Annotated in this window: 113 protein-coding genes, 2 tRNA genes, 2 pseudogenes and 1 riboswitch; of the genes and pseudogenes, 44 read left to right on the top strand and 73 right to left on the bottom strand. The window is 69.9% G+C overall.

Translation table 11 applies throughout. The features are described 5' to 3' along the window. From AB0878_RS37995 to AB0878_RS37980, 4 genes and pseudogenes are all read right to left on the bottom strand, one after another. Positions 1-380 (bottom strand): annotated as a pseudogene (locus tag AB0878_RS37995) (4-hydroxy-2-oxovalerate aldolase); the annotation flags it as partial. Further along, a complete protein-coding gene (locus AB0878_RS37990; RefSeq protein WP_366585727.1) occupies positions 377-1,312 on the bottom strand; it encodes an acetaldehyde dehydrogenase (acetylating) in 936 nt (311 codons plus the stop codon). The gene AB0878_RS37990 and the pseudogene AB0878_RS37995, both read right to left, overlap by 4 nt. Continuing rightward, entirely contained in the window at positions 1,309-2,124 is an 816-nt protein-coding gene (locus AB0878_RS37985) for a fumarylacetoacetate hydrolase family protein (protein WP_366585725.1), read from the bottom strand. Before AB0878_RS37985 ends, AB0878_RS37990 begins: the two co-directional genes overlap by 4 nt. After that, positions 2,121-3,575 (bottom strand): 2-hydroxymuconic semialdehyde dehydrogenase, encoded by a 1,455-nt coding sequence (locus AB0878_RS37980; RefSeq protein WP_366585723.1) that lies wholly within the window; start codon positions 3,573-3,575, stop codon positions 2,121-2,123. The genes AB0878_RS37985 and AB0878_RS37980 overlap by 4 nt, the downstream gene beginning before the upstream one ends. Before the next feature lie 111 nt (positions 3,576-3,686). On the opposite strand from AB0878_RS37980, the gene AB0878_RS37975 reads away from it, so the two are divergent. Further along, entirely contained in the window at positions 3,687-4,637 is a 951-nt protein-coding gene (locus tag AB0878_RS37975; RefSeq protein ID WP_366585721.1) for a LysR substrate-binding domain-containing protein, read from the top strand. On the opposite strand, the gene AB0878_RS37970 is transcribed toward AB0878_RS37975, so the two are convergent. The 9 genes from AB0878_RS37970 to AB0878_RS37930 form a co-directional block, all read right to left on the bottom strand. After that, complete coding sequence (locus tag AB0878_RS37970; protein ID WP_366585719.1) at positions 4,621-5,163, bottom strand: flavin reductase family protein; 543 nt, start codon at positions 5,161-5,163, stop codon at positions 4,621-4,623. The genes AB0878_RS37975 and AB0878_RS37970 overlap by 17 nt on opposite strands. A gap of 372 nt (positions 5,164-5,535) precedes the next feature. Beyond that, positions 5,536-6,741 (bottom strand): MFS transporter, encoded by a 1,206-nt coding sequence (locus tag AB0878_RS37965; RefSeq protein ID WP_366585717.1) that lies wholly within the window; start codon positions 6,739-6,741, stop codon positions 5,536-5,538. A gap of 202 nt (positions 6,742-6,943) precedes the next feature. Beyond that, positions 6,944-7,483 carry a flavin reductase family protein gene (locus tag AB0878_RS37960; RefSeq protein ID WP_366585715.1) on the bottom strand — a complete coding sequence of 180 codons (540 nt, stop codon included), beginning with the start codon at positions 7,481-7,483 and terminating at the stop codon, positions 6,944-6,946. Beyond that, positions 7,480-7,824: a cupin domain-containing protein gene (locus tag AB0878_RS37955; protein ID WP_366585713.1), complete on the bottom strand. Its 345-nt coding sequence runs from the start codon at positions 7,822-7,824 to the stop codon at positions 7,480-7,482. The genes AB0878_RS37960 and AB0878_RS37955 overlap by 4 nt, the downstream gene beginning before the upstream one ends. Further along, positions 7,821-9,257, bottom strand: coding sequence for a 4-hydroxyphenylacetate 3-hydroxylase N-terminal domain-containing protein (locus tag AB0878_RS37950; RefSeq protein ID WP_366585711.1), 1,437 nt, complete (start codon positions 9,255-9,257; stop codon positions 7,821-7,823). The genes AB0878_RS37955 and AB0878_RS37950 overlap by 4 nt, the downstream gene beginning before the upstream one ends. Beyond that, positions 9,257-9,922: a DUF2848 family protein gene (locus AB0878_RS37945; protein WP_366585709.1), complete on the bottom strand. Its 666-nt coding sequence runs from the start codon at positions 9,920-9,922 to the stop codon at positions 9,257-9,259. Before AB0878_RS37945 ends, AB0878_RS37950 begins: the two co-directional genes overlap by 1 nt. A gap of 19 nt (positions 9,923-9,941) precedes the next feature. Further along, entirely contained in the window at positions 9,942-10,664 is a 723-nt protein-coding gene (locus AB0878_RS37940) for an alpha/beta fold hydrolase (RefSeq protein WP_366585707.1), read from the bottom strand. 106 nt (positions 10,665-10,770) lie between these two features. Further along, entirely contained in the window at positions 10,771-11,748 is a 978-nt protein-coding gene (locus AB0878_RS37935) for an AraC family transcriptional regulator (protein WP_366585705.1), read from the bottom strand. Positions 11,749-11,893: 145 nt separating this feature from the next. Next, the gene (locus tag AB0878_RS37930; RefSeq protein ID WP_366585703.1) at positions 11,894-12,967 is read right to left on the bottom strand and encodes an SGNH/GDSL hydrolase family protein; all 1,074 of its coding nucleotides are present in this window, start codon (positions 12,965-12,967) and stop codon (positions 11,894-11,896) included. Between the two features lie 130 nt (positions 12,968-13,097). Between AB0878_RS37930 and AB0878_RS37925 the strand changes: the two genes are divergently transcribed. Next, positions 13,098-13,691, top strand: coding sequence for a phosphoribosylanthranilate isomerase (locus AB0878_RS37925; protein ID WP_366585701.1), 594 nt, complete (start codon positions 13,098-13,100; stop codon positions 13,689-13,691). A gap of 48 nt (positions 13,692-13,739) precedes the next feature. Here the strand turns inward: AB0878_RS37925 and AB0878_RS37920 are convergent, their stop codons facing one another. Further along, positions 13,740-15,662: a LamG-like jellyroll fold domain-containing protein gene (locus AB0878_RS37920; RefSeq protein WP_366585699.1), complete on the bottom strand. Its 1,923-nt coding sequence runs from the start codon at positions 15,660-15,662 to the stop codon at positions 13,740-13,742. Between the two features lie 732 nt (positions 15,663-16,394). Between AB0878_RS37920 and AB0878_RS37915 the strand changes: the two genes are divergently transcribed. The 6 genes from AB0878_RS37915 (at position 16,395) to AB0878_RS37890 (ending at position 20,183) form a co-directional block, all read left to right on the top strand. Next, a complete protein-coding gene (locus tag AB0878_RS37915) occupies positions 16,395-16,742 on the top strand; it encodes a DUF5134 domain-containing protein (protein WP_366585697.1) in 348 nt (115 codons plus the stop codon). A gap of 88 nt (positions 16,743-16,830) precedes the next feature. Continuing rightward, positions 16,831-17,223, top strand: coding sequence for a hypothetical protein (locus AB0878_RS37910; protein ID WP_366585695.1), 393 nt, complete (start codon positions 16,831-16,833; stop codon positions 17,221-17,223). Positions 17,224-17,373: 150 nt separating this feature from the next. Next, a complete protein-coding gene (locus AB0878_RS37905) occupies positions 17,374-17,784 on the top strand; it encodes an Lsr2 family protein (RefSeq protein ID WP_360594053.1) in 411 nt (136 codons plus the stop codon). 466 nt (positions 17,785-18,250) lie between these two features. After that, a complete protein-coding gene (locus tag AB0878_RS37900) occupies positions 18,251-18,478 on the top strand; it encodes a hypothetical protein (RefSeq protein ID WP_366585693.1) in 228 nt (75 codons plus the stop codon). A gap of 10 nt (positions 18,479-18,488) precedes the next feature. Further along, a complete protein-coding gene (locus AB0878_RS37895; protein WP_366585691.1) occupies positions 18,489-19,640 on the top strand; it encodes an SPFH domain-containing protein in 1,152 nt (383 codons plus the stop codon). Positions 19,641-19,784: 144 nt separating this feature from the next. Further along, complete coding sequence (locus AB0878_RS37890) at positions 19,785-20,183, top strand: TOBE domain-containing protein (protein ID WP_366585689.1); 399 nt, start codon at positions 19,785-19,787, stop codon at positions 20,181-20,183. 38 nt (positions 20,184-20,221) lie between these two features. Here AB0878_RS37890 and AB0878_RS37885 read toward each other — a convergent pair whose 3' ends face one another. Further along, positions 20,222-21,007: a sulfite exporter TauE/SafE family protein gene (locus tag AB0878_RS37885; protein WP_366585687.1), complete on the bottom strand. Its 786-nt coding sequence runs from the start codon at positions 21,005-21,007 to the stop codon at positions 20,222-20,224. A gap of 161 nt (positions 21,008-21,168) precedes the next feature. On the opposite strand from AB0878_RS37885, the gene AB0878_RS37880 reads away from it, so the two are divergent. The 5 genes from AB0878_RS37880 (at position 21,169) to AB0878_RS37860 (ending at position 25,111) form a co-directional block, all read left to right on the top strand. Then, the gene (locus AB0878_RS37880) at positions 21,169-22,134 is read left to right on the top strand and encodes an extracellular solute-binding protein (protein WP_366585685.1); all 966 of its coding nucleotides are present in this window, start codon (positions 21,169-21,171) and stop codon (positions 22,132-22,134) included. Beyond that, positions 22,135-22,965: an ABC transporter permease gene (locus AB0878_RS37875; RefSeq protein WP_366585683.1), complete on the top strand. Its 831-nt coding sequence runs from the start codon at positions 22,135-22,137 to the stop codon at positions 22,963-22,965. It abuts the gene before it with no gap. A gap of 3 nt (positions 22,966-22,968) precedes the next feature. Then, a complete protein-coding gene (locus tag AB0878_RS37870) occupies positions 22,969-24,018 on the top strand; it encodes an ABC transporter ATP-binding protein (RefSeq protein ID WP_366585681.1) in 1,050 nt (349 codons plus the stop codon). A gap of 127 nt (positions 24,019-24,145) precedes the next feature. Next, positions 24,146-24,412, top strand: coding sequence for a hypothetical protein (locus AB0878_RS37865; RefSeq protein WP_366585679.1), 267 nt, complete (start codon positions 24,146-24,148; stop codon positions 24,410-24,412). A 243-nt stretch (positions 24,413-24,655) separates the two neighbouring features. Then, positions 24,656-25,111, top strand: coding sequence for a hypothetical protein (locus tag AB0878_RS37860; RefSeq protein ID WP_366585677.1), 456 nt, complete (start codon positions 24,656-24,658; stop codon positions 25,109-25,111). Between the two features lie 630 nt (positions 25,112-25,741). On the opposite strand, the gene AB0878_RS37855 is transcribed toward AB0878_RS37860, so the two are convergent. Further along, positions 25,742-25,815 (bottom strand) — tRNA-Leu (locus AB0878_RS37855). Positions 25,816-25,846: 31 nt separating this feature from the next. Then, the gene (locus AB0878_RS37850) at positions 25,847-26,458 is read right to left on the bottom strand and encodes a TetR family transcriptional regulator (protein WP_366585675.1); all 612 of its coding nucleotides are present in this window, start codon (positions 26,456-26,458) and stop codon (positions 25,847-25,849) included. Between the two features lie 50 nt (positions 26,459-26,508). Between AB0878_RS37850 and AB0878_RS37845 the strand changes: the two genes are divergently transcribed. Next, a complete protein-coding gene (locus AB0878_RS37845; protein WP_366585673.1) occupies positions 26,509-28,233 on the top strand; it encodes a multicopper oxidase domain-containing protein in 1,725 nt (574 codons plus the stop codon). Positions 28,234-28,287: 54 nt separating this feature from the next. Here AB0878_RS37845 and AB0878_RS37840 read toward each other — a convergent pair whose 3' ends face one another. From AB0878_RS37840 to AB0878_RS37830, 3 genes and pseudogenes are all read right to left on the bottom strand, one after another. Then, a complete protein-coding gene (locus AB0878_RS37840; protein ID WP_366585671.1) occupies positions 28,288-29,613 on the bottom strand; it encodes an NAD(P)/FAD-dependent oxidoreductase in 1,326 nt (441 codons plus the stop codon). Positions 29,614-29,697: 84 nt separating this feature from the next. Next, positions 29,698-30,160, bottom strand: a pseudogene (locus tag AB0878_RS37835) (hypothetical protein). After that, positions 30,160-30,816 (bottom strand): endonuclease V, encoded by a 657-nt coding sequence (locus tag AB0878_RS37830; RefSeq protein ID WP_366585669.1) that lies wholly within the window; start codon positions 30,814-30,816, stop codon positions 30,160-30,162. Before AB0878_RS37830 ends, AB0878_RS37835 begins: the two are co-directional and overlap by 1 nt. 40 nt (positions 30,817-30,856) lie before the next feature. Between AB0878_RS37830 and AB0878_RS37825 the strand changes: the two genes are divergently transcribed. Beyond that, on the top strand, positions 30,857-32,341 hold the full coding sequence (locus AB0878_RS37825) for a peptidase S10 (protein WP_366585667.1): 1,485 nt from the start codon (positions 30,857-30,859) through the stop codon (positions 32,339-32,341). 19 nt (positions 32,342-32,360) lie between these two features. Here the strand turns inward: AB0878_RS37825 and AB0878_RS37820 are convergent, their stop codons facing one another. From AB0878_RS37820 to AB0878_RS37765, 12 genes are all read right to left on the bottom strand, one after another. Then, the gene (locus tag AB0878_RS37820; RefSeq protein WP_366585665.1) at positions 32,361-32,855 is read right to left on the bottom strand and encodes an LLM class flavin-dependent oxidoreductase; all 495 of its coding nucleotides are present in this window, start codon (positions 32,853-32,855) and stop codon (positions 32,361-32,363) included. After that, positions 32,852-33,175, bottom strand: a complete 324-nt coding sequence (locus tag AB0878_RS37815) for an LLM class flavin-dependent oxidoreductase (RefSeq protein WP_366585663.1) — start codon at positions 33,173-33,175, stop codon at positions 32,852-32,854. Before AB0878_RS37815 ends, AB0878_RS37820 begins: the two co-directional genes overlap by 4 nt. 43 nt (positions 33,176-33,218) lie before the next feature. Then, positions 33,219-34,151 carry a hypothetical protein gene (locus AB0878_RS37810; protein ID WP_366585661.1) on the bottom strand — a complete coding sequence of 311 codons (933 nt, stop codon included), beginning with the start codon at positions 34,149-34,151 and terminating at the stop codon, positions 33,219-33,221. 148 nt (positions 34,152-34,299) lie between these two features. Further along, positions 34,300-34,518, bottom strand: a complete 219-nt coding sequence (locus tag AB0878_RS37805; RefSeq protein ID WP_366585659.1) for a hypothetical protein — start codon at positions 34,516-34,518, stop codon at positions 34,300-34,302. Positions 34,519-34,766: 248 nt separating this feature from the next. After that, positions 34,767-36,476: a S8 family serine peptidase gene (locus tag AB0878_RS37800; protein ID WP_366585657.1), complete on the bottom strand. Its 1,710-nt coding sequence runs from the start codon at positions 36,474-36,476 to the stop codon at positions 34,767-34,769. An 89-nt stretch (positions 36,477-36,565) separates the two neighbouring features. Next, positions 36,566-37,564: a dipeptide ABC transporter ATP-binding protein gene (locus AB0878_RS37795; RefSeq protein ID WP_366585655.1), complete on the bottom strand. Its 999-nt coding sequence runs from the start codon at positions 37,562-37,564 to the stop codon at positions 36,566-36,568. Next, positions 37,557-38,558, bottom strand: coding sequence for an ABC transporter ATP-binding protein (locus AB0878_RS37790; RefSeq protein WP_366585653.1), 1,002 nt, complete (start codon positions 38,556-38,558; stop codon positions 37,557-37,559). The genes AB0878_RS37795 and AB0878_RS37790 overlap by 8 nt, the downstream gene beginning before the upstream one ends. A gap of 7 nt (positions 38,559-38,565) precedes the next feature. Beyond that, positions 38,566-39,519, bottom strand: a complete 954-nt coding sequence (locus AB0878_RS37785; RefSeq protein ID WP_366585651.1) for an ABC transporter permease — start codon at positions 39,517-39,519, stop codon at positions 38,566-38,568. After that, positions 39,512-40,438, bottom strand: coding sequence for an ABC transporter permease (locus AB0878_RS37780; protein WP_366585649.1), 927 nt, complete (start codon positions 40,436-40,438; stop codon positions 39,512-39,514). The genes AB0878_RS37785 and AB0878_RS37780 overlap by 8 nt, the downstream gene beginning before the upstream one ends. 96 nt (positions 40,439-40,534) lie before the next feature. Continuing rightward, the gene (locus AB0878_RS37775) at positions 40,535-42,157 is read right to left on the bottom strand and encodes an ABC transporter substrate-binding protein (RefSeq protein ID WP_366585647.1); all 1,623 of its coding nucleotides are present in this window, start codon (positions 42,155-42,157) and stop codon (positions 40,535-40,537) included. 166 nt (positions 42,158-42,323) lie between these two features. Further along, on the bottom strand, positions 42,324-43,277 hold the full coding sequence (locus AB0878_RS37770) for a Ppx/GppA phosphatase family protein (protein WP_366585645.1): 954 nt from the start codon (positions 43,275-43,277) through the stop codon (positions 42,324-42,326). A 24-nt stretch (positions 43,278-43,301) separates the two neighbouring features. Beyond that, positions 43,302-44,399, bottom strand: coding sequence for a lytic murein transglycosylase (locus AB0878_RS37765; protein WP_366585643.1), 1,098 nt, complete (start codon positions 44,397-44,399; stop codon positions 43,302-43,304). Between the two features lie 9 nt (positions 44,400-44,408). Between AB0878_RS37765 and AB0878_RS37760 the strand changes: the two genes are divergently transcribed. Together AB0878_RS37760 and AB0878_RS37755 are read left to right on the top strand one after the other, a co-directional pair. Next, on the top strand, positions 44,409-44,990 hold the full coding sequence (locus AB0878_RS37760; RefSeq protein WP_366585641.1) for a hypothetical protein: 582 nt from the start codon (positions 44,409-44,411) through the stop codon (positions 44,988-44,990). A gap of 132 nt (positions 44,991-45,122) precedes the next feature. Further along, the gene (locus tag AB0878_RS37755; RefSeq protein ID WP_366585639.1) at positions 45,123-45,404 is read left to right on the top strand and encodes a hypothetical protein; all 282 of its coding nucleotides are present in this window, start codon (positions 45,123-45,125) and stop codon (positions 45,402-45,404) included. A gap of 99 nt (positions 45,405-45,503) precedes the next feature. On the opposite strand, the gene AB0878_RS37750 is transcribed toward AB0878_RS37755, so the two are convergent. Continuing rightward, complete coding sequence (locus AB0878_RS37750; protein ID WP_366585637.1) at positions 45,504-46,049, bottom strand: DUF501 domain-containing protein; 546 nt, start codon at positions 46,047-46,049, stop codon at positions 45,504-45,506. A 669-nt stretch (positions 46,050-46,718) separates the two neighbouring features. Between AB0878_RS37750 and AB0878_RS37745 the strand changes: the two genes are divergently transcribed. After that, positions 46,719-46,949 carry a hypothetical protein gene (locus AB0878_RS37745; protein WP_366585635.1) on the top strand — a complete coding sequence of 77 codons (231 nt, stop codon included), beginning with the start codon at positions 46,719-46,721 and terminating at the stop codon, positions 46,947-46,949. On the opposite strand, the gene AB0878_RS37740 is transcribed toward AB0878_RS37745, so the two are convergent. The 5 genes from AB0878_RS37740 to AB0878_RS37720 all read right to left on the bottom strand — a co-directional run bounded on the left by AB0878_RS37740 (position 46,946) and on the right by AB0878_RS37720 (position 50,254). Then, positions 46,946-47,191 carry a helix-turn-helix transcriptional regulator gene (locus AB0878_RS37740; RefSeq protein WP_366585633.1) on the bottom strand — a complete coding sequence of 82 codons (246 nt, stop codon included), beginning with the start codon at positions 47,189-47,191 and terminating at the stop codon, positions 46,946-46,948. The genes AB0878_RS37745 and AB0878_RS37740 overlap by 4 nt on opposite strands. Beyond that, positions 47,191-47,682, bottom strand: a complete 492-nt coding sequence (locus AB0878_RS37735; protein WP_366585631.1) for a DUF2975 domain-containing protein — start codon at positions 47,680-47,682, stop codon at positions 47,191-47,193. Before AB0878_RS37735 ends, AB0878_RS37740 begins: the two co-directional genes overlap by 1 nt. A gap of 111 nt (positions 47,683-47,793) precedes the next feature. Further along, on the bottom strand, positions 47,794-48,156 hold the full coding sequence (locus AB0878_RS37730) for a septum formation initiator family protein (protein ID WP_220244275.1): 363 nt from the start codon (positions 48,154-48,156) through the stop codon (positions 47,794-47,796). Between the two features lie 241 nt (positions 48,157-48,397). Next, positions 48,398-49,684, bottom strand: coding sequence for a phosphopyruvate hydratase (eno, locus tag AB0878_RS37725; RefSeq protein WP_220244276.1), 1,287 nt, complete (start codon positions 49,682-49,684; stop codon positions 48,398-48,400). A gap of 99 nt (positions 49,685-49,783) precedes the next feature. Next, positions 49,784-50,254, bottom strand: coding sequence for a VOC family protein (locus tag AB0878_RS37720; protein WP_366585629.1), 471 nt, complete (start codon positions 50,252-50,254; stop codon positions 49,784-49,786). A gap of 72 nt (positions 50,255-50,326) precedes the next feature. Between AB0878_RS37720 and AB0878_RS37715 the strand changes: the two genes are divergently transcribed. Beyond that, entirely contained in the window at positions 50,327-50,728 is a 402-nt protein-coding gene (locus AB0878_RS37715) for a tetratricopeptide repeat protein (protein ID WP_366585627.1), read from the top strand. Between the two features lie 139 nt (positions 50,729-50,867). Then, positions 50,868-51,074, top strand: a complete 207-nt coding sequence (locus AB0878_RS37710) for a hypothetical protein (RefSeq protein WP_366585625.1) — start codon at positions 50,868-50,870, stop codon at positions 51,072-51,074. Between the two features lie 183 nt (positions 51,075-51,257). Here the strand turns inward: AB0878_RS37710 and AB0878_RS37705 are convergent, their stop codons facing one another. Further along, on the bottom strand, positions 51,258-51,971 hold the full coding sequence (locus AB0878_RS37705) for a murein transglycosylase (protein WP_366585739.1): 714 nt from the start codon (positions 51,969-51,971) through the stop codon (positions 51,258-51,260). A gap of 409 nt (positions 51,972-52,380) precedes the next feature. Between AB0878_RS37705 and efeU the strand changes: the two genes are divergently transcribed. From efeU to AB0878_RS37685, 4 genes are read left to right on the top strand one after another with little or no spacing between them, the layout of a single operon-like run. Beyond that, positions 52,381-53,229, top strand: a complete 849-nt coding sequence (gene efeU, locus AB0878_RS37700; protein ID WP_366585623.1) for an iron uptake transporter permease EfeU — start codon at positions 52,381-52,383, stop codon at positions 53,227-53,229. Continuing rightward, positions 53,226-54,377, top strand: coding sequence for an iron uptake system protein EfeO (gene efeO, locus AB0878_RS37695; RefSeq protein WP_366585621.1), 1,152 nt, complete (start codon positions 53,226-53,228; stop codon positions 54,375-54,377). Before efeU ends, efeO begins: the two co-directional genes overlap by 4 nt. After that, a complete protein-coding gene (gene efeB, locus AB0878_RS37690) occupies positions 54,374-55,630 on the top strand; it encodes an iron uptake transporter deferrochelatase/peroxidase subunit (RefSeq protein WP_366585619.1) in 1,257 nt (418 codons plus the stop codon). Before efeO ends, efeB begins: the two co-directional genes overlap by 4 nt. Before the next feature lie 34 nt (positions 55,631-55,664). Beyond that, positions 55,665-56,075: a PPOX class F420-dependent oxidoreductase gene (locus AB0878_RS37685; protein WP_366585617.1), complete on the top strand. Its 411-nt coding sequence runs from the start codon at positions 55,665-55,667 to the stop codon at positions 56,073-56,075. A gap of 5 nt (positions 56,076-56,080) precedes the next feature. Here AB0878_RS37685 and AB0878_RS37680 read toward each other — a convergent pair whose 3' ends face one another. The 8 genes from AB0878_RS37680 to AB0878_RS37645 all read right to left on the bottom strand — a co-directional run bounded on the left by AB0878_RS37680 (position 56,081) and on the right by AB0878_RS37645 (position 63,233). After that, positions 56,081-57,667 carry a carboxylesterase family protein gene (locus tag AB0878_RS37680; protein WP_366585615.1) on the bottom strand — a complete coding sequence of 529 codons (1,587 nt, stop codon included), beginning with the start codon at positions 57,665-57,667 and terminating at the stop codon, positions 56,081-56,083. Then, positions 57,667-58,281 (bottom strand): TetR family transcriptional regulator, encoded by a 615-nt coding sequence (locus AB0878_RS37675; RefSeq protein WP_366585613.1) that lies wholly within the window; start codon positions 58,279-58,281, stop codon positions 57,667-57,669. The genes AB0878_RS37680 and AB0878_RS37675 overlap by 1 nt, the downstream gene beginning before the upstream one ends. Before the next feature lie 102 nt (positions 58,282-58,383). Continuing rightward, a complete protein-coding gene (locus AB0878_RS37670) occupies positions 58,384-58,938 on the bottom strand; it encodes a hypothetical protein (RefSeq protein ID WP_366585611.1) in 555 nt (184 codons plus the stop codon). Then, positions 58,935-60,260 (bottom strand): hypothetical protein, encoded by a 1,326-nt coding sequence (locus tag AB0878_RS37665; RefSeq protein ID WP_366585609.1) that lies wholly within the window; start codon positions 60,258-60,260, stop codon positions 58,935-58,937. The genes AB0878_RS37670 and AB0878_RS37665 overlap by 4 nt, the downstream gene beginning before the upstream one ends. After that, positions 60,257-61,060, bottom strand: a complete 804-nt coding sequence (locus AB0878_RS37660; protein ID WP_366585737.1) for an ABC transporter ATP-binding protein — start codon at positions 61,058-61,060, stop codon at positions 60,257-60,259. The genes AB0878_RS37665 and AB0878_RS37660 overlap by 4 nt, the downstream gene beginning before the upstream one ends. Before the next feature lie 21 nt (positions 61,061-61,081). Then, entirely contained in the window at positions 61,082-61,858 is a 777-nt protein-coding gene (locus tag AB0878_RS37655) for a zf-HC2 domain-containing protein (RefSeq protein WP_366585607.1), read from the bottom strand. Beyond that, entirely contained in the window at positions 61,855-62,436 is a 582-nt protein-coding gene (locus AB0878_RS37650) for an RNA polymerase sigma factor (RefSeq protein ID WP_366585605.1), read from the bottom strand. The genes AB0878_RS37655 and AB0878_RS37650 overlap by 4 nt, the downstream gene beginning before the upstream one ends. A gap of 227 nt (positions 62,437-62,663) precedes the next feature. Continuing rightward, the gene (locus AB0878_RS37645) at positions 62,664-63,233 is read right to left on the bottom strand and encodes a helix-turn-helix domain-containing protein (protein WP_366585735.1); all 570 of its coding nucleotides are present in this window, start codon (positions 63,231-63,233) and stop codon (positions 62,664-62,666) included. A 320-nt stretch (positions 63,234-63,553) separates the two neighbouring features. Between AB0878_RS37645 and AB0878_RS37640 the strand changes: the two genes are divergently transcribed. After that, positions 63,554-64,486 (top strand): zinc-binding dehydrogenase, encoded by a 933-nt coding sequence (locus AB0878_RS37640; RefSeq protein WP_366585603.1) that lies wholly within the window; start codon positions 63,554-63,556, stop codon positions 64,484-64,486. On the opposite strand, the gene trpC is transcribed toward AB0878_RS37640, so the two are convergent. From trpC to AB0878_RS37625, 3 genes are all read right to left on the bottom strand, one after another. After that, a complete protein-coding gene (gene trpC, locus AB0878_RS37635) occupies positions 64,483-65,259 on the bottom strand; it encodes an indole-3-glycerol phosphate synthase TrpC (RefSeq protein ID WP_366585601.1) in 777 nt (258 codons plus the stop codon). The genes AB0878_RS37640 and trpC overlap by 4 nt on opposite strands. A gap of 151 nt (positions 65,260-65,410) precedes the next feature. Further along, positions 65,411-66,325 carry a MazG family protein gene (locus tag AB0878_RS37630; protein ID WP_366585599.1) on the bottom strand — a complete coding sequence of 305 codons (915 nt, stop codon included), beginning with the start codon at positions 66,323-66,325 and terminating at the stop codon, positions 65,411-65,413. Next, the gene (locus AB0878_RS37625; RefSeq protein ID WP_366585597.1) at positions 66,322-67,350 is read right to left on the bottom strand and encodes a hypothetical protein; all 1,029 of its coding nucleotides are present in this window, start codon (positions 67,348-67,350) and stop codon (positions 66,322-66,324) included. Before AB0878_RS37625 ends, AB0878_RS37630 begins: the two co-directional genes overlap by 4 nt. A 76-nt stretch (positions 67,351-67,426) precedes the next feature. On the opposite strand from AB0878_RS37625, the gene AB0878_RS37620 reads away from it, so the two are divergent. Continuing rightward, the gene (locus AB0878_RS37620) at positions 67,427-67,840 is read left to right on the top strand and encodes a hypothetical protein (RefSeq protein ID WP_366585595.1); all 414 of its coding nucleotides are present in this window, start codon (positions 67,427-67,429) and stop codon (positions 67,838-67,840) included. Between the two features lie 72 nt (positions 67,841-67,912). Here the strand turns inward: AB0878_RS37620 and AB0878_RS37615 are convergent, their stop codons facing one another. The 4 genes from AB0878_RS37615 to AB0878_RS37600 all read right to left on the bottom strand — a co-directional run bounded on the left by AB0878_RS37615 (position 67,913) and on the right by AB0878_RS37600 (position 74,832). Beyond that, a complete protein-coding gene (locus AB0878_RS37615; protein WP_366585593.1) occupies positions 67,913-68,785 on the bottom strand; it encodes a helix-turn-helix transcriptional regulator in 873 nt (290 codons plus the stop codon). Positions 68,786-68,875: 90 nt separating this feature from the next. Next, complete coding sequence (mfd, locus tag AB0878_RS37610; protein WP_366585733.1) at positions 68,876-72,439, bottom strand: transcription-repair coupling factor; 3,564 nt, start codon at positions 72,437-72,439, stop codon at positions 68,876-68,878. Between the two features lie 206 nt (positions 72,440-72,645). Next, positions 72,646-73,197, bottom strand: coding sequence for a DUF3558 family protein (locus tag AB0878_RS37605; RefSeq protein ID WP_366585591.1), 552 nt, complete (start codon positions 73,195-73,197; stop codon positions 72,646-72,648). 717 nt (positions 73,198-73,914) lie between these two features. Continuing rightward, positions 73,915-74,832 (bottom strand): LLM class flavin-dependent oxidoreductase, encoded by a 918-nt coding sequence (locus tag AB0878_RS37600; protein ID WP_366585589.1) that lies wholly within the window; start codon positions 74,830-74,832, stop codon positions 73,915-73,917. A gap of 85 nt (positions 74,833-74,917) precedes the next feature. Between AB0878_RS37600 and AB0878_RS37595 the strand changes: the two genes are divergently transcribed. Then, the gene (locus AB0878_RS37595) at positions 74,918-75,721 is read left to right on the top strand and encodes a helix-turn-helix transcriptional regulator (protein WP_366585587.1); all 804 of its coding nucleotides are present in this window, start codon (positions 74,918-74,920) and stop codon (positions 75,719-75,721) included. Here the strand turns inward: AB0878_RS37595 and AB0878_RS37590 are convergent. Next, the gene (locus AB0878_RS37590; RefSeq protein WP_366585585.1) at positions 75,663-76,169 is read right to left on the bottom strand and encodes a DedA family protein; all 507 of its coding nucleotides are present in this window, start codon (positions 76,167-76,169) and stop codon (positions 75,663-75,665) included. The genes AB0878_RS37595 and AB0878_RS37590 overlap by 59 nt on opposite strands. Then, a complete protein-coding gene (locus AB0878_RS37585; RefSeq protein ID WP_366585583.1) occupies positions 76,141-76,743 on the bottom strand; it encodes a methyltransferase domain-containing protein in 603 nt (200 codons plus the stop codon). Before AB0878_RS37585 ends, AB0878_RS37590 begins: the two co-directional genes overlap by 29 nt. Before the next feature lie 147 nt (positions 76,744-76,890). Between AB0878_RS37585 and AB0878_RS37580 the strand changes: the two genes are divergently transcribed. From AB0878_RS37580 to AB0878_RS37570, 3 genes are read left to right on the top strand one after another with little or no spacing between them, the layout of a single operon-like run. Further along, positions 76,891-78,018 carry a histidine kinase gene (locus AB0878_RS37580; protein ID WP_366585731.1) on the top strand — a complete coding sequence of 376 codons (1,128 nt, stop codon included), beginning with the start codon at positions 76,891-76,893 and terminating at the stop codon, positions 78,016-78,018. Further along, entirely contained in the window at positions 78,015-78,662 is a 648-nt protein-coding gene (locus AB0878_RS37575) for a response regulator transcription factor (RefSeq protein WP_366585581.1), read from the top strand. Before AB0878_RS37580 ends, AB0878_RS37575 begins: the two co-directional genes overlap by 4 nt. A gap of 36 nt (positions 78,663-78,698) precedes the next feature. Next, positions 78,699-79,880: a PQQ-dependent sugar dehydrogenase gene (locus AB0878_RS37570; protein ID WP_366585579.1), complete on the top strand. Its 1,182-nt coding sequence runs from the start codon at positions 78,699-78,701 to the stop codon at positions 79,878-79,880. Here AB0878_RS37570 and AB0878_RS37565 read toward each other — a convergent pair. Further along, a complete protein-coding gene (locus tag AB0878_RS37565; RefSeq protein WP_366585577.1) occupies positions 79,877-80,596 on the bottom strand; it encodes an SDR family oxidoreductase in 720 nt (239 codons plus the stop codon). The genes AB0878_RS37570 and AB0878_RS37565 overlap by 4 nt on opposite strands. 64 nt (positions 80,597-80,660) lie before the next feature. On the opposite strand from AB0878_RS37565, the gene AB0878_RS37560 reads away from it, so the two are divergent. Both AB0878_RS37560 and AB0878_RS37555 read left to right on the top strand, forming a co-directional pair. Then, positions 80,661-81,179, top strand: a complete 519-nt coding sequence (locus AB0878_RS37560) for an isochorismatase family protein (RefSeq protein WP_354863988.1) — start codon at positions 80,661-80,663, stop codon at positions 81,177-81,179. After that, positions 81,176-81,565, top strand: a complete 390-nt coding sequence (locus AB0878_RS37555; protein ID WP_366585575.1) for an NUDIX domain-containing protein — start codon at positions 81,176-81,178, stop codon at positions 81,563-81,565. The genes AB0878_RS37560 and AB0878_RS37555 overlap by 4 nt, the downstream gene beginning before the upstream one ends. Here the strand turns inward: AB0878_RS37555 and AB0878_RS37550 are convergent. From AB0878_RS37550 to AB0878_RS37540, 3 genes are all read right to left on the bottom strand, one after another. Further along, on the bottom strand, positions 81,562-81,921 hold the full coding sequence (locus AB0878_RS37550) for a nuclear transport factor 2 family protein (protein ID WP_366585573.1): 360 nt from the start codon (positions 81,919-81,921) through the stop codon (positions 81,562-81,564). The genes AB0878_RS37555 and AB0878_RS37550 overlap by 4 nt on opposite strands. A gap of 45 nt (positions 81,922-81,966) precedes the next feature. Then, complete coding sequence (locus AB0878_RS37545) at positions 81,967-82,557, bottom strand: TetR/AcrR family transcriptional regulator (protein ID WP_285974454.1); 591 nt, start codon at positions 82,555-82,557, stop codon at positions 81,967-81,969. A 108-nt stretch (positions 82,558-82,665) separates the two neighbouring features. Beyond that, positions 82,666-83,490, bottom strand: a complete 825-nt coding sequence (locus AB0878_RS37540) for an oxidoreductase (RefSeq protein ID WP_366585570.1) — start codon at positions 83,488-83,490, stop codon at positions 82,666-82,668. An 80-nt stretch (positions 83,491-83,570) separates the two neighbouring features. Here AB0878_RS37540 and AB0878_RS37535 point away from each other — a divergent pair, with 80 nt between their 5' ends. Continuing rightward, positions 83,571-84,470 carry a LysR family transcriptional regulator gene (locus AB0878_RS37535; RefSeq protein ID WP_366585568.1) on the top strand — a complete coding sequence of 300 codons (900 nt, stop codon included), beginning with the start codon at positions 83,571-83,573 and terminating at the stop codon, positions 84,468-84,470. A 63-nt stretch (positions 84,471-84,533) separates the two neighbouring features. Here the strand turns inward: AB0878_RS37535 and AB0878_RS37530 are convergent, their stop codons facing one another. After that, complete coding sequence (locus AB0878_RS37530; RefSeq protein WP_366585566.1) at positions 84,534-85,496, bottom strand: acyl-CoA desaturase; 963 nt, start codon at positions 85,494-85,496, stop codon at positions 84,534-84,536. Positions 85,497-85,702: 206 nt separating this feature from the next. Between AB0878_RS37530 and AB0878_RS37525 the strand changes: the two genes are divergently transcribed. The 5 genes from AB0878_RS37525 (at position 85,703) to AB0878_RS37505 (ending at position 91,041) form a co-directional block, all read left to right on the top strand. After that, a tRNA-Gln gene (locus AB0878_RS37525) sits at positions 85,703-85,774 on the top strand. Positions 85,775-85,874: 100 nt separating this feature from the next. Beyond that, positions 85,875-87,569: a GGDEF domain-containing protein gene (locus tag AB0878_RS37520; protein WP_366585564.1), complete on the top strand. Its 1,695-nt coding sequence runs from the start codon at positions 85,875-85,877 to the stop codon at positions 87,567-87,569. 48 nt (positions 87,570-87,617) lie between these two features. Continuing rightward, positions 87,618-89,111: a bifunctional UDP-N-acetylglucosamine diphosphorylase/glucosamine-1-phosphate N-acetyltransferase GlmU gene (gene glmU / locus AB0878_RS37515; protein ID WP_366585562.1), complete on the top strand. Its 1,494-nt coding sequence runs from the start codon at positions 87,618-87,620 to the stop codon at positions 89,109-89,111. After that, on the top strand, positions 89,108-90,088 hold the full coding sequence (locus AB0878_RS37510) for a ribose-phosphate diphosphokinase (protein ID WP_360593936.1): 981 nt from the start codon (positions 89,108-89,110) through the stop codon (positions 90,086-90,088). Before glmU ends, AB0878_RS37510 begins: the two co-directional genes overlap by 4 nt. Before the next feature lie 98 nt (positions 90,089-90,186). Then, a complete protein-coding gene (locus tag AB0878_RS37505) occupies positions 90,187-91,041 on the top strand; it encodes a TIGR03621 family F420-dependent LLM class oxidoreductase (RefSeq protein ID WP_366585559.1) in 855 nt (284 codons plus the stop codon). Positions 91,042-91,070: 29 nt separating this feature from the next. On the opposite strand, the gene AB0878_RS37500 is transcribed toward AB0878_RS37505, so the two are convergent. From AB0878_RS37500 to AB0878_RS37490, 3 genes are all read right to left on the bottom strand, one after another. Continuing rightward, a complete protein-coding gene (locus tag AB0878_RS37500; RefSeq protein ID WP_366585557.1) occupies positions 91,071-91,871 on the bottom strand; it encodes an ATP-dependent Clp protease proteolytic subunit in 801 nt (266 codons plus the stop codon). A 113-nt stretch (positions 91,872-91,984) separates the two neighbouring features. Next, complete coding sequence (locus AB0878_RS37495) at positions 91,985-92,626, bottom strand: TetR family transcriptional regulator (RefSeq protein WP_366585555.1); 642 nt, start codon at positions 92,624-92,626, stop codon at positions 91,985-91,987. A gap of 55 nt (positions 92,627-92,681) precedes the next feature. Further along, positions 92,682-92,993: a hypothetical protein gene (locus tag AB0878_RS37490; protein WP_366585553.1), complete on the bottom strand. Its 312-nt coding sequence runs from the start codon at positions 92,991-92,993 to the stop codon at positions 92,682-92,684. Positions 92,994-93,012: 19 nt separating this feature from the next. On the opposite strand from AB0878_RS37490, the gene AB0878_RS37485 reads away from it, so the two are divergent. Together AB0878_RS37485 and AB0878_RS37480 are read left to right on the top strand one after the other, a co-directional pair. Then, a complete protein-coding gene (locus AB0878_RS37485) occupies positions 93,013-93,165 on the top strand; it encodes a hypothetical protein (RefSeq protein ID WP_366585551.1) in 153 nt (50 codons plus the stop codon). Positions 93,166-93,210: 45 nt separating this feature from the next. After that, positions 93,211-94,071 carry an alpha/beta fold hydrolase gene (locus AB0878_RS37480; protein ID WP_366585549.1) on the top strand — a complete coding sequence of 287 codons (861 nt, stop codon included), beginning with the start codon at positions 93,211-93,213 and terminating at the stop codon, positions 94,069-94,071. Between the two features lie 44 nt (positions 94,072-94,115). Here the strand turns inward: AB0878_RS37480 and AB0878_RS37475 are convergent, their stop codons facing one another. Next, the gene (locus AB0878_RS37475) at positions 94,116-94,760 is read right to left on the bottom strand and encodes an NAD(P)H-binding protein (RefSeq protein ID WP_366585547.1); all 645 of its coding nucleotides are present in this window, start codon (positions 94,758-94,760) and stop codon (positions 94,116-94,118) included. 101 nt (positions 94,761-94,861) lie between these two features. After that, complete coding sequence (locus AB0878_RS37470) at positions 94,862-95,989, bottom strand: hypothetical protein (protein WP_366585545.1); 1,128 nt, start codon at positions 95,987-95,989, stop codon at positions 94,862-94,864. A gap of 351 nt (positions 95,990-96,340) precedes the next feature. Between AB0878_RS37470 and AB0878_RS37465 the strand changes: the two genes are divergently transcribed. The 3 genes from AB0878_RS37465 (at position 96,341) to AB0878_RS37455 (ending at position 98,100) form a co-directional block, all read left to right on the top strand. After that, a complete protein-coding gene (locus tag AB0878_RS37465; protein ID WP_366585543.1) occupies positions 96,341-96,949 on the top strand; it encodes a 50S ribosomal protein L25/general stress protein Ctc in 609 nt (202 codons plus the stop codon). A gap of 10 nt (positions 96,950-96,959) precedes the next feature. Then, positions 96,960-97,553 (top strand): aminoacyl-tRNA hydrolase, encoded by a 594-nt coding sequence (gene pth, locus AB0878_RS37460; RefSeq protein ID WP_366585541.1) that lies wholly within the window; start codon positions 96,960-96,962, stop codon positions 97,551-97,553. Positions 97,554-97,734: 181 nt separating this feature from the next. Then, on the top strand, positions 97,735-98,100 hold the full coding sequence (locus AB0878_RS37455) for a DivIVA domain-containing protein (protein WP_366585539.1): 366 nt from the start codon (positions 97,735-97,737) through the stop codon (positions 98,098-98,100). 180 nt (positions 98,101-98,280) lie between these two features. On the opposite strand, the gene AB0878_RS37450 is transcribed toward AB0878_RS37455, so the two are convergent. From AB0878_RS37450 to AB0878_RS37435, 4 genes are all read right to left on the bottom strand, one after another. Next, positions 98,281-99,969 carry a fatty acyl-AMP ligase gene (locus AB0878_RS37450; RefSeq protein WP_366585537.1) on the bottom strand — a complete coding sequence of 563 codons (1,689 nt, stop codon included), beginning with the start codon at positions 99,967-99,969 and terminating at the stop codon, positions 98,281-98,283. A gap of 79 nt (positions 99,970-100,048) precedes the next feature. After that, a complete protein-coding gene (locus tag AB0878_RS37445; protein WP_366585535.1) occupies positions 100,049-101,821 on the bottom strand; it encodes an ABC-F family ATP-binding cassette domain-containing protein in 1,773 nt (590 codons plus the stop codon). Positions 101,822-101,858: 37 nt separating this feature from the next. Continuing rightward, positions 101,859-102,827 carry a 4-(cytidine 5'-diphospho)-2-C-methyl-D-erythritol kinase gene (locus AB0878_RS37440; RefSeq protein ID WP_366585533.1) on the bottom strand — a complete coding sequence of 323 codons (969 nt, stop codon included), beginning with the start codon at positions 102,825-102,827 and terminating at the stop codon, positions 101,859-101,861. Between the two features lie 228 nt (positions 102,828-103,055). Next, positions 103,056-104,066 (bottom strand): ATP-binding cassette domain-containing protein, encoded by a 1,011-nt coding sequence (locus tag AB0878_RS37435; protein ID WP_366585531.1) that lies wholly within the window; start codon positions 104,064-104,066, stop codon positions 103,056-103,058. A gap of 213 nt (positions 104,067-104,279) precedes the next feature. After that, positions 104,280-104,370: riboswitch (SAM riboswitch) on the bottom strand. A gap of 385 nt (positions 104,371-104,755) precedes the next feature. Here AB0878_RS37435 and AB0878_RS37430 point away from each other — a divergent pair. Then, complete coding sequence (locus tag AB0878_RS37430; protein ID WP_366585529.1) at positions 104,756-105,340, top strand: TetR/AcrR family transcriptional regulator; 585 nt, start codon at positions 104,756-104,758, stop codon at positions 105,338-105,340. Here AB0878_RS37430 and rsmA read toward each other — a convergent pair. The 3 genes from rsmA to AB0878_RS37415 form a co-directional block, all read right to left on the bottom strand. Further along, positions 105,331-106,170, bottom strand: coding sequence for a 16S rRNA (adenine(1518)-N(6)/adenine(1519)-N(6))-dimethyltransferase RsmA (gene rsmA / locus AB0878_RS37425; protein ID WP_366585527.1), 840 nt, complete (start codon positions 106,168-106,170; stop codon positions 105,331-105,333). The genes AB0878_RS37430 and rsmA overlap by 10 nt on opposite strands. A gap of 35 nt (positions 106,171-106,205) precedes the next feature. Next, the gene (locus AB0878_RS37420) at positions 106,206-107,591 is read right to left on the bottom strand and encodes a transglycosylase family protein (protein ID WP_366585729.1); all 1,386 of its coding nucleotides are present in this window, start codon (positions 107,589-107,591) and stop codon (positions 106,206-106,208) included. A gap of 414 nt (positions 107,592-108,005) precedes the next feature. Next, positions 108,006-108,842 (bottom strand): TatD family hydrolase, encoded by an 837-nt coding sequence (locus AB0878_RS37415; protein ID WP_366585525.1) that lies wholly within the window; start codon positions 108,840-108,842, stop codon positions 108,006-108,008. Positions 108,843-109,001 lie beyond the last annotated feature (159 nt).

Below are 109,001 nucleotides of genomic sequence, written 5' to 3'. Positions count from 1 at the left end.
CCGTTCTCCCGCGCCCAGCCGATGTGCTGGATCGCGATGTCGGCCTCGGTGCAGTGCGTGGCGATGCGCACACTCGACACCCCGAGATCCCGGGCTGCCCGCAGATCGTCGATCGTCCCGACGCCCGGGAGCAGCAGCGTGGTCAGCTTGGCGTTCTTCACCACTTCGGCGGCCGCGGCGATCCAGCCCGCGTCGGTGGCCGCGCCGTGGCCGTAGTTCATGCTGGAACCGGCCAGCCCGTCGCCGTGCGCGACCTCGATGGCCGCGACGCCCGACGCGTCCAGCGCGGCGGCGATCGTGCGCACCTGCTCGACGCTGTAGCGGTGGGCGATGGCGTGCATGCCGTCGCGCAGCGTCACGTCCTGCACGTAGAGTTTCATCGAAGGGCTCCTTCCGCGGCGACCTGCACGAGCCGTTCCGCGGTCCGCAGGGCGGCCGAGGTCATGATGTCGAGGTTGCCGGCGTATCCCGGCAGGTAGTGCCCGGCGCCGGAGACCTCCAGGAACACCGCCACCTTCACGCCGCGGAACGCGCGCCCGAGCGCCGGCAGGAACGGCTCGTCCACCCGGTCGAACTGCACGCGCTGCTTGAGCCGGTAGCCCGGCACGTAGTCCTGCACCTGCGCGACCATGGCCTCGACGGACGCGCTGACGGCGGATTCGTCCACTTCGGACTCTTCCACGAGGCAGAACACCGTGTCCCGCATGGTGATGGGCGGGTCGGCCGGGTTGAGCACGATGATCGCCTTGCCGCGCCCGGCGCCGCCGACGGTTTCCAGTGCGCGCGCGGTGGTCTCGGTGAACTCGTCGATGTTCGCGCGGGTGCCGGGACCGGCGGACTTGGCGGCGATCGTCGCCACGATCTCCGCGTAGGCCACCGGCGCCACCGCGGAAACGGCGGCCACGACCGGGGTCGTCGCCTGGCCGCCGCAGGTGACCATGTTGACGTTGGGCGCGCCGAGGTGCTCGTCGAGGTTCACGGTCGGCACCACGTACGGCCCGATGGCCGCGGGCGTGAGGTCCACCAGCTGCTTGCCGTGGGCGCTGAGGACCTCGTTGTTGTGCCGGTGCGCGCCGGCCGACGTCGCGTCGAAGACCAGCCGGATGTCGGCGAACTCGGGCAGGGCGACGAGCCCGGCCACGCCTTCGTGCGACGTCGCGACCCCGAGCCGGCGCGCCCGCGCGAGCCCGTCGGAGGCGGCGTCGATACCGACCATCGCCGCGACTTCGAGCTCGGTCGAAAGCCGTTTCACCTTGAACATCAGGTCGGTGCCGATGTTGCCCGACCCGATGATCGCCACCGGGGTGCTCATGCGCGTTTTCCTCCGTCCGGCCCGGCGGTGAACCCGACGCGGACCTCTCCGATGTCTTCGAACCGGGCCACGTAGCTCCCGGGCGCCGGCACGGCCACCATCGGTCCCCACGCGCCGGCCAGCACCACTTCCCCCGCCCGCAGCGGCTCTCCGCGGCGCGCGACCTCCTGCGCCAGCCACGCGACGGCGACGGCCGGTGAGCCGAGGCAGGCCGCGCCGACGCCGGTCGAGATCGGCTCGCCGCCGTGCTCCAGCACCATGCCGAGCCCGGCGAGGTCCACTTCGGACAGTTTCACCGGCCGCGTACCCAGCACCAGAGCGCCGCTCGACGCGTTGTCCGCGACGGTGTCCGTGATCCGGATGTCCCAGCCGGCCACTCGCGAGTCGACGATCTCGATCGCCGGCAGCACGAACTCCGTGGCGCGCAGGACGTCGACGACCGTGGCGCCGTCGGACAGGTCCGCACCGAGCACGAACGCGACTTCACCTTCGACGCGCGGCTGGCAGAAGCGCTCGAGCGGGATCTCGGCGCGGTCGCCGAACACCATGTCGTCGAGCAGCACCCCGAAGTCCGGCCGGTCCACGCCGAGCTGGCGCTGCACGGCCTCCGACGTCAGCCCGATCTTGCGGCCGACCATCCGACGGCCGCTCGCGATCTTGTCCGAGATGATCCGGCGCTGCACCTCGTAGGCGGCGTCGATGTCGTCTTCGCCGAGGAACTCGCGCACCGGCTGCACGGGCGTCCGGTCCCGTTCGGCCCGCTGGAGGCGGGCGGCGGCGGTGTCGATCGCCGCTGCGACCCGGGCGTTCACAGCGCCACGCACACGTTGGTCGGCTGGGTGTAGAAGTGCAGCGAGTGCACACCACCCTCGCGGCCGATGCCCGAAAGCCCGTTGCCGCCGAAGGGCGAGCGCAGGTCGCGCAGGTACCAGGTGTTGACCCACGACATGCCGACGCGCATGGCGCCCGCGATGCGGTGGGCGCGTTCGAGATTCGTGGTCCACACGGCCGCGGCGAGACCGTAGTCGCTGTCGTTGGCCAGGCGGATCGCCTCGTCCTCGGTGTCGAACGGCACGAGCGCCGCGACGGGGCCGAAGATCTCCTCGCGCAGCACGCGGTGGGTGTTGTCGAGCCCGGTCCACAGCGCGGGGCGCACCCAGGCGCCGCCGTCGAGATCAGGGCCGAGGTCCGGGATCCCGCCGCCGGCCAGGAGCTTCGCGCCTTCCTGCTCGGCGAGCTCGTAGTAGGAGAGGACTTTTTCGCGGTGCTGGCGGGAGATCAGCGGTCCCGTGGTGGTGCCCGGATCGTCGGGGCGGCCGAAGCGCAGGGCCTCGGCGCGTTCGGCGAGGCCGGCGGCGACCTCGTCGAAGATGCCGCGCTGCACGTAGATCCGCTCGGTGCACAGGCAGATCTGGCCGGTGTTGGTGAACGTCGAGCGGGCGAGGCCGTCGACGGTCTTGCCGAGGTCCGCGTCGTCGAACACCACGGCCGCGTTCTTGCCGCCGAGCTCGAACGACACCGGCAGCACGCGCGGCGCCACCGCCTGCATGATCGCCGAGCCCGTGCGGGATTCGCCGGTGAACGTGACGCCGTCGATGCCCGGGTGGCTCGTGAGGAACTCGCCGGCCGAGCCGGGGCCGAAGCCGTGGACGACGTTGAACACGCCGTCGGGCGCGCCGGCCTCGGTGATGAGCTCGGCCAGCAGCGTCGCGCTCGAGGGCGTTTCCTCCGACGGCTTCACCACCACGGCGTTGCCCGCGGCCAGCGCCGGCGCGACCTTCCAGGTCAGCAGCAACAGCGGCAGGTTCCACGGCACGATCACCGCGACCACGCCGAGCGGCTTGCGCAGCGCGTAGTTCAGCGCGCGCCCGGCCGGGCCTTCGGTGAGGAACGAGTCGAGCCCGGCCGACGCGATCGTGTCGGCCGCGGCCCGGAAGTTGGCCGCGGCGCGCGAGACGTCGAGGCGGCGGGCCAGGTCGAGCGGTTTGCCGGTGTCGGCGACCTCGGCCGCGAGCAGGTCGTCGAACCGCTCGTCGATCCGGTCGGCGATCTTCCTGAGCACCCGCGCGCGCTCGGCGTCGGAGGTGCGGCCCCACGCGCCGTCGAGCGCGGCCCGGGCGGCGCGCACCGCGCGGTCGACCACCGCCTGGCCGGCTTCCTCGACCTGGGTGACGAGGGTCCCGTCGACCGGGCTGACCTTGTCGAACAGGTCACCACCGCTGTCGGTGAACCGCCCGTCCACGAAGCTCTTGAGCACCGTCATGTCCGCCTTCCCGCGTGGCTGTGATCCCTGCTCATCGTCGCGACCTCCAGCTATGCCTGACAAATGCCAAAGCCTTAAGTTGATATGTGCATATGGCTATAGTCGCTCGGTATGACCCCTCGTGAGCTGCCGCGACTGCTCGACGGCCGGATGAAGTTCCGCCACTTGGTGCTGCTCGACGCCATCGCGCGGCGCGGCACGATCGTCGGCGCGGCCGCCGAGCTGCACGTGACCCAGCCCGTGGCGACGCGCGGGCTGCGGGAGCTGGAGGAGATCCTGGAGGTCGAGCTGTTCCAGCGGGGCCCGCGCGGCCTCACGCCGACCGTGTACGGCGAGGCCTTCACCGAGCACGCGCGCGCGATCCTCGCCCAGGCCCGCCAGGCCGCCCGCCACGTGGTGGAGCTGGCGGGCGCCGAACGCGGCACCGTGGTGGTGGGGACGCACCTGTTCGGCTCGAACGTGCTGCTCCCGAGGGCCATCGCGGCGTTGAAGGCGGAGCGGCCGAACCTCACCGTGGCCGTGCGCGACGGGACGCCCGAGTCGCTGCTGGTGGAGCTGAGCGCGGGCCGGCTCGACCTGATCGTCGGACGGCTCACGCAGATCTCCGACGAGGGCTTCCTGCGCCGCAAGCTCTACGACGAGTCCGTGGTCCTCGTGGTCCGCGCCGCGCACCCGCTGGCCGGTGCGAAGACCGTGGACCTCGCGACGGTCGCCGAGTACCCGTGGATCCTGCCCGGTCCGGAGACGGCGTTGCGGCGTGAGCTGGAGGAGCTGTTCCACAACAACGACGTGCTCCTGCCCGCCAACCGCGTCGAGGCGACCTCGTTCCTCACCGTGCGCCAGCTGCTGCGCGACACCGACGTCGTGGCCGCGCTGCCGCGCCTGATCACCGAGGAGGACCCCGGGATCGCGCGCCTGCCGCTGTCGCTCGAACCGATCGGCCACAGCGTCGGCATCACCATGCCCGCCGCCGGCACGCCCACTCCGTCGGCGAGCGCGCTCATCGACAAGCTCGTGGCCGAGGCCGTCCAGGTGACCCGCCGCTTCAGCCCTGCTTCGTGACCCGCGGACGCTGCTCGCCCAGGTCGTGATAGGCCGACTTGTGCCACACCAGCGGCTGCAGGTCCTCCCGCGACGTCGACCCGTAGTCCAACGACTCGCCCACGAAAATCGTGTGGTCCCCACCGTCGTACGCGGCCCATTTCCGGCACACGAACCACGCCAGCGCACCGCCCACTGTGGGACACCCGTGGTACACGTCCATCTCCACGTCCACCGCCACACTCCACGGCTGGCGCGCGTAGAAATCGGCGATCGCCCCCTGGTCGTTCCCCAGGATGCTCAGCCCGAAGTGCCCATCCGTGCCCTGCAGCAACTGATGCATCCGCCCCGGCTTGTTCACACTCACCGCACACAACGGCGGATCCAGCGACACCGACGCGAACGAACTCGCCGTCATCCCGTGCACCCCACCGTCCCCATCCACAACGGTCACCACCGACACACCACTGGGGAAGTGCCGCAACGCCCGCCGAAACTTCAACGCGTGCGGATCGGTGGGGGCGTAGGTGCTGCGCGGTGTTCCCACGGACGTCCTCCTCGACGTAAGCCGCTTCTGACCAGCGGTGATTGGTGCATCCATCGTCGCTGCCGGAGCCATACCCGTCCAATGCCGATCCGGGCGTCGGGCATGTCTGAACGGTCATACTCGCTTTGAGTCAGCGTCGGCGGCTGTGGCGCGTTTGCTGATCGTGCGCGGCATGTCGGGTGCTCGGCACCGGTTACGCCGTGGTCTTGGAGGGGATCTTCCCCGTTCGCGCGCTTCGGGGAGATGCTGCGGGATTTGGTCTCGGACCACGGTGGGCTGGTGTCGGTTTGTTTCTTTGCCGTGCCGTTCCCGGAGACTGCCCGTCGGCACGCGACTCTTCCTCAGGCTGTCGAGTTCACTCCGGACCAAGAGTCAAACCCCAGATTCCACCACCACCCCCACCACCCGAGAATCCCGATTCCTCCTCCACAGCACAACAGCACACCCAATCGCCACGACAGCCGGAACCGCGGCCAGCAGCAAAATCGACCCGGCCGACAAAGCCAGCGCCAGCAGCAACCCAGCCCCCGCCGGACCCACGACAGACCCGAGCCGACCCAGCGCAGCAGACCAGCCGACACCGGTGGTACGAGCATCAACGTCATACAACGCAACAGCAAGCGCCGTCTGCCCGATGTGCCCCGCGATGATCCCAACCCCGGCAACCGTAAGCACAAGCAACAGCGCCACACCAGACAATCGCGCCAGCCCGGCAACGATCATGAAAACCACGCCCAGCGCTGGAAGCACCACCAGTGCACGCATGATCCCGATCCGAGCAGCCACCGGAATCAGCACCAGCCCGCCGATGATCCCTCCCAAGCTGACGAACGCGAGCCCCAGCGGCGCTTGCGTGCGGGTGAACCCATAGCTCGTCAGCAGAGTCGGCGCCCATGAGATCAGCGTGTACGACGAGGCGAACACCAGAAACGAGTACGCCCACAACAGCCCGGTATTCGCCCGCAACTCCGTTCCGAACAGCCGCAAAACCGAAGCCCCACGCGGAGAAACAGCGACCGCGACCGCAGGCGGCAACCCCACGAGCATCGCCGCGAACACCAGAACCGTCGCGCCGCCGGCGAGCCGGAAGACACCCGTCGGCCCCAGTCCGGTGATCAGCTTGCCACCGAAGAAGCCACCGAGGGTCGCGCCCGCCGCAAGACCCAGCGTGACCGCCACAGACACCCGCGAGCGGTACACCGGAGCGAAATGTTCGACCGCAAACGACACCGCAGCAGGCAGGACCGCGCCGAGGCCGAGGCCCGACACCAGGCGCATCACCGCCAGCAAGGCCATGGAGTGCACCGGCAACACCACCGCCGTGAGCACCGTGCCGACGGCGAACACCCCGACGCCCGTCAACAGCACCGGCCGGCGGCCGAAGCGCGCGCACAGCCGCCCCGCGGCGAGGTAACCGACGACCGTGCCGACGTTCGTGGCCACGATCGCCAGGGTGAACGCCGCGGCCGTCGAGTGCCACTCGTGTGCCAGTGAAGGGATGGAAAACGACAGCGCGGCCGTGTCGAAACCGTCGACGAGAACCGCGAAGAAGGACAGGACCAGAGCTCTGAACCGCACAATGCCTCCGAACGACCAGGCCCCCCTGGCGACCGAAAACCCCCGCGAAAAACCTCAGGACTCCGGCGCGTTGTGATGCTCCCACAACGCAAACCGGTGCGGTTCACTCAGCCCACAGGTCGTGAACGTGCGATACGGAAACGGCTCCACCCAGCGACGGTAGATCAGTTCCGCCCGCACCACCAGCCAGGGTCGTCCGGCCTCAGAAGAACCAAGGCACCGGCTCATGACCTCGATCCACCACGTCGCTGAACCGCCCGCCGAGGAACCCCAGCGGCTCGCCGTCCCGTGAGCACACCTTCAGCACCTCGCCGATCACCACCTCGTGATCCCCAGCCGTCAATGCCCGGTGGACCGAGCACTCCAAGTGCACCAGGGCATCCGGAATCACCGGGACCTCATGTGCCCCCGTCTTCACCGGCAGGCCCGAGAAGTGGTCCTCGCCGCGACGAGCGAAGCGAAGGGCGAGTTGCTCCTGCCGAGTGGACAGCACGTTCAGCGCGAAACGGCCCGCCGAGACCACCGCCTCGGTAGTGCGAGCACCAGTCGTCAAGCACACCAGCACCAAAGGCGGAGACAGCGAGACCGAAGTAAGCGAATTCACCGTCATTCCATGGGGAACCCCGTCGAATACGGTGGTCACCACCGCGACTCCAGTGGCAAACCGGCCCATCGTCGTCCGCATGGCCAACGCGTCAACGGGGCCGGATCCGGGAGTGCAGTCGGGAGGCATGGTGGTCATGCGCGGTAACGGACCTCGAACGTGAGCACACCCTCTTCGGTGCGCCAGGGGCCGTGGGGCATGCCCGGGGGGCGGCAGGCGTACATGCCGGCGGTGAAGGTCTGCCCGAGGGTGAGGTCGGTGAACGAGCCCTCGAGGATGTAGACCTCCTCCCAGAAGTCGTGGGACTGGACGCCCGTCGGGGAGGAGTCGGCGCCCGGGGCGTAGCGGAGGATGCGGGTGGCGACACCGGAGGCCGGGTCCGTGGACAGCACGCGTTCGGTGATGCGCGGGTCGTCGCCCTTGCAGATGGTGAAGTCCACGTCGGTCACGGGGAAGAACTCGCGTTCGGGTTTGCTCATTGGCTGTCCTCGGAGTAGCCGGCCAGGAAACGGTCCACTTCGGACAGCGGGCCGTCGAAGCCGTAGTTGCGGAAGGAGTAGCCCTTCACCACGAAGGGCGCGCCGGCGTAGAAGAGTTCGTACTGGTGGTGGCGGCCGGCGAATTCGCTGCCGACGGCGTCCCACGCGAGTTTGAAGAGCTTGACGCGGTCGGCGGCCGGGGTGCCGGGGCTGTAGATGTAGCGGTCGATGTCCGCGCGGGTTTCCGGGGTGGTCATGTCGGCGACGCTGGAGGGGACCTGCAGCACGCCGCCGCCGACGAGGTCGCGGAGGATGGCCAGCACGCGGGGGTACAGCTCCGACTGCAGGCCCATGGCGCCGTACAGCGCGCGGCTGCCGGGGCGCCAAAGGCCGGCCGAGTCGGGCGAGGCCGTGTACTCAGCGGCCAGCACGGCGGACTCCACAAGGGACACCAGGCTGGCCAGCTCGCCGAGTTTCTCCACGACACCGGGGAACTTGTCGACGCCGTTGACCGCCGCGACCTTGCGCGCCAGGCCGGCCAGGAACTGCAGCTTCACCGAGAACCGGATCTGCGCCTGCCAGTTGCCCAGCACGTGCGCGCCCGTCGCGAAGAACTGGTTGCGGACGCCGGCGACGTCGCGGTAGACGAACACGCGGTCCCACGGCACGAACACGTCGTCGAAGATCAGCAACGCGTCGGTCTCGTCGAAGCGCGTGGTGAGCGGGTAGTCGTAGTGACTCGTCGCGGCGGGCGCGTACGGGCGGCGGCAGTAGAGCTTGAGGCCCTCGGTGTCCACGGGCAGCACGAAGCTGAGCGCGAAATCCGTGTCCTCCGGCGTCAGCGGCTTGATGCACGACACGAGGATCTCGTCGGCGACCGGACCGCCCGTGGCCAGCATCTGCGCACCCCGCACCACGATGCCGTCGGCGCGCTCCTCGGCGACGCCGACCTGCACCAGATCGCCGTCCCACGCGCTCGCCGTGGTGGCGCGCGAAACCTGCGGCGGGATGATCGCGTACGACAGGTACAGATCCTCCTCGACGACACGCTTCTGGAACGCCGTCACGTTCGCCGCGTAGTCGCCGAACACGTCCGGGTGCGACGCGAACGCGGCGAGGAACGCGCCGACGTGGTCGGGACTGCGGCCCACCCAGCCGTGGGTGTGGCGCGCCCAGGTGGTGGCGGCCTCGCGGAACGCCGTGAGGTCCTCGCGGCTGCGCGGCGCGGTGAACAGCCGGTTCACCACGTCGCCGTCCGGGCCCGGCCGCGTCATGCCGGACGCGGGGTCGGCGGCGAGGTCGAACAGCTCCGACACGGTCTTCGCGATCGGCGCGAACGCCGGGTGCCGCGCCACACCGTCCACGCGCTTGCCGTCGAGGTAGACGCGCCGTCCGTCGTCGAGGGCGCTCAGGTACTGCGATCCGGTGCGCATCAAGCCTTCCTTCGCTGGGTTTCGTACACATGGGTCAGGGTTTCGCCGCCGGGCAGCCGCAGGTCGACGCGCCAGCGCGAACCAAAGACGAACTTCCCGCCGAGCAAGGAAAGCGTGCCGCAGAACAGCACGAGGTCACCGCCGTCGTCCAGCCCGGCCGGCATCCGGCCGAGCGTGTCCGAGGGGTGGCGCAGCGTCGCGACACTGCCGCTCTGATAAGCCGCAGAGTCCACACCGGACTCCACGACCAGGCCATCCCAGTCCACAACGGACAGGTCGGGCCCGATCTCCACCACCCGCGAGCCCAGCGGCTTCGGGCATGCGGCCTTGCTCTGCGCGATGTCGACACGTTCGAGCTCCCGGTCGGTGTGATCGGAGCCGACGCCGAGGTAGTACCGCCCGTCGTGACGGATCACCACGGGCTCGACCTCCCCCGACGTCGTCGCCGAACCCACCTCGACCAACGGTGAAGTGGTCAACAGTTCGGGCGAGAGCACGTAATACGCCGGCACACTCGCCGGCCGCGGCACGCCGATCGCCGCGAGCTCGGCGATGTGGTGCTCCACAGCGGCCTCGTCCTTCGCGGTGTAGCCCGCCACCACGATCCGCTCCGGCGCGATCACGAACGTCGCGCCGGAGCCGACCACCGTCAATTCGATCGTCACTTCACTCCTCAAAGGACGGTCAGTCCCGCCCCGCCTCGATGAACTTGCGCGCTGTCAGCTCGGGGTTCGCCAGCAGCACCTCGTGGCTGCCCTCCATGCCGACGAGCCGGAACATCACGAGCCGGTTGGACAGCCGCGGGTGCCGCCCCCACTCGCCCTGCGTGATGTCGTTGTCCTCGGACGGCGCCAAGTAGCTGAACGCCTGCGGCACCTTGTCCCAGCCCGTCATGTCCGCCGGGTCGGTGAAGGCGCTCCACGGCTGCGGGCGCAACACGTCGTACACGCGCTTCGCCTCCTCCGCCGAGGCATCGCCGTAGAACGCGTCGCGCCACACGGGGAACGGCAGCACCACGCCACCGTCGGTGCGTTCGTCGTAGCTCGCCTGCAGCGCGGCGACGAGGTGCGGCGGGATCTCGTCGACGAGCGCCCGGCCGTGCGCCGGCACGAAGGCGGCGAAGTAGACCAGCCGCCGCATCCGTTCGGGCAGCTCGATCGCCACGCGGGAGATCACGTACCCGCCCCAGCTGTGCCCGACCAGCACGACGTCGGTCAGGTCGTGCTCCCGGATGTAGTCGACGATCGGCTGCGCGGCGCCGCGCAGGTCGACGTGCTTGTCGTCGTTCTCGCCGAGGCCGCCGGCCGTCGGGGTGTGGACCTCGTGGCCCGCGTCCTCCAAGTGCTTGCGGACGGGGTCCCACAGTTCCCCGAAGTGCCACGCCCCGTGCACCAGTACGAATCGCATCCGCCGCTCCGTTCTCGCCGATGAGTGCGTACGGCACATGCTGCTGTCGGCGAGCGGGAAGGACTATCGGCGAAGCGACGCGCGAGCATCGGATTCGCGCAAACCGTCAGCGGCGGCCCAGCACGGCCGACGGCGTGACCCCGAAGCGCGCCTTGAACTGCGTGGCGAACTCGCCCAGGTGGAAGTAGCCGCATTCCGCCGCGACGCCCGTCACGGTCGTGGTCCCCGGCTCACCCGCCGCGAGCAGCCGGCGGGCCCGGTCGAGCCGCTGCCCCCGCAGCCACTGGCCAGGCGTCGTGTCGAGGTCCCGGCGGAACCCGGCCTGCAGGCTGCGCAGGCTCGTCCCGCTCTGCCTCGCGACCTCCGACAGGCTGATCGGCTCGGCGAGGTGGTCGAGCAGGTACTCCATCGCCCGCCGCACCTGCGCCGACGGCACCCGCGCGGGCTCGGCTTCCTCCTCGCGCAGCTGCGTGAGCAGGAACGACTCGATCACCAGCTCGCCCAGTTGCTGCCCGACCTCCGGCCGCGCGACGCTCGGCCCCAGCGTCGGCAGGCTGACCACGCTCTCCAGCAGCCGGTACAGGAACGCGGGCTGCTCCGGCAGCGACAGCGAGAGATCCACCGGACCGGCGGTCGCGACCCCGCGGATCCGGCGGGCCGTGCTCTCGACCCAGCGCCGGTCCATCCGCACGATCAGCTGGTCGAACGCGCTGTCGATGTCCAGCTTGAACTCCCGGTACGGCCCCACGATCGCGGGCCGCCCCGGCGCGAGCTCCGCGGTGTCGCGCCCGTAGGTGAACTTCGCGGACCCGGCGACGGGCAGCGTCAGCAGGAAGTTGTCCTCTTCGGGCACGGCGGGCGCGACCGTCACGTCGGCCCCGTAGCGCAGGCGGTTGAGCGAGATCGGGCCCGCCGAGAGGTGCTCCAACCGGGTCGCCAGCCGCGCCCGGCGCGAATGCACCACGAGCCGATGCGGCCGCAACGCCTGCGCGCAGGCCTGCGTGACCTCGTCGGGATCACCGCTGGACGCGAGCACCTGCTGCGACACGTCGGCCAGGCCGGCCGCGAGCTGCGCTGCTGTCATGCCGCCTCCCGGTGTGTTGTCCCTCAGGACAACATCCCGGCTCGCCGTTGTCCAGCGGACCCGAGAAGCGGGCGCGGCGATGCCACCGTCACGAATCAGTGCGGCCGGACCGAGTGGCCGGACGGCACCGGCGCACCCGCGTCACTCAAGCCGAAACGACCTCGAGCTCCGCCGCGGCGATGTCGGCCGCACCGGCCGCGTTGGGGTGGAACGCGTCGTTCATCAGGCCCGCGTCCGCGGCGGCGGCGTAGCTGCCCCAGCGGTCGAAGAGATCGAGCACCGGGACGCCGTGGGCATTGGCCACGGCGTACACGGCGTCGCGGTACGGCGACAGGTCGACCCAGTCCGGGTCGCCGGGGATCTGGGCCTCGAGGACGACGTCGCAGGTGTTCTCCAGTGCGGACACCATCGTGTCGAGGTTGGCCGCGTACCGGTCCGGCGCGATGAACGTCTGCTCGTTGGCGTCGTTCGTCATCAGCGCGATCAGGGCGAGGTCCGGCGCCCACGCCACCACGTGGTTCAGCGCCGAATACGCCGCGCCACCGGCAACCCAGTCCTCGGTGGTCGACATCGAGATGCCGAAGTCGCCGATCGTGATGCCGTCGGCGGCTTCGAGCCCGATGCTGCCGACGCGCAGCTCACCGGCCTCGCCGGCCACGGTGACCGTGACGGTGTGGCGGCCGGCGGCCAGCTTGGGAAGCGCGACGAGGTGCGTCGCCAGGCCGGCCGCGCCGCTGACCCGGACCGGGCCGGGCTCGGCGCCGTCGATCGCGATCGTGCACTCGCGCGAGTCCAGCGTGGTGATGACGCGGGCGAGGTAGTCGCCGGCCTCCGCGACGAAAGCGGTGAGCGAGACGGAGCCGCCGCTCGTCGCGGACGAGGCGAACGTGGTCAGCGCGCCGGGCGCGAACTCGGACCAGGACCCGGTGAACGTCAGCCGGGAATCGGCCGTCATGGTGCGCGGGTTCAGGATCACCGAGGCGCCCCGCACCGGGAAGCCCCGGGCCGCCAGCATGCCGCCCATCACCACCGGCGGCGACTGCGTGGCGGGCTGGAGTCCCTGACCGGCGCTGATGGAGTCGCCGATCTTCGCGTACCTCGCCGAACCGGTTCCGGCGACGGCGGCGGCCCGCTTCCAGCGCCAGCGCCGGATCGAGGCCGCAGTCATCCCGGACAGCTGCCGGCCGTCGTCGGATCCGCCGGGGTGCGCCGTGACCATCGTGCGAGCTCCTTCGTCGGGCGGACGTCGACCCATAATCACATCCGCGCCGCCGCGCGGGTGTCCGATCCGTCACGTTGGTGATGCGAGTGCGCGCGTGATGCCCGCCCGTCACCGTTAGGGTCGGGGCGTGTTCGTGAAGATCTGCGGCCTGAAGACGGCGGCCGACGTGACGTGCGCGGTCGAAGCGGGAGCCGACGCCGTGGGGTTCCTGCTGTGCGAGAGCCCGCGGCAGGTCACCCGCGCCGAGGCGGCGCAGCTCGCGGCCGGTGTGCCCGGCGAGGTGCTCACGGTCGGGGTGTTCAAGGGTGTGGCCGTGCGGGAGATCCGCGACGCCGTGGCCGAGACCGGGATCCGGGCCGTCCAGCTGCACGGCTCCGGGTACTCACCGGCCGACTTCGCGGCGTTGCGCGATCTGCCCGTGCGGCTGATCCGGGCCGCGGCACTGCGCTCCGGAGAGATCCCGGCCGTCGGCGAATACGGCGAAGACCTGCTCCTGCTCGACTCCCCCAACGCCGGCTCCGGCGAGACGTGGGACTGGTCGGCCAAGACGCCCGACGGCGACTGGCTGCTGGCCGGCGGCCTCACCCCGGACAACGTGGCCGACGCCGTCGCCACCGTCCGCCCGTGGGGAGTGGACGTCTCCAGCGGCGTCGAGTCCTCCCGCGGCGTCAAGGACCAGGCGCTGATTCGAGCTTTCCTCAGCGCCGCAAGGAGTTCCTGACCGCGGACGACAGCGGGTGGGCGCCGATGACCACCCGCTGCCGGCGGATCAGTGGGTCATGAACTCGTCCAGGCGCAGCGCCCGGTTGACGATGCGGACGTCACCGATCCAGCCGTGGAACACGTTGTCGATCGCGCCGCCGTACTCGTGGCCGCCGAGCAGCCAGGTGAGGCCGAGCGAGGCGATGCCGACCGAGTCGGTGAACGGGTTGTCGGCCACCAGCGAGCTTTCGATGTACGCCTTGGTGTGGTGACCGTCGTTGACCACCGCGAGGTGCCACCACTGATCCTCGGGCATGCCGTGGCTCCAGTTGGTGGTCGGGTAGGTCTGGCTGAGCGGGTAGCAGTTGAACTGCAGTTCACGACCGTTGTTCGTGGTCATGAGCTGGGCCACCGGCTCCTTGGGGTCGGTGTTCTTGCCGTGCTTGCCCGCGTCGCCGGCCGCGCCGCGGCGGACCAGCACCGGCATGTTGCCGTTGTTGCCGCCGTCCCAGTCGCGCGGGATCTTCACGAACGTCTCGATCGTGTAGCCCTGCTTGAACGTCTCGGCGTTCAGCGCCGCCTTCGCCGCGGTGGTGAGGTACGCGCCGTGCAGCGGGTTCTTGCAGCCGACGAAGCGCAGGCTGGCGTGGCCCGGCTGGTCGGGGTGGTGGTCGTCGGACCAGGTCAGCGCACCGGGAACGGTGCCGGGCACCGAGGCCAGCGTGAGGTCGTTGCCGTTGCCGGACAGGTCCTTGACCTTCTGGGTCGTGGTGACCGGGCTGCCGGCGGCGGCGTGGTTGCCGTCGAAGCGCCAGTACGCGAGCGTGCCGGGCAGCAGGACCTTGTTGGCCCCGCGAGCCGCGCGCGTCTTCACCGGGATGAAGCCGGAGAAGCGCTGCTCGAAGTCGAACGGCATCGAGAACCGGTCGACGGCGGTGGTCAGCCGCGACTCCATGACCTCGAGGCGGTTGCGCTTCGCCGGGTCCTTCTCCAGGATCCACGGCGAGATCGTCTCGACGTCGATGGTGTTGCGCTCGAGGTCGAAGTGGTACAGGCGCAGCATGCCGCCACCGCTCATGTAGCGGTTCTGGTAGTTCGTGATGTGCAGGTGCACGTCGTTGCCGGCCGTGTTCTTCTTCGTGATGCGGCCCGAGGGCCAGTAGTGGCCGTTGAGCGTGAGGAAGATCTGGTCGTTGTCCTTGATCAGCGAGTTCCACACCGTCTGGCCGTAGTCGGTGATCTCGGCGTTGTTCTCGGGGTCGCCCGACTCGTACGGGTACACCTCGTCGCCGTAGGTCGGCGCGACGATCTCGTGGCAGGTCAGGATCACCGGCATCTTCGGATGCGCCTTGATGACCTGGTTCGCCCACGCGAACCCGGCGGCCGACGTACGCCAGTCCATGGCCAGCAGCAGCCAGTCACGCCCGGCCGCGTGGAACGTGTGCGCGGTGTTGTAGCCGCTCGCGTCCGAGCCGACGAACGACTTCTGGCCCTTGAAGCGCTGCGGGCCCATCGCCTGCAGGTACGGCGTGTTGCCGCGGGTGTCGTCCCCGGACACGTCGTGGTTGCCGGCGAGCACGCTGTAGGCGACGTTCGCCTTGTCGAGGATCTTGAACGTCTTGTCCACGGCCTGGAAAGACGTGACGTCGGCGTCCTGCGTGACGTCACCGAGGTGCGCCATGAACACGATGTTGTTGTTCGGCGTGCCGCTGTTCTCGATCACGTACCGGAACGAGGCTTCCTGCGGCTCCGGGTTGATGCTGTTCTGGCTGCCCCAGTAGAGGTACTGGGTGTCCGGCATCACGGCGACGGTGAACTGGAGGCTGTCGCCGTCCGGGTTCCATCTGCCGGTGCCTCTGTTGGCGGTGTTCGCGGTGTCGGCCTGGGCCGGTGCGACGCCGAGCGCACCCAGCGCCGTGGCGCCGACGCCGGCGAGTCCCGCGTTGCGCAGGAAGGACCGTCGGTTCGGGCCCACCTGGTTTTCGCGCATGGTCTACCCCATTCAGGTTTCCAGGGAGAATTCTTCAGCGCCCCGGACGCTATTCACGGCTGTTTGAGCCAACACGAACACCAGGTGGCCTGTTCACGTCGGCTCCCTTACGTCGCGCGCCCTTGAGACGCAGGTCACGGCTGGTGGGCCTGGCGGGCAACGGGTCTGCCCTTTCGTTTTCGACAATTCCTGTCTCGTCCGGGGGCATTTCCCGTCGGCTGTCACGAAGCGCGACTGTGCGTGGTCTACCGGGTACTCGTTTCGATCACCTCCGGTGGAAGGGGTCCCCCTCGTGCCGGCGTCCCTGTCCTGGCTGCTGACGGCCGCGTTCGCCGCGCTGGCGTGGGTGCCACTGGCGGAGCTCTGGCGTGGGGTTCCTGCTGCTCCGGCGGAGGTCACTGGGCGGCGCGAGTCTCCAGTGGATGTCCACGGTGGTCAGGCGTTGTCGTGTGGCGTGGGTTCATCGTTGCCCGCCAACACTGTGGGGCCGTCGTTGCCCGCCGACGCTGAGGGCTCGTCGTTGCCTGCCAACGCCAGCGGCTCGCCGTCGCCCGCCATCGCCGCGGACCCGCCGTTGCCCGCCAACGCCGGCGGCTCGCCGCTGCCCGCCAACGCCGGCGGCTCGCCGTTGCCCGCCAACGCCGGGGGCCGCCGTCGCCCGCCACCGCCGCGGACCCGCCGTTGCCCGCCAACGCCTCGTCGTCGCTCCGGCGGCCGACCCGCTCCGACTCTGTGGCCGAACTCGTCCTCTGCTCCGCGATGATCGCCATGACCTGTCCCGTCGGCGCCCCCATCCCCGCCGCCGGCTGGCAGGCCGTGCTTCTGCTCACTCTGGGCTGGTCCCTCACGACCCGCCGCCTCCACCACCTCGCCCCCATCACGACGATGCTGTTCATGCTCACCGCCATGCCACATCCCGCACACGACCACGGCCCGTGGCTCACCATGCCCACCATGGGCCATGGCTGGTGGACCCCCATCACCTTCGCCGCGGCCGCGTGGTTCCTCCTCGAAGCCGCCCACACGGTCCCCGGGCGTGGCGCACGAACCCAACCCACGCGTTGTCCCGCGCGGGCATGAGCCTCGGAATGGCTTGCGCGCTCGTCGCGTCCGGCTGAGACGGCGATCTCGGCGTAAACCTGTTCCTGTGCCCGTAATGTGAGCACTCGTGCTCTCCACAACTCGACGGCTGACCGCGCAGTGGACCGCCCAGTACGGCGAGGACGCCGCAGCAGACTGGGCCGCACACTGCACCGAGGAAGAATTCATCCGCGTCTGCGACGTGGCCGACTGGCTGATCTACCTCGGACCGCCCACTCCGTCCGGCGGAGGCATGATGGCCGCCAAAGCCCTCGCGATCGCTGCGGATTTCGTCCATGAAGGCACCCCGCGCCACCTCGCGCGCAAGAACCGGAAGAAGCTCGACCCGGCCCGCTACGCGGAACCCGATCACACAATGGACAGCTCCGCGGACCTCGAAGCGCAACGCCGGGCCGGCCAGTACCACGGCGTGACGGAGCAGTTCGAGACCTTTTGGTCACCTTCCGTCGACGTTTCCTGACCCGCGACACCGCCTCAACCGCACCGGGAGTTTCCCCGACAGTTTCGGTGCCTGCATTTCCCCGACCATTCGATGCTACGATCACAAACGATCGCCACATTCGTGCGCCTGGTCACGGTCAGCATGCACGCCAATTTCAAAGGAGCACTCATGGCCCAGAAGGTTCTCGTCGAAATGCTGGACGACATCGACGGCAGCCCGGCCACCCAGACAGTCCCCTTCGGACTCGACGGTGTCAGCTACGAGATCGACCTGTCCGACGACAACGCCGCCGCGCTGCGCGATGAGCTCGCGCGCTACATCGGTGCGGCCCGCAAGACCGGTGGCCGCAAGGTGCGCGTCGCCGCGGGGCAGCCGACGGCGGCCACCCCGGCCGACCGCGAGCGCTCGCGCACGATCCGCGCGTGGGCCAACGAAAACGGCTACCAGATCTCCGAGCGCGGCCGCATCCCGTCCGACGTCGTGAGCGCCTACGAGCAGGCCGAGCTCGAAGCCGCCAAGCCCTCGGCGCCGGCCCGCAAGCGCCCGGCGCGCAAGAAGGTCGCCGCCGCCAAGAAGTAGTACGGCGAGCGCGCTGACCGAGGTGCCGGCTCGTTGACAACGGACCCCCCGTTCGTCAACGAGCCGGCGCCAGTCGGTCCACAGTGGATCGCCACCCCCGCGACGGTTTCCGCCGAACCGGTACCGATCGCGTAAACAAGATCCGAACTCGCACAGTTCCACCTCAGCCCGGTCGATCAAGCGCGACGACGTTCCACCCACCGGAACCAGCCCCGCGCCACGCCATCGCCAGCTGCCCGAACGTGTCCGGCGTGCCCCTTCCGCCGACGTTTGCACAGCCCCCGATTCCCCCGCGCCCCGCGAATCGCAACAACTCCGACGCCGACGTGGCGCAGTTGTGCCCTGGTGGCGGGTGTGCCGCCGTGGGACACTTCACCGATCGTTCCCATGGTGCCGCACCGGTGCCGCCGGCTCTGGACCCAAGCAGGTGGGACACCACGCCCGAGTTGTCCGGAGGTGTCGGGTAATGCACGCCGATCGGTCGCCGCAGGGGCGGACCGGCGTGCTGCTCATCGGCACCCGCGGGCCGGAAGGCCCCGGTGAGGTCCTGGTCCGGATCCGCGGCGGCACCGAGACCTACCGGGCCTACTCCGAGGTGCCGCTCGCGAAGGGCACGACCGTGCTCGTCGTCGAATCCCTCCCCCATCGTGCCGTCGAGGTCATCGCCTGGACGGATCCCTTCACCAGCAGCTAGGAGAACGACGATGTTCGGTTATCGCGTGCCCGCACCCGACGAGGCGATGCTCATTTCCGGTGGCAAGAGCAGCGGCACGGGAGAGACGCCGTTCCGGGTGGTCACCGGGCACGGCGCGTTCGTCATGCCGTTCTTCCGGAAAGTGCGGTTCCTGACGCTCAGTATGTCCGAAGCCGAGGTGTCCGAAACCTGCGTGACCAAGCAGGCCATCGCGCTCAACGTCCGCGCGGTCATCGCGTTCAAGGTCGGCAACGACACCGAGAGCATCGTCAACGCCGGCCAGCGGTTCCTGTCCGACCAGCAGCAGATGTCGGTCCTGACCGGCCGTATCTTCGCCGGTCACCTGCGTTCGATCGTCGGCTCGATGACCGTGGAGGAGATCGTCACCGAGCGCCAGAAGCTCGCGACCGAGGTCCTCGACGGATCGGCCGCGGAAATGGCGAAAATCGGCCTGACCATCGATTCCCTGCAGATCCAGTCGATCGACGACATGAAACTCGGCTACATCGCCGCCATGGCCGCACCGCACAACGCCGCCATCCAGCGCGAGGCCCAGATCGCGCAAGCCCGCGCCGACCAGGCCGCGGCCGAGGCGGAGCAGGAATCGCAACGGCGGCAGGCGGAGTACGCGCGGCAGACCTCCGTCGTGCAGGCACAGTACAAGGCCGAAGTCGATAAAGCTCAGGCCGAAGCCGCTCAGGCCGGTCCGCTGGCCCAGGCCATGGCCCAACGCGAGGTGATCGACGCCAGGACCGAACTGGCGCAACGGGAAGCGCTGCTGCGCCAGCAACAACTGGTGGCCGAGGTCGTCAAACCCGCCGAGGCCCGCGCCGAACAGGTGCGCATCATGGCCCGCGCCGACGCCGAGGCCACGGAGGTCACGGCCGCCGCCGCCGCGTCCCACAACCGCGTCGCCCTCGACCGGCTCCTCATCGAGCAGCTGCCCCAGATCGTGAAGGAAGCCGCCGCGGGCCTCAGCGGCGCGAACGTCACCGTCCTCAATGGAGCCGACGGCCTCGGCCAGGTCGCGGCCGGCCTCGTCGGCCAGGGCCTGGCCATCCTCGATTCCGTGAAGAAGACCGTCACCGACTCCGGCACGCCCCAGCCGGCGCCGGACAACGGCCCCGCGGAACGCGACAACAACCACGCTGTCACGAGCTGACGCACGAGCACGCGTTCTGACAATTTTCGTGGCCTGGCCCCGATTCTCGAAGAGCCAGGCCGCGAAACGCCCCTCACGCCCAAGTCCGCGTCACCCGGCTCCGTGCCGAATGTCCACCGGCCGCCCCGCGTCTATGCTTCCCGGATGCCGCAGTACCGGATTTCCGAGGCAGCGAGGCTGCTGGGCGTGAGTGACGACACGATCCGGCGCCACATCGACGCCGGGGCGCTCACCGCGACCAAGGATCGGGGCAAGCGGTCCGTGATCGACGGTGGGGAGCTGGCGAAGTTCGCTCGCAGCCAGGGCGACTCCGCTCCCGACCCGACTGCCGTGGGGAGTTCGGCGCGCAACCGGCTGGTCGGGCTGGTCACCTCGATCGTCGCCGACAACGTCATGGCGCAAGTCGAGATCCAGTGCGGCCGGGACCGCGTGGTTTCCTTGATGAGCACCGAGGCGGTGCGGGAACTTCGCCTCGAGCCGGGTTCGGTGGCTGTCGCGGTGATCAAGGCGACCACCGTGGTCGTCGAAACTCCGAACACCTGATCGGCCAGGCACCGGACGGATTCCGGTCGCGCCAGGATTCAGCCGAGCGTGGCTTGGACGACGTAGAGCGCGCCGATGCCCAGGGCGAGGATGCCGAGCAGGAGGCGGAGGCCGGTTTCGGGGAGCCGGGGCTGCAAGCGGGTGCCGAGGTAGCCACCGAACAAGCCGCCGAGGCCGCAGGCGAGGCCGACAAACCAGTCGGGAGCGATGTCGCCGGTCGAGGTCATCGCGAGCAGCGCGAACGACGTGGCGCCGACGAGTGATGTGACGAAGGTGGAGGCGAGTGCGGCCGGGGCGGCGGTGGCGACGGGCACTCCGCGGCTGACGAGGATCGGGCTGAGGAGCGAGCCGCCACCGATCCCGTAGATCCCGCCCACGATGCCGACCACCAGGGCCAGCGCGACGGTCGCGCGCGGCGACGGCGGCGTATCGGCGTGGTGCTCGGCCGGACGCAGCGCGCGAACGCAAAGCGACAGGCCGAGGGGAACCAGGAAGGCCGCGACCAGGAGCCGGAACACGCCGGGGCCGGGCACCGCGAACACGCGGATGACGGCTCCGATCACGACGCCGGGAACGGTACCGGCCAGCAGCAGCCGGGTCAGCGGGCCGCGGAGGTGGACGTTGCGGCGGTGCCGGATGAGCGCGCCCGGGCCGGCGACGACGTTGAACAGCAGGTTCGTCGGGGTGACCGCCGGGCTCGGGACGCCCAGGACGCTGACCTGCACGGGCAGGAGGAAGACGGCGCCGGACACGCCGACGGGAGCGGTCACCGTCGAGATGATCAAGCCCGCGACGAACGCGAGCACCTCCGTCGACCAGCTCACTGCCGTCCTTCCCGTCCTTGCGTGCGTCCTGATTGTGAGGTGTGGACTGTTCGGCGCTGTCGTCCGGACCTCACGGTCGGTAGCCTTGCTCACTCTGCGACGCGGCAGGAGGGCGCACGATGCGACGTGGCTTCGGACTCAGGTTCCTGGCAATCGGTGCGGTGGCCGCTGTGGCAGCGGCGTGCGGGTCGCCGCCGCCGGCACCGTCGGCTCCGGCGGGTGGTTCCGCCGTGCCGGTCACCGGCACGTTGATCGTGAACGGGGCGGGCACGTTGGCCAAGCCGTTCACGGCCATGATCGCGGCGTTCAAGGCGGAGAACCCGGGTGTGACGGTGCAGTCGCGCTTCGCCGGGAGCGTCGAGGTGGTGCGGGGCATCACCGAGCTGCACAACCCGGTCGACGTGCTGGGTGTGGCGGACTACTCGCTGATCCCGTCGAAGATGTACGGCACGCAGTTCGCGAACTGGTACGTCGGGTTCGCCTCGAACCGCATCACCTTCGCCTACACCGACCAGAGCAAAGGTGCCGCCGGCCTGACGGCGGACAACTGGTTCCAGGTGCTGGCGCAGCCGGGGGTCCGGATTGGACGGTCCAATCCGGACACAGATCCGTCGGGGTACCAGACGTTGCAGATGCTCGCGCTGGCGCAGAACCATTACCACCAGCCGAATCTGTCGGCCGCGGTGCTGGCGAACTCCCCGCCCGAGACGATGGTCGGCACCGAAACGCAGCTGCTGCCGGCGGTTTCCACCGGGCAGATCGACTACCTCGGGATCTACCGGTCCGACGCGTTGCAGCACCACTTGCGGTTCCTGGACTTGCCCAGCCAGATCGACCTGTCCGACCCGGCGCAAGCCGCGGCGTACGCGACGGTCAGCGTGCCGACGTCCTCAGGGCCACGGACGGGCAAGCCGATCGTGTACGCGCTGACCGTGCCGACCAACGCGCCCAACGCGACGGCGGGCCTGAGGTTCGTCGAGTTCGTCCTCTCGCCGGCGGGTCAGAAGATCATGTCCGACAACGGGTTCACCGTGGTCAACCCGGCGGTCGCCGGGGTCGCCGACGGCGCGCAAGTGCCCGCGTCGGTGCGGCCGCAGACGGTGCCGGCCACGCTGCCCGGGGGCTGAATGAACGAGACGGTCGGCCGCGCGGCGCCGCGGCGGGTGCACGGGTTGTTCTCGGCAGGGCTGTGGGTCGCGAGCGGGCTGCTGCTGGGGTTCATCCTGCTGCCCGTACTCGGCCTCGTCACTGCCACCTCGCCCGGAAGTCTCCGGGACGCCGCGGCCGACGACGAGATCCTCGACGCGCTGGTGCTGAGCGTTCAGGACGCCGCGATCACCGCCGTGGTCGCGACGGTGCTGGGTGTCCCGCTCGCCTACCTGCTGGCCCGGCGGCGGTTCCCTGGACACGCGCTGGTGCAGGCGATCGTGGACCTGCCGCTGGCGGTTCCGCACACGGTCGCCGGGATCGCCCTGCTGTTCGTGTTCGGCCGCACGGGCTGGCTCGGCGCCCCGTCGCAGGCCATCGGATTGTCGTTCTACGGCACGCAAGCCGGGATCATCGTGGCGATGCTGTTCGTCAGCGCGCCGTTCGCCGTCAACAGCGCGCGGGTCGCGTTCGAAGCCCTTGACCCGAACGTGGAACGTGCCGCCCGAAGCCTCGGCGCCTCGCCGGGCCAGACGTTCCGGCGGGTCAGCCTTCCGCTGGCCTGGCGCGGAGTCCTGACCGGCGCGGTGCTCGTGTACGCCCGCTCGATCAGCGAGTTCGGCGCCGTCGTCATCCTCGCCTACTACCCGGCCACCGCCCCGGTGGCGATCTACAACCTGTTCCTGTCCTCGGGGCTCGCCGAATCCGCGTCGGCGGCGGTGCTGCTCCTGCTCGTCGCCCTGGCCACGTTCCTCGTGCTGCGCACGCTCGCCTCCGGGTGGCTCGTCGGCAGCACCCGGCCCCGGCGGTGACGCGTGCTCACCGTCACCGACCTGCTCACCCGAGCGGGCTCTTTCCAGCTCGGGCCGCTGGACCTCACCGTGCCCGCCGGCCGCGTCCTGGTCGTGCTCGGCCCCTCGGGCGCGGGCAAGAGCATGCTGCTCGACACCATCGCCGGCTTCCGCACGCCGGGGCGCGGGCGGGTGCGCGTCGACGGCCAGGACATCACCGGCCTGCCCGCCGACCTTCGCCGGATCGGCGTGGTCTTCCAGGACGCCGCCCTGTTTCCCCATCTGTCCGTTCGCGACAACGTCGGCTTCGCCCCCGCGTTGCGCGGGCACCGGCGCACCCCGGAAGTGGGGGAACTGCTCGCGCGGTTCGGCATCGCCCACCTCGCCCGCCGCGCGCCCCGCTCACTCAGCGGCGGGGAACGGCAACGGGTCGCGCTGGCCCGCGCCCTCGCCGCCCGCCCGGCCGCCCTCCTGCTGGACGAACCGCTCTCGGCACTCGACCAGCCCGTCCGGGAGGAGCTGCGCGAGGTACTGCGCGCGACGCTGCGCGACCTGGCCGTGCCCGCCATCCACGTCACGCACGACCGCGACGAAGCACTCCGCCTCGCCGACGACCTGGCCATCCTCGACGCCGGCACCCTCCGCCAGACCGGCCCCACAGCCGACCTGACCCGCCACCCCACCGACGCGGTCACCGCGCGCCTGCTCGGCTGGACCGCCCTCGGCCCCGCACGCCACGACACCAACGGCCTGCACGTCGGCGACCTGCCGATCAACCCCACGGACCCCGGCAACGGCGCGACGCGGGGGACGGTGTACTACCGGCCGGAAGAAGTCGTCCTCGGCAGCCCACGCCCGCGTTCATCCCCGGCGCTGCGAGCACGGGCCCGCGTCCTCGAGGTGGTCCGGACCATTCCGCTCGCCCGGGTCCTGGTCGCCACCACCCCGCCGCTCACCGCGCTCGTGCTGCACCGCGACCTCGACGAGCTCAACGGCGAAGTGGAAGTCACCGTGCCCCACCACGCGCTGCGCATCATCGGACCCGCAACACCTTCGCCCCCGAGGGGGGCTTGATCTTGATTACGCCCCTGGCCGCGTCTCTGACCTGGGCCGGGTCGATTTTCGGTCCACATCGGCGACTGCCGAGTGTCGTCGAGCATTGTTGGCGCTCACCAGCCACGACGGCGGGTACGGTCGATGCGTGATCGCTGGTGAGCAGCCGGACTTGGACGAGATCGAGGCGCATTTCGTCGCGCTTCTTGACGGGCGAATGAGCCGTGACGCTGTCGACCGGTGGGCTGGTCGGTGGCTGACTGATGACGGGCCCTCGTGGGATGAGCTGAGCCTGTGGGCCTTGCAACTTCTCTTCGGAATCGATCTGCGTCATGGGCCTGGCGAGGATTACCTGCATGACGACAGCCAGGTGCGGGACTGGCTTGTCGAGCTAAGGAGTCGACGTGCCCGGTGACTTGCGGCTTTCGCGGGCAGCAGTCCGGCACTGTGAGGCAGGACTGTGCGGTACGGGCCCAGAGATTCGAATCCCTGACGTTCTGGTCTGGTTCCTACCTCTGCCGCTGTGCGCCAACCGTTGTCGACTTCTGGCATTGATTTCTGGCAGTTGACTGGCAATCCAGCGACTCACCGGTCACCTACTCAGTGAGGGCCTAGGAAATCGAGTGAAGATCAACGACGTCCCTGGAAGGCTGGGGGCATGGAGTCTCCCGACGATCAAGAACTGACCGCCGCTCAGGACGCCGACTCCCCAGACTGGTCCGTCCGCGCATCGGCCGGTCGGCGGCTCGCGGCATCGGACAAGATCGACGGAATCACGGACGTCCTCCACAGTCTCCTCTTGGATCTCCGAGACTCCGCGGTCACCCAGGAGACCGCGGAGGCCCTGCTCACACGCAAGGACACGGCTGGCCTGCGCTGCGTGCTGCTGGGGAGCAGCCGAGCCGTCGAGTTCTCGACCAGAGATGAGCTCGTGGCCGCTCTGGACTGCAACCCGGAGCGGATGACGACCGCAGGCGCGGATCGGCTGATCCAGCAACTGCACGAGCTCGCTGCCGATGACGACGACGGGGTCCGCGACGAGGCCCCCAGGATCCTCTCGCGTCTGCGGCCGCGCAACCAATGGGCACGCGACTCGGACAACGACCAGCTCTGATCCGACACGACAGCACAGCCAAGTCCTCATCGGCTGGTCCATCACTGCCGGGGCTAGTTGTACTGATCATGCCAGCACGCACCCAGTTCCGAGATTAACTACAAGCAGGGCCTCTTCGTCCATGCCGCCGACTGGCGCCAGCCCGATCGAGCCTGTCAACGGCGCACCGGCTTGCCTGCCGCCGGCATACCTCGGGACTGCGCCCTTGACAGGCTTGATAGCCCGCGGGAGGTCGGGATGGACGACAGGCACACACGGACGCAACTGGCGTGCTCGGCTCGACCATCCTGGAGACCTGCCCGTCCGGCGAGGACATCTCTTGATCAATAGACCTGTTGACGGCCCCGCCGGCGGATGGTCGCTTGCCCGCGGGTTAAACACGGTGCTCAGCCGCCCCGGAGGGGCCGCCTTGACGACGCGAAGCTCAGCTCACGCCAGATCGCCGACCAGCTCGGGCACGCCCGGCCATCGATCACCCAGGACGTCTACATGGGCCGCACGGTCGTCTCTCGTGACAACGCGATCGCGATGGAAAGCATGTGGATCGACGGGGCTCAGCCAATTCCCGGGATAAACCGGGGGTTGATCTTGACGAAGAGCCAGGGGAAACGCCCTGACCTGCGCCGGCAGTGCCCCCGACGGGGTTCGAACCCGCACTGGGTCGATTTTAAGTCGACTGCCTCTGCCAGTTGGGCTACGGGGGCACCGACACCTTAGCGGGGCCGCCGCGGGACGTCAGATGTGCGGCGTGTGATCCGCCACAGCGGATGCCGGCGCGAGCTCCGAGGCGCCGACCGGGCCGAGCGCGTCCATCAGCAGGTCCAGGTACCGCCGCCAGCCCTCCGAGGCGCCCGCGGGGAATGACGGCAACGTGCCCAGCAGCATCAGCACCAGGCGCGGGACGTCGTCGGGCACGAGGTCCGGGCGGAACGCCCCCGAGGCCTGCCCGGCGGTCACCAGGGCGGCCACCGGCGAGAAGAAGCGCCAGGCCAGGTCCATCGTCAGCGCGCCCACGTTGTTGGCCGCGGCGAACAGCGGTTGCTCGGCGGCCGCCAGACCGACGGCGGCCTCCAGTGCGACGTAAACGCCCTCCCGCGGATCGTCGAGGGAGGCGGCTCGGGACAGCACGGGCGCGATCGCCTCGTCGAACCGCGCCTCCAGCACCGCGCGCACCAGGTCCTGCTTGTGGGGGAATCGCCGGTACAGCGTCGCGACGCCGACGCCGGCCGCCGCGGCGATCTCCTCCATCGGCACGGTGACGCCGCCGGCGGTGAAGACCGAGTAGGCGGCGTCGACGATGCGGCGGGCGTTGCGGGCGGCGTCAGCACGCAGCGGCTGCGGGGGCATGCCCTACACTACCAACTGATAGCTCACTATCACTTGGACAGGAACCTCCCATGGCAGAAGGCATTTCCCGTCGACGGCTGTTCAAAGCCACCGCGGCCACCGCGGCCACCGCCGCGATCCCGGCCAGACCGCGAACCGACGTGGACCTCCGCACCTTCCCCTCGCCCGACCTCGCGCCCTACGTCGACGAGCTCCCGATCCCGCAGACGATCCGCGGCGACCAGCGCCTCGCCATGGCCGAGTCCACCCACCGTTTCCACCGCGACCTCGCCCCCGCGCCCACCTGGTCCTACGGCGGCGCCGAGTACCTCGGCCCCACCATCGAGGCCCGCGCGAACCAGCGCCTCGAGCTGACCTTCGACAACAACCTGGGCAAGCACCTCTTCGCCGCAGACGTCGACCCCACGCTCGACGGCGCGTCCGAAGAAAACCGCACCAGGCCCCACACTTCGGTCCACCTGCACGGCGCCGTCACGCCGCCCGAGATGGACGGCCACCCCATGGACGTCTTCCACCCCGGCGAAAGCCGCACCTACCGCCACGAAAACCGCCAGCCCGCCGCCGGTCTCTGGTACCACGACCACGGCATGGGCCTCACGCGCCTGAACGTCCACGCGGGACTCGCCGGCATGTACCTCCTGCGCGACGAAGGCGACACCGGCGACCGCACCAACGCGTGGCGGCTGCCCAGCGGCGAGTTCGAGCTCCCGCTGATCCTGGCCGACCGCCGCTTCCACGCCGACGGCTCGCTCAACTACCGCACCCTCACCCTCGTGCCGCAGGGCCACTGGGACGGCGGCCAGATCGGCGATCGCATGACCGTCAACGGCAAGGTCTCGCCGTACGCGGCGGTCGCCCGCGGCCAGTACCGGTTCCGGGTGCTCAACGCGTCGAACTTCCGCGCGTACCACCTGTTCTTCCGCGACCGGCGCCCGTTCCACGTGATCGGCAACGACGCCGGCCTGCTCGACGCCCCCGTCGTCACCACCGACATCCGCCTCACGCCCGGCGAGCGCGCCGACCTCGTGGTCGACTTCTCGGACCTCGAAAAGGGCGAGCACGTCGACCTGATCAACGACCAGACCGAAGCCGCGCTCATCGCCCTCGTCACCGGCGCGCAGCCGCTGCCCGACGTCGTGCGGTTCACCAGCACGGGCGCGAAAGGTCACCAGCAAGCACTGCCGACTCGCTTGCGTGTCACGAAAAAGCCGTCGGCGCCCGATCGCCGCCGCGTCGTCACGCTCACCCAGGACCTCAAGCTCACGCGCTGGCCGCCGATCGGCATGTCGCTCAACAACCTGTGCTTCGAGGACGACCCGATCGCGATGCCGCGCCAGGGCACCACGGAGCTGTGGGAGGTCGTGAACCTCACCATCGAGGACCACCCCGTGCACCTGCACCTGGTGAACCTGCACCTGCTCAACCGCCAGATGTTCGACCCGGTCGCCTACTCACTGGCGAACCCGCGCCCGCCCCTGCACACGGAATGGGCGCCGCCGCCGGACGACTTCCTCATCGGCCCGCCGCAGCCGCCCGCGCCGTGGGAAGCGGGGCCGAAGGACACCGTGAACTGTCCGCAGAACACCGTCACGCGCTTCCTCGTGCACTTCCCGACGGCCGACGAGCTCGGCTTCGACCCGGACGCGACGTTCACCCCGGCCGCCACAGCGATGCCCGGCATGAACATGGACCTGCAGGGCTACGTCTGGCACTGCCACATCCTCGACCACGAGGACGACTGCATGATGGCCCGCTACCGCCTGGTCGAGCCGTAAAACGACCGAAGCCGGACCTCCCGTCGAGGAGGTCCGGCTTCGGCGTGGGAACACTCAGCCCTTCGAAACCCGGGCGAACTCTTCCTTCGGATTGTTGATCTGCCCGAGCGAGATCACCTCACGGCGGAACAGGCCGCCGAGCATCCAGTCGAACAGGATGCGGGTCTTGCGGTTCCACGTCGGCATCGCCTTGAGGTGGTACGCGCGGTGGAAGAGCCAGGCTGGGAAGCCCTTGATCTTCAGGTTCAGCGCGTCGGCGACACCCTTGTGCAGGCCGAGGCTGGCGACCGCACCGAGGTTCTTGTGGAAGTAGTCCTTCGGCTGGCCGCCGCGCAGGACCTTGATGATGTTCTTGGCCAGCAGCGTGGCCTGGCGCACGGCGTGCTGCGCGTTGGGCGGGCACGTCGCCGTCGGGTCCTGCTCGGTGCGCGAGAGGTCGGGGATGGCGGCGTTGTCGCCCGCCGTCCACACCTCGGGGTGGCCGACGACCTGCATCGCGGCGGTGGCCTCGACGCGGCCGCGCTTGTCGAGCGGCAGGTCGGAGTCGGCGAGCACCGGATTGGCCTTCACACCGGCCGTCCAGATGAGCGTGTCGGTGTCGAACTCGGTTCCGTCCGACAGCACGACGTGACCGTTTTCGAACGACTTCGCCGCCGTCGACAGGTAGACCTCGATGCCGCGCTTCTCCAGCTGCTGCACCGTGTACACGCCGAGCGTCTCGCGCACCTCGGGCAGGATCCGCCCGGCGGCCTCGACGAGCACCCAGCGGATGTCGGCGGGCTTGATGTTCGGGTAGTAGTTCTCCACCGCGAACCGGGTCATGTCCTCGAGCTCGGCCAGCGCCTCGATGCCGGCGAAGCCGCCGCCGACGACCGTGAAGGTCAGCAGGCGCTTGCGCAGCTCGGGGTCGAGGGTGCTGGCCGCCTCGTCGAGCTTGGTCATGATGTGGTTGCGCAGGTAGATGGCCTCGCCGATGGTCTTGAAGGCGATGCCCTGCTCCGCCAGGCCCGGGATCGGGAGGATGCGGGCGACGGCGCCGAGCGCGACCACGAGCACGTCGTAGTTCAGCGTCTCGATGTGGCCGTCGGCGGCCTCGACCGTGACGGCCTTGCGCTCGTTCTCGATCTTCGTCACGCGCGCGGTGAGCACGTGGCAGCGCTTGAGCACGCGGCGCAGCGGCACCACCACGTGACGGGGTTCGATCGCGCCGGCCGCCGCCTCGGGCAGGAACGGCGCGTAGGTCATGTGCGGCTGAGGGTCAACGACGGTCACGGAGGCCTCGTTGGCGCGCAGCATCTTCTGGAGCCCGTACGCGGTGTACAGGCCGACGTATCCACCACCGAGGATCAGGATCCGAGTCGGTTCCGACTTAACAGCCATGACTCCATAGTCGCACTTGCCGAGCCGTATCGCTCGGGTACCCCGCCCCGCTGTGACCAGCATCGCCATGCAGGCGGTAACGATTCAGAAGAGGCCTGCGGCCCTGGCCGCGGAGGCGAACACGTCACACACCATCGCGTGAGTCACACGGCCCGTCTGGACATTACGGGGTGACACGTGGTAACAGCCGTGCAGCTGTAGGTCACCAAGCCCGACGACGGTCCCGTGGCCGAACGCCGGCTTCAGCGACGGCACCGGCCACCCCATGTCGGCGAGCCAGTGGCGGCAGGTGTCGCGCTCGGACGGCGTCGGCTTGTTCTCGGGTGGCGCGCAGCGGACGGGCGAGACAAGACGGGTGACGCGGAGGGTGAGCCCGCACGGCCAGCGCGGCGTTCGCCGGCCCGAAGCCGCGCACGGGCTTGGCCCAGTACTCGTCGTCGAGGTAGGCGGCGCGTTTCGTGGCCGCCACTTTCTCGCGCCACGCCACCAGCCGCGGGCACGCGCGGCACTCGATGACCGCGGCGTCGAGCTCCGCGAGGGTGTCCATCAGCGGCCGGCCAGGGCCGCGCGGCAGAGGTGGTCGGCGGCGCGCGTCGTCTCGGGCAGGCGGTAGCGCGGGCTCAACGCGAGCGTGAGCCGGACGGCGTGGTCGAGGTTGATCAGGTGTCCCGCGGAGACGTACACCGGCTTCACGCCGGGCCGCGTGCGCACGACGGCGCCGACCTGCTCGTCGCCGTCCAGCAGCGGGGCGGTGTCGCCGGGTTGCGGGCCGGGCTCCGCGTGCGTGCCGACGAGCCGGGTCTTGCCGACGCCGAACGCCGGGGTCCCCGTGAGCACCCCGAGGTGGCACGCGAGCCCGAAGCGCCGCGGGTGGGCGAGGCCGTGGCCGTCGCAGGCGAACACCTCGGGCGGGTGGGTGAGCGCGGCGACGGCGTCGAGCAGCGGCGGCAGCTCGCGGAAGGCGAACAGGCCAGGCTCGTACGGGAAGGTGACCTCGCCGGTCACCACGCGTTCCTCGACCACGCGCAGGTCGTCGAGGGCGAGCGTGACCGCGGCGGCGGCGATGCGCGTGCCGGCGGGGTCGTAGGCGACGTCGAGGCCGGTCACCGTCGCCGGCGCCGGGCGGGCGTCGGTGAGGTCCACGCGGCCGCGGAGCGCGTCCTGGGCCTCACGGGCTTCGGGAATCGTGGCGGGCCAGCGCATTCCGTCAGCTTTCCACAGCGAGGTTGGCTAAGTTGGGTCCATGTCGGACACCACCGAAGAGACCCCTGAAAAGCCGGCCACCGCGGAGAAGCCGCCGGAGCCCGTCGACGACCTCGTGACCACGCACCACACGCTCACGGTCAAACGCCGCAAACTGGCCTACACCGCGCAGGCCGGTCGCGTGGTGCTGCGCCAGGAGGTGCAGAAGGACGGGAAGTCGGAGGGCCACAAGCCCAAGGCCGAGGTCTTCCTCACCGCGTACACGCTCGACGACGCCGACCCGGGCACGCGCCCGGTCACGTTCGCGTTCAACGGCGGCCCCGGCTCGTCCAGCATCTGGCTGCACATGGGCCTGCTGGGCCCGCGGCGGGTGCTCTCGGGTGACGTCGACGACCTGGTGCCGCCGCCATACGGGCTCGAGGACAACACCGAGACGCTCCTCCAGCACAGCGACCTGGTGTTCATCGACCCGGTCTCCACGGGCTACTCGCGCGTGACCGAGGGCGGCGAGTCGAAGGACTACACCGGGTTCCAGGGCGACATCGAGTCGGTCGCCGAGATCATCCGCCTGTGGGTCTCGCGCAACGAGCGCTGGCTGTCGCCGAAGTTCCTGGCCGGCGAGTCGTACGGCACGCTGCGCGCGGCCGCGCTGGCCGGGCACCTGCAGGACCGCTACGGCCTGTACCTCAACGGGCTGCTGCTCATCTCGTCCGTGCTCGACATGGGCACGCTGCGCTTCCAAGACGGCAACGACCTGCCGTACTCGCTCTACGTGCCCACCTACGCGGCCATCGCGCACTACCACGGCTTCCACGGCGAGCGGCCCCTCGACGACGTGCTCGCCGACGCCGAGGACTTCGCGTCGAAGGAACTGCCGTGGGCCCTGGCTCGTGGTGCGCGGCTGTCCACTCAGGACCGGGCGGAGGCCGTGGCCACGCTGGCTTCACTGACGGGGCTTTCGGAGTCCTATGTGGACCGGGTCAACCTGCGCATCGAGCACGTCCGCTTCTTCACGGAGCTGCTGCGCGACCGCGGCCTGCTCGTCGGCCGCATGGACGGCCGCTTCACCACGTGGGAGGTCGACGGCGGCCGCGAGCACATGAGCGACGACGCGTCCATCTCGCGCATCATCGGCGCCTACTCGGCGGGCTTCAACCACTACATCCGCGCCGAGCTCGGGTACCAGAACGACCTGCCGTACGAGATCCTGTCCGGCGATGTCTTCAAGGCGTGGTCGTACAAGGACTTCGAGGGCCGGTTCGTGTCCGTTGTGGACTCCGTGAGCGCCGCCATGCGCGCGAACCCGCACCTGAAGGTCCACGTCGCGTTCGGTCACTACGACGGCGCCACGGCGTACTTCGCGTCCGAGCACGTGCTCGCCCACCTGCAGATCCCGGACGAACTGCGCGAGAACATCGAGACGGCGTACTACCCGGCCGGGCACATGATGTACGTGCACGAACCGACGCGGATCCAGCAGTCGAAGGATCTGGGGAAGTTCGTGAAGTCGGCTTCGAACCGGTGATTGTTTCGGGCGTTTCGGTCTAGAGGACGAGGTCGGCCAGCCGGTCGACCTCGTCCGGATCCGCCACGGTCGGCGTGAACGTGAGCTCGTTCAGCCCCGCCGCTTCGAAGTCCCGCACGATGGCCCTGATCTTCTCCGGCGTCCGCACCGCTCCGTCGGCGATCGTGTCGGCGTGATCTCCGGCGTACGCGTAGTAGGAGCGCAGGTACTCGTCGCCGCTCTCGGGCTGCGACGTCGAGAAATACGCCAACCCCAGCAACCGCGGTTCGCCTCCGCGGCCGGCTTCCGCCCACGCTTGCCGGATCTCCTTCACCGTCGGCTCCGCTCGCGCCGGCCCACCACCGGCGCCCGTCCAGCCGGCCGCGTGCTCGACCGTCCGCCGCACCGCGCGTTTACTGTGCCCACCGATCAGGATCGGTATCCCCGGCGGCTCCGGCACCACGGCCCTGCTCTCGCCCGGGAAATCCCCTTCGGCCACCGCTTCACCGCGCCACGCCCGCTTCAGGTAGCTCAACTGGCGATCGAACGCCGCGCCCCCACGCCGAGCCCGAGCGTCAGCCGCCCTTCCGCCAACGAAGCCACGGTCCCGGCCACCTTCGCCAGCACCGCGTCCGGATACGTCGGCCCCAGCACCGCGTTGGTGACCAGCCCGATGGTGCTCGTCGCCCCCGCCACACCCGCCAGCGCCGTCAACGAGTCCAGCGACGGATACGCCACCCGCCCGATCGTCGACACGAACCCAAACCCACGCCGCTCCGCCCGGCGCGCCCACTCGAGCACCACCGGCCCACTCGTGCCGGGCACCGTGTTGGGAATTCCGATACCGATCCGCATGCCGCCAGTGTGCAACCCCCGGCCGCCCGCCGCAGCGCTCGGCTCAGGGCACGAAAGCCGCGCCGACGCTCTGGTTGTTGGCCTCGATCAGGAACGAGTTGTGCGCCGCGTTGGCGGTAACCCTGGTGTACACCACGAAATCGCGCGAACACGCCGCGACGATCGGGGCGTTCGTCACCCAGGTGTTGATCTTGAAGTGGTGGACGGTGTTCGTCACGGTCACCCCGGCGAGGGGACCGTTGGTGGTGGTGTTGCAGACGTTGCCGTTCGCGTCGAGCTGGTTCACCACGAGCTGCGTGCCGACCAGCGAGTTCGCGCCGTCCATGCGCGCGCCGGCCGAACGTTGGCAGAGCCCGTTGTCCGCGTTGTAGCAGACGGTGATGTTCACGTCCCCGATCGCCTGCACGGCCGTCGCCCCGGCGGGCGCGGTGAATGAGACGGAGTTCGCGGTCGCTGAGGAGTTCACCAGCACCTTGCCGTTGAACGTCTGCTTCACCGCGGCAATGGGCCCATCGACGTCCTGCAGGTACGACGACGCCAGCACCGAGATGTGGCCACTGACGTTCGCCGCGTGGTTCACGAACTGCGCATACACCGCGCACGTCAGCGCACTGTCCACCGGCGCCGTCACGAACCCGCGGGTGAGCAACGTCGTCGCGGTGTTCGCGAGCACGTTCTGCCCGCTCACCAGCTGCGCCGCGTTCACCGTCTGCCCCGGCCGCCGGCAGTACACGAGGTGCGACACCTCCGTGACCTGCGCGGCGCCGGTGACGTTCAGCTTGCTGCTGACGTACCGCGTCTCCCCGGCCGGCACCGTGACCACCGCCCCGAGCGCCCGCGTGTGCTTCCCCGCGGCCGGCGTGCCCGACGGATCACTCGCGTAGCCCCCGGGCGCGGAGATCGGCACGGTGGTCGCGGCGTTCGCCGCCCCGGCCCCGGCCATCAGCCCCGCCACGACCATCCCGACCACGGCCACCTTGGCCCACCCACCACAACGCACAGCCCCCACCCCCCAGGCGCGGCACTCGACGCGCCGGCTCCATCGTTGGGTGCGCCGGTTTGTGGTGTCAATGCCCCTACTGCCGATTCACCGCTGGGGACGCTCGAATCACTCCGGCTGCAGTTCAGAGGCGGTACGGGTAGAGGTGCACCTCCGCGGCCGCAACCCGAACCCTCTGCCCGACCCGAGGCACCGGCCCGGAAAACTCCACCAGCACCACGTCGCCGCCGACCCGCAGGGTGACGACGTCATCGACAGCCAGCACCTCTCCGGTCAGCGATGCCTGGGCATCCTCGCGAAGACCGCCCTCGAGCGCGAACCCGAGCCCGGAACGACTTCCCACTCCGATACCTCAGCCGGCAAGTCGAGCTCGACGTGCACCTCCCCGAGCACCGCCGGCCCTGATCCTTTCCAGAAACCCGAAGCACTACCGGCCGCCGACCTGAACCGCACCAAGCCTCGCGCCGCGTCCACGACTCGGACGATCTCGACTTTCACCGGCCCATTCTCACCGCAATATCCCGGCAAACAGAACGGCCCCGCGCCAAGGCAGAAAACCTCGACACGGGGCCGTCAACCCACCAAGACCGACTACTTCACGTACTTCGCCCCGCGCGTCACAGCCGCGTAAGCATCCACCGCGCCATGACCGTAAAACCCGTTGAACGCAGCATTCCCGTTGCAAGTAGCCGTGAACGACTCGTCCCGGCCCTCGTCCAGGTAGTCCACCGTCCGTGGCACCGGGCAGGCGATCGGCGAAGCCGTTCCCTCCAACACCCGCTGAACGGCGTCCGGGTCCATCCCGAAACCGGAACCCGACTTCTTCCCGTACTCCGAAACGATCAGCGCCGCCACGCCCGCGGCGTGCGGCGTGGCCATCGAAGTCCCCTGCAGCCACTGGTAGTACCCGACCCGGCCGTCACGGGCGACGGCCTTCTGCACGCCCGCGGCAACCCCGGCCGGAGTCACGTTCCCGGCCGCGTCGACGTTCCCCTCGGCCACGGCCACGTTGCGCGGATAGGCTGACAGGATCTCGTTCTCCACCTTCTGGAACCAAGGCGTCCCGAAGCCGTCCCGGTAATACCCGCCCGGCGCGGAAACCGAGATCTGCTCGGTCCCGTAATTGGAGTAGTCCGCCTTCGCCTGCGACGGACCGAAAGCGGCGACACCGATCGTGTGCGGGCCTTCCGTGGGCATCGACAGGCAGGACGCGTTGTCGATCTGCCGCGGGTGCGCCGCCGTGCTCGGGTAGTCCGGGCTCGTGGCGTCCGGCAGGGGCGCGCCGAGGTCCGTGTGCTCGTTGCCCAGCGCGACGACCATCGAAACGCCCTTGCGGTGCGCGTAGTTCAGCGCGCGCGTGGTGGCCTCGATGACGGTGCGCTGCTCGGCCTGCTCCTCGGCGGAGTCGGCCGGGTTGGCGCGGCAGTTGTAGAGCCACGGGTCGGTGTAGAAGCTCATGTTGACCACGTCGATGCCCGCGTCGCCGGCGTAGGTCAGCGCGTCGACGGTCGGCTGCAGGAAGAAGAAGCCCGAGTCCTGGCCGGCGCGGATGTTCACCAGCGAGACGCCCGGGGCGACGCCCGAGACGCCGAAGCCGTTCACCGCCGCGCCGATCGTGCCGGCGACGTGGGTGCCGTGGCCGTTGTCGTCGTGGTCCGCGGGGTCGACGCAACCGCGGTACTCACACGGGCCGTCCACCACGGCGCCGTTGACGTCCGCCACGATGTCGCGCGTGAAGTTCCGCGAGTCGGCGCGGTCGAAGTTCGGCGCGATGTCCGGGTGACTCGCGTCGACGCCGGTGTCGATGATGCCGACCTTCACGCGCTTGTCGCCGGGCTGCTTGGTGCGCGCGAGGTCCGACCGGGTGGACTTCAGGCCCCAGAGCTGGTCGTCCAGCGGGTCTGTACCGGAAGCGCCGCGCTTGGCACCCGAAGAACCCGAAGAACCCGAAGCCCGGCCCTCCTTCTCGACCGCGTCGTGCTTCGCCTTCTTGCCGTCGCGCGGCGCCGACCCGATCGCCTTCGACCGGGCCGCGCCGAACACCGCGCTGCTGGACGACACCCGCGCCACGAAGCCCGAAGCCGGCGCCGAAGCCGTGATCAGGCCGACGGCGTCGTTGCGGGCCACCACCGTCCCGCCGGCGGCCTCGACCGCGGCCACGGCGGCGCCGACGTCCGAACGCGCCAGCACCGTAAACTCCGTGACCGGGCCGGACACCCCTGCCGACGCGACCGGCACGAAAGCAGTCGCACCGAGCAGGGGTACCGCCAACACGGCGAGAAGCAGTCTGGGTCTCTTCACGGGTCCTCCTCCAACGCGAAAACCGACAATGCAACGTACATACCGGACACACGTTGCAGCAATCGCCAAGCGGAGGAACCCGACTAAAGTCAGGGCACCACGGACCGGGCTTCCGCGAAGTGGCACGCCGAGAGGTGACCGTCGGTGCGCGGCGACAGCTCGGGGTCCTCGGTGGCGCAGATGTCCTGCGCCTTCCAGCACCGCGTGCGGAACCGACAGCCCGACGGCGGGTCGAGCGGGCTCGGCGGGTCACCTTCGAGCCGGATGATCTGCCGCTGCCCGCGCACCTCCGGGTCGGCCACGGGCACAGCCGAGAGCAGCGCCTGCGTGTACGGGTGCGAGGGCCGCTCGTAGATCTCGTCCTCGGTGCCGATCTCCACGATCTTGCCCAGGTACATCACGGCCACGCGCGTCGCGAGGTGGCGCACCACGGACAGGTCGTGGGCGATGAACACGTACGACAGCCCGAACTCCGTCTGCAGGTCGCCGAGCAGGTTCATCACCTGCGCCTGGATGGAGACGTCCAAAGCGGACACCGGCTCGTCGCAGATGATCACCTTCGGCCGCAGCGCGAGCGCCCGCGCGATGCCGATGCGCTGGCGCTGCCCGCCCGAGAACTGGTGCGGGTAGCGGTTGAGGTGCTCGGGGTTGAGCCCCACCACCTCCAGCAGCTCACGCACCTTCTGCGCGCGCGAACCCTTCGGCGCCACCTCGGTGTGGATCTCGAACGGCTCGCCGACGATGTCGCCGACGGTCATCCGCGGGTTCAGCGACGTGTACGGGTCCTGCAGCACGATCTGGATCTCGCGCCGCAGCCGGCGCAGCTCGCCGCCGCGCAGCTTGAAGATGTCGCGGCCCTCGAACGTCGCCCCGCCCGCGGTCGGCTCCTCCAGGCGCATCAGCACCTGCGCGAGCGTCGACTTGCCGCAGCCCGACTCGCCCACCACGCCGAGCGTCTCGCCCGGCGCCAGGTCGAACGAGACACCGTCGACGGCCTTGACGTGCCCGATGGTGCGCTTGAACAGCACGCCCTGGCGCACCGGGAAGTGCTTCACCAGCTCCTGCACCCTGAGAATCGGCTCAGCCACGGCTTCCCACCACCTCTTCGGCGAAGTGACACGCACTGACCCGGCCGAAACCGAGGCTGTGCAACGACGGCCGTTCCTCCGAACAGCGTTGCTCCGCCCGCTTGCACCGCGGGTGGAACGGACAACCCGAAGGGATGTCGAGCAGGCTCGGCGGCAGGCCCTTGATGGTCTCCAGCGTCTGCCCCTTGAGGTCCAGCCGCGGCAGCGAGTCCATCAGCGCCGCCGTGTACGGGTGGCCCGGCGACTTGAACAGCTCGTGCACGTCGGCCTGCTCCACGATCCGGCCCGCGTACATCACGGCGATCCGGTCGGCGACCTCCGCGACCACACCCAGGTCGTGGGTGATGAGGACGAGCCCCATCTGCCGTTCACGCTGGATCTCGCCGAGCAGGTCCATGATCTGGGCCTGCACGGTCACGTCGAGTGCCGTGGTCGGCTCGTCCGCGATCAGCAGCACGGGGTCGAGCGCCAGCGACATCGCGATCATCGCGCGCTGGCGCATGCCGCCCGAGAACTGGTGCGGGTAGTCCTTCACCCGCCGCGCGGCGGCCGGGATGCGCACCAGGTCCAGCAGCTCGATCGCGCGCTTGCGGGCGTCCTGTTTGGACATCCCCTGGCGCACGCGCAGCTGCTCCTCGATCTGGAACCCGACGGTGAACACGGGGTTCAGGGCCGAGAGCGCGTCCTGGAAGATCATCGCGATCTCGGTGCCGCGCAGCTCGCGCCGCCGTTCGGGCGTGGCCGTGAGCAGGTCCTCGCCGCGGTAGCGGATCGAACCTCCGGTGATCACCCCCGGCGGCATGTCGAGGATGCCCATGATGGTCTGCGCGGTCACGCTCTTGCCGGAGCCGGATTCACCCAGTACGGCAAGGGTTTCGCCGGCGTGCACGGAGTAGCTCACACCGTTGAGCACGTTGGCGACGCCGTCGGCCGTGCGGAACTCCACCTGGAGGTCTTCGACCTCGAGCAGCAGCTCGTTCGTTGGTTCGGACATCGGCGGGTTACCTCGACTTCGGGTCGAGCGCGTCGCGGATCCCGTCACCGAGCATCACGAACGCGAGCACGGTGATGGTGACGAACGCACCGGGGAACAAGAGCATGTGCGGGTCGGCCCGGAAGTAATCGCGCGAGTCGCTGATCATCACGCCCCACGAGATCACCGGCGGCCGCACGCCGATGCCGAGGTACGCGAGCGTCGCCTCGGCACCGATGGCCGCGCCGAGCGCGATGGTGGCGTAGACCAGCACCGGCGCGAGCGTGTTGGGCAGCAGGTGCCGGAACACGATGCGCGGCGTGCTGGCGCCCAGCGCCCGGGCGGCCTTCACGTAGTCGAGCTGCTTCGCGACCAGCGTCGCCGAACGCATGATGCGCATGGCGACCGGCCAGGTCAGCACGGCGATGGAGCAGACCACCTGCACGATGATCGTCACCGCGCCGGGGTTGGAGCCGGGCGCGTTGAACGTCGTGAGGATGACGATCGCGCCGAGCACGAACGGCAGGCCGGCGAAGATGTCGCCCAGCCGCGAGAGCAGGCTGTCGATCAGGCGGCCGTAGTAGCCCGCGAGGATGCCGACCAGCGAGCCGAACACCACCGTCAGGATCGTCGCGAACACGCCGACCAGCAGCGACGCGCGGGCGCCGTAGATCGTGCGGGTGTAGACGTTGTAACCCTGGTTGTCATAGCCGAACCACGCCTCGGACGACGGGCCCTGGTTGGCCTTCGTCAGGTCGCCCAGCCCGGGGTCACCGTGCGCGAACAGGCCCGGCGCGATCGCGATGAGCACGATGAACAGGATGATCACCGCGGAGATCACGAACGCCGGCTTGCGGCGCAGCTGGCGCCAGGCGTCACCCCACAGGCTGCGGGGCTTCTTCGTCTCGGTCGCGGAGTCGTCGATGCGCGACAGCTCCGCCGCGTCGACAGCCGTGCCTCCGACGAGGTTGGGGTCAGTCATAGCGGATCCTCGGGTCGAGAACGGCGTAGAGCAGGTCCACGATCAGGCTCATCAGCAGGTACACGAGCACGAGCAGCACCACGACGCCCACGACGGTGGCGCTCTCGCGGTTCTGGATGCCGCGGAAGATGAGCCCGCCCAGGCCGTTGATGTTGAACACGCCCTCGGTCACGATCGCGCCGCCCATCAGCGCACCCAGGTCGGTGCCGAGGAACGTCAGCACCGGGATCACCGAGTTGCGCAGCAGGTGCACGCCGACCACGCGGCTGTTGGGCTGGCCCTTCGCGATGGCCGTGCGGATGTAGTCGGCGTGGCGGTTCTCGGCGATCGACGTTCTCGTGAGCCGTGCGACGTACGCCATCGAGAGGCTGCCCAGCGCGATGCCGGGCACAATCAGCTCGCCGAAGCCGGGGTTGTCCGACACGCTCGTGTCGATGATGCCGAGCTCGGTGCCGAGCACCAGCTGCAGCACGATCGCCGTGACGAACACCGGGAGCGAGATCAGGAAAGTGGTCGAGACCAGCACCAGGTTGTCGAGGAAACCCTTGCCGCGCAGGCCGGTCAGGACACCCGCGGTCAGGCCGATCACGGCCTCGATGAGCACCGCGATGAGCGCCAGGCGCAGCGTGATCGGGTAGGAGGTGGCGATCAGCTCGCCGACGGAGGTGCCGTTGAAGGTCTCGCCCCAGTCGCCCGTGAACAGGCTGCCGAGGTACTTGAGGTACTGGAGGATCAGGTTGTCGTTCAGGTGGAACTTCTCGGTCATCAGGTCGACGTAGGCCTGGGGGCAGGCCGTCTGACCGCACTTGCCGGAGAAGGGATCACCCGGGACGGCCCACACCAGCACGTAGATCAGGAAGGTCGTTCCGAAGAACACCGGGATCAGCTGGAGCAGGCGTCGCAGGACGTAGCGAATCATGCGTCAGTTCCTAGGAGTGCGCGCCGGGCGAGCCGCGGACCGTCCTGGTGAGACGGTCCGCGGCTGCCTTGGTGGTGGGACGTCTTTCTCAGCGCGTCACTTGGTGACCTCGACCGACGAGTAGTCGGCGCGGCGGCGGAAGTCGAGCGTCACGGTCTTGGTGTGCTTGGACTTCGCGGCCACACCCTTCTCGTCCCAGACCGGGATCGACGGCAGGTCCTTGGCGATGGCGTCCTCGGCCTGCTGGTAGATCTTGATCGCGGCGTCCTTGTCCGGCGTGGAGTCGGCCTGCTCCAGGAGCTGGTCCACGGCCGGGTTGGAGTAGACCGAGTCGTTCGACGAGGCGCCCGTGCGGTAGATCGGGTTCAGGAAGTCCTCGATCGACGGGTAGTCGGCCGACCAGTCCGAGCGGCCCATGCCGGTCAGCTTGTGGCCCGTCACGATGCTGCGCCACTGGCCGAAGTCCGTGGCCGGCACGAAGTCGCACTCGACTCCGAGCACGTTCTTGATGCTGTTGCACGCGGCCACCAGCGGCTCCTTGCGGCCACCGTCGGCGTTGGAGGCGATGGTGAGCTTGCCCTTGAAGCCGGACTTCGCGAACGCCGCCTTGGCCGCCGTCGGGTCGAACTTGCAGAACTCGCACACCGCCGGGCGGTAGCCCTCGATGCCCTGCGAGACGTAACCGTCGGCCGGCACGTACGTGTCGTTCATGACGGTCTTGGTGATCTGCGCGCGGTCGATCGCCATGGAGATGGCCTTGCGCAGGTCGAGGTTGTCGTAGCCGGGCACGTAGTACGGCACGGCGATGGTGCTGATGCCGAGCAGGTGGCCGGTGACCAGGTTGTCCTTGAGGTCGGTCTTGTACTTGCTGCCGGCCAGGGCACTGGGCGGGAGCGTCTCGATGAAGTCGAGCTTGTTGCTCAGCAGGTCCTGGTACGCGGTTTCCTGGCTCGCATAGATCTTGATGTCCAGGTCCTTGAACTTGACCTTGTCCTGGCCCTTGTAGTCGTCGTTGCGCGTCAGCTTGATGTCGACGTTCGGCGTGCGGCTGACGAACTTCATCGGGCCGTTGCCGATCGGGTGCTGCGCGAAGGCCTTGGGGTCCTTGAAGAACACGTCGGGCAGCGGCGCGAAGGCCGTGTAGCCGATCTTGGTGGCGAAGACCGAGAACGGCGCCTTCAGCGTCACCTGGAACTCGTAGTCGCCCTTCACGACCAGGCCGGACATCTTGTCCGTGGTCGGCTTGGCGTTGTCGTCGGCCGGGTGGACGTCGTCGTAGCCCTGGATGTTCTCGAAGAACGTGCTGTTGATCTGCCCGTTGGGCGAGTAGGCGCCGTAGTTCCAGGCGTCGACGAAGTTCTTCGCCTTGACCTCGGTGCCGTCGTGGAACTTCCAGCCCTGCTTGATCTTGATGTCGAAGACCTTGGAGTCGGTCGTGGTGATCGACTCGGCCATCTGGTTGTAGGGCTGTGCGTTGTCACCCTTGAACGCGACCAGCTCGGCGAACATCGCGTCGACGGCCTTCGAGCCACCCAGCTCATTGGTGTTCGTGGGGATCAGGGTGTTCTGCGGCTCGGTGCCGTAGACGGTGAAGGTCCCGTTGGGATCCACCTCACCGGACGACCCGCTACTGCTGGAGCCACCACCGCACGCGGCCAGGACCAATGACAAGGTTGTCACCACCGCGGCGGCTCCCCAGAGCCTGCGTGAACGCCGCATGTTTCCCCTCCATCTCGTGTTCCCGAAAAGTGAGATGGAGGTTATCGGGCTATTGGCGGTTTGTAACCAGATCGCTCGGTTGCAAATGAGTGACAACCTTGTCGCTCACCCGGCCAGAGTACGACCAACGTCGTGTTGATCACCGAGTGTGCCCGCGCTGCTCCGCTCAGGCGAGAGACAGCGCGATTCCGTCGAGGATGTCGTGTTCGCTGACAACCAGCTGGTCCGGACCACCGCGTTTCGCGAGCTGCTCGGCCAGTACCTGCACGATCACCGCACCCCCGCCGATCACGTCCACCCGGCCCGGATGGATCACGGGGTTGGCCGCGCGGGTGGCCCGGTCGGCCGCCAGCAGGCTCGTCGCGAGGCTGTCGATCTGGGCGTGGGAGAGCTTCGACAGGTGGGTGCGCTCGGAGTCGTACTCGGGCAGCTCCTGGGCGACCGCTGACAACGTGGTCACCGTGCCGGCGACCCCGATCCACGTCTGGGCCTTGGCCACGTCGACGACGTCGAAGGCCTCTTGGAGGATGGTCTCGGCGGTGGTTTTCGCCCGGGTGATCTCCTCCGGGGTGGGCGGGTCGCCCTTGAGGTCACGCTCGGTGATGCGGACGCAGCCGATGTCGACGGACTTGGCCGCGAGCACCTCGGCGCGCCGGCCGTCCCAGGTGCCGAGGACCAGTTCGGTCGAGCCGCCGCCGACGTCGACGACCACGAAGGGCCCGTCGTCCGGGTCCTGCTCCCCGACGGCACCGGTGAAGGACAGGCGCGCTTCCTCGTCGCCGCTGATCACTTCGGCCTCGACGCCGAGCGTCTCGCGTGTCATGGCGAAGAACTCGTCGCGGTTGCTGGCGTCCCGGGTGGCGGAGGTGGCGACCATCCGGACCTTTTCGACGCCCTTGCGCCGCGCCGCGATCGTGTAGTCGGCGAGGGCTTTCCGCGTCCGCTCCAGCGCTTCCGGCGCGAGGCGGCCGGTGGCGTCGACGCCTTGGCCGAGGCGCACGATGCGCATCTCGCGGTGCAGGTCGCGCAAGTCGACCGTGCCGTCGTGGCGCGGCGTCAGCTCGGCGACGAGCAGGCGGATGGAGTTGGTCCCACAGTCGATCGCGGCTACACGAGGCATGGCGTCGACCTTACTGGGTCGAGGTCAGGACGCTGGGGCGTTGCTCGTCGGGGTCGGTGAGTCGCTGCTGCCGTCCGGCGGAGCGGAGCTTTCCTGGCCACACGGCGGAAGGCTCGGGGTGGTCGTCGGGCTCGTGCTCGGGCTTTCGGGTGTGGTCGCCGGCGTGCTGTCGGCTGTGGTGCTGCTGACGCAGGTCGGCGAGGTGCTGGTGGTCGTCTCTGTCGACGTGGTGGTGCTGCTGCTCGGGCTCCCACTCGGCGGCAACGACACCGGCGGCGGCCCACTCGGCGGCGCACCCGACACCGGAGGCGGCGGCACGGCGGGCGGCGGCGGATTCACACCCGCATTGGGCGCCCCGACGGGAATCTGGCTGTCCGGCAACGGCGCGACGCCGTTGCGGTAGGCCTCGGCCCAGAGGATGACGGTGTTCACGTAGACGTCGGAGTTGTTGTAGCGGTAGATCGCCGTGCGCAGCTGGTCCGGGTTCGCGACGTCCAGCCCACCGGAGCAGAGGTAGCGCGCCGTGGCCAGCGAGGCGTCGAACAGGTTCTCCGGGTCGGCCGCGCCGTCGCCGTTCCCGTCGGACGCGTACTCGCGCCACGTCGCGGGGATGAACTGCGCCGGGCCGACGGCGCGATCCCAGACGGTGTCGTGGTCCAGCACGCCCCCGTCGGTGTCGGGAATCGCCGCGAACGGCCCGCTCCCGTTGAGCTCCGGCCCGAGGATCGGTTCGAGCGCCGTACCCGCCGCGTCGACATAACCACCCCGCGCGTGGTTGGACTCGATCCGCCCGATGCTGGCCACCAGCGCCCAGTCGATGTGACAGTTCGGCTGCTTGTGGGCGAGGATGTCGGCCGCGTTGTGATACGCGGCCAACGCCGTGGTCGGAATCCCGAGGGGCCCGTTGGGCAACTCGTACGCCGGCAACGGCAGCGGAACGGGCGAATCGGGCAAGCTCCCGTCGACCGCGACCTTTTCCACCTGGGGGTTCTGGGGGTCGTAACCCTGTTCGAGCGCCACGTTTTTGGTGTGGGTCGTCGGCAACCCGGCCGTCCACGCACCGACGGCCACCGTCAACGCAATCGCCGGCACGACCGCCAACACCCCCACGGCGACGGACACGACGTTCCGATGCTCAGCGGTGACCTTGCGGCCGCGATACCGGGCTTTCCTCGTCGCGACGCGCAGACTTCTCGGCCCCCGGGGCGCTTGGCCCGGCCTCGACCAGCGGCGGGGTCTGTCTGGGGTTTCTGCATCCGCTGCTTCTGCTTCGCCCGCCTCAACTCCTCGTGCTTCTGCTTCGCCTACTTCGGCAGCAGCGCCGACTTCACCTTCTTCAGCGGCTTCGACGCCTTCGGCGACTCCGCCCGCCGCAGCCGGAGCCTCGCCACCCTGCGCTTCGGGCTCAACGTCAGGAGCCACATCGTTTCCGCTGGCCACCCCGGCACGAGCTTCGCCGATTTCGCCCGGTTCAGCCTGAGCCTCGCCGCCGTGTGCGCCCGGCTCGTTGTCAGATCCCGCGGGCTCAGTATCGCCGGCTACTTCGGCGCTAGCGTTGCCGATCTTGCCCGCTTCGGCCTGGGCTGCTCCGCCGTCTTCTTCGGCTTCGACGACTTCGCCCTGAGCATGCTCAGCTGCGCCCGTCTCAGCCTGGGCCGCGTCGGCTTCGCTCGCTTCGGCGCGCGCGGCTCCAATCCCTGCGGCCGCAGCTGAAGCTTCGTCGAGCGGTTCGTCTCGAACCGCGGTGCCTTCAGCCGACTCGCGACGAGCGCCTTCGCCGTCCTGAGCGCGCGAAGCTTCGGATGATTCAGCTGCAGTCTCTTCAGCGCCTTCAGCCACTCCAGGGTGAGCGACTTCAGCTTGGGCTTCGGGTTCTCCGTCTGCTTCGACCTCGGCAACGTCCGCTTCGGGCTCACGGAGATCCGCGGCGTCCACACCGAGGTCGTGGCCGCGACCTTCCACATCGTTCGCCTCGGCTTCGGCCGGAGCCGGGGCGCGGGTGGCGTCGGCGTGGGGTCCAGTGCGGAGCTTGCGGGCAATGTGCCCGAGTCCGCGTGGCGCCCGCATGGTTCGAACCCTCCTCGGGGTCACCCGGTGGTGAGCCCGATGGTTGCCTACGTCGTGTGAAGATTCCGTACTCAGCTTGGCGGCGGGTCACCCGTACGGGAACCCACAGATGCAGTAACTGCCCGCCTGTCCGGACTATCTGCACACGAGACGGGAGCGTTACCCCTCGTCGGCGGCGGATTCGGCAGCGGTGCACTCGCCCGACGGCCAGCCCTGGGCGTGAAGCCAGGCGAGGGTCTCGTCGCCGAAGGGGTTGACGCCCGGGCCGGCGGCGAGGGTGTGGGCGAGGTGGACGTGAAGGCACTTCACGCGCCCCGGCATGCCGCCGGCGGTGACCTGCGTGCCGAGGGACTCGATGGCGTCGCGCTCGGCGAGGTAGGCCTCGTGGGTGCGCAGGTACGCCGCGGCGAGCTCCGGGTCGGTCTCGAGCCGCGCGGTCATCTCCTTCATCACGCCGGACGCCTCCAGCGTGCCGACGAGCGACGTCAGCCGCGGGCACGTCAAGTAGTACAGCGTGGGGAACGGGGTGCCGTTCTCGAGCCGCGGGCTCGTCTGCACCACCGACGGGTGCCCGCTCGGACACCGCGCCGCCACGGCCCGCAACGCACGCGGCGGACGCCCGAGCTGCTCCCTGATGATCTCCCGGTCGGCATCGGTGACCGGCTCGAAGCGGGGGGTTTCCGTGCTGCTGTTGCTGCTGTTCACGTCCCCCAGGTTAATGCCGCCGACGCCCGGCCCCTCCGCCGCCTCCGCCCAAACCCCCGACTTATCCACAACTCGGCTCCCCTGTGGACAACTCGGCCCCTCACGGCCTCGACCACCGTTTTCGTCGGCCCCCGCCGATAGAATGGAACCGGGGCGCAGCGGTTGAACGCACCCAGGATCAAGTTGCCTTCCCCAAACCCGAGCGACACCCCCGGCCGGCGGACCCGACCAGCGATCAGGATCCGCTCGGCCAAGCTCAGAAACCGGGCAGACACCATCAGCAACTATGGCGGCTGTCACGGCCTCGGCCCACCACCGCTTCACCGTCCGATCAATGATCCCCACCCACCGAACCTCTTCCCGACTCCACCTGTATCCACCAGCGCAAAGCAAGCGGCCACTCCACCGCCAGACACCTGCCGCACTCAGACGAAACCCGAACCCTCACCAGCACGGCTCGATCCCGACACCCTCAAGCCATGAACAACCCGTGACCACTCCGGTGTTGCAACCACTCCTGGAACCCGCCAGAGGGCGGGGCCTGCGGTCCCGGCGTCGGCGCGCGATTTGTGCTCAAGCGAGGCCGGGCGCAGCGGAGGATCATGACGCCGTTGTGGCTCGCCCTCGGGTGTCGGGCGTGCAACCCCGATCCCAGGCAGACGACACTCCATGACAGGCACGACGAAGGGCCTTGGCCTGGGCTCAATCGTCGTGATCACGGCCGGAGCAGTGGTGCTGTCCGTCGGATCCATCAGCTACCAGGCCGACTCCGGAACCGGAGCGAACATCGGCGCCGACGTCGCTCTGACGTTCGGCCCCTACCTCGTCGCCCTGGGCCTGCTTCTGGGCATCGGCGCCGCCGTGGCCCACTTGACCGGCCGGGCACGCCAACGCCGCTAACCCGTGCCACCAGGCGTTTTCACGCCCGCCTGAGCCACCTCGGCCTCCCACCGCAGCAGATCACCCGGCTGACACTCCAGCACCTCACAAAGCGCCGCCAGCGTCGCAAAGCGCACGGCCTTGGCGCGGCCGTTCTTCAGCACCGCCAGGTTCGCCGGCGTGATCCCCACCCGCTCCGCGAGTTCGCCGACCGACATCTTGCGCCGGGCCAGCATCACGTCGATGTCGACGGCGATGGGCATCAGATCACCTCGTCGAGCTCGGCCTGGAGCTGCGTGGCCTCGACGTCGCGGGCGACGGCCTGGGCCAGGAGCATGCGGAGCACCAGCACGATGAGCGCGACGCCCAGGATGGCCACGCCGATGCCGCCCATGATGAGGGTGACGCCGGGGTCGTCGCGCTGGCCGGGGGCGTTGATGGCCGTGACCGTGAACCACACGAGGGCCGCCGCGACGATCGCGCCGATGACGATGTCGACGTAGCGGAAGGCGGCAGGCGAGAACACCGTGCCGCGGCGCACCATCGTCACCAGCCGCCACACGCAGACCACCGCGACCTGCACCGTCACCAGGCCGACGATCGTCACGAGGCGCAGCGCGGTCAACGGCAGCTTCCCGTCCTCCGGATCGCTCCCGGTGATCAGCACCCACACCATCAGCACCTGGATCAGCACGGTTCCGGTGAGCACCACCGCGAGCACCGTGCGCAGTGCGTTCACTGCCAGCTTTCCCACAGGGCCATCCTCCCATCGAGTTACGATGGGAATCTATCGAAATTCGATAGGTGAAGCAATAAGAAAACGGCGGGGCACCCGAAGGCACCCCGCCGCTCAAACACCGAGAACTCACCCGCCCGACACTGAGTCCCACAGCTTCTCGTACCAAGACCCCTGCGGAACCGCCGCCGGGTTGGCCGCGGGCGGCGGCGCGGACGGCTGGTCCTCCGGCAGCTGCACGATGTACGGCGTCTCCCCCGGCTTCACGTACCGCAGCCGCCGGCGGGCCTCCGCCTCGATCTGCGCCGGGTCGCTGAGCTGGGCCTTGCGGTCGCGCAGGACGTCGACTTCCTTCTGCAGCTGGGCTTGCTGCGCCTCCTGGTCACGCACTTCCGAGCGCTGGCTCAGGTACGTCCGCAGCGGCACGGCGACGGTGAACGCCAGCGCACACACGACGATCGCCACCACGGCCGCGCGCCGGGTGGTCGACATGCCGAGCACCTTGGCCGCGCCGGACGCGCGTTTGGCCGCGAGGCCACGGCGCAGCCGAGCCCTGGTCGTCTCCGAAGCGCCGGAAGCGTCGGAAGCACCCGAAGAAACAGGGCGACGCCGCGCCGACGCGGGGCGACGGGCCCGCGTGGACCCGCCTCCCTCGGCGCGCCGGGTCCGCGAGGACCCGGCGCCGGTAGCGCCGCGACGGCTGCGCGCCCTCCCCCGGTCGGCCATGAAACCCTCAGGCCTCCGCGGTGAACCGCGGGAAGGCGAGGTCGCCGGCGTACCGCGCGGCGTCCGCCAGCGTCTCCTCGATGCGCAGGAGCTGGTTGTACTTCGCGATCCGCTCGCCGCGCGCCGGGGCGCCCGTCTTGATCTGGCCGACGCCGGTGGCGACGGCGAGGTCCGCGATGAACGTGTCCTCGGTCTCGCCGGAGCGGTGGCTCATCATCGACTTGTAGCCGTACGACGTGGCCAGCGACACCGCGTCCAGCGTCTCCGACAGGGTGCCGATCTGGTTGACCTTCACCAGCAGCGCGTTGGCGGCGCGGCGGGTGATGCCCTCCTCGAGACGGTCCGGGTTGGTGACGAACAGGTCGTCGCCCACGAGCTGGACCTTGTCGCCGACCTCGGCGGTCAGCTGGACCCAGCCGTCCCAGTCGTCCTCGCTCAGCGGGTCCTCGATGGACACGAGCGGGTAGTCGCGCAGCAGTTCGGCGTAGTAGGCCGACATCTGCTCGGCGCTGCGCTTGGTGCCCTCGAACGTGTAGGCCCCGTCTGCGAAGAACTCGGTGGCGGCCACGTCGAGCGCGAGCGCGACGTCCCGGCCCGGCGCGTAGCCGGCCTTCTCGATCGCCTGCAGGATCAGGTCGAGCGCCTCGCGGTTGTTGCCGAGGCTCGGGGCGAAGCCGCCCTCGTCGCCGAGGCCGGTGGACAGGCCGCGGCCCTTCAGCACGCCCTTGAGCGCGTGGTAGACCTCGGTGCCCCAGCGCAGCGCCTCGCGGAACGACTCGGCGCCGATCGGCGCGATCATGAACTCCTGGATGTCCACGTCGGTGTCGGCGTGGGCGCCACCGTTGAGGATGTTGAGCATCGGCACGGGCAGCACGTGCGCGTTCGGCCCGCCCAGGTAGCGGAAGAGCTCCAGCTCGGCCGACTCGGCGGCGGCCTTCGCGACGGCCAGCGATACGCCGAGGATCGCGTTGGCGCCCAGGCGCGACTTCGCGGGCGTGCCGTCGAGGTCCACGAGCTTCTGGTCGACGATCCGCTGGTCCACGGCGTCGACGCCCACCAGGTCCGGACCGATCTCGTCGAGCACCGCGGCGACCGCGCGCTCCACGCCCTTGCCGTTGTAGCGGCCGGTGTCCCCGTCACGCAGCTCGACTGCTTCGTGCTCACCGGTGGACGCACCCGACGGGACAGCGGCCCGCGCCAGCGTGCCGTCGTCGAGCGCCACCTCCACCTCGACGGTCGGGTTGCCACGCGAGTCCAGAATCTCGCGCGCGCCTACCTGCTCGATGAGAGCCACGCCATGCTCCTCAGTGGGTCGTGCCTGCGGTGACGCCGCCCAGAGTAGCCGTCCGCGGCTTTCACCCGTTGGAGGCACGGCCATTCCGCTCAGTGCCCGTCAGTGTCCTTCCGAGCCCTCCGGGCGCACTTCGCGCCACCCGGACGGCAGCTCGACGGTCTCCGACGTCTGCTGCCAGAACGTCCAGCTGTTGCCCCCGGGGTCGGCCACCGTGAACACGCGCGCGCCGTACGGCTGATCCTGCGGCGGCCCCGGCTCGGCGTCCTCGCCCAGCGCGGACCGCACGCGCTCGTACTGCGCGTCGACGTCGGTCACGTAGATGATGTTGAGCTGCCCGACCGGTCCCTCGACGCCCTTGGCCGCCCAGTATTCGGGACCCACGCCCGCGAGCTGGACCGTTCCGGTACCCGCGCAGAGCGTCGCCTGGAAGACCTCCCCGGACGCGTCCTCGAACCGCACTTCCTCCCGGAAGCCGAAGACCCTGGTCAGCCACTCCAGCGCCGCCGTCGCGTCGGTGTAGTAGAGGTAGGGCGCCAGGCCCAGGTAGCCGGGTTCCTGTCCGCTGCTCATGGCAGGACAGTCCACCACGACCCGTCCGCCGCCTCGTGCGAGGCCCTCCGGAGCGGTATCGTCGGAGTGACCATGACGGACGCCGCAGCAGCACCAGAGCCCACCGGCGAAGACCGTTTCCGTGCCTTCCGCCAGGCCGAGGATCTGGTCGATCGCCACCGCCCGCTCGACGCGCTCAAGGCGCTCGAACCCCTGCTCGACGAGACGGACAAACCGAGCGTCCAGCTCCTCGCGGGCCGCGCTTACTTCCATTCCGCGCAGCTGCGCCGGGCGGAGCGCGCGTTCACGCGGGTCCTCGAGCTGGATCCGACGGATCACTACGCCCGCTTCGTCCTCGGGCGGACCCTCCAGCGCCTCGGCCGGTTGGCCGAGGCGCTGGCACAACTGCGGATGGCCTCGGCGATGAACCCCGTGCCGGAGTACCTGGAGGCGATCGCGGAAGTGACGGCGCGGATCACGCTGCAGGACCGGTGACGGGCTCGGCCTTTCGGTCGATCAGCGGTTCTTCGGGTGTGACCTTTCGGCGTCGCCGCTCGGCCGGTCGGCTGATCCGGCGGACCCCCCTCGCGAGCGAACCTTGAGTCATCACGGAGAACGACCCGAGGAGCTCGAGATGAACGTCTTCACCTTCATCGCCGTCTACGCCGGCCTCGCCGTCCTGCTGCTGGCGGCCCTGTCGCCGGTGATCGTCGAGTTGGACGCCCGGTTCCCGGTCGGCCGCCGCTCGCGCGCCACCGCCGCTTCTGCTTCGCCTGCCGTGCCTGCCGCGCCGCGTCCGGCCAAGGCCCTCAAGGGCACGCGGATCACCGCCCACGCCTGAGGCGCCTTAGCACACGGCCGACTCGCCGCCCGGCTAACTGAGCGACTTATCCACACCGCGGTCCGCTGCGCGCGGGGTTGTCCACAGATTCCGCGAAGCCGGTTTCCAGGCCGCTGACCTCGGTAGACTGGGTTCGGGGACGCCCCCCTCGGGAGGGCGGGGGCCTGTCTTGCCGGCCGGTGGTCAGGGAGCAACACTCGCCGCTGCGTAGGAGTCGGCGGAGGAGAAGACGGACTGCACGTAGTCCACCGAGGCGTTGTAGAACAGCATCGCGCGCCACCAGCCCGAGGGGGTGGCGAGGTCGTCGCCGCCGGAGCAGAGGTAGCGGGCGGCCGTGAAGGCGGCGTCGTCGATGTTCTGGGGGTTGGCGGGTTTGCCGTCGCCGTTGGCGCGTTCGGCGTATTTGTTCCACGTGGCCGGGGTGAAGCGCAGGGGGCCGAGTTCGTGGTCGGCTTTGCGGTCGCCGTCCAGGGCGCCGGAGTCGGTGTCCGCGCCCGCGGCAGCGCCGACGACGGAGGGGGTCACGTCCCCGGAGGAAGACACCGCGAGGGAAGGCGTGGCCAGGTGGCCGACACCCGCGAGGGTCGCCCAGGACAGGTGGCAAGCCGGTTTCTGGCGGCGCATCCACATTTCCGCGCGGCCGTAGGCGGCGAGGACCCGGGGGGACAGCTGGGTCTTGCCCGCCACGCGCGTGGCCCACGCGTCGAGCTCGGCCTGGTCCGATTCGGTCGGGCGGTCGGGCGGGGCGGCCAAGCCTGCACGCGGAGCCGAACCACCCGATTGGGGACGCTGCGGTGGCACCGAGAACGACGACGTAGCCGGAGCCACAGCCGGAGCGGCCGAAGGAGCCGGGTCGCGCACCCCGATCGTCACCACCAGCACGATCCCCGTGAGCACCAGCCCCAGAGACAACGCGATCCGGCTGACGTAGCGACGGGGCGGAGACGTCGTCTGAGTGGTATCGGCCACCCGGACAGGTTACTTCTCCCACCTTTGCGTGACGCCATATCGGGTGATCACGAAACGCCCGACCGGACACAGTCGGAGGCCGATCGAACACTCCCCGCAACCGCCTCACCTCGCGGAAGGCAAGCGGACGGTTAACTCCCAGCCCCAGCAGCTCACGTCACACAATTCGTTATGGATCCGCCGCCCACGTCGCTGACCTGCGGTTACCCTAACCTAACCCGACCGGGTAGTCCGATTTGTCCGGTCACCCGCCGGACCTCGGGCGTACGCTCCTCTGGACTTACAGGCAAGCCTTACCTAAAAACATCAGGTCAGGTATGCGGAGGAGGGCTGAGCAGTGGTGTTTTCGAGCGCGCTCATCGGGTTGCGCGAAGGGCTCGAGGCCGCCCTGGTGGTCAGCATCCTGGTGGCGTTCCTGGTCAAGACCGACCGGCGCCACGCGCTGAAGTTCGTCTGGCCGGGCGTGGGCGCGGCGGTGCTGCTGTCGGTCGCCGTCGGCGCGATCCTGACCTACAGCACCGCGCAGCTGAGCTTCGAGCACCAGGAGCTGCTGGGCGGCAGCCTCTCGATCGTCGCGGTCGCGTTCGTCACGGCGATGATCTTCTGGATGCGCAAGGCTTCCAAGCAGATGGCCGCGGAGCTGCGCGGCAAGATGGAGGACGCGCTCAACGTCGGCCCCGCCGCCGTGCTGCTGCTGTCGTTCCTCGCCGTCGGCCGTGAAGGCCTCGAGACGGCCGTGTTCTTCTACTCCGCCGTGCAGACCGCGCAGTCGGACACGATCCAGCCGCTCATCGGGTTCGTGGTCGGCATCGCCGCCGCGATCGTGATCGCGTACCTGCTCTACCGCGGTGCCGTGCGGTTCAACCTCGCGAAGTTCTTCACCGTCACCGGTGTGCTGCTCGTGTTCGTCGCCGCCGGCGTGCTCGGCTACGGCCTGCACGACCTGCAGGAAGCCGGCTTCATCCCCGGCCTGACCACCCTCGCGTTCGACGCGTCGAGCACGCTGCCGGAAACCTCTTGGTACGGCGCGCTACTCAAGGGGGTCTTCAACTACTCGCAGCAGACCACCGTGCTGCAGGCGATCGCGTGGGTCGCCTACGTGGTGATCGTGCTCCCGCTCTTCCTCAAGCCCACCAAGAAGAAAACCGTCACGGCTGAAGCCGCTGCGGCCGCTGTCAAGGAGTGACCGTGCCCCTTTCTCCCAGAACCCCACTGGCCGTGCTCGCCGGGGTCGGCGCCCTCGTGGCCCTGTCCGCGTGCGACAGCACCGACTCCGCGACGAGCGGCTCCGGCGCCGCCGGACCGATCAAGGTCGAGGCTTCCGACAGCACCTGCGCCGTCGCCGCGAACACCGCCAACGCGGGCAACGTGACGTTCGAGATCACCAACAAGGGCACCAAGGTCACCGAGTTCTACCTCTACGCCGAGGGCGACCGGATCATGGGCGAGGTGGAGAACATCGCCCCCGGCCTCAACCGCCGGCTCATCGTCGAGGTCCCCGAGGCCGGCAAGTACCAGACGGCGTGCAAGCCCGGTATGGTCGGCAACGGCATCCGCGGCGACTTCACCGTCACCGGCGGCGCGCAGAAGCAGACCGACACCGACTCGCAGAAGGCCGAAGCCACCAAGAGCTACGCCACCTACGTCGCCAACAACACCGCCGCGCTCGAGACGGAGACGCAGAAGTTCGTCGACGCCGTGAAGGCCGGCAAGGTCGACGAGGCGAAGGCCGAATACGCCACCACGCGCGTGTACTACGAGCGCATCGAGCCCGTCGCGGAGAAGTTCGGCGACCTCGACCCGGCCATCGACGTGCGCGAGGCCGACCTCGAGTCGGGCCAGAAGTTCACCGGGTTCCACCGGCTCGAGAAGGACCTGTGGGTCACCGGCCTGCAGCCCGACAGCCCGCAGATCGCCGACAAGCTGCTCACCGACGTCAAGGACCTGGTCGCCAAGACCAAGACGCTGCAGCTGAGCGCGCTCGACCTCGCCAACGGCGCCAAGGGCCTGCTCGACGAGGTCGCCACCGGCAAGATCACCGGCGAGGAAGAGACGTTCTCGCACACGGACCTGTGGGACTTCCAGTCCAACGTGGATGGTTCGAAGGGTGCGATCGCCTCGCTGCGCCCGATCCTGCAGGAGCGCGACCCGGCGCTGGTGTCCACTCTGGACAAGCAGTTCGCCAACGTGCAGGCACTGCTGGACAAGACGCGCGTGGGTGACGGGTTCAAGTACTACAACCAGCTGTCGCAGGACGAGATCAAGGCGTTCGCCTCGGCGGTCGACGCGCTGAGCGAGCCGCTGAGCAAGGTCGCGGAGGTTGTGTCGAAGTGAGCGAAGAGGGCACCCGCGTCTCCCGCCGCAAGCTGTTCGGCCTGGCGGGGGCGGGGGTCGCCCTGGCCGGCGCGGGGGCGGCGGCCGGGGTCGGCATCGACAGAATGGGCGGTTCCACGGCGCAGGCCGCGGTGACCACTGTGGACTTCCACGGCGAGCACCAGGCCGGCATCGTCACGCCGACTCAGCAGAACCTGCACTTCGCCGCGTTCGACGTGACGACCACCGACGTCGGCGAGCTGCGGCAGCTGCTGCGCACGTGGACGTCGGCGGCGCGGCGGATGACGGCGGGCCAGGAGGTGGTGCCGAACGGCGCCGTCGGCGGCGCGGCCGAAGCCCCGCCGGGCGACACCGGTGAGGCGCTGGACCTGCCCGCGTCCGAGCTGACGTTGACGATCGGTTTCGGTCCGTCGCTGTTCGACAACCGGTTCGGCCTGGCGTCGAAGCGGCCGGCGCAGCTGATCGACCTGCCGCTGTTCCCGAAGGACAAGCTCGACCCCGCGCGCACCGGCGGTGACCTGTGCATCCAGGCGTGCGCCAACGACCCGCAGGTCGCGGTGCACGCCGTGCGCAACCTCGCGCGGCTCGGCTTCGGCGTCACCGAGGTGCGCTGGTCGCAGCTCGGTTTCGGCCGCAGCGCGTCGACCTCGCGCGAGCAGGCCACGCCCCGCAACCTGTTCGGCTTCAAGGACGGCACCAACAACATCAAGTCCGAGGACACCGATTTCCTGCGCGACGAGGTGTGGGCCACGGCCGGCGACGGCCAGGCCTGGATGGCCGGCGGCTCGTACCTGGTGGCGCGGCGGATCCAGATGCACATCGAGACGTGGGACCGCGAACCGCTGGAGGGCCAGGAGCAGATCATCGGCCGCACCAAGGGTTCCGGCGCGCCACTGGGCCAGACGGCGGAGTTCGACGAGGTCGACCTCGGCGTCCGCGGCGCCGGCGGCGTGCCCCTGATCGCCGACGACGCGCACATCCGCCTGGCTTCGCACCAGACGCTGAACGGGACCCGGATCCTGCGGCGCGGCTACAACTTCGTCGACGGTTCCGACGGCGTCGGCCACCTCGAAGCCGGCCTGTTCTTCCTGGCCTTCAACCGCGATACGCGCAAGCAGTACGTGCCCATGCAGCAGGCGCTGTCGTCGAAGGACGCGATGATGGAATACGTGCAGCACACCGGTTCGGCGCACTTCGCGGTTCCGCCGGGCCTGACCCCCACCTCGAACTGGGGCGACGGCCTGTTCGCTTGACTTCAAGTGGGGTTGAACTTGCACGGTGGAGTGCATGTTCACCTCAGCAGAGCTCGACTACCTCGCCACGCAGGGTCTCGGCCGGCTCGCCACCCAGCAGCCGAACGGGACCCTGCAGGTCAGCCCCGTGGGCTTCACCTACAACGCCGAGGCCCAGGCCATCGACATCACCGGCTACCACCTGACCCAGAGCCGCAAGTACCGCAACGTCGCCGCCAACGGCCGCGCCGCCTTCGTGGTGGACGACCGCCCGTCGCTGAACCCCATGCGCGTGCGCTGCCTGGAAATCCGGGGCCACGCCGAGGTGCTGACCGACGTCTTCGCGCCCGACGGGCACCTCGACGGCGCGGTCATCCGGCTCCACCCCGAACGCATCATCAGCATGGGCATCGACGACGGTGACGTGCCGCCGTTGGAGATGAAGCCGAACAACCGCAACGTCTGAGGCCGCTACCGGATCGTCGACCAGAACCCGCACTGGTGCTCGGCTGCCGCGTCCACCGGCTGGATCTGGTCGGGCGCCAGCTGAAGCCGCCCGTGCGCCGTCCCGGCCGGCCACTTCGGGGCGCCCGCGTGGTTCGGATTGCCGGTGCGGGCGAAGGTGGTCCAGTAGGCGATCATGCTCGCCGCCAGGTCCTGCTGGGGCTGGGTCTTCAGCAGGTCGAGGCCGCCCAGGTCGAACAGGTACGGCAGGTCGGACGCGTGCGCGGCGCCCGGGGAGAAGCCGGGGACGTTGATGCCGTTGACGTTGGGGGCGTTGGGGTCCGCGAACTCGTACGGGTACACGGTCGTGTGCCGCGCGAGTTCCTGGTCGGCGGTCACCGTGGGGCAGGCCCAGCCCGCGTCGGTGGTGACGGTGGCCCAGGCCAGTGGCGCGGATCCGTAGCGCGCCAACGGGTACTGGGCCGCGACGCGGTCGGCGTCCGCGCCGAAGGCGGCCTTCAGCAGAGCCGGGTAGGTCTGGTCGGTGATCAGCGTGGGGTCGGCCATCACGGCGCCGCCGACGAACGCGCGTTCCTCGTCCCGGTTTCCGCCGGAGATCACCGGCACGTGCGCGAACTGCCCGTACTGCAACGCCTTCGCCGGGTCCAGCGGCAGCACCGGCGTGCCGTAGGCGAGGTGGTCGGAGAAGCTCTGGTTCAGCGCCACCAGGTCGGCGGCCGGTTTGCCGCGCATGCACGTCAGTTCGTCGCTCTGGCAGCCGTTGCCGTGCGCGGCGTCGAGGCCGTCGGCCTGATCCTGCTGCAGCGAGGTGTAGGGCCGGTCCGCGGGCGCGCCCGGGAACAGCGCGCCGGCCGGCCAGTTCAGCCGGCACGACCCGGAGGACATGATCGCTTTGTCGACCAGGCCGCGGGCCTGCGGCGACGTCAGCATCGCGCACACCGACATGCCGCCGGCCGACTCGCCGAAGATGATCAGGTTGTCCGGATTCCCGCCGAACGCGGTCGCGTTGCGCTTGGCCCACTTCAGGCCGGCGATCTGGTCCTGCAGCCCGAAGGTGCCGGATCCGCGCAGGCCGGGGAGGCCGTAGTAGCCGAAGACGCCGAGGCGGTAATTGAGCGTCACGACGATGACGTTGCCCTGATCGGCCAGCCGGTCGGCGGTGTAGCCGTCGCCGGCGCCGCTGGTGTAGCCGCCGCCGTGCCACCACACCATCACGGGCAGCTTGGCGCCCGGCGCCATGCGGCGCGGGGTGGTGACGTTGACGAACAGGCAGTCCTCATCGGCCGACGCGGGCTGCCCCGGCCCGGCCGCGGTCTGCGGGCAGTGGCTGCCGGCCTTCGTGGCCTCGCGGACGCCGGACCACGGCGTCGCGGGTTGCGGCGCAACCCAGCGCAGCGCGCCCACCGGCGGTTTCGCATAGGGCACGCCGAGGAAGTGGCGGGTGGTCGCGTTCGCGTCGCCGTGCAGCAGGCCGGTGTCGACCCGGACGGTCAGCGGCGCGTCCTCGGCCGCGGCGGCCGCGGCGCCGGTCGCGGTGGACAACGCGAGCACCACCACGGCTGCGGCGGCGGCGGCGATCCTGTGAAGCCTCATCAGTCTCCCCTTGGTGCTGTGGTTGCGATGTCGAACAGGGTCTGCAGTTCCGAGGCGTACGGCTCGACGGAACCGCCGCCCGCGATGTGGGCCAGCGCCGCGTCGAGCGCACCGCGGACGGTCGCGCACATGACATCCACGTCGAACGCGCGGAACTGGCCCTGCTCCTGACCCGCGCGCAAGCCGGCTGCCAGCTCCGCCATCTCCCGCGTGTGCCGGTGGTGCCCGGCGCGCGGCACGCCGTCTTTGTCCGAATAGATGTTGCTGAGCGCCGCCATCTCCGTCGGGTGCGCGGCGTACAGCTCGACGCTGCCGCCGATGAACGTCAGCAACGCCTCGCGCGGCGAGGCCGCCGCCGCCATCCGCGGCCCCAGGAACTCCAGCCCGAGGTCGTACACCGACCGCACCACCTGCTCGATCAGCTCGGCCCGGTCGCGAAAGTGGTACGTCAGCACACCGCGGCTGACCCCGGCCCGCTCGGCGATGCGCACCGTCGACGCCTTCGCCGGCCCCACCTCGGCGATCAGCTCGATCGCACACCGCACCAGCTGCTCGCGACGGGCCGCGTGGATGAAGGACGCGGTGTCGCCTTCCTGAGCTGGTTGAACAGACATGTTCAAAAGCTAGCAGCCCTGTTCAATCGGTGCCACTCATCGAAAAAGCCGGTTGTCGTACCCGCCCCTCGTGCGAGTACGACAACCGGCCGGTCCCCCAGGTCAGCGGCGCGCCCCCACCGCCGAGTACAGCCCCGCGCCTACCACGAACAGTCCGCCCGCGACCCACCACGACACCGCGACGTCCGAGGGCTGCAAGGGCCACGCCAGCACGTGGAACAGCCCCACCGGTTCCCCAGGTGCGAAGAGCGCCAGCACCAGCCACAGCAAAGGCAGCGTCCACCCGAACTGGCCGCCGAAGGCGAACGCGGCCAAGCCTGCCAGGCCGACGAGGCCGAGGCCGTCGCGCAGGATCACAGGGGCTGGGACGGCCGAGGCGCGCACGAGGAGCAGCACGCCGACCGCCACGACGCCCACCAGCACCAGGTGCACGAGCCGCCGCGGGAACCAGCCGAAGGCGGCGGTGCGGTCGAGGTCCACGTCCTGGCCCGAGAGCCCGGTGGCCGCAACGGCGACAGCCGCGCCGAGGGCCAGCGAGGCGAACAGCACCGACCAGTCGGCGCCGGCCAGGATCCGGATCACGAGCGGGCACAGGACCAGGGCTGAAAGGGACGCGGGCAGGCGGCGAGAGCGGGCGTAGAGCGTCAGCCACCTCATTGCGACGCCCCGGTCAGCAAGGCGTATGGGTCGCCGGAGCAGGTCTGCTGAGCCTGGTACGCGGCGGAGACGCGCGCGAGCTGCTCGGCAGCGGGCAGGGCGCGCAACTGCGCCCCCACGTCGTGCATCGGCGTGGTCAGCCAGGAACCGTAGCGGTCGGCGTGCGGTGGATCGCCCGGGTCGCCGAGGAGCCAGGAGGCGATGATGTAGCGCGCCTTCGTGGCGGTCGGCGGGCCGGAGCAGAAGGGGGCGGTCGCGAGGAGCTCGTACTCGAGGTCGCGGCCGGAGACGTCACGCAGTTCGGCGTCGTCGCGGCGGACGACGAGCGCGGACGGGTCGCCGGGGCCGTGGGCCCTGTTCTCCGAGGTCGTCGTCTCGACGACATGCGTCGGCGCAGACGGCAGCTTTGCCAGCAGTGCCAAGGCATCCTTGCCCGGTCCGGCTACAGTGGACAGCCATTCGCCGTGCAGGGCCGTGACGCACACCGGACCGTCGCACACGGGCGCGGCCGCGCTCGGGTTGTCGACGAAGTTGTCGGTCGCCGTGGCCGGGAAGATCGGGATCGCGATCGCGAGCCCGATGAGAGCCGGCAGCACGGCGAACCAGCGCCGGGCCGCGAGCACCAGGAACCCCGTGGCGGCGAGTCCGAGCAGCCAGCACAGCTGACCGATCGACACCGAAACGACCGGGTCCACGAACGCGCTGTACGGCTGCCCACCCGCGGGCGAGAGCAGCGCGATCCGGTTCGGCACCGCCTGCTGCACGGCGCTCCCGCGCACCCCCCCGACCTGCAGGAACACGCCCACCACCAGCGCCACGACCCCGGCGGCCGGCGCCGTCAGCGAGTGCGGCAGCAGCCGCCCGACGGCGAGCCCGACGGCGGCACCCGCCACCACCGAAGCGACGCCGACCAGCAACGGCAGCACCCACGTGAAGGTGAACACCCCGTCGTTCGCGATCACCTGGCCGAGTCCGATCGCGACGATCAGGAGGTAACCGGCCACGGCGGACAGTCCGATCACGAGCCCGACCTTCGCCGTGCGCCGCGCGACGGGCAGCGGGGTCGTGGCCAGCAGTTCGTCCATTCCGGACCGTCGGTCACGCATCCCCTGGATCGCGGCCGCGCACACGATGATCGGCCACAGCAGGGAAAGCAGGTAACGAGACCAGAGGATCGACGGTGTCCACTGGAGGTTCCACGCCTCGGCGTCCTTCCACCACGGCCCGCTGAACAGGAAGAAGAAACCCAGCCCCACGGCCAAGAGCGCGAACAGGAGCCAGGGCGCGATCGTCCGGCGCGCCTCCGTGCGCAGCACGCTCACCAGGAACCCCTCCCCCGGTCGTGGTTGAGCAGCGCCGAGTAGCCACGCTCGATGGGGCTGTCGCCGATGTCTTCGGGCGTGCCGGCGGCGGCCAGCTGGTCGGGCGTGCCCTGGAAGACGAGCTTGCCCTCGGCGAACAGCACCACGTCGGTGCACGCCGTGGCGACGTCTTCCACCAGGTGCGTCGACACGACGACACACGAGTCCTGTCCGAGCTGCGCCATGAGCTCGCGGAAGCGCACGCGTTGCGCCGGGTCGAGGCCCGCGGTGGGCTCGTCCAGCAGCAGGATCTGCGGGTCGTTCACGATGGCCTGCGCGATGCCGACGCGGCGGACCATGCCGCCCGACAGCGTTTTCAGCTTGTCGTCGGCGCGGTCGGCCAGCCCCACGCGCTCGATCGCGCGCTGCACGGCGGCGGGGATGTCCTGTTTGGACATCTCCTTCAGCCACGCCAGGTACTCGACGAACTCACGCACCGTGAACCGCTTGTAGTACCCGAACGTCTGCGGGAGGTACCCGATCCGCCGGCGCAGGCGGCGCTGGTCGATGTGTCCCCCGACTGACTCACCGAGCAGCGCCAGCCCGCCTTCCGCCGGCCGGAGCACTGTCGCCAGTGCTCTGATCAGCGTGGTCTTACCGGCCCCGTTGGGCCCGAGCAGGCCGTGGACTCCCTTGCCCAGGGACAGATCCAGGCCGTCGACGGCCATTTTCCGCCGCCCCACCCGTACTTTCAGCGCTTCCGCCTGGATTTCCCAGGCATAGGTCGACGGAGCGACCTCAGCGGCTTCGACTGCCCGCATGTCCATTGTCCCCTTCCTCCCTCAGTGATGCGCGCTGAGCCGCGTGAAAGCGCTCCGGCGGAGCACCACCACCACAGCCGTCAACGCGAAGATCCCGCCCCAGACCGGGAGCGATCCCGGTTGCAGTGCGAACGAAGAACCCTTGGCCACCGTCGGCAGCACCAGCACCGCGATCCACGCCGCGACCAGCACCAACGCCGCCCGGCTCACGCCGATGAGCCCGCCCAGCGCCAGGGTTCCCGTGGTGAACGCGAGGCTCGGCAGCAGTGCCAGCCCCAGATTCGTGCCGGTGAGCCAGCCCGCGAGCAGCAACACGGGAACGACGGTCACCAGCACCGCCGTCGTGCGGCGCAGCACGAGGTCCAAACCGGCCCGCGGACTCGCGGCGACCAGCTCGTACGCCGGATCGAGGCCGCGGGACCACGACGCCGCGACGCCCAGCACCGGCAGAACCGGTGCGAAAATCTGGACGAACGACAGGTTTCCCTGGAACCCGCGGTCGAGCAGCACGGCCACGACCGCCACCAGCACCGTCATCACCAGCCACGGCAGCATCACCGGGGTCGCCCAGCTGCGGGCCGTGAAGCGGCCGGGTACGCGTTGGGGCTTGGTGGTGAGCTGGGGCTGGAGTCCATTCCAGACCGTCTCGATCATGGGGTCCGATGTGGACAGTTGCGCCAGCCGCGCGCGGCAGACGGCACACGTCTCCAGGTGGGCCTCGGCGGCCCACTCCTCCTCGCCCGGCAGGGTGCCGCCTTCGAGGTAGCCGGTCAGGAGTCGATCCGAGACGTGGTTCATGTCAGTGCCTCTCGCATGGCGATCCGCGCGCGGCGCGCCCGCGTCTTCACAGTTCCTTCCGGCAGCCCGAGCAGCACGGCGGTCTCACGGACGGACAGCCCGTCGAGCACCATCGCCTGCAGGACCTGCCGCAGCTCGGGGGCGAGCGTGCGCAGCGCGTCGCCCACCTCGTCACCGACGGTGCCCCGGAGCGCTTCCTCCTCCGCCGCAGGCGCGATCACGTCGACCTGCGTCACGGTCGGCACCTGCGCGTGCTGCGCCCTCCGCCGAAACGCGTCGACCAGCCTTCTCGCGGCGATCGTCCACACCCACCCGACCGCCGACCCGCCGGCCGCAGCTCCGGCGAACGACCCGGCCGCGCGCCACACCGCGAGGTACGTCTCCTGCATGACCTCCGCGACGACCTGCTCATCCGCACACCGGCGCCGCAACCGCACCGCCAACCAGGGCGCCGTCCGCCGGTAGAACTCCTCGAACGCCGCCCGATCACCCCGCGCAACCCGGCGGACGAGCTTCTCCTCGTCCACCTCTGTCGCGGGCTTCTGGTGCTTCACATCAGGCAAGACGCCGCGAATCATCCCACGGTTCTCGTCGATGTGTGGTTTGGGTCACACCACTGGGTGCAGGGCTGCGTGCCGCGGCTGGAAGTGGTTGTGACCGGGGGATGCACGAATGGCCTGGACCGCTGAGGCGGCGGAGGCGACGGGCAAGGTCGCTCGGATGCTCCGGCCTGCTCGCGACGCTGCGGGAATCCGGCCTCGGCGTGCGAGGCACGCAGCCGACAGGGGCGAACCCGCCGTGGTGGTTACACCACTGGGTGCAGGGGCATGCGGGCCGCCGGTGGGAGTGGCGACAGTTGCGGGGTGGCGCGGAAGGCCTGGATCGCCAGTGCGGCGAAGCGGCGGGAAGCGGCGATGCGGGCGGCGGGCGAGGTGGCGTGGATGCCGTTGTTGGCCATGAGGACCAGGACGAGGTCGTCGACGACGAAGTCGGGGCGGAGGTGGCCCGTGGTTTTGGCGCGGCGCGCGAGCTCGGCGATCGAGGCGAGGGCGGAGTCGCGGGTGGTGGTGAAGTCGAAGGCGCGCGGGAAGCGCGAGAGGAACGCGGCGGTGAAGCCGCGGTCGCGAGCGTGGACGGCGAAGAGTTTTTCGATCACCAGGCAGAAGCCGAGCCACGGGTCGGGGGTGGCGAGGCCCTCGTCGACGATCTGGCGGCAGATCTGGAGCTGATCGGCGAAGGCCGCGCCCGCCAGGTCTTCCTTGGTCGGGAAGTGGCGGTAGAGCGTGGCCGGCCCGACGCCGGCGCGGCGGGCGATCTCGCGCATCGGGACGTCGAGGCCTTCGGCAGCGAAGACCTCGCGGGCCGCGGTGAGGATGCGGTCGCGGTTGTCGCGGGCGTCGGAGCGGAGGGGGCGCGAAGCGGCTGAGTCGCCGACCTCAGCGCGCGGCGTGGCGGGCCGCGAAGCAACCGGGCCCACGCCAGCTGCAGGCGACGCAGCATCACCCGAGGCAATGGCCTCCGAGCCCGAGGCCCGCGAAGCGTCCGCAGGCGAAGCGGCATCAACCGAGGGAGCGTCCGCGCGTGAAACAGCGGGGCGCGAGGTCTGAGGCAAACGAGCCGTCACGCTCTCACTTTAGCCGAAGCGGACGCCCCCGTCCGTTAGCGTCGGTGGCCGTACGAGAGGAGAACACGCAGGTGAAAGCAGTGGCGATTCAGGAGTTCGGGCCGGCCGACGGGTTGCGGGTCGTCGAGGTGCCGGAGCCCGCACCGGGGGCGGGGCAGGTGCTCATCGAGACCGAGGCGATCGGCGTGGGCGGGGTCGACGCGGTGATCCGGCGCGGCACGCTCGGCAGTTACGGCTTCAAGACCGGCCACATCCCCGGCAGCGAGGTCGCCGGGACGGTCATCGGGGTCGGCGAAGGGCTCGACGGGAGCCTGAAGGGCCGGCGGATGTGGGCGTTCACCGGAACCGGCGGCGGGTACGCCGAGAAGGCGGTGGCCAGCGACTTCCTGCCGATCCCCGAGAGCCTGAGCAGCGAAGACGCCGTGGCCATCGGCACGTCGGGAGCCGTCGCGCACTTCGCCCTGGCGCATGCGCACTTCCGGAAAGGCGAGGCCGTGCTGGTGCGCGGGGCGGCCGGGAGCATCGGGGTGTCGGCGGTTCAGCTGGCGGCAAGGAGCGCCAAGACCGTGGCCGTCACGACGTCGAGCACAGCACGAGGCGAGCGCCTCAAGAAGCTCGGCGCCACGGAGGTCCTCGACCGGGCGGCGAGCGGCGAAGGCAAGTACGACGTCATCATCGACCTGATCGCCGGCCCGAACCTGCCGGACTTCTTCGACAAGCTCAACCCCAACGGCCGCCTCGTGGTCGTGGGCGTGGTCGGCGGGATGCCGCCAGCCGACTTCGCCGCGAAGCTGCTGCAGAACTTCCAGAAGTCCCTCTCGTTCATGACCTTCAGCGCCGACACCGTGCCCCGTGCGGAACTACAACGAGTGCGCCTGGAGCAGTTCGAGGACGCGGCATTCCACGGCGTCGTCCACGAAATCCTGCCGCTCGACGAGGCCGCCAAAGCCCACCAGAAGATGGACGACGGCGAGGTCTTCGGCCGGATCGTCCTGAAGCCCTAACCCTGGATGAAGTCGCGGACGGACGTCACCGGGTCGCCCGAGCGCACCAGCGCCTCGCCGACCAGGACGACGTCCGCGCCCCAGCCGCGGTACTCCGCGACGTCGCCCGGGCCGGCGACGCCCGACTCCGCCACGCGCACGCGGTCGGCGGGGATCTGCGGGCCGAGCTCCTTGAACACGGTCCGGTCGACCTCGAGCGTCGTGAGGTCACGCGCGTTGATGCCCAGCACCTGCGCGCCGGACGCGACCGCGCGCTCCAGCTCGCCGGCCGTGTGCGATTCCACCAGCGGCGTCAGGCCCAGCTCCACCGCGAGGCCGTACAGGTCGTCGAGCAGCGAACCCTCCAGCGAGACGACCATCAGCAACGCCAGGTCCGCCCCGAACGCCCGCGCCTCCCACAGCTGGTACGGCTCCACAATGAAGTCCTTGCGCAGCACCGGAATGTCCACCCGCGCCCGCACGGCTTCGAGGTCCGCCAGCGACCCGCCGAAGCGGCGACGCTCCGTCAGCACACTGATGGCCGCCGCCCCGCCCTGCTCGTACTGGCCCGCGAGCGCGGCCGGGTCGGCGATCTCGGCGAGCGCGCCCTTGCTCGGGCTCTTGCGCTTCACCTCGGCGATGATCGACACGCCGGAAGCGCGGAACGCGGGCAGCGGATCCCGCGTCGGCGGCAGGTCGCGGACGCGCGCCTGCAGGTCGGCCAGCGACGTCGACCGCTTGCGCTCCTCCAGATCCTCCCGGACACCCTCGAGAATCCCGTCCAGCACGCTCATACCCAACTCCTCCACCGACGACCGCCCAGCCACCATCGTCGGTCCACCCGGGACAGAAGGCACGCGGGAGTGCGCGCGATCACTGCGTGACGTACCGCCCAGGGCACCGAGCGTGGCCGAACGGACGCGCGAAAAAGCCCCGAAACGCCCGTTACGGCCAGAACTTGCGCCAGCCGTCCGCTTCCAGCGTCGACGGTTCCACGCCCGCCTCGCGCGCCGCATCCTCGGCCGCCCGGATGTCCCGCGCGAACTGCTTCGCGACGGCCCGCAGCTCACCTTCGGGATCGGTGCCCGCCCGGCGCGCCGTGGCCGCCGTGCGGAACAGCTGCGCCGCCGGGTCCGAGCCGGCCGGGAACAGGTCCAGCGGAATCCCCGCCCGCCCGCTGCGTTGCCCGAGCTTCGCGGCCAACGCGACGGCCGGCTGACCGAGCGCGACACCGTCCACAATGGAACGACGCTGCTTCTCCGCCTGCTTGAGCTCTTCCCACTTCAGGTTCTGCTGGTCGACCGTGGCCACCTTCGCCGCGTCGGCGAACACGTGCGGGTGCCGCCCGACGAGCTTCGCCGTCAACGCCCGCGCGACGTCGTCGATCGTGAACGGGTCCTCGGCGTCTTCGGCGGCCACACGGGCGTGGAAGAGCACCTGCAGGAGGACGTCGCCGAGCTCTTCGCGCAGGGCCTCGCGGTCGTTCTCCTCGATGGCGTCGAGCAGCTCGTAGGTCTCCTCGACGAGGTACTGCCGGAGCGTTTCGTGCGTCTGCACCGCGTCCCACGGGCAGCCGCCGGGCGAGCGCAGCCGGTCCATGACCTCGGCGGCCTCCACCAGCGGCGCGACCGGGGCCTCGATCACGCGCGCACCCGCGGCCACCAGGGCGGCCGCTTCCGGCGACGAGGTCGACGCCGTGATCAGGACGCGGTCGCCTGCGACCCCCGCCGGAACCGGCGGCACCCCGAACTGGGCGGCGTCAACGTCCGAAGCCGCATACACCGCGGCGCCACGCAACAACCCGACCGCTTCGGCCGGCACCGTCGCCCCGTGCGCGACGACGACAACCGACCCGCTCACTGCTGAGCCGGAGCACTACCCCGGACGGGCAGGAGGAGGCCCTGAAGGCTGTTCGCGTTGGCCGCGAGGTCCATGCCCACGGTGTCCCACACGCCGTAACGCGGGTTGATCTTGTAGTCGACGTCGCCGACATACGGCTGCAGCATCCGCACCCCGATCGCCCCGATCTGGTCCGGCGTCGGCTGCTGCGCCTGGTCGGTCGAGACGGGCTTGTCGGTGGAGCGCTGCTTCACCACGGCCACGATCCACTCGCTCGGCAGCTGGCTCGGGTTGGGCTGGAACGCCATGACGTTGTTCGGCTCCGTGCCGAACAGCACCGACCCGGCATCGGCGGGCGACGACAGCGCCGCAAGCGGTTCGCCGACGTTGCCCTGCGCGCCCTTCGCCAGATCCGCCTGCACGGCGGCCGGGTCGGCCGCGTACGTCTGCGCCTTCGCCAGCGCTTCGGCACGCGAATCGGCCGGGTCGACCGACGGCGCCTGACCATCGGCGGTCGGCCCGGCGATCACGACGTAGTCGAGAGTGACCGACAGCTTCGGCAGGTACTTCACCGCGAGCTGCTGCTCCAAGTACGCGTCGGTGAGCGCTTCGCGGTGGTCGCGGGTCCGCTGCACGAGCTGCGTCACGGCCGCGGGCTGGTCCTGCGCGAGGTTCTCCGGCATGGGTCCGGCGAGCGGGTCGCCCTGCGCCAGGGCGGCGGAGATGGTGGCCTCGTCGGCGACGAGGCCTTCCTTCTGCGCCGCCTTCTGCACCACGGCGTGCAGCAGCTGCTGGCGGACGATCTCCCGGCCCACCAGGTCGAGCTTGTGCTGCGCGGCGAGCTGCTGCGCGTACGGCTGCTCCTGGACGGCCTTGTCCAGCAGGGTCTGCACCTGGTCGATGGTGGTGACCTGGCCGTCGATGACGGCCGCGGCGCCCACCTGGCTGGGCCCGGCGCCGCACCCGGCGAGCAGAAGGCCACTGGCGACGACACCCGCCAGCGCGCTAGACCGTTTCTTCGAGCCGAGGCGCCCCATGATCCGCATCACAGGCCATACCCTCTCACACCGCCGCCCCCGAAACGCAACACCATCGGGGTGCGCGAAGCGTTATTGTCGACAAATGGACTCATGGTTGTCGATCGAGGTTCTCGACGGGGAGTTCCCGGCCCGCGCCTGGCAACGCGCGCACGGCGACAACCTGACCGAAGCCGCAGTGACTCACGGGGCTTTGCAGTGGACGTGGCACGTGCACCAGTGGGGTGTCACGTTGGAGATCGAGTTCCCCGACCTGCTGGATCGGGAGCGGTTCCGCGGCCTGGCCGCCGTGACGGCCGCACTGGACGCGGTACCGGACCCCGACCGGGGCCTGGTGATCTACAACGGCCGCGGTGGCGGGTCGGGATCCCGGGTGCCGCGCCACCCCCGGCCCAAGCCGAGGGCCGACGCGGGCGCGGTGCCCACGCCGAAAGAGGAAGTCCGTTTACAGCTGGCGACAGGTGAGCCGCCGATGTTCCAGCTCAGTGCAGACGGCTGAGGAGTTCCTGCCACGCGGCCGCGGGGACGGTGATGTGGCCGGCTCTTCTCATCGATACGGCCGTGGGGCTGGTCAGAACTGGAGCTGCAGACCTTCGTCGGAAGCTGGATAGAGCTCGGCGACGAGGTCTGTGATGAACCGCCTCGAGTCGGTCTCGGTCAGCGCTTGCTCGCGCAGGCGCCGACGGAGGTTGCCGTACATGGCGATCTCTTCGGGATCTTCGAGGAAGAGATTGACCGCCTCGGTGTCGATGTACACCACCGAATCCGCTTCTTCGAACTCCAGTAGCGAGAAGCCTCCACTTGCCCCTACATGGGGACCGGCTGAAGCCGGCACGATTCGAATCGAGATGTTCGGCCGTACCACCAAGCGCAGCAGATGGTAAAGCTGCTCGGCCATGAGGTCCGCTCCACCGAAGTCGAGCCGCAGCACGAACTCGTGAAGGACGAATTCGAACTGGGTCTGCGACTGGTCGAGAACATCGCGGCGCTTCATCCGCCGGTTGACATACCCCTCGAGATCGCCCTGCAGGTTGACCGAGGATTCCATCTGCGCTCGGCAGTATCGCTCGGTCTGTATGAGGCCGGGAACGATGTTCGCCTGCAGAGCGAACAAAGATGAAGCCTCGGCTTCGAAGTTCTCCAAAGTCCGCAACCGCCGCCTTCGCCGGTCCAACGGAGACTCCACGAGGCCGAACTTGTCTATGTCTTCGCAGAGCGCATAGATTTCGTCGGCCTCCTCGCCGACCACGCCCATGAGGGTGAGCATCTTGACCACGTCTATGTACTTGGTGCCACGCCTCGCGTAGAACATGTTGGAGATGCGGGTCGGCGGCCAGTCCAGCCGGCGCGACATTTCCCGCACACCCCAATGGCGTTCGGCCATCAGCTCTCGCAGACGGACACCGAGTTGGCGCCCTCGCACAGTCGAATAGCGATCATGCATGCGAAAGACGGTACGGCCGAAACCGCTTACGCTCCAACGTTTGCGCTGGTGGTTCCCCCAAAAGTCGGGGTGTTTCCGACTGTGTACACGTCACACGGTGGCTGGCGTCTTCGTCAGCTGGGTCAGCAGCTTCGTGCACCAGTCGAGCAGCTCCTGGTCCCGTAGTGTCGGGGCGCCCATGCGGCCGCCGGCCGGGCCCTCCGTCGGCTTGGGGACGGAGACGGTGTTGGTGATGGCCTTGTACGCCGCCTTGGGGTACAGGCGTTTCAGGCGCACCAGCTGCGAATCGGCGAGGGGCAGGGGCGCGAAGCGGATGGTGTTGCCCTGCACCGCAACCTCCGTGACGCCCGCCGCGCGGCAGGTGTGGCGGAACGCCGCGACGGCGAGGAGGCGGTTGACGGGGGCGGGTGGCTGGCCGTAGCGGTCGATGAGTTCTTCGCGCACGGCGTCGAGGCCCGCGGTGTCGGGCGCGGCCGCGATCTTGCGGTAGGCCTCGAGGCGCAACCGTTCGCCTTCGACGTAGTCGTGGGGGATGTGCGCGTCGATGGGGAGGTCGACGCGGACTTCGGCGAGTTCCTCCTCCTCGGAAGGCTCGGCGCCCGCGTGGCGGCGGAACGCTTCGACGGCTTCGCCGACCAGGCGCACGTACAGGTCGAAGCCGACGCCCGCGATGTGGCCGGACTGTTCCGCGCCGAGGATGTTGCCGGCGCCACGGATTTCCAGGTCCTTCATGGCCACGGCCATGCCCGCGCCCAGCTCGGTGTTCTGCGCGATGGTCGCGAGCCGGTCGTGTGCGGTCTCCGTCAACGGGGCTTCCGGCGGATACAGGAAGTAGGCGTAGCCGCGTTCGCGACCACGCCCGACGCGGCCGCGCAGCTGGTGGAGCTGGGCGAGCCCGAGGAGATCACCACGTTCGACGATGAGGGTGTTGGCGTTGGAGATGTCCAGGCCGGTTTCGACGATCGTGGTGCAGACGAGCACGTCGTACTCGTTTTCCCAGAAGCCCTGGATGATCTTTTCGAGCTTGTCCTCGTTCATCTGGCCGTGGGCGGTCACGACACGCGCTTCGGGTACCAGCTCGCGGATGCGCTTGGCGGCCTTCTCGATGGAGGAGACGCGGTTGTGGACGTAGAAGACCTGGCCGTCACGCAGGAGCTCGCGGCGGACGGCGGCGCCGACCTGCTTGTCGTCGTAGCTGCCGACGTAGGTCAGGATCGGGTGCCGGTCTTCGGGCGGGGTGAGGATGGTGGACATCTCGCGGATGCCGGCGAGCGACATCTCCAGCGTGCGCGGGATGGGCGTGGCGGACATCGTGAGCACGTCGACGTGCGTGCGCAGCGCCTTGATGTGTTCCTTGTGCTCCACGCCGAAACGCTGCTCCTCGTCGACGATCACGAGGCCCAGGTCCTTGTAGCGGATGCCGGTCTGCAGCAGGCGGTGGGTGCCGATGACGATGTCGACCTCACCCTCACCGAGCTGCTCGATGACCAGGTCGGACTCGGTCTTGTTCGTGAACCGCGAAAGGCCTTTGATCGTGACCGGGAACGACTGCATGCGCTCGGTGAAGGTGTTGAGGTGCTGCTGCGCGAGCAGCGTCGTCGGTACGAGCACGGCGACCTGCTTGCCGTCCTGCACCGCCTTGAACGCGGCGCGCACGGCGATCTCGGTCTTGCCGTAGCCGACGTCGCCGCAGATCACGCGGTCCATGGGGACGCCGCGTTCCATGTCGGCCTTGACCTCGTCGATGGCGGCGAGCTGGTCGTTGGTCTCCTGGAACGGGAACGCGTCTTCGAGCTCGTGCTGCCACGGCGTGTCCGGGCCGAAGGGGTGGCCGGGCGCGGCTTGGCGGGCGGCGTAGAGCTGCACGAGCTCGGCCGCGATCTCCTTGACGGCCTTCTTGGCCCTGGCTTTGGTGTTCTTCCAGTCGGAGCCGCCGAGCTTGTTGAGCGTGGGCAGCTCGCCGCCGACGTAGCGGGAGACCTCGTCGAGCTGGTCGGTGGGCACGAACAGCCGGTCGCCGGGGTGGCCGCGCTTGGAACTCGCGTACTCCAGCAGCAGGTATTCGCGCGTGGCGCCGGCGACGGTGCGCTGCACCATCTCGACGAAGCGGCCGATGCCGTGCTGGTTGTGCACCACGTAGTCGCCGGTCTTGAGCGCCAGCGGGTCGACGGCGTTGCGCCGCCGCGAGGGCATCTTGGCGTTGAGGTCCTTTGTGGACGTTCCGGCGTTGGCGCCGCGGCCCGTGAGGTCGGCTTCCGACAGCACCACGAGGGCGCGCTCGGGTGAGACGAAACCGTCGACGAGGGCGCCGCAGGTGACCGTGACGAGGCCGGCCTGCGGGGCCTCGGTGATGCCTTCGCCGGCCAGCGCGGCCGGGACCTCGGCGGTGGTGAGCTGCTCGACGGCGCGGGTGGCGGTGCCGTGGCCCGCGACCACGAGCACGCCGGTGCCGCCGGCGGCGACGTGGGCGCGCAGGTCGGTCATCGCGCGGTCGAACTCGCCGCGGTAGGCGGGCGCGGCTTCGACGCTGACGCGGTAGACGTCGGGGTCTTCGCTGCTCAGCTGGGTGATCGTCCACCAGGCGCGCTTGGTGTCCTGCGCGTGCTCGGCGATCTCGGCCAGGTCGCGGTAGGCCGACGCGCCGAGGTCGATGGGCGCCTGTCCTCCGGCCGCGGCCGTGGTCCACGACGCTTCGAGGAACTCCTGGCCGGTGCGCACGAGGTCGTGGGCGCGGGCGCGGATCTTCTCCGGGTCGGCGAGCAGCACGTGACTGCCGCGCGGCAGGGCGTCGGTGAGCAGGGTGAGCTCGCCGGCGCACAGGACCGGGATGAGGGCTTCCATGCCTTCGACGGGGATACCGTCGGCGAGCTTGGTGAGCATTTCGGCCAGCTGCGCGTCGGCTTCATAGGTGACGGCGAGCTCGGCGGCCTTGGCCTTGACGTCGGCCGTCAGCAGCAGCTCACGGCACGGCGGCGCGGTGACGTGCTGGATCTCACCCGGCAGGGAGCGCTGGTCGGAGACCGCGAACGCGCGGATCTCGCTGACCTCGTCGCCCCAGAACTCGACGCGCACCGGGTGCTGGGCCGTGGGGCCGAACAGGTCGAGGATGCCACCGCGGACGGCGAACTCGCCGCGCTTCTCGACCATGTCCACGCGGGTGTAGGCGAGCTCGACCAGGCGTTCAAGGAGGCCTTCGAAGCTCTGCTCCTCGCCCACGACCAGGTCGACGGGGTCGAGCGAGCCGAGGCCCGGCGCCATGGGCTGGATCAGGCTGCGGACGGTGGACACGACGACCTTGAGCTGGTCGTCACCCTTGTGCAGGCGGTGCAGCACTTCGAGGCGGCGCCCGACGGTGTCGGCGCGCGGCGAGAGGCGCTCGTGGGGCAGCGTCTCCCACGAGGGGAAGTCGACGACCTTCTCGCGCCCGAGCAGCGCTTCGAGGGCGGCGGTGAGCTCGTCGGCCTCCCGGCCGGTGGCGGTCACGGCCAGCACGTGGCGGCCCGCGCCACCTCTCGCCTCGTCTTCGGCGAGCACCGCGGCGACCAGCTGACGCGCGGTCACGGCGCCCTGCAGCTCGAGCAGCGGGGCGCCGGCACGTTCGACGACCCCGCGCAGGGCGGGGTCGGGCAGGATGGCTTGGAGGAGTCCGGACAGTGGAGCGTCGGTCACGTCTTCCAGACTACGTCGGGGCACCGACAGTCCGGGGGCGACCTGGCCACGTGGTGAGGGCGGCGCGCAGGTCGGTTCCGCCGGGGGTCACCCAGGCGACGTAACCGTCGGGGGGATGAAGGCGGCGAGGGGCTGGTCGGGGAGGGCGGTGGCGGTGGCGGTGGCGATCGCCAGGCGCGCGCTGCCTCTCGTCATTCGCTCAACCGGTGGCTGATCGCCGCGGCGAAGTTCTCGCCGACCGTGAGCGGGTCGGGTCCGGGCGCGCCGGGACCGAAGCCGACCGCCGAGAGCCGGATCGACTGACCCGGGCCGGTCATGACGAAGATCATGTAGCCGGTGTCCTGGCCGTGCGTGATCTGGCCCAGCAGCGCACGGTGACCCTCGATCGTGCTGACGGTGAGCTGCCGGACGTCCGGGTCCCGGGTCTTGTCGGTTGCCGGGTAGGCGGTGAAGGTGACCAGTGCGCCTGGTGCACCCCACTGACAGGCCGTGCCGCTCGGGTCCGGGACTTCGGTGCCCTCGATGATCACGTTCAACCGGACGATGTCGTCGTGATCCAGGGCCTTGCAAGGATGATCGGCAAGGTCGGTGATCTTCGGTTTTGCCGGAGCGGTCGAGAGTGTGGTTGGCGGTGTGGTCGGCTTTATCGCCGAAGACGCCGTTGGACCCGGCTGCCGATCGGGCGCGCCGCAGGCGACGACGCCTATCGACATCAGCACGAGAACCACCGTGAGCCGCTGCATGCGTCGCACCGTAAGTCCGGCACTCGGGACCGGTCCCGGCAAAGGGCGCCGCGCGACTTACTGCTTGATGAACGTCGCGACGTTGCGATGCCGGTGGGCGTTTGCCTGCATGGCGCCAGGCTGGTTCCCAGGTTCGTACCTTCAGGTGGGTGGCGTGCACCTGCCCGCACTCGTCGGGCGTCTTTCGTGTGCCGCTGGGGACCTGGCCACAAACCCCACGACCCTTACGGCCTCCACAACCCTCACAACCCCCGCGACGCAGGGCCCACCCTGCCAGGGGCCACCCTGGATCCATTCTACCGGCGCACACCGACAAACCCTGCGGCCGGCGGGACGTTGTCCACAGCCGAGCAGAGTTGTGGACAACCACGGACAACTGGCGGGCGGCAACGACGGGCAACTGCCGCGCAACGAGGGGACAGCCGCGGCGCAACGGTTCGGCAGGGCGCCACAGGACCGTGCGAAAAAGCGTTGCGCCGCAGGGGGTTCGTCGCGGAGGGGCGGAAAGTCGAGGCCGGCTGGGGTGGCCGGCCGCCGCGCGGCGAACCCCGGGGAGAGGGTGCGGCTCAGCCGGCGGTGACGGCCCGGCGGTCGGTGTTACGGGTGATGGTGCGGTTCCAGTCGGGGTCTCCCGTGATCTTCATGGCTTTCCTTTCGTGTCAACGGATCCCCCGGGTGGGGATCCATTCACGACACGGATGGAAAGCCCCGCGGGGTTCAGTGTTGCGGAGAATTGGTCGGCAAGAGTCCCGACAGGAGGCGTAGCTGGTCGGCCACCACGTCGGCGTCCAGGGCGGCGATGCGGAGCAGAATGTGGTCTGCACCAGCTAGTTCGTACTCGCGCAGGCCGGCCGCGACGGTCGAAACCGGTCCGGTGAGCATTGTCTGGATGGTGCCGATCGCGGACAGCGGGCGGCTGTACGTGGCTTGGCAGTAGGTGTCCAGCGCCTGGCGGCCGAGGGCCGGGTCATCGTCGACGTAAGCCGTGGCGAACAGGGCCGGGATGATGGGGCGGTCCGACAGCGAGCGGATGGTGGTGAGGCCGCGGGCGTAGTCGGCGGGGTCGGGTGGGTAGGGCAGCCAGCCGTCGTAGAGGTCGGCCGTGCGGCGGAGGGCGGACGGGGTGGCGCCGGCGAGCCACAGGGGTGGGCCGCCGGGGCGGGAGGGCGCGGGGACGTCGGGAAGCCAGTCGTGGTGGAGGACCTTGCCGTGGAAGGAGCGGGGCGTGCCGGTCCAGAGGTCGCGCCAGAGGCGGGCGACGTCGTCGAGGTGGGAGAAGCGTGTCTTGAACGACACGCCGACCAGGTCGAACTCCGGCTCGCTGAAGCCGGGGAACCCCGCGCCGAGGCCGAGGACGAGGCGGCCGCCGGAGAGCTGGTCGAGGGTCGAGAGCGTCAGCGCCGCCTGCACGGGCTGGCGCAACGCGGGCAACAGCGCGGCGGTGCCCACCGTCATGCGCTCGGTGGCCTGCGCGACGGCGGTGAGCAAGGTGAGCGGCTCGGCCCGGGCGCGGACGAGCGAGTCGCCCGCCCAGACGGAGTCGAAGCCGAGGCGCTCGGCCTCGCGGGCGAGCTCGACGACGGCGGGGGCGGGAAGCTGGGCCTGCCCGGCGGGCAGGAGAAGTCCGAATTTCATGCCCCGAGCATTCGGCGCGCCGGGGTCTCGCGGCAATTCCCCGGAAGGAATAGCGCGCCCGCGCGGGTTCTGCTTGCCTGGCCCCATGGACCCGGCCTTCGCCACCGCGTTGCGCGACGCCCGCACCCGCCGCCGGCTCAGCCAGCTCGACCTGGCCCTGGCCGCCGGCACCACGCAGCGGCACGTGAGCTTTCTGGAACGGGGGCGTTCGGCTCCCGGCCGGGGCATGGTCGTGCGCGTGGCCGAGGCCCTCGGCCTGCCCCTGCGCGAACGCAACGCCCTGCTCCTGGCCGCCGGCTTCGCCCCGCGCTACGCCGAGACGCCCCTCGACGACCCCCGGCTGGCCCCCGTCCTCGATTCGTTGACGGCTCTGCTCGACGGCCACCGCCCGTACCCGGCGCTGATCGTCGACCGCTACGGCACGCTCGTGTCCGCGAACGACGCCTTCACCCTTCTCACGGAAGGCGTGGCCGCCGAACTGCTGGCGCCACCCGTGAACGTCCTGCGCCTGGCCCTGCACCCCGACGGCATGGCCCCGCGCATCCACAACTTCGCCGACTGGGCGCAGCACGTGCTCGAACGCCCCCGCCAGGGCCTGCCGGACCCGCGTCAGGCCGAGTTGCTGGACGAGCTCACTTCGTACCTGCCCGCGCCTTCACCGCCTTCGCCGGACCACCTCGGCTTCGCCGTACCCCTGCAGCTGTCCACCTCCCTGGGCGACCTCCGCCTGATCACCGCCATCACCCGCCTCACGACGGCCGTCGACGTGACGATCGCGGAGCTGAGCCTGGAAACGTTCCTTCCGGCCGACGCGGAAACGGCCGCTTTGCTTACGGCACAACCCATCCCGTCAACTGCCCCGCCAGCAGCTCCACCCCCGCCCACATGACGGCGGCACAAACGCTCCCCACCACAAACCGCCGGTACGGCAGGCCGGCCGATCCGGCGACGCGGGGCACCAGCGTCCGCACCCCCGCCAGGAACCGGCCCAGGACCACCGCCGGCACGCCGAACCGCACGATCGCCGACTCGGCCCGGTCCCAGCGCGCCGGCCCGACCCGGCGGCCCAGGCGCGAAGAGCGCAGCCGCGGCCCCAGCACCCGCCCCTCCCAGTACGCGATCTGGTCGCCCAGAACGGCGGCGGAAACGCAGACCACCAAGGCCACCCACCCGGACAACGTCCCCCGCTGCACGAGGAACCCCATCAGCAGCAAAGTGGACAGTGTCGGCAGCACGATTCCCGGCAGCAGAGCCGTTTCCGCCGTGATCACCAAGGCGCACACGACGTAGACGACCACCGCGGGTGCGTCAAGAAGCGGGTGCAGCAGAGCGTTCACGGGAAACCCCGGCGGAAACCGGCAACGCGGCCCGGTACACGTACGCCGGCGGCAGGTTCCGCCACACCACCGGAGTCCGCTCCACCACGAAGAACCGGCTGCGCAACAGGCGGGCGAACCGGCGGGCCGGCGGTGTCCAGGCGGTGTGGGCGTAGGCGAACGTCGTGAAGCAGCCGCGCGGGGACAGGACCGAGCAGGCCGAGTCCAGGATCTCCTGCTGACGCGAGGCAGGCATGGCCGTCCAGGGCAGGCCGGAGATCACGACGTCCGCCGGGTCCAGTCCCAGGGAACCCACCGAGGAAGCCGAGCCGCACACCACCGAGACCGAGGGGAAGCGCGAACGCAGCGAAGCCGCCAGCCGGGGGTTGATCTCGACCGCCGTGACAGCCGCGGTCGCCGGCACCAGAGCCAGCACCGCCGACGTGAACACCCCCGTCCCCGGCCCCAGCTCGACAACGGAACCCGCGCGCTCGAGACCCAGGCCGCGGGTCATGGCCGTGGCCAGGAACCCAGAACTCGCCGCGACGGCACCCGTCAGCATGGGGTGCCGGAAGAACTCCGTGGTGATCGACATGAACCCGAAACTAAGGACGCATCCCGTGGCCGCGGATCGGCCGATCGGGCCGCGTGCATCGTCCCATCGGAGGAGGCGAGGCATACCGCGGAAGGACGCGGCGAGCGGCCGGCGGGCGTTACGTTCACAGACGTGCGAGCACTGGTGATGTGGGTGCGCAGGCAGCGCTGGACGCTGGACCTGCCGCTGTACGCCGTCTTCGTGCTGCTCGGGCCGAACATCGCGACCGGCGACTGGTCCCTGCGGCTGGTGCCGATGGCGTTCCTGCTGCCGCTGCTCGTGCGACGGCGGTGGCCGCGGACGACGGCGGTGCTGATCATCGCCGGGGTGGTGGCCGTCTACACGAACGACGTGTGGGCGTTCGACCGCGGGCGCAGCGAGCTGGCGATGGCGGTGGTGCTGTTCACGCTGGTCAAGAAGGGTGACCGGCGGTTCGCCGCGGTGATCGCGGCGGCCGTGCTGGCGCTCGACTGGATGTGGGGGTTCACGTGGGGCGCCGAGACGCAGAATCCGACGTTGACGATCGTCGGGGTGCTGCCGCTGCACATCGCGGCGTGGGCGCTGGGCGAGTTCTTCCGCGCGAAGGAGCAGCTGACCGACGAGGAACGGCTGCGCGCGGACCTCGCGGTGTCGGAGCGGCAGGCGCAGGCGCGCGCGGCCGTCGCGGAGGAGCGCACGCGGATCGCGCGCGAGCTGCACGACGTGCTCGCGCACAGCATGAGCGTGATCGTGCTCAACGCCGAAGGCGCGAAACTCGCGCGGCACCAGGACCCTGAAGCCGTTGACCGCACGCTCGACACCATCAGCCGCACCGGGCGCGGGGCGCTTGCGGAGCTGCGGCGGCTGCTCGAAGTGATGCACGCCGGTGAGCCCGCGCGCACGCCGCAGCCGACCCTGGACGAGCTGCGCACGCTCGTCGAGCAGTCCGGGCGCGACGTCGAGCTCGAGGTGACCGGTGATGCCACCGACCTGCCCACGGGCGCCGCGCTGCAGGCGTACCGGATCGTCCAGGAGGCGCTGACCAACATGCTCAAACACGCTCCCGCCGACGCGTCCGCCCGGGTGCGCGTGGAGTTCACGCCGACCGAGGTGCTCGTCGAGGTGACGAACACCGGGGGCCGCGAGCCCGTGGCGGCGGGGCTGCCGTCGTCGGGGCGCGGATTGGCCGGGATGGCGCAGCGCGTGGAGCTCTACCGCGGCAAGCTCGAGACGGGCCCGCTGCCCGACGGCGGGTTCCGCGTGCTCGCGACCCTGCGGACGGGCGCGGCGCGATGACGTCGGTGCTGATCTGCGACGACCAGGAGCTGGTGCGCGTCGGGCTGCGGATGATCGTGGACAGCCAGCCGGATCTCGACGTCGTCGCGGAAGCGGGCGACGGCGCGGAAGCCGTGCGGATCGCCCGCGAACGACGGCCCGACCTGGTGCTGATGGACGTGCGCATGCCGGTGCTCGACGGCGTCGCCGCGACCGAGCGCATCTGCGCCGCCCTGCCGGACGTGCGGGTGCTGGTGATCACGACGTTCGACCTCGACGAATACGCCTACTCGGCCCTGCGCGCCGGCGCGAGCGGGTTCCTGGTGAAGGACGCGCCGTCGGACGAGATGCTGGTGGCGATTCGCGGAGTGCTGCGCGGCGACGCGATGGTGTCGCCTTCGGTCACGCGGCGGCTGCTCGACCGTTACCTGACCGGGCGGCCGGTCGAGTCGGCGAAGCTGGGTTCGCTCACCGAGCGGGAGAAGGACGTGCTCGGGCTGATCGCTCGCGGGCTGTCGAACACCGAGATCGCGGGCAAGCTGTTCATCGGCGAGACGACGGTGAAGACCCACGTCGGGCGCGTCCTCGCGAAGCTGGGCCTGCGGGACCGCGTGCACGCGGTGGTGTTCGCGTACGAGTCGGGGCTGGTCCGGCCCGGCGATTGAGACGCGAACGTCGCTTTTGTCGGGCATGCTGGCCGTATGCGCCTGCCCGGAGTCGTGCTGCTCGCGGTCGTCGCGGTGCTCGCCACCGCTTGTTCGGGAGCGGCGAGTGCGCCGCCGCCGTTGACGAGCGCCCCTTCGCCGGCTTCCGCCACCGCGTTTCGCGTCGAGGAGGTGGCCGGCGGACTGGAGCACGGGTGGGACATCGGATTCCTGCCGGACGGGTCGCTGCTCGTGCCACAGCGCCCGGGCAAGCTGGCGTTGATCCGGGGTGGGCGGACCACCGAGGTGCGCGCCGACTTCTCCGATGTACTCGTGCAGGGCGAAGGCGGGCTGATGGGGATGGTGCTCGCGGCGGATTTCGCTTCGTCGCGGGAGTTCACGACGTGCCAGACGCACCAGGAGGGTGGCCGGGCGGTCGACGTCCGCCTGGTCACGTGGCGGCTCGCGCCGGACGGGACCAGTGCGTCGAAGGTGCGGGATCTGCTGACGGGGCTGCCGGTGAACCCCAGTGGCCGGCACTCCGGCTGCCGGCCGACCCTGGCTCCCGACGGCGCGTTGCTCGTCGGGACCGGGGACACGGCGCGGCCGACGATCGCGCAGGACCGCCACAGCCTCGGCGGGAAGGTGCTGCGGATCAACGCGAAAACCGGGGAAGCGTTGCCGGACAACCCGTTCTTCGCTTCGGCCGATCCCCGCGAGCGGCGGATCTACACCTACGGGCACCGCAACATCCAGGGCGTCGCGATCCGGCCGGGGACCGGGCAGGTGCTGACTTCCGAGCACGGGCCGACGTTCGACGACGAGGTGAACTTGATCCGGCCCGGCGCCAACTACGGGTGGGATCCCTCGAAAGGCGGGACGGATTCCTCGTATGACGAAAGCGTGCCGATGACGGATCTCGACCGGTTCCCCGACGCGGTCCGTCCACTCTGGACATCCGGCGAGATCACCGAGGCGACTTCGGGTGACGCGTTCCTGACCGGTCCGCAGTGGGGTGCCAACGAAGGCGCATTGGCCGTGGTGGCGCTGAAGGGGCAGAAACTGTTGCTGCTGCACCTGGATTCCGCGGCCAAGGTCACTTCGGTGACGCTGCCACCCGAATTCGACGACCGGTTCGGGCGGTTGCGCGCCGTCCGATCAGCGCCGGACGGCGCGCTCTACGTGACCACCTCGAACGGATCGGACGACAAGGTCCTTCGCGTCACCCCTGGCGCTTAAGAGCCTTGGTAGGCGCCGCCGTTCACGTGGACGACCTGGCCCGTCACGTGGCCCGCGCCGGGGCCGGCGAGGAACGCCACGACTTCCGCGACGTCTTCCGGACGGCCCTCTCGGTTGTTCATCGTGGTGGCGACCAGCCGGCCGCGGCGTTCGTCGGTGAGCTTGCCGTGGAAGAACTCCGTGTCCACGATCAAGCCGGGCGCGACCACGTTCGCGGTGATTCCCCGCGGCCCCATGACCCGGGCGACGTCCGAGTTCCACGCCTCGACGGCGGCCTTCGCCCAGCCGTAGGACCCGGCGCCGATGTGGGCGGCGATGGAGCCGATGGTGATGATCCGGCCGTGGTCGGCGAGCCGGTCGCGCAAACCCGCCGTGACCAAGGCGGCGGTGAAGACGTTGGCCCGGAAATTGGCCGTCCAGGCGGTGGCCAGGGTCGCCAGGTCGGTGTTGTCGTCGCGGAGGAAATCGGTGTTGCCACCGGCGTTGTTCACCAATACGTCGACACTTTCCGGCAGTTCCGGCAAGGCCGCCTCGACGGCCTCGTGATCGGCGGCGTCGAACGCGACCGCCCGCGCGCCGAGCAGCGCCGCGGCTTCGGTGAGCACGCTCTCGCGGCGGCCGGTGATCGTCACGCGGTCGCCGGCGCGCGCGAACGCGGCCGCGATGGCGTAGCCGATTCCCGTGCCCCCGCCGGTGACCACTACTTCCCGGTTCATCCCGAACATCCTTTCCCCAGCCGACGAACACAGACCGTACCGGGACCGGCCTAGGATCTGCCGTATGACAGAGATCGACCCCGCCTCGACGGCGCTCGTGCTCGTCGACTTCCAGGAGCGGATCGTCGCGATGCCGACGACGCCGTTCGCCGGGCCCGAGGCCGCCGCCAACGCCGTGCGCCTGCGCGACGCGTTTTCCGAAGCCGGCGCGCAGATCGTGATCATCCAGGCGATGCGCCCGGGCTCCGAAGGCGCGCCGGGCAGCGACGTGATCCCGGAGCTGAAGCCGCGCAACGGCGAAAAGCTGGTGGTCAAGGCCACCATCGGCGGTTTCTACAACACCGACCTGCACGCGCACCTGCGCGACGCGGGCGTGCGCACCGTGGTGTTCGGCGGCATCGCGACGGAATTCGGCGTGGAGTCGACGCTGCGCGCCGCGGCGGACCACGGGTACGCCGTGATCGCCGTGTCCGACGCGATGACGGGCCTGTCCGACGTGTCGCACGAATCGTCGACCACGAAGATCTTCCCGCGGCTCGGCACGGTGCTCACCACGGCCGAAACCCTTGCGGCGCTGGGATGATCGACAAACTCGCGTGGCTGCACGTGGTCGACGGCCGCGTGCTCGCGGCCGTGTCCGCGGGCAAGGACACGTGGTACCTGCCGGGCGGCAAGCGCGAGCCGGGCGAGTCGGACGCCGAGGCGCTGGTGCGGGAGATCGCCGAGGAGCTGTCGGTCGCGCTGGACCCGTCGTCGTTGGAGCCCGCCGGCGTGTGGGAGGCACAGGCGGACGGGCGTGCGGCGGGCACGGTCGTGCGGATGACCTGTTACACGGCCTCGTTTTCCGGCACCTTGGCGGCTTCGAGCGAGATCGCCGACTTCGCTTGGCTGGGCTTCGAGGACCGGCCGCGCGTGTCGGCGGTTGTGCAGCTGATCTTCGACGACCTGCACGCGCGCGGCCTGCTCTAGCCGAGCTGCTTCTGCATGGCCGCGGCGAGCGCGTTGAGCCCGGACAGCGGGCGCACCATCACCACGAGCTCGGTGATCTCGCCGGAGTCGTTGGTGCGCAAGAAGTCGCAGCCTTCCACCTCGCGGTCGCCGACGCGCGCGGTGAACACGAGGGCGTGGCCGTCGTCGTCTTTCAGCTCCCGCTGATACGCGAAGCCCTCGAACACCGCGAACGCCGCCCGCAGGATCACCCCGACCTGCTCGCGCCCCTGGTAGGGCCGGTGCACAGCGGGACTGCGGAACACGGCGTCCTCGGTGAACAACGCGACGGCGGCCTCGATGTCCCGGCCTTCGATGGCTTCCCGGAAAGTCGTCATCGGATGATCGTCAAGCACTGAGCCGGTTCGGACAAGTCCCCGGGCTCAGCCCAGCAGCCTCGGCTTGTGTTCCAGATGCGACAACCCGTTCCAGGCCAAGTTCACCAGATGCGCCGCCACCTCGTCGCGCTTCGGTTTGCGTGCGTCGAGCCACCACTGGCCCGTCAGGGCGACCATCCCGACCAGCGCCTGCGCGTACAGGGCCGACAGCTTCTCCTCGTAGCCGCGCGCCGCGAACTGCTGGGCGAGGATGTGTTCGACCTGGCCCGCGATGTCGTTGAGGACGGTGGAGAAGGTGCCGGTGGAGCTGGCCACCGGGGAGTCGCGGACGAGGATGCGGAAGCCGTCGTGGGAGTCCTCGACGTAGCTGAGCAGGGCGATGGCCGCTTGTTCGAGCATGACGCGCGGGTGGCCGCCGTGGAGGGTGTTGACCATGCGGTCGAGCAGGAGCTGCGTCTCGCGGTCCACGACGACCGCGTAGATGCCTTCCTTGCCGCCGAAGTGTTCGTAGACGACGGGTTTCGAGACGTTCGCGCGGGCGGCGATCTCTTCCACCGAGGTGCCGTCGAAGCCCTTCTCGGCGAACAACGCGCGCGCGACGAGGAGCAGCTGTTGCCGGCGTTCGCTGCCTGTCATGCGGACGCGCGTCACCGGCGCCGCCGGTCGTGCGCCGGTTACCGCTGCTTCGCGCTTCGCCCTTCGTCTCCCCGCCATGCGCAGCAGGGTAGCCGGGTGGCGGCGCGCTCAGGCGAACGCGGTGTTGCGCGCGCGGTCCTCCCACGCCGTCAGGTCGGCCCGCACCTGGTCGAGGTGACCGCCGATCGCGTCGACGGCGTCGCCGCCGAGGGCCAGGCGCAGCGGGGTTTCCGGGGCGTCGAGCGCGGTGAGGATGGCGGCGGCGGCCTTCGCGGGGTCGCCGGCCTGCGTGCCATCGGCGTCGACGACGAGGCGGCGCGTGGGGCCGACCGACTCGGCGTAGTCGTCGATCTCGCCGCTGCGGCTCGTGCTGCCCCACAAACCGGTGCGGAACGCGCCCGGTTCCACGATCAGCACCTTGATCCCCAGGCGGCCCACCTCGTCGGCGAGCCCTTCGGACAGCCCCTCCAACGCGAACTTCGTGCCGCTGTAGGCCGAGAACCCCGCGAACGACAGCTGCCCGCCCATGCTGCTCATCTGCACGATCGCGCCGGACCGCCGCTCGCGCATGTGCGGCAGCACCGCGCGCACCAGGGCCGCCGGGCCGAAGACGTGCACGTCGAACAGCGACCGCAGCTCCTCGTCGGTGGTCTCCTCGAACGCGCCGACGTGGCTGCGGCCGGCGTTGTTCACCAGCACGTCGAGCCGGCCGTGCCGCGCGATGACCGAGGAGACGGTGGCGTCGACCGCCGCGAGGTCCGTGACGTCGAGCGGCACCGCCTCCACCTGGTCCGGGTGCGCGGCGACGACGTCGGCCAGCGTTTCGGTGCGCCGCGCCGCCGCGACCACCACGTCGCCGGCCGCCACCGCGGCCTCGGTGAGCGCGCGGCCGAAGCCGCTGTTCGCGCCGGTGATCAGCCAAACCTTGTTCATGTCCTGAGCCCCTTTCGCTGACACCGACTCTGGGCGAAAAGCGCTCGCGCGTCCAAGACCTGCTGTGATAACCATTGGCTATGGACGTGCACGGCCGCGATCTGCGGTACTTCGTCACGGCCGCCGAAGAGCTCCACTTCACGCGCGCGGCCGAACGGCTCTACGTCTCCCAGCCCGCGCTGAGCAAGCAGATCCGCATGCTCGAACGGCAGCTCGGCGCCCCGTTGTTCGACCGCGACCGCCGTGAGGTCCGGTTGACGCCGGTGGGCGAGGCCTTGCTGCCACACGCGCGCCGGGTGCTCGCGGAGTGGGACGCGGCGCACGACGCCGTCGCCCAGGCGAAGGCCGAGCAACGGGGGACGCTCGTCGTCGGCATGAGCACGAGCCCCGGCCGCGGCGGCATGCTGCCCGCGATCCGGTCGAGGTTCACCGACGTGCACCCGCACGCCCGGCTCACGCTGCGCCAGGTCGGCTGGCACGACTCCACCGCGGGCCTCGCCGACGGCTCCACCGACGTCGCTTTCGTGTGGCTCCCGGTGCCGGGCGCCGAACGCTACGACTGGGTCGTGGTCGCCGAAGAACCCCGGCTGGTCGCGATGTCCGCCACGCACCCCCGAGCCGGCCAGTCCACAGTGGACTTCGCCGACCTGCTCGACGAACCGTTCCTCGCCCTGCCCGCCGACGCCGGCCCGCTACGCGACCACTGGCTCGCCCCCGAAGCCCGCGGCGGCCGCGCCCCCGTGATCGGCGCGGAGATCAGCAGCGCGGACGAAACCTACGAGGCCCTCGTCGACGGCCGCGGCGTCTGCCTCATCGCCGCGGGCAACGCGCCCCTGCTCACCCGCGGCGACGTCGTCGCCCTCCCCGTGCACGGCGTGTCCCCCAGCCGCCTCGCGCTGGCGTGGCGCAAGGACGACAACCGGCCACTCGTCCACGCCTACGCCCGCGCCGCCCGGCTGGCCACGCGAAGCCAGGCCTGAAACAACCCCGAAAACAAAGCGGACCACCGAAAATCGGTGGTCCGCAAAGAAAACGGAAAGAACTCAGCCCTCGGACGCGATCCGCGCCAGCCGCTGCGGAGTCGGCCAGCGGACGTCGTGCACCCAGCCGAACTTCTCGAACATCCAGATCAGGCGGGCCGACATGTCGATCTGGCCGCGCTTCACGCCGTGGCGGGCCGAGGTCGGGTCGGCGTGGTGCAGGTTGTGCCAGGACTCGCCGAAGGAGAAGATCGCCAGCGGCCAGAAGTTGGCCGAGCGGTCACGCGCCGCGAAGGGGCGTTCGCCGATCATGTGGCAGATGGAGTTCACGGACCAGGTCACGTGGTGCAGCACGCAGATGCGCACGAGGCCGGCCCAGAAGAACGCGGTGAGCGCGCCCCAGAACGACCACGAGATGAGGCCGCCCAGCACGGCCGGCAGGGCCAGCGAGAGCAGCGCCCACAGCCAGAACAGGTCGTCGACCTTCTGGATCGCCGTGTCCTTCACCAGGTCGGGCGCGAAGCGGGCCTGGTTGCTCTTGTCGCGCTCGAACAGCCAGCCCATGTGCGCGTGCCAGAACCCGCGGGCGATGGCGGCCGGCGAGGTGCCGAACATCCACGGCGAGTGGGGGTCGCCGTCGCGGTCGGAGAACGCGTGGTGACGACGGTGGTCGGCCACCCAGGTGATCACGGGGCCCTGCAGGGCGATGCTGCCGGCGATGGCCATCACCACGCGCAGCCACTTCTTCGCCTTGAACGACCCGTGCGTGAAGTACCGGTGGTAGGCGACGGTGATGCCCAGGCCGCTGACGCCGTAGAACACCACGAACAGCGCGACGTCGACCCACGTCAGTCCCCAGCCCCACGCGAACGGGACGGCGACCAGCAGGGCCACCAGCGGCGCGAGCACGCCGAAGTACACGGAAAGCTGCACGCCGATGCCGCGCTGACCTTCGGTGATCGGCTTGGGGCCTTTCGGGGCCGGCGGCTCTCCAGCTGGCTGGGAACGGTCGAGGGTGGCCGTCATACAGTTCACTTCTTCCTACGAGCCCCTGCGAAGGGTGACCTAACCTACGATGCCGTAAGTTACGGTACAGGAGGTTTCGAGCCCTGGGGAGGCCCGAAATGTCCGTTGCGCTCCGGCACGGTTCAACCTGTGAAGTACCCCGGCCGCGGGCGCTTCACCCTCCCGCCACCACTGTCGCCGATCATCGCTATCCTGACCAGGATCGATCCGCCGTAGTGTAATCGGCAGCACTTCAGATTTTGGTTCTGACAGTTCAGGTTCGAATCCTGGCGGCGGAGCAGACGTGTGACCAACCCGAGCCGAAGCGATGGGGGTGTGGGGCGGCTGAGCGATGAAGCGATCGACCCCGGAACCGCCCGGCGTCCGACTCTCGTCGAGATGTCCGACGCTTGGCTGGTCGGGCGTGCGCGTGAGCTGATCGCCGCCGTCCAGCGGCAGGAGTTCGACAAGCAGCTCGAGATCGTCGCCATCATGGACGAGCTGCTCGAGGAGACCCTGCGCCGCGGCGAGCCCACGCTGGTGGCGCAGCTGCTGCGGGCCTCGGCGTTCGCCCGCCTGGTCACGCGCGGGCTGGCCGCCGAAGCGGAGCCGCGGCTCGACGAGATGCTCGCCCACACCCGCCGCCACGGCCTGTCGCTGCTGCGCGCCGACGCGCACGCGTTGCGCGGACGCCGGCTGGTGCTGGCCGCGCAGGAGGACGCCGCGCTCACCGAGATCGCCCGCGCGCTCGCGATCCTCGACGACTCCACGATCCCCGACCGCCAGGTCGGCGTGCGCAACTGGAACCGCATGCAGTCGATGGCGCTCATCGACTGCTGGATCGTGCTCAACCAGCTCGGCGTGTACGAGGCCGCCGAAGAGGTCATCAGCCGCGCCCACCAGGCGATCCGCGAGAGCGCGAGCCCGCACGAGATCACGCTGCAGCTGATGAACCGCGTGAAGATGCTGCTGGGCTGGGGCCTGCGGCTCGAGCGCATCGAGCAGTACGACGAGGCGGCCGAGAAGTTCCGCACGGCCGCGTCGATGGCGGTGGCGGCCGAGGGCCCGTTCGCCGAGTCGCTGTTCCCGCGCAAGGCCGGGGTTTCGGCGGTCGACCAGGTGGGCGTGCTCGCTTCCGCGCTGGCGCTGCACAACCCGGCCGCCGAGCACGTGGACCGGCTCACCCAGATGCGCCACGGCCACCACTTCCCGCACGAGCAGGAGATCGTCGCCATCGCGCTCGCGCGGTGCCTCGACCGCGCCGGCCGCCGCGAGGAAGCGCTCGACGTGCTGCGCGAGACGCGCAAGGCGATGTCCGAGGACATCTCCCAGCCGTCGATGCGGCTCAACATCGCCCGCGAGCTCGCGCGGCTCGACACGACGCCGGACTACGCGTCGGGCGCGAGCAAGTCGCTGATCGACTACGCGACCACGCTCGAATCCGAGATGTGGACGCTGCGCGAGTCGCAGATCGCCACGCTCAACGCGCGCCGCGAACACGAACGGCTGTCGGCCGAACACGGTGCGATCACGCAGCAGGCGCTGCAGGACCCGCTCACCGGCCTGCCCAACCGCCGCGCGCTCGACGAACGCCTGCGCGCGCTCGCGTCGTCGGCCGACGCGCAGCCGCTGGCCGTCGCGCTCGTGGACCTCGACGGGTTCAAGGGCGTCAACGACAAGCAGTCGCACGCCGAGGGGGACAACGTGCTCCGCGTTGTCGCCAGCACGTTGCGTGACGCCCTGCGTGGTGACGACGTTGTCGCCCGCTACGGTGGCGACGAGTTCATCGTTCTGCTGCCGGGCGCGCCCGCGTCGGCCGCGAAGATGGCGCTGGGCCGCGCGGTGAAGTCGGTGGCGGAGCTGCCGCACCACCTTTCGCACGGCGTCACCCTGTCCATCGGGCTGGTGTCGCTGCGGCCGCAGGAGCGGGCCGAGCAGGTGCTCGCGCGCGCGGACGCGGCGATGTACGAAGCAAAACGCGGTGGGGGCAACCAGGTCGCCTCCGCCAATTCGATGGCGGGCGACGCCGGCGCGAGCTGGCCCGCGGAGAGCATCCCGGCCGACCCCTCGTGGGGCGCCGAGGAGCCCACGTAGGATCGTTGCCCGTCGGAACGAGCCGGTAAATCGTTGTTGGGAGTCTCGTTGAGCGGCCCGCTGAGCACGCTGATCCTCGCCGCGGGTGAGGGCACCCGCATGCGTTCGTCCACCCCGAAGGTGCTGCACCCGATCGCCGGGCGCCCCCTGGTGGAACACGCCGTCCGCGCCGCGGCCGGACTGAATCCCGAACACCTGGTGGTGGTGATCGGCCACGGCCGCGAAGCCGTCGGTGCCGAGCTCGCGCGCGTCGGCGAGGTGCTGGGCCGCGAGGTGACGACCGCCGTGCAGGCGGAGCAGAAGGGCACCGGTCACGCCGTGTCGTGCGCGCTGCACGAGCTGCCCGCCGGCCTCACCGGCACCGTGCTCGTGAGCTACGGCGACGTGCCGCTGCTCGACACCGACACCCTGGCCGCGCTGCTGGCCGAGCACACCGGCTCGGGCAACGCGGTCACCGTGCTGACCGCCGTGGTCGCCAACCCCGCCGGCTACGGCCGGATCGTGCGCGACGACGCCGGCGTGGTCCAGTCGATCGTCGAGCACAAGGACGCGACGCCGGCGCAGCACGAGATCACCGAGATCAACTCGGGCGTCTACGCGTTCGACGCCGCCGTGCTCGCCGACGGCCTCTCGCGGCTGTCGACGGACAACGCGCAGGGCGAGCTGTACCTCACCGACGTGCTGGGCATCGCCCACCACGACGGCAAGGGCGTCGGCGCGCTCGTGGTCGACGACCCGTGGGTGACCGAGGGCGTGAACGACCGCGTGCAGCTGGCGACGCTGGGCGCGGAGTACAACCGCCGGATCGTGCGCCGCTGGCAGCGCGAGGGCGTGACCGTGACCGACCCGAACACCACGTGGATCGAAGCGGACGTGACGCTCTCGCGTGACGTGCTGGTGGAGCCGAACACCCAGCTCAAGGGCACCACGTCGATCGGCGAGGGCTCGGTCGTCGGGCCGGACACCACGCTCGTGAACGTGGCGGTCGGAGCCGGCGCGTCGGTGGTGCGGGTGCACGCCGACGACTCCGAACTGGGCGACGGCGTGAACGTCGGCCCGTACACCTACCTGCGGCCGGGCACCAAGCTGGGCGCGAAGGGCAAGCTGGGCGCGTTCGTCGAGACGAAGAACGCGCAGATCGGCACCGGCACGAAGGTGCCGCACCTCACCTACGTGGGCGACGCGACCGTCGGCGACTACAGCAACATCGGCTGTTCCAGCGTCTTCGTGAACTACGACGGCGTGAACAAGCACCACACCGTCGTGGGCTCGTACGTCCGGCTCGGCGCCGACAACACGCTGGTCGCGCCGGTGCGGATCGGTGACGGCGCTTACAGTGGAGCGGGTGCGGTCATCCGGGACGACGTCCCGCCTGGTGCACTAGCGGTGTCGGCGGGGCCGCAGCGCAACGTCGAGGGCTGGGCGGTCCGGCGCAGGCCGGGCACGCCGGCGGCGGAGGCGGCGGAGGCCGCGCTCGCCGCGAGTGAGGACACCGCCGTGTCCGTGTCGGAAGCAGGAAACGACGGGGAGTCGCCAGCATGAGTCCGAAGTCAGGTACGCCGAAGAAGAATCTGATGCTCTTCTCCGGCCGTGCGCACCAGGAGCTCGCGGAAGAGGTCGCCAAGCACCTCAACGTGACGATCACCCCGCAGACCGCGCACACGTTCGCCAACGGTGAGCTGTTCGTGCGGTTCGAGGAGTCGGTGCGCGGTACCGACGCGTTCGTGATCCAGGCGCACACCACGCCCATCAACGAGTACGTGATGGAGCAGCTGATCATGGTGGACGCGCTCAAGCGCGCTTCCGCCAAGCGGATCACCGTGGTCATGCCGTTCTACCCGTACGCGCGGCAGGACAAGAAGCACAAGGGCCGCGAGCCGATCTCGGCCCGGCTCATCGCCGACCTGTTCAAGACCGCGGGCGCCGACCGGATCATGACCGTCGACCTGCACACCGCCCAGATCCAGGGCTTCTTCGACGGCCCGGTCGACCACCTGATGGCGCAGTCCGTGCTCGCCGACCACATCAAGGCCACCTACGGCGACGCGGACATCACGGTCGTTTCGCCCGACTCGGGCCGCGTGCGCCTCGCCGAGAAGTGGGCGCAGCAGCTGGGTGACCGGCCGATCGCGTTCATCCACAAGACGCGCGACCCGGACAAGCCCAACCAGGCCGTGGCCAACCGCGTGGTCGGCAAAGTGCAGGGCAAGCTCTGCGTGCTGATCGACGACATGATCGACACCGGCGGCACGATCGTCAAGGCCACCGAAGCGCTGATCGAGGAGGGCGCGGCCGACGTCGTCATCGCCACGACGCACGGGATCCTGTCCGACCCGGCCACCGAGCGCCTTTCGCAGTGCAAGGCGCGCGAGGTCATCGTGACGAACTCCCTGCCGATCCCGGAGGAGAAGCGGTTCCCGGGGCTGACGGTGCTGTCGATCGCGCCGATGCTGGCCGAGGCGATCCAGCAGGTGTTCGAGGACGGTTCGGTGACCTCGTTGTTCGACGGGGCCGCCTGAGGTTCCAGCGGTTCTTCGTGTTTCGCCGTCGGTGGATTTCGGTCCGCCGGCGGCGAAACTGTCTGTGCTGCGTGGTTCGGTGCGGCTAGCTTCGCCACATGGGGAACTTCAAATTCGGCGTCAGTCTGCGGCCTGTCGACTCGTCGTTCGTCGGGTTGTGCCGCCGCGCCGAGGAACTCGGCTACGACGCCATCAGCGTGCCCGACCACCTGGGTGAAGGGCGCCCGGCGCCGTTTCCCGCGCTGGTGGCCGCGGCGGCCGCCACGACGAGGCCGCGGGTGGGGACGCTGGTGTCGAACCTGCCGTTCTACAACGTGGCTCTGTTCGCGCGAGATGTCGCCAACACCTGGGTCCTGACCGGCGGACGGTTGGAGCTGGGGCTCGGCTCGGGTCACATGAAGTCGGAGTTCGACGAGGCCGGGCTGCCGTGGCTGAAGGCGGCTGATCGGATCGCTTACCTGCGTGATGGTCTGGCCGAGCTGCGTTCCCGGCTCGGTGCGGATCTTCCGCCGTTGCTGATCGCGGGCAACAGCGACGGGGTGCTGTCGCTGGCCGCGTCCGACGCGGACATCGTGGGGTTCGCGGGTCTGCGCCAGGCCCCCGGCAAGCCGCCGGGGACGTTCGTACTCGATCCGGCTTCGGCGATGGACGAGCGCGTGACGTACTTCCGGTCCCTGGCCGGAGATCGGGAAGTCGAGTACAACATGCTGGTCCAGCGGGTGGTCGTGACCGGCGACCGCCGCGCCGCGGCCACGGAGTGGCAGGCGCTGACGGACCCGGAACCGGGCGTCGACGAGCTTCTCGAAGCGCCGCAGCTGTTGCTCGGGACGGTCGACGAAATCGTCACGCAGCTCGTCGAGCGCCGGGAACGGTACGGGTTTTCCTACATCACCGTGTTCGATTCGATGATGGAGACGCTGGCGCCGGTGGTCGCCCGGTTGCGCGGCCGCTGACCACGCACTGATCCACAAAGGACACCCGGTCATCCCGGCACGGGCTTCTCCGTCACCCAGTCGACCAGGCCGTACTCGACCGCCTCGGCCGCGGTGAACTGGCGCCGCCGTTCGGCGTCAGCGCGAACCCGCTCGATCGGCCGGCCGCTGCCGTCCGCGATCATCCTGACGACTTCGCTGGTCCACTTGTCGAGCAGAGCGAGCTGCACGGGCGACGGATCCGGCGGGAGCCGGGGCAGGCTCAACGCCATCACGGCCTGCGGGAGGGCGGCCCGTTTGCCGGTGGTGCCGCTCGACACGAGCAGCTGAGCCATGCCGGCGACCAGCCCCAGGGCGCAGGTGGCGACGTCCGGCTTGACGAGGTCCATCGTGTCGAGGATGGCGAAGCCGGCCGTGACGGAGCCGCCGGGCGAGTTGACGAGGAAGATGATGTCGGCCCTCGCGTCTTCATCCTCGAGGAGCAGCAGCTGCGCGGAGATCGTGTTGGCGATCGCGTCGTCGATCTCGCCGTTCAGGAGGACGACGCGCTTTCGCAGCAGCTGTTCGGCGTGCGCGCTGAAGTCCTGGCTCCGGAAACCGCCGGCCGACGCCGGGTGCCGATCGGAATCGCGGTCTCGCACCTCGGCGGGGCCGGGAACGTAGGAGGAGGCAATGCCTCCCTCGGCCCCGTCGAGGGGACCTGGTTCTTCGGCGATTTCCCTTGCCCGTTCGGCTGCGGCCGCCGATTCGGAAGCCAGCTGCGCACCCAGGTCTCGCTGCGCGCGCTCGGCTCCGGCGGTGCTGGGGAGAATCCCGCGCAGCTGCCGAGCCAGGTCATCTCGGCGCGTCACAGCCGGACCTCGCGCGGTCTGGAGCACCGCGGTTTGAGATGGCTTGCGAGCAGCTCAGTCATGCGCGCGACGGTAACCGCGGGCGCCGGGAGAGGTCCCGGGCAACGCGGGTTTCAGTCCCCGGCCACACTTTCCGCCGCCGAGCGCACGGCAGCCACCGCATCGCCGGCGATCAACGTCAGCACCCGGCCCAGCAGCCCCTCCGGCACGGCTTCCTCGTCGATGTCGCCCTCCACCGCCAGGCCGTTGCTCAGCGCCAGCAGGATCACCGCGAACTCTTCGGCCGGCAGCGGCAACGAGAAGCCGAACCCCGAAGCCAGGCGCTCCAACGCGGCCGCGATCGTGCGACGCACCGCGCGGCGACGGTCCCGCAGGGCAAGCCGGCGGTCGGCATCCTGGTGCGCCAGGGCGAAGAACTCCGCCAGCAACCGGTGCCACACCGCGTCCGTGCGCATTTCGTGCATCAGCACCGCCGCGACGTCCGCGAGGCCGGCCGCGCCGGTGTCGGCGGAGGCGAAGCTCTCGAGGCTCGCGGAGAGCCGATGCGCCGCGTGCTCCTCCATCAGTGCCAGCACCAGCTCGTCCTTCGACGCGAAACTGGAGTAGACCGCGCCCTTCGTGAGGCCGGCGGCGGCTGCGACCTCGGTCAGCTTGGAGGCCGCGATGCCCTTCTCTCCGAAGACCTGGAACGCGGCGTCGAGGATGCGGCGGCGCGTTTCGGCACGCGTCGGCCGCGTGCGGCCCGGTGCGGGCATCGGGGTGAATCCTCCTGATCAAGGGGTTGACTTTCACGAAGCCAACTCAATACCTTCAGGTATCCAATACCGGGAGGTATTCGATGTCAAGCGCACAGCGGTACCTCGACAACGGCACCTGGTGCGAGCCGCCATCGCGTATTCGAGCGGGAACGTCCTCACCGAGCCGGCCGAGGTCGAGTTCTTCTTCGCCGCCGGCCCGGAAGGCGTCTTCAAGCGCTATCACAACGATCCCCAAGAGACCATTGTGGACGGTTGGCTGCACACCGGCGACCTCGGCCGGCAAGAACCTCTCCCCCGCCGCGGAAACCGGGATCAACCCGGACGAACCCGGCCGGCCCACCGACGAACGACTGCGCTCGGTCATCTCCCGTGACGTGGAGTCGGTGAACGCACGCTATTCTCCGCCCGAGCGAATCCGGGACCTCGCGCTCGTACCCGAGCCGTTCTCCGCCGAATCCGGTGAGCCGACCCCGACCCTCAAGATCCGCAGGAACGTCGTCGCCCGGCGCCACGCCGTGCTCTACCCCGCCCCCTGAACCACCGGCAACGCCGCCGGTGACCGTGAGGAAGGACCCTTCTCCATGAGGAAACTGCGGACCAAAGCGGCCGTGCTGGCCGCCGTGGCGCTCGTGGCGGCCGCGTTCACCGCCGCGCCCGCGCAGGCGGCGGGCGGCAACAACGACCCGTCATGCCGGCCGAGCTCGGCGCACCCCCGGCCCGTGGTCTTCCTCCACGGCCTGGGCGCCACCTACTACGAGGACCTCAACTTCCTGCAGTCGGCCGTCGCGGCCAAGGGTTACTGCACCTTCAGCCAGACCTATGGCGCCTACCCAGGCTTCCCCGTCGTCGGCGGCCTGCGCCCGATCGCCGACTCGGCGGCCGAGATCAAGCAGTTCATCGGCCAGGTGCTCACCGAGACCGGGGCGTCGCAAGTGGACATCGTGGGCCACTCCGAGGGCGGCTTCCAGTCCCTCTACGTCACGAAGACCCAGGGCATCTCGGACAAGATCGGCTCGGTCGTGTCCATCGCGCCGCCCACGCACGGCACCACGTTCGCCGGCCTCACCAAGCTCGCGTATCTGCTCGGGCAGGGCGAGCGCGACGCCGTCGGCAAGGCCCTGTCCACACTCGGCTGCCCCGCTTGCGACGACCTGATCACCGACGGGGCCGCGGTGAAGAAGCTGACCACCGGTCCCATCGCGCAGCCCGGCGTGAAGTACACCGTGATCACCTCGCGCTACGACGAGCTCGTGACCCCCACCGACACGTCGTTCGTGCGCGAACCCGGCGTGGTCAACGAGTCCGTGCAGGACACGTGTCCGTTCGACCCGGTGGGCCACATCGGCGAGGCCTACGACCTCAACGTGTGGAACCTCGTCACCAACGCGCTCGACCCCGCCCACGCCACGAAGTTCTTCTGCACCGTCGGTTCCCCGGGCTGACCCGAGCCGGGGCCCCTCGGCTTCGAGGGGCCCCGCGCCGCGCGTCAGTACGCGACGGTGAACCGCGCGCGGCTGTGGCGCGGCTCCTCGATCTCGTCCACGAACGCGATCGCGAAGTCGTCACCGCCGATGTGCGAATTGCCCTCGGCGTCCGACAGCAGCACGTCGCCGCCGACGCGGTAAGAGCCCGTGCGCTCGCCCACGGTCCACGCACCGAACTTCGCCGGCGGGCTCAGGTAGAACCACTCGACATCGGACGGCAGCTCGCGCAGTGCGTCGAGCACCTCGGTCTGCGCGGTCGCCTCGGTCTTGTACGTGTCCGGGAAGTCCGGCGTGTCCAGCAGCCGCGGACCACCGGGAGTCACGAGCAGCGAAGCCGCGCCGCCCACGAACGACAGCCGCGCACCGGCCGCGCGGGCCGCGTCGGCGAGCGCCGGCACCACGTCGAGCAGCCGCCGCCCCTGCTCGTCGGCCCGGCCCGGGGTCGCCACCACGATCACGTCGGCGCCCTTGGTCACGTCGGCGATGAAACCGTCGTCGTGCAGCGAGCCCGTGCGGGCCTCGACGTCGGCGGGCAGGCCCTCGGGCTTGCGCGCCACCCCGACGACCGTGTGCCCGCGCCGCAGCGCCTCCTCCGTGATCCGGCCACCGACGTACCCCGTCGCGCCGAACACCACCAGCTTGCTCATGTTCCCCGCTCCTCCTGGTCGAACTCCCGACGAGGGCGAGGGTAGAGACGGAAGATCCACTACTTCAACGAAACCAACGCACCCCGCGGTAGGCGTGCAGGTCAGCCGCCGAGCGTGCCGAACGACTTGTCGAGCTTCGCCTTCACCGCGTTCGCGTCGAAGGGCACGTGGACCTCGCCGACGGCGGTCGGCTTCGCCAGCACCTGGTAGCTGGCGGTGCGGTTGGGCAGCGAGAACTTGACCGTGCACGACATGGTGATGGTCGCGTCGGCCGCCGCGTCGCCCTGCGTGGAGCAGGTCTTGGAGCCGAGCGAGTCGGCGCTGACGTCGATCGTGAGCGTCACGTGGACCACGGGCTTGGCGCCGGGGCCGTTGCCGACGACGCTGTTGGTCACGTCGACGGTGGCGGTGCACGAGCCGACGAAGTCCTGGCAGTCGAGGCGGTCGTTGGTGACCACCACGCTCGCCTGCGACAGCCCGTCGAACGGCTGCCCGAGCCCGCCGACGGCGGTGTCGAAGTCGGTGTGGAACTTCTTGAGCGCGTCGCCGGTCAGCGGCTTCACCTGGAAGCCCGTGCCGAGCTTCGGGCCGCCCAGCGGGTCGAGCAGCGCCGGTGCGAACGAGACCACGCGGTGAGGCTGCGCGGTGGTCACCTGCAGCTCACCGAGGCTGCCGCCGAGCTGGTAGACCTCCGTGCCGTCCTCGAGCTTGCGCTTCACCGGGTCGGCCGTCTGGTTGAGAGTCGACAACGATTTGGCCAGCCCGGCCACGAGCCGGTCCGGTGAGAAATGCATCCCGGGGTCCATCGGCAGCTCCGTGCCGACGGTGTGCACCCAGCCGGCGCCGAACTGCGTGCTGTTTTCCTCGAGACCGTGCGACTTCCAGTAGTCGGCGTCGGCGGAGAGGTAGAGATCGCTTCCGAGCTCGGTGACCTGCACCACGTGACCTTCGAACGGCAGCGCGCCGTACCCGTCGCCGTCGCGCGTGATGCGGAAACCGAGACCGATCGGCTTTCCCGACGCATCCTTCACCGTGGTGTCGAGTTCCAGCGCCGGCGCCTTGCCCAGCGCGTCCAACGCGGTGTCCACCGCATCTCGCTGCTCCGCCAGCCGGTCGGCAATCTGCTGGTCAGCGGCCGAAACCCCCGCCGAACCCGCCACCGAGACCTGGCACCCCGCGAGGACGCCACCCAGCAGCACGACCGCCGCGGCGATCCATCGAGCCCGCATTCTCGCCCCTCTTTTCCGCGGGAATCATCCCATGCCCGCGGCACGCGCCTGCACCACCGGAAAAGCGTCGTCACCCACCGGCCGGACCAAGGTTTAGTCGTGCGGGGCCACCCGCCGCAACCTCCTTGTCGAACGAGGGTTTACACTTCTCGAGTTGTCTCGGCGAGGCGGGTGCACCCTGTGGTGCCCAGCGTGATCGACGCGGCGGCTCGAGAAGCCCCGTGGAATGTGCACGCCTGGAAACTCGCCGCCGTACGCAGCTGATTTTCGAAGTACAACGCCCCGAGCAGAGATCGACGATCCCCGCCGCCACCTGCTGCACCGATTTGTGATTTGAAGGAGTGCTACACCGTGTCCGAGGTACGTCTTACCGTCGAGCCGCGCACCGAGTTCGGCAAGGGAGCCGCGCGGCGCACCCGTCGCGCCGGCAAGATCCCCGCGGTCCTCTACGGGCACGGCTCGGACCCGCGGCACTTCGCGCTGCCGGCCCTCGAGTTCGCCCGCGTGGTCCGCGAGAACGGCAGCAACGCCGTGCTCACCCTCGACCTCGAGGGCTCCAGCGAGCTGGCGCTGACCAAGACCATCGTGGTCCACCCGCTGAAGAACTACATCGAGCACGTCGACCTGCTCGTGGTCCGCCGCGGCGAGAAGGTCACCGTGGACATCCCGGTGGTCGTGACCGGCACCGCCGGCCCGGGCGGCCTGGTGAACCAGGACCTCGACACCCTCCAGATCGAGGTCGAGGCGCTGCACATCCCGGAGCAGATCGAGGTCTCCGTCGAGGGTCTCGAGATCGGCACCCAGATCACCGCCGCGCAGGTCACCCTGCCGCAGGGCGCGGTTCTGGTGACCGACGCCGAGGCGCTGGTCGTGGCCGTGAACGAGCCGCAGCGTGAAGAGACCGGCGACGAAGAGGTCGCCGCTGAAGGCGCCGAGGCTCCCGCCGGGGACGCCGAATAAACTCACTTCCGTGAGTGAAGACCTGCCTGGGGCCGGCGAGCTGATCCTGCTCGCCGGCCTCGGTAATCCCGGGCCCCAGTACGCCGGCAACCGCCACAACGTCGGCTTCATGGTGCTCGACGAACTGGCCACCCGCATCGGGGGCAAGTTCAAGGCGCACAAGAGCGGCGCCGAAGTGCTGGAGGGGCGGCTTTCGGGCCGTCGCGTGGTGCTGGTGAAACCACGTTCGTTCATGAACCTCTCCGGCGGGCCCGTGGTCGGCGCCGCCCGGTTTTTCAAGGTCGAGCCCTCGGGCGTCGTCGTGGTGCACGACGAGCTCGACGTGCCGTTCGGCGCGCTGAAACTCAAGCTCGGCGGCGGCGACAACGGGCACAACGGCCTGCGTTCCATCACCAAGTCGCTCGGCACGCGTGAGTACTACCGCGTGCGCTTCGGCATCGGGCGTCCCCCGGGCCGCCAGGACCCCGCCGATTTCGTGCTGAAGGACTTCTCGACGGTCGAGCGCAAGGAGCTCCCGTTCGAGGTCTCGGTCGCCGCGGACGCGGCCGAGGCACTCGTGTCGAAGGGGCTCACCGCGGCCCAGAACGAGTTTCACGCAGGCTGATCAGCCGGTTGCTCTCTGTTAGTGATCATGAGTAGCACTGCGTAGTTTTTCCTCACTCGATGGGCGGCTTATGGGGCCCTGATCGAGTCGTCCCGGCGCGTGCGGGGTTCCCGGTGCCCGGGTGACCGGTTAGGACGGAATGCGGCAGTCCGCACACCGACCCTGAATCGGAGAATGTTTCATGTCGTTCACCGCCGAGGACCTCACCGAGGTCACCTTCGGTAACGCCCCGATCGGCCGCCGTGGTTATGCCAAACAGGAGGTCGACGAGTTCGTGCGGCGCATCGCGAAAACGATCGCCGAAGAGGACGACCTGACCGCGGCCGAAGTCCACCACGTCATGTTCAACAAGCCGCTGATCGGCAAGCGCGGCTACGACGAACGCGAGGTCGACCAGTTCCTGGACGCCGTGGAGGAACAGCTGGCCGACCTGTCCGGCCGGCGTGCCCCCATCGTGCCCGGCACCCGCGACGAACACGAGGCGACCGCCTCCCGCGCACCGCGCCCGGAGGTGACGGAGAACGCCGAGTCCTTCCAGGACCGGTAGGTCTTTCCGGCCTTGACGGCGTCGTTCCCCCGCGGCGCTTTCCCGGCCTGCGTTTGTGTCCTTCTTCCTGAACCAACCCCGCCCTCCGGACTCCCGAAGCCCCGAGAACACGGAACCGGCCCGCTCACCGTGGTGAGCGGGCCGGTTCCGTTTTTGCCTGCATTGCGTTCGGACTCGGCGTCAGTGTTCCGCGTTGTGCGCAATCTTGTCCGCGTACTGCACCGCGGTCGCCGCGCGCTTGACCTTGCCCGACGGAGTCTTGGGCAGGCTGCCGGCCGGGAGGACGACCACGGCGAACGGGCGCATGTCCACCGCGTCGCGGACGCGGGCGGCGACCTGCTTCGACAACGCGCGTTCGGCCTCGGCGTCACCCGCCAGCTTGGACTCCACGACGACGGCGAAGCGTTCGCGGCGGCTGCCCGCGTCGAGGCGGACGGCGACCGCGTTGCCGGCGCGGACGCCCTCGACCGAGGTGGCCGCGCGTTCGATGTCGGTGGGGTACAGGTTGCGGCCGCCCATGATGATGACGTCCTTGCGGCGGCCGCAGATGACGATCTGGCCGTCGATGAGGTAGCCGAGGTCGCCGGTCTTCATCCAGCCGTCGGCGTCCTGGGTGTCGAGGGGGCCGTCGACGGTCAGGTAGCCCGGGGTGACGGCGGGGCCGCGCAGGCGGATTTCGCCGACTTCGCGCTCACCCAGCAGCTCGCCCTCGGAGTTGACGATGCTCGCCTCCAGCCCGTCCAGCGGGCGGCCCAGCACGGCGAACGAGCGCACCGCGTCCGTGCCCCGCCGGGGGTCGCCCTCGGGGACCGGGACGGCGCGGTCGTCGGCCTCCAGGGCGTCCGCCTCGACGACGTCCAGCGTCAGCCCGGTGAACAGCGGCGCGAACGACACCGCCAGCGTCGCCTCGGCCATGCCGTAGGCCGGGAACACGCACTCGGCCGGCATCTTGAAGCGGGCGCCCGCGTCGACGAACGTCTGCACGGCCGTCTCGTCGATCGGCTCGGCGCCGTTGAGGGCGATGCGGAGCTTGGACAGGTCGTAGGCGTTGTCGTCCTCGACGCGGGCCATGCGGCGGCCCACGATGGCGTACGCGAAGTTCGGCGCGGCCGTGGTGGTGCCGTTGTACTTGGAGATCAGCTCGGGCCAGATCAACGGGCCGGACAGGAACTCGACGGGCGTGATCTTCACCAGCTCCACGCCGAAGGTCATCGGCACGGTCAGGAAGCCGACCATGCCCATGTCGTGGAACGTCGGGAGCCACGACACCATCACGTCGACGTCGAAGTCGAACTCCGCGCGGTCGACCATGGCCTTGACGTTGGTGTAGAGGTTGCCGTAGGTGATCCGCACGGCCTTCGGGTCGGCTGTCGAACCGCTGGTGAGCTGGAGCAGCGCGGTGTCGCCCTCGTCGGTGGGCACGACCTCGGCCAGCGGCTCGGCCTCGGCCAGCTCCGTGATCAGGCGGTGCTCGATGCCCTTCTCGGCCAGCACGGGCGCGAGCTGGTCGAACGGCTCGCCCAGCACCACCAGGCCGGCACCGATCATGCCCAGCACCTTGACCGTGTCCTCGGCCCACTCGGCGAGGTCCGTGCGCGCCGTCGGCTGGTGCAGCATCGTCACGCTGCCGCCGGCCAGCCACACGGCCTGCACGGTGGGCGCGATGAGCACCGGCGCCGCGGCCAGCACGGCCACCGCGCTCCCGGGCTTCAACCCGCCTGAAACCAAGCCTCCGGCGATCTTCTTGGCCTGGTCGTGGACCTCGGCCCACGTCCGGCGCACCGGCTCCTTGGGCTCGCCCGTGACCATGCCGCGCTGCTGACCCCGCCCCGTCGCCGTCTCGACGAGCGTGTCCACGAACCGACTCATGCGCGACAGATTACTGTCTGGTTGTCAACGCCCGCCTGCGGTGGCGTGAACAGCGTCGATCAGGCCGCGGATCAAGCCGTCATTCGAGGGCTTCGGACGTCTCCAGCCACTTCGCCTCGACGTCTTCCTTCTCCGCGTGCACGCCCTTCAGCTCGGTGTTCAACGCGATGAGCTTGTCCGGGTCCGTGGCCGCTTCGAGCAGCGCCGCGTGCAGCTTCTCCTCGCGCGCGGCCAGCTGATCGAGCTTGCGCTCCAGCCGCCCGAGCTCCTTCTGCGCGGCCCGGATCTCCGCGTTGCTGCGCTTGGCCTCGACCTTCCCCGGAGCCGCCGATGACTGGCGCCGCGGCGTCGCCTCCCGCAGCTTCGTGCGGCGGTTGAGGTACTCCTCGATGCCGCCGGGCAAGTTCGTCACGTGGCCGTCGCCGAACATCGCCACGGTGATGTCGCAGACGCGCTCCACGAGGTAGCGGTCGTGCGAGACCACGACCATCGTGCCGGGCCAGCCGTCGAGGAGGTCTTCGAGCTGCTGCAGGGTGTCGATGTCCAGGTCGTTGGTGGGCTCGTCGAGCAGCAGCACGTTGGGCTCGGCCATCAGCAGCCGGCACAGCTGCAGCCGGCGCCGCTCGCCACCCGACAGGTCACCGACGGGCGTCCACTGCCGTTCGGGCGGGAAGCCGAGCTTCTCGCCCAGCTGCGAGGCCGTCATCTCCTGCTTGCCGAACACCACGCGTCCGGCCACCTGCTCGATCGCCTGCAGCACGCGCAGGTCACCCGGCAGGTCGTCGAGCTCCTGGCGCAGGTGCGCGAGCGCCACGGTCTTGCCCTCGATCCGCCGCCCGGTCTCCGGTTCGACGTCGCCGCCGAGCAGCTTGAGCAGCGAGGTCTTGCCCGAACCGTTCACGCCGACGAGACCCACGCGGTCACCCGGCCCGATCCGCCACGTCACGTGGTCGAGCAGCGTCCGGTCGCCGACGCTCAACGACACGTCTTCCAGCTCCAGCACCGTCTTGCCGAGCCGGCGCTTCGCGAACGCCATCAGCTCCACGGAATCGCGCAGCGGCGGCACGTCGGCGATCAGCGCCTCGGCGGCTTCCACGCGGTAGCGCGGCTTCGACGAGCGCGCCTGCGGGCCGCGGCGCAGCCACGCCAGCTCCTTGCGCGCCAGGTTCTGTCGCTTCTCCTCGGCGGTCGCGGCCAGGCGGGCCCGCTCGGCGCGCGCGAAGATCCAGTCGGCGTAACCACCCTCGTACTGCTCGACCCGACCGTTCGCGACCTCCCACGTGAGGCTCGCGACGGTGTCGAGGAACCACCGGTCGTGGGTCACGACCACCACGGCGATGCGGCGGGCCAGCAGGTGGTCGGCCAGCCAGCGGACACCTTCGACGTCCAGGTGGTTGGTGGGCTCGTCGAGCACCACGAGGTCGAGCTCGCCGGTCAGCGCCGCGGCCAGCGCGACGCGACGGCGTTCGCCACCGGACAGGTTCGCGGTCGGGGTGTCGAGGCCGATCGCGGTGATGCCGAGTCCGTCCACAATGGACCGTACGCGCGCGTCGGCGGCCCATTCGTGTTCCGCGCCATAGCGTTCGAGCACGACGTCACCGACCGTGCTGCCCGAAGGCAGCTCGGTGCGCTGGGTGACGACGGCCATGCGCAGATCACGAACATGGCTCACGCGGCCGGAATCCGGCTCGCTCAGACCCGCGAGCACCTCCAGCAACGTCGTCTTGCCGCCTCCGTTGAGACCGACCACACCGATGCGCTGTCCTGCGGCGACGCCGAGCGAAACGCCGTCCAGCAGCGGTTTCACGCCGTACGACTTGCTCACCGACTCCAGGTTGACCAGGTTGGCCATCCGATTCAGCCGATCCTTTCCACAGTGGACTAGAAGTTCAGGCGTGCACGCGCGGTGGCGCGCCACGGGGTGCGTCGTCGCCGCCGACCAGCCGGGCGCCGGGCACCGGGCCGTGGGCGACGCGCACCGTCCGGCACACGCCGGCGCCGGACAGCTCGGCCGCCACCTCGACGGCGGCCTGCGCGTCGGCGCAGAGGAACGCGCACGTGGGCCCCGAGCCGGACACGCAGCCGGCCAGCGCGCCCGCGTTCACGCCCGCACGCAGCGTGCGGCGCAGGCCGGGGCGCAGCGACACGGCGGCCGCCTGCAGGTCGTTGCCCAGCAGCAGCGCGAGCTGACGCGGGTCACCCGAGGCGAGAGCCTCGACGACGGGGGTGTGCGAGCCGATGCGCGGCGGGTTGCCGTCGGCGCGAAGGCGGTCGAGCTCGCCGAACACCTTCGGCGTCGACAGGCCTTCGGTGTCGAACGCGAGCACCCAGTGGAACGTGTGGCGCGACAGCACGGGCACGAGCTGCTCACCACGGCCGGTGCCGAGCGCGGTGCCGCCGTAGAGCGCGAAGGGCACGTCGCTGCCGAGCTTGCCCGCGATGGCGGCCAGCTCGTCGCGCGTCACGTCGAGCTTCCACAGCGAGGCCAGGCCGACGAGCGTCGCCGCCGCGTCGGCGCTCCCGCCCGCCATGCCGCCCGCGACGGGGATGCCTTTGCGCAGCACGATCCGCACCTTCGGGTCGTCGCCTTCGGCGCGACCGGCGTAGGTGGCGAGCTCCTGGGCCGCGCGCCAGGCGAGGTTGGTGGCGTCGGTGGGCACCGACCCCTCCCCCTCGCCGAAGACCTCGAGCCCCGGGTCGTCGGTGACCGCGACGGTCACCTCGTCCGTGAGCGACAACGCCTGGAAGACGGTGACCAAGTCGTGGTAGCCGTCCTCGCGCAGGTCACCGATGGCCAGGTGCAGGTTGACCTTGGCCGGGACCCGGACGGTGACTGGTGGTGGAACTACGGCGAGCACCCGTCAAGCCTACGTGGCCGGGCGCCTGGCCTCCCCACCAGGAGAAAACAGCCGTTTTCAGGACGGCTGTCCCAACCTCTCGGACACGCTCCCGACTCTCCCGTCCCCCAGTCCCACCGCACCCCACCGTGGCGTTGGTTGCGCTCAACGCACCCAATGCGGCGTTCGTTGCGTTGAACGCACCGAACGCCACAGTGGGGCGCGGTGAGCCGGAGGTGTGACGAGCGGTCAGGCGGCGACGCTCTGCGCGGCCCGCACGGCCGGCGTCACATGGGCGCCACGGTCGGCGATCCACGCCAGCGCCGCGTCGGCGCGCTCGCCGCGGACGCCGATGCGGAAGCGGGCGATCGGGGTGTCACCGATGCGCGTGAGACCGCCGCCGATGGTGGCGACCTCCACGTCGAAGCGGCCGGCCGCCTCGGGCAGCAGGGCGCCGACGGACGCGAAGCCGATCAGCACGACGTCGGCGGACCGGTCGTACTTCGCGGCCTGCGCGCGGGCGGTCTCGATGGCCGGCAGCACCGCCTGCGCGGTCCAGCTGCCCGGCGAGGCGATGAGGTCCAGCACGTGACCGCGTTCGACGACCGCGCCGTCTTCGAGCACCGCGACGTCGTCGCAGACGCGGCGGACGACACCGGCGTCGGGCGTGGTCAGGAGCACGGTGGTGCCCAGCTCGGCGCGCGCCCGGTCGAGCACGGCGAGCACGGCGCCGGCCTCCTCGGGGGCGATGCCGGCGGTGGGGTCGTCGGCGAGCAGCACGGCGGGGCCGGCGGCGAGGGCCTTGGCCACGGCGACGCGGCGCAGCTGGCCGGGCGTGAGGTCGGCCGGCTTCTGCGCGGCCCGGGCGGTGAGGCCCACGAGGTCGAGCAGGTTGCCGACGCGGCTCTTGCGCTGCGGGCCGTCGACGCCGAGCTGCTCCAGCGGCGTGGCGATGTTGCCGGCGACGGTGCGCTCGGCGAGCAGCTCCGGCTTGGTGCCGACGACACCCAGCTGGCGGCGGACCTCACGCAGCCGGCGGCCGTCGAGCGCACCGGTGTTGAGGCCGTCGAGCCGCACGACACCGCGGTCCGGGCGCTCCTGCAGGGCGATGCAGCGGGCGAGCGTGGACTTGCCGGAGCCGGCGGGACCGACCACGCCGAAGAGGGAGCCGGCCTGCACGTCGACGCTCACATCACGCAGCGCGGCGACCGGATTTCCGTTGAGGGGAAAGGACTTGGACACGTTTTCGACAGTGATCACGAAGAGAGCTCCAGGCATGAGGCGCAGCACCGTTTCCGGGCGCGCCGGGCGTCACCGAATTACCGTCCTTTTCGGACGGTGCGCAGAATTGCGGAAGAAAGATCAGGCGATGACTGTGGAGCGTCGACACGCACATACCGTGCGGCGACCTTCATCGACGACGCGCCGCCGGGTCAACAGGAGCGGGCGGGCTACCCTCTGCATCGGAAACAGCCTCCATCGGTCCTGGCTGTAGCACCTGCCCCATGGGGGGTGGTTGCTGCGACTTCGGCGAGCCAGGTCTCTCAGTCGCTCGGGATGGACGTTTCTGAGTAAAGCCGATCCCATTGGGTGAACGCAAGCGCGTTGGTGCAGATCACACGAGTGGTGGTGCCCGGATACCGGGACACCCGCAGCCACATCGTGGACCCCGAAAGCTCCGGCACCGAATTTCTTCCGCGCGGCGAATCCAGCCCTTATTCCACTGTGGACGCCGCCGATCCCTGGTGGAGGTGCGATTCCGGCCCGACAATTCCGCGACGGCCCGCGCGTGGGTAAATGACGGTTCGGCCAGGTAGTTCGCCACGGCGAGACACCGCGTCTTCCCGGCCGGACACCCGCTCCCGTCCGCGAGCCGATTCCGGCCGGCTCACCCCATCCGTGATACACGCGTATCCTATACAGTCGTATCACCAACGCGGAGGAGAACCGTGGCGCACCGGGTCGACCACGAGCAGCGCCGGCGCGAGATCGCCACGGCGGTGTGGCGGATCGCGGCCGAACGCGGGCTCGACTCCGTGAGCATGCGCGAGGTGGCCGCCGAGGCGGGCGTGTCGCTGCGGCTGGTGCAGTACTACTTCGAGACGAAGCACAATCTGCTCGTGCTCTCCCTGCGTTATCTGCACGAACGCGGCGAGCAGCGCACGCAGGCCCGCATCGCGGCGCAGGTCGACCAGAGCGTGCGCGGCGTGGTCCGGACGCTGCTCACGGAACTGCTGCCGCTGGACGCCGAGCGTGAGCTGTCGCTACGCGTCCACCGCGCCTACTTCAGCCGCACCCACAGCGACCCGGCGCTGGCGAAGGTCTTCCTGCAGGCCGAGACGCCGATCGAGGACCTGCTCACCAGCCTGCTGCGCCGCACGGTTCTCCCGCCCGGCGTCCAGCCGCGGCAGGAAGCGAACCTCCTGGTCGCGGGCTTCACCGGACTCGGCCTCGACGTCCTCCACGGCCGCTTCACGCCGGGCGAGGTCCTGGCGACGCTGGACTACCACCTCGGCCGACTGTTTCAGGCTTGAGCCGCGAGCCGCACGAAGTCGTGCACGTCGAGCTGCTCGCCGCGCGTCTTCGGGTCGATGCCGGCCGCCACGAGGAGCTCACCCGCGCGGTCGGCCGAGCCGGCCCAGCCGGCGAGAGCCGCGCGCAGTGTCTTGCGGCGCTGGGAAAACGCGGCGTCGACGACTTCAAACAGGCGTTGCCGCTCGACGCCCTCCACCGGAGTGCCGCGTTCGAAGGACACGAGCGACGAGTCGACGTTCGGCACCGGCCAGAACACCGACCGCGGCACGGCGCCGACCTTGCGCGCCGGGCCGTACCAAGCGAGCTTCACGCTGGGCACGCCGTAGATGCGGCTGCCGGGACCGGCGGCCATGCGGTCGGCGACCTCGGTCTGGACCATCACCATCCCGCGCTGCAGCGACGGCAGCTCGGCCAGCAGGTGCAGCACGACGGGGACCGCGACGTTGTACGGCAGGTTCGCCACCAGCGACACGGGCTCGGCCGGCAGGTCCGCCGCGCTGATCCGCAACGCGTCGGCGCCGACCACGGTCAGCTGATCCGCGACGGAAGCGGCGCGTTCGGCGGCCGTGCGCGGAAGCCGCGCCGCCAGCTTCGGATCGATCTCGACGGCCACCACGCGGGCACCGGCGTCGAGCAGGCCCAGCGTCAGCGACCCCAGCCCGGGGCCGACCTCGAGAACGACATCGCCCGGCCGAACTCCGGCCAGCTCGACGATGCGGCGAACCGTGTTGGGGTCGTGCACGAAGTTCTGGCCGAGCTTCTTCGTCGGCCGGACGTCGAGCTCGTCCGCCAGCCCGCGGATCTCGGCAGGCCCCAGCAGTTCAACCACCGGGGAAGCCTACCGAGCCTCGGGAACTGCGGAACTCAGGCCCGCTTGCCGCAGACCGGCCAGGCGCTGTAGCCACCGCGAGCGTCGCGGACCTTCTCGGCAATCGAGATCTGCTGCGCGCGCGAAGCCTGGTTCGGGTACGCCGCGTACTGGTCGCCGCCGTAGGCATCCCAGGTGCGCTTGTCGAACTGGAGGCCGCCGTAGTAGCCGTTGCCGGTGTTGATCGCCCAGTTGCCGCCGGCCTCGCACGCTGCGATCCGGTCCCACGCGGAACCGTCGCCGATCGCCGGGTCGGCGGGCTTCTTCGTGCCCACCTTGAGGATCTTCGGCTTGGCCTCGAGGAGGACCTTCACCGAGACCTGCTCGCGGGAGACCTCTTCGCCGTTCTTCTTGGTGACCTTGTAGGTCACCATCTTCTGGCCCGGGGTGCCCGGGTCCTGAACGGTGGTCTTGCCCTGCTCGAGCGTCGGGTCGTCGACCTTCTGCACGTCGGGGTCGATGGTCTCCTGCTGGTTGACCATCGAGATGCCCATGCGGCTGACGTGGACTTCGGCGCCGTCCTTGAGGGAGACGTTCAGACCACCCTCGACCGCGTCGTCCGGGCCGAGGTTCATCTTGAAGTCGGAGAGGAACTCCTTGGTGGTCACCGCGTTCGTGGTGACCTGGCGCGGCGCGTTGGTGCCGTCGAAAAGCGTGATGTGCTTGAGGGTCTTGACCTGCACGGTCGAGCCCTCGAGCGGCAGCTCGCCGGTGCCGGGCATCGACGTCCAGGCGCCCTTGCCCATCATGTCGGCCATGCCGAGCTGGGTCATGGCCTCGCCGAGCGTGGTCGCGCGCACCCAGGACGGGCGGGACACACCGTCGACCACGAGGTTCAGCTGGCGACCGCGCTCGAGCTTGATGACGCCGCCGTCGCCGACCTCGGCCTGCGGCGAGGGCGAGAGCGAGTCGTGGGCGCCGACGGAGAGGCCGGCGTCTTCCAGGACCTCGCCGACGGTGTCGCCGTAGCTGTGGACGGTGACCTCGTGGCCGTCGACGTCGACGGTCACGCTCTTGTTCATCGCCAGCGCCGCGGCACCGCCGCCGCCGACGGCGATCAGGACGGAGAGCACAGCACCCTTGAGGAAGCGGCGCTTCCAGGTGCGGGTCGCCTCGCGCAGGCCTTCCTCGACGGCGACCTTCTTGGCCTCCGGAGTGGCGGTGCGGTCCTCGGCGAGCTCGTCCGGGATGGCGAGCGGCGGGAGCATGGTGGTCTCGGCGTTGATCAGCCGGATCAGCTCGTCGACGTCGACGTCGATCTCGGCCATCATCGCGTCGGCGTCAGGGCCGAGAGCGGCCAGCACGTCCTGCTCGGTCACGTACAGCTCGTCGGAGAACCCGAGGTCCCCGTATGCGGTGTCTTCGAGCTCGCGGTCGAGCACGGCCACCGAACCAGCGGAAGTGAAAAGGGTCTGCGCAGCACCACGATTCTCGGTGCTATGGCGCGAGCCACCCTGCCTACTACCAGTCACTGGGTCGTTCCCTTTCCCAGGACAGGACGTGTCACCACGACCTGTTCCTTCGTCGCGACGCACCATTCGGCGCGCCTCTCAAGTCCGACACCCCCAGCCAGCGCCATCGTCACGGTCCCGAGTCGTACCAACCTCGGTGCCGCTTCCCCGACGTGCACTGACGTGACTGTGGGCGTATCAGCCGGATCCGCGTCCACGGTTCCGACCGGCACGATCACGGGACAGTAACGGAGGTCGCCGGGTTGCGCAAACACCCCTCGGAGTGTCGTGACCTGTGTCACTCGTCAGTGTGGGCTACTGCGCTCCCCGAACGTCGCAATCCGTTCAACCCGTTGTGACACTGGGCAATTGGTAGACGCGTTCGGCGGTGGTCCGGACCGCCTGGGCCACCTCGTGAACCGCTTCGCCCCTCAGCGCCGCGAGGTGCCGGACGGTGTAGGCGGTGCAGTAGGGCTCGTTCGGACGCCCACGGAACGGGTGGGGGGTCAGGAACGGCGCGTCGGTCTCGGCGAGGTACTGCCCCGCCGGCGCGAGCCGCGCGGCCTCGTGGAGCCCGCGGGCGTTCTTGAAGGTGACGGTGCCGGCGAACGAGAGCACGTAGCCCTTGTCGAGGCAGCGGCGCGCGATGTGCTCGTCGCCGGAGAAGCAGTGGAAGACGACGGTGTCCGGTGCGCCCTCTTCGTCCAGGATGCGCAGCACGTCCTCGTGCGCCTCGCGGTCGTGGATCATCAGCGTCTTGCCGAGGCGCTTGGCGAGGTCGATGTGCCAGCGGAACGCGTCCTGCTGGGCGTCGTGCGGCGAGTAGTCCCAGTAGTAGTCGAGGCCGGTCTCGCCGACGGCGACCACGCGCTCGGCCGACGCCAGACGCTCCACTTCGGACTTGTCGGCGTCGCCGAAGTCCTTGGTGCGCGTGGGATGCACGGCGACGGCGGCGAACACGCGCTCGTCCCACGTGGACGCGTCGACGGCCCAGCGCGCCGAGGCGAGGTCGTCGGCGACCGTGACGACGCGGGCCACCCCGGCGCGTTCGGCGCGGTCGACCATGGCCGTCACGTCGGCGGCGGTCTTGGCGCCACACGCGTCGAGGTGGGTGTGGGCGTCCACGACCGCGGTGGGCAGGCGGTCGGGAATCGGCGGCAGTTCGCGCTTGTCTTCACCCATGCCCAAGACGCTACTGCGCGGGCTCACCGCCGCTTCGAGGGTGGTGGCGCGCGAAGCACCTCATTGAGGTTTTCTCAGTAGCGGCCGTGGTGTTCGTGGTGGGTGAGGACGAGTGCTGCTTGGACGATGGTGCCGATGCGTTTGGGGCAGAGGGTGATC

This window comes from Amycolatopsis sp. NPDC047767, from assembly GCF_040704195.1.
In the GTDB taxonomy this organism is placed as follows: Bacteria; Actinomycetota; Actinomycetes; order Mycobacteriales; family Pseudonocardiaceae; genus Amycolatopsis.
The sequence above is the reverse complement of the archived record's forward strand: the minus strand, read 5'-3'. Positions and strand labels throughout refer to the sequence as shown.

Coding starts and splice junctions, on each gene's coding strand:
- AB0878_RS37720 (WP_366585629.1), bottom strand. CDS start 50,254: ATGAGCAGCGGACAGGAACCCGGCTACCTGGGCCTGGCGCCCTACCTC.
- AB0878_RS37540 (WP_366585570.1), bottom strand. CDS start 83,490: ATGAACAAGGTTTGGCTGATCACCGGCGCGAACAGCGGCTTCGGCCGC.
- AB0878_RS37895 (WP_366585691.1), top strand. CDS start 18,489: ATGTTCGGTTATCGCGTGCCCGCACCCGACGAGGCGATGCTCATTTCC.
- AB0878_RS37920 (WP_366585699.1), bottom strand. CDS start 15,662: ATGCGCGAAAACCAGGTGGGCCCGAACCGACGGTCCTTCCTGCGCAAC.
- AB0878_RS37475 (WP_366585547.1), bottom strand. CDS start 94,760: ATGAGCAAGCTGGTGGTGTTCGGCGCGACGGGGTACGTCGGTGGCCGG.
- AB0878_RS37615 (WP_366585593.1), bottom strand. CDS start 68,785: ATGCATGATCGCTATTCGACTGTGCGAGGGCGCCAACTCGGTGTCCGT.
- AB0878_RS37740 (WP_366585633.1), bottom strand. CDS start 47,191: ATGCCCATCGCCGTCGACATCGACGTGATGCTGGCCCGGCGCAAGATG.
- AB0878_RS37930 (WP_366585703.1), bottom strand. CDS start 12,967: ATGGTCACGGCGCACCCCGGCGGATCCGACGACGGCCGGCAGCTGTCC.
- AB0878_RS37770 (WP_366585645.1), bottom strand. CDS start 43,277: ATGCCTCGTGTAGCCGCGATCGACTGTGGGACCAACTCCATCCGCCTG.
- AB0878_RS37975 (WP_366585721.1), top strand. CDS start 3,687: ATGACCCCTCGTGAGCTGCCGCGACTGCTCGACGGCCGGATGAAGTTC.
- AB0878_RS37785 (WP_366585651.1), bottom strand. CDS start 39,519: ATGACTGACCCCAACCTCGTCGGAGGCACGGCTGTCGACGCGGCGGAG.
- AB0878_RS37860 (WP_366585677.1), top strand. CDS start 24,656: ATGGAGTCTCCCGACGATCAAGAACTGACCGCCGCTCAGGACGCCGAC.
- AB0878_RS37710 (WP_366585625.1), top strand. CDS start 50,868: ATGAACGTCTTCACCTTCATCGCCGTCTACGCCGGCCTCGCCGTCCTG.
- AB0878_RS37940 (WP_366585707.1), bottom strand. CDS start 10,664: ATGCGATTCGTACTGGTGCACGGGGCGTGGCACTTCGGGGAACTGTGG.
- AB0878_RS37670 (WP_366585611.1), bottom strand. CDS start 58,938: ATGAGGTGGCTGACGCTCTACGCCCGCTCTCGCCGCCTGCCCGCGTCC.
- AB0878_RS37560 (WP_354863988.1), top strand. CDS start 80,661: ATGACAGAGATCGACCCCGCCTCGACGGCGCTCGTGCTCGTCGACTTC.
- AB0878_RS37990 (WP_366585727.1), bottom strand. CDS start 1,312: ATGAGCACCCCGGTGGCGATCATCGGGTCGGGCAACATCGGCACCGAC.
- AB0878_RS37535 (WP_366585568.1), top strand. CDS start 83,571: ATGGACGTGCACGGCCGCGATCTGCGGTACTTCGTCACGGCCGCCGAA.
- AB0878_RS37715 (WP_366585627.1), top strand. CDS start 50,327: ATGACGGACGCCGCAGCAGCACCAGAGCCCACCGGCGAAGACCGTTTC.
- AB0878_RS37445 (WP_366585535.1), bottom strand. CDS start 101,821: ATGGCCAACCTGGTCAACCTGGAGTCGGTGAGCAAGTCGTACGGCGTG.
- AB0878_RS37780 (WP_366585649.1), bottom strand. CDS start 40,438: ATGATTCGCTACGTCCTGCGACGCCTGCTCCAGCTGATCCCGGTGTTC.
- AB0878_RS37570 (WP_366585579.1), top strand. CDS start 78,699: ATGCGCCTGCCCGGAGTCGTGCTGCTCGCGGTCGTCGCGGTGCTCGCC.
- AB0878_RS37520 (WP_366585564.1), top strand. CDS start 85,875: ATGTCCGACGCTTGGCTGGTCGGGCGTGCGCGTGAGCTGATCGCCGCC.
- AB0878_RS37680 (WP_366585615.1), bottom strand. CDS start 57,667: ATGAGGCTTCACAGGATCGCCGCCGCCGCCGCAGCCGTGGTGGTGCTC.
- AB0878_RS37850 (WP_366585675.1), bottom strand. CDS start 26,458: ATGCCCCCGCAGCCGCTGCGTGCTGACGCCGCCCGCAACGCCCGCCGC.
- AB0878_RS37675 (WP_366585613.1), bottom strand. CDS start 58,281: ATGTCTGTTCAACCAGCTCAGGAAGGCGACACCGCGTCCTTCATCCAC.
- AB0878_RS37685 (WP_366585617.1), top strand. CDS start 55,665: ATGTTCACCTCAGCAGAGCTCGACTACCTCGCCACGCAGGGTCTCGGC.
- AB0878_RS37745 (WP_366585635.1), top strand. CDS start 46,719: ATGACAGGCACGACGAAGGGCCTTGGCCTGGGCTCAATCGTCGTGATC.
- AB0878_RS37830 (WP_366585669.1), bottom strand. CDS start 30,816: ATGCGCTGGCCCGCCACGATTCCCGAAGCCCGTGAGGCCCAGGACGCG.
- AB0878_RS37760 (WP_366585641.1), top strand. CDS start 44,409: ATGCTCAGCGGTGACCTTGCGGCCGCGATACCGGGCTTTCCTCGTCGC.
- AB0878_RS37960 (WP_366585715.1), bottom strand. CDS start 7,483: ATGACCACCATGCCTCCCGACTGCACTCCCGGATCCGGCCCCGTTGAC.
- AB0878_RS37580 (WP_366585731.1), top strand. CDS start 76,891: ATGTGGGTGCGCAGGCAGCGCTGGACGCTGGACCTGCCGCTGTACGCC.
- AB0878_RS37585 (WP_366585583.1), bottom strand. CDS start 76,743: ATGTCGATCACCACGGAGTTCTTCCGGCACCCCATGCTGACGGGTGCC.
- AB0878_RS37620 (WP_366585595.1), top strand. CDS start 67,427: ATGGACTCATGGTTGTCGATCGAGGTTCTCGACGGGGAGTTCCCGGCC.
- AB0878_RS37470 (WP_366585545.1), bottom strand. CDS start 95,989: ATGCGGGCTCGATGGATCGCCGCGGCGGTCGTGCTGCTGGGTGGCGTC.
- AB0878_RS37660 (WP_366585737.1), bottom strand. CDS start 61,060: ATGCGGGCAGTCGAAGCCGCTGAGGTCGCTCCGTCGACCTATGCCTGG.
- AB0878_RS37950 (WP_366585711.1), bottom strand. CDS start 9,257: ATGCGCACCGGATCGCAGTACCTGAGCGCCCTCGACGACGGACGGCGC.
- AB0878_RS37605 (WP_366585591.1), bottom strand. CDS start 73,197: ATGCAGCGGCTCACGGTGGTTCTCGTGCTGATGTCGATAGGCGTCGTC.
- AB0878_RS37935 (WP_366585705.1), bottom strand. CDS start 11,748: ATGACAGCAGCGCAGCTCGCGGCCGGCCTGGCCGACGTGTCGCAGCAG.
- AB0878_RS37450 (WP_366585537.1), bottom strand. CDS start 99,969: ATGAGTCGGTTCGTGGACACGCTCGTCGAGACGGCGACGGGGCGGGGT.
- AB0878_RS37600 (WP_366585589.1), bottom strand. CDS start 74,832: ATGAAATTCGGACTTCTCCTGCCCGCCGGGCAGGCCCAGCTTCCCGCC.
- AB0878_RS37890 (WP_366585689.1), top strand. CDS start 19,785: ATGCCGCAGTACCGGATTTCCGAGGCAGCGAGGCTGCTGGGCGTGAGT.
- AB0878_RS37505 (WP_366585559.1), top strand. CDS start 90,187: ATGGGGAACTTCAAATTCGGCGTCAGTCTGCGGCCTGTCGACTCGTCG.
- AB0878_RS37655 (WP_366585607.1), bottom strand. CDS start 61,858: ATGAACCACGTCTCGGATCGACTCCTGACCGGCTACCTCGAAGGCGGC.
- AB0878_RS37650 (WP_366585605.1), bottom strand. CDS start 62,436: ATGATTCGCGGCGTCTTGCCTGATGTGAAGCACCAGAAGCCCGCGACA.
- AB0878_RS37980 (WP_366585723.1), bottom strand. CDS start 3,575: ATGACGGTGCTCAAGAGCTTCGTGGACGGGCGGTTCACCGACAGCGGT.
- AB0878_RS37775 (WP_366585647.1), bottom strand. CDS start 42,157: ATGCGGCGTTCACGCAGGCTCTGGGGAGCCGCCGCGGTGGTGACAACC.
- AB0878_RS37495 (WP_366585555.1), bottom strand. CDS start 92,626: ATGCCCGCACCGGGCCGCACGCGGCCGACGCGTGCCGAAACGCGCCGC.
- AB0878_RS37900 (WP_366585693.1), top strand. CDS start 18,251: ATGCACGCCGATCGGTCGCCGCAGGGGCGGACCGGCGTGCTGCTCATC.
- AB0878_RS37840 (WP_366585671.1), bottom strand. CDS start 29,613: ATGGCTGTTAAGTCGGAACCGACTCGGATCCTGATCCTCGGTGGTGGA.
- AB0878_RS37555 (WP_366585575.1), top strand. CDS start 81,176: ATGATCGACAAACTCGCGTGGCTGCACGTGGTCGACGGCCGCGTGCTC.
- AB0878_RS37790 (WP_366585653.1), bottom strand. CDS start 38,558: ATGTCCGAACCAACGAACGAGCTGCTGCTCGAGGTCGAAGACCTCCAG.
- AB0878_RS37595 (WP_366585587.1), top strand. CDS start 74,918: ATGGACCCGGCCTTCGCCACCGCGTTGCGCGACGCCCGCACCCGCCGC.
- AB0878_RS37730 (WP_220244275.1), bottom strand. CDS start 48,156: ATGTCGACCACCCGGCGCGCGGCCGTGGTGGCGATCGTCGTGTGTGCG.
- AB0878_RS37510 (WP_360593936.1), top strand. CDS start 89,108: ATGAGTCCGAAGTCAGGTACGCCGAAGAAGAATCTGATGCTCTTCTCC.
- AB0878_RS37550 (WP_366585573.1), bottom strand. CDS start 81,921: ATGACGACTTTCCGGGAAGCCATCGAAGGCCGGGACATCGAGGCCGCC.
- AB0878_RS37845 (WP_366585673.1), top strand. CDS start 26,509: ATGGCAGAAGGCATTTCCCGTCGACGGCTGTTCAAAGCCACCGCGGCC.
- AB0878_RS37875 (WP_366585683.1), top strand. CDS start 22,135: ATGAACGAGACGGTCGGCCGCGCGGCGCCGCGGCGGGTGCACGGGTTG.
- AB0878_RS37490 (WP_366585553.1), bottom strand. CDS start 92,993: ATGACCGAGCGCAGTCGTTCGTCGGTGGGCCGGCCGGGTTCGTCCGGG.
- AB0878_RS37530 (WP_366585566.1), bottom strand. CDS start 85,496: ATGACGGCCACCCTCGACCGTTCCCAGCCAGCTGGAGAGCCGCCGGCC.
- AB0878_RS37545 (WP_285974454.1), bottom strand. CDS start 82,557: ATGACAGGCAGCGAACGCCGGCAACAGCTGCTCCTCGTCGCGCGCGCG.
- AB0878_RS37905 (WP_360594053.1), top strand. CDS start 17,374: ATGGCCCAGAAGGTTCTCGTCGAAATGCTGGACGACATCGACGGCAGC.
- AB0878_RS37825 (WP_366585667.1), top strand. CDS start 30,857: ATGTCGGACACCACCGAAGAGACCCCTGAAAAGCCGGCCACCGCGGAG.
- AB0878_RS37575 (WP_366585581.1), top strand. CDS start 78,015: ATGACGTCGGTGCTGATCTGCGACGACCAGGAGCTGGTGCGCGTCGGG.
- AB0878_RS37455 (WP_366585539.1), top strand. CDS start 97,735: ATGTCGTTCACCGCCGAGGACCTCACCGAGGTCACCTTCGGTAACGCC.
- AB0878_RS37565 (WP_366585577.1), bottom strand. CDS start 80,596: ATGAACCGGGAAGTAGTGGTCACCGGCGGGGGCACGGGAATCGGCTAC.
- AB0878_RS37815 (WP_366585663.1), bottom strand. CDS start 33,175: ATGCGGATCGGTATCGGAATTCCCAACACGGTGCCCGGCACGAGTGGG.
- AB0878_RS37415 (WP_366585525.1), bottom strand. CDS start 108,842: ATGGGTGAAGACAAGCGCGAACTGCCGCCGATTCCCGACCGCCTGCCC.
- trpC (WP_366585601.1), bottom strand. CDS start 65,259: ATGAGCGTGCTGGACGGGATTCTCGAGGGTGTCCGGGAGGATCTGGAG.
- AB0878_RS37625 (WP_366585597.1), bottom strand. CDS start 67,350: ATGCGGATCATGGGGCGCCTCGGCTCGAAGAAACGGTCTAGCGCGCTG.
- AB0878_RS37480 (WP_366585549.1), top strand. CDS start 93,211: ATGAGGAAACTGCGGACCAAAGCGGCCGTGCTGGCCGCCGTGGCGCTC.
- AB0878_RS37955 (WP_366585713.1), bottom strand. CDS start 7,824: ATGAGCAAACCCGAACGCGAGTTCTTCCCCGTGACCGACGTGGACTTC.